Below are 115,343 nucleotides of genomic sequence, written 5' to 3' on the forward strand. Positions count from 1 at the left end.
GAACCGCTGCAATATTCAATAGACCGGCTCACCATTACACTGCAGCTTTGATGGCAGCCTTCCCGTCGATAACCGGACAAAAGAAAAGACTTGTAGCTATAGAGGGAGAACCACCGGATCTGGTAAATCCTCCAGTCGGTTGTCGTTTCGCTTCCAGATGTAGTTCGGCCGAAAGAATCTGCTTTGAGAGTGAACCAAAAAGCATGGAAATTGCGGAAAATCATCTGACTGCCTGCCATTTCCCGCTGGGGGTGGGGGTCCATGCCTGAAGTTCTTTCTGTTAAAAATCTAACAAAGTTCTTCCCACTGCCTGGAAGGTTTTTCAGAATCTCAAAATCAGCCCTGAGCAACGTGCATGCTGTTGAAGATGTCACCTTCGAAATCTCCGACAACGACTCCCTGGCTCTAGTGGGAGAATCCGGGTGTGGGAAGACAACTACAGGCAGATTAATAGTCGGTTTGGAAAAACCTACCGGTGGGAGGATATTTTTTGGAAGAAGGGATATAACCGATCGGCTCATCGACGGAAAATATGTCCACAATGGAGACGGATCTGATATCGGAGAAATAAGGCGCAAGATACAGATGATTTTCCAAGATCCATACGATTCGCTAAATCCAAGAATGACTATCGACGAGATAGTGTCAGAACCTCTATTGGTGAACCAGCTAGGCACGTCCAAAGACAGGGCATTGAAAGTGAAAGAAACACTGGAGGCTGTTGGGCTTTCTCCAGCTTCATTATACACGCAGCGATACCCTCACGAGCTTTCAGGAGGTCAACGCCAGAGAATAGCGATAGCACGTGCCATAATACTAAACCCATCTTTCATTGTGGCTGATGAGCCTACATCTATGCTTGATGTCTCGGTTAGAGCAGGAATTATGGAGCTTTTCAAAGATCTCACCAAAAGAATAGGGGCAGCCTATCTTTACATTACACACGATCTGGCCGTTGCCAGGTATATGGTTCAGAGAATCGCGGTGATGTATCTGGGAAAGATCGTTGAGATCGGGCCAACCGAGGAGATACTCGCAAACCCCCTTCACCCATACACCCGAGCCCTCTTACAGGCTGTACCCGTTCCGGATCCGGAAGCTCGAAGAGATGAACCGGACATACTGGGGCAGATATCGAAGCCGATTGATCCCCCTGATTATTGCAGGTTTTACGACCGATGCCCCCTGAGAACCGACAAATGCGCCAGAGAAAAACACCCGCCGCTCAGCGATTACGATAATGGACACTTTGCAGCTTGCTACGTGATCGACTGAATACTGCCAGATACCGGCGGAAAAATTATGGAGGTGGTTTCTTTGTTCTACAGATCTAGGAATATGGGAATTTTCAACCTTGAGCTCTTTGTGAACCACGGTGCCAGGGGTAAAAGTTATATAGCTACCCTTAGCCAGAAAGAGGAAATAGTGATCGAAAGTCTTCGGAGCGAGGAAGATGCACTTCTCTTCGAAGAGTTCATCTGGGCTTCTCTTCAGCGGGTGCGAGATTATATAGAATTCAAGGATTTCGAAAGCTTCTCCCATGGTCGAAGACAACAATAAAAATTCATTGTCGGCAGTAATCCGTAACTATACGGAATACGAACAAAAATGTAAATAAGTCCGCACGGCGTTCAAAAACCAAAGGATGCGATGTATAATGCCAATAATAACCGGTGAATCGAATAAACCGGTGAAGAGGGGGTAAGGCAGATGGAATTGTCAGGTGTTTTAAAGATTTTTCTTTCACCAGAAGCTCTTACTGATGCTGCTAAAGGCGTGCACTTCTTCGTTTCGCGCAGAGAATCCTCTCTTCGTCTTCGTTGACACTATCCGATAATCTATTAGTACTTCCAGCATTCTGATTCATTTAAGTTTTTCATTCATCATTCACAAATTCCGTAATTTTTGCACAGCTCTTGCGATCGAAGAGTTCTTCGATCGAAGGTATGAGCCAGTTGTATGTCAGCTACATGGAGGTGGAAAATGGCAGGGAAAAAGCTCCTTATCGTTGCAATAATGGTTACTTTTTTTAGCGTGATGGCTTTGTCCATCAGCTTTGAAATTTCAATCGATGAAGCTACAGTTAGTGAAATCGCCGCTCTTGGACTCGAAACGCCTATCAACGGTAGAGTTTTCGTTATTGTCACCAAAGACTCATCTAGCGAGCCGATGTACCAGACAGACGTTAGAGGTGTTCCATTCTGGGGAAAGGATGTCTTCGAATTCACCAGTGACGATCTTGTCAGTATATCTTCCGATGATCTCGAAGTAATAGGCTATCCGATAAAGATCGAAGAACTGCCGGCCGGCGATTACTACGTTCAGGCCTTTTTGAACGTATATACAACCTTCAACAGGGCCGATGGTCATACGGTGCTGATGCACGACGATACAGGTGATGGACAGTGGTTCTGGGAATCCATTGGAAACGCTTACAGTGTCGCGAAAAAGACCTATATCGATCCTACGAACTGGGGAACGATAAAACTTACACTCTCTAAGGTAATTAAACCCGATTATGAACTGGAACCGGGAATGGTACTTCAGCAGGGTAATTACAAAGATACGGAATGGGTCAAATACGTAAAGATCAAGAGTGAAGTGGTTTCGGAGTTCTGGGGAAAGGATATGTACATCGGCGCCAATGTGCTGCTTCCAAAAGGCTACTACGACAACCCCGATGTCTACTATCCTGTTATCTATTACCAGGGACACTTCCCCGGATCGAGCGCCCCGGTCGGATTTAGGGTTAACAACAATGTTTACAAGTTTTGGACCTCAGAAGGGATTGCCAATTTCATAGCCGTTTCCTTTAGGGACGCGACACCTTATTACGATACCTCTTATTCTGTGGACTCTGTTAACTCCGGGCCTTATGGAACGGCTATAACTGAAGAACTGATCCCATATCTCGAAAGCCAATTCCGAATGATACCGGAAAAATGGGCTAGAATACTGGCCGGTGGCTCTACCGGAGGCTGGGAAGCTCTTGCAATGAAAGTCTTCTACCCCGACATTTTCGGTAGAACGTATGTGTGGTATCCCGATAGCGTTGACTTCAACTACTATCAGCTAATAAACATCTACAATGACGATAACGCCTATTATAGCGACTTTGGATGGATAAAAACCGAAAGACCAAGCGCTAGAGACACCCACGGTAATATTCGATTCACCGTTAAGCAGGAAAACTATTTTGAAATGGCTGCTGGCCCGAGCAACAGGTCAGGAGGTCAGTGGTCTGTTTGGGAAGCGACCTACGGTCCGGTGGGAGTCGATGGGTTCCCTCAGCCAATCTGGGATCAAGTGACCGGCGAGATCAACAAAGATGTCGCCGAATACTGGAAAGAAAACTACGACTTGAACTACATACTTCAAAAGAATTGGGAAGAGCTGGGACCTAAGATAGCCGGAGATGTTCACGTGGCGGTCGGTGATATGGACAACTACTATCTGAACGAAGCGGTATATCTTCTCAAGAATGCAATGAAAAAGATGGAGAATCCCGTGTCAGATATGACTTTCGACTTCGGACCCAACCAAGGCCACGGCTGGAAGGGTTGGAGTCCAACCAAACCGAATGTTGCGCTGGCAAACGAAGAGTGGTTGGAACAACTATCTAATTACATGATCGAACACGCCCCGGAGAACGCAAACAAGAACTGGATCTACTGATAAACCGATTCAGAATGCTGGAACGACCGGACGGGGAAACCCTTCCGGTCTTTTTCATTAATTCTTTAAAAGCTCCTGCGGAACAAGTCTGGCGATCTTTGCCACTAGTGCATCCGGAATCCTTTCGATTCTGGTGTTGTAGAAAGTGACTATGTCGTTATAATACGATCTTGAGAGCTCTATCCTGTTTTCGGTATCGATAAGTTCCTTCTGGAGCTTCAAAACGGCCTCGCTGGATTTGAGAGAAGGGTGCTCCTCTATCAGGGCAAGCAACCTACCGCTAACACCTTCAAGGCCATCATACGATTCACTCCTCAAAGAAGCCAGCGTCTCTTGTACTCCTTGTTCATACCGCATCAAACCCGAGACGGTCGAGACAAGCGTGGGAATCAAATCCTTCCTCCGTTTCAACTGAATTTCGATCTGGGACTTACCCTGTCTGGTCCTTTCTCTCAGAGATTTGAGAGAATTGAAAACTGTCCAGAACCATCCGATCGTCCAAACAACCAGGTACAGGCCTACGGCAACGATAGGATTCCTGTAGGGAAAATGTATCCAACCGTATCCTGTCCGGTTAGATATGAAGGCCGTAAAGAAGGCTACAGCCAACCCTCCAAAAGCCAGGCGCCAGTAATCGAAACCATAGGAACGACTCACCCTTTTTTCATCATCCATAGAAATCAGAAAGAGGGGAGCTTCTCGATCATAGGCTATCTCAGCGGCTACTTTATCCTCCCTCTCGCGTGCCTGCCCCATAAAATACAGCGTAGAGCCGTTGGGTATTATTGTCTCTGCGAAACACCTCCTGTAGTCGGAATTCGTTATTGAGCCGGCCGGACCCTTTCCGTAATACATAGGATCAAAAGGACCACAGTAGTGGTTTAGGATACACTCGCCATGCAGCACTTTTGCACCTTCCGGTCTCACCTGTATTTCACCACTCTCGTCTCTGAGCATGAAGCAGGACATCTGCTCGTCGGAGGCGACTGTCTTCCAGCCACTCTCGGTTCTTGTTCTAGTCTTTGTCTTACCCTGTGAATCGGTGTAGGTTTCAGTTACGGTTTTGCTCCAGTGCTCGGATATGTTCCATCTGTAATATACGCATTCGCTTTCGGTCAAATAACTGCGAAGAGGTGAGGAGCATTCGACTTTTCCCGAAACTTCAACAAGTCCAATGAAAACTCCGTGGGTTTTCGAAGTGGGAGTGTCGTCCACCAGCCGCTTCTTTTTCAAAGCCTTTAAAGCGAAAAAAAGCAGAATCAATGATATGGCGGTGCCGACCAAGAGAACCACTGTATTGAAGGCCATGACACTACTCCCGACTATTCCGGTATGGGAAGTGACTCTATATATTCAACGACAGGGTCACGCATGTAATAATAATCTTCGAAACTCCTCTCTATAAGGATATCAGGCATCATCGCCTCGGAAGTATCGGAAGTAGTCCTCCAAAAAGTCGTCGAACAGTGAACTGTGATTCCACTGTTTGGGAGAGTAAAACTTCTGGGAGCTCCATAGTGACGCGGACTGCCGCCCGTAGGTTCTCCCAGGAAAATCGCTCTGGTACGCTTTTTCATAGATATTGCATTCAGGATTGCCGAGGAAAACGTCTCCCTGCCGATCGCAACGAAGAGCCTGCCTTCTCTGTTGTATTTGCAATCTAGCATCATCCTTAATATGAAAAACTCCAGAATCAGCGAATTACCGCCCCCATTGTATCGGAGATCAAGTAAAAGCCTTTCGGCATCCTGTCTTCTCATATACGAAAACATTTCGCAGATGAAGAATATGAAAGGCTTTCCCTCCTGGCTTTTGCAGCTGTCGTAGTGAAAGTGGAGCAGTTTAGAATCGGGATAGAGTTCGTACCAATAGTTGTCGTTTGTTTGGCCTATATATGTTTTCTGTGCGCGCTCCTGAACCCATTGAAAATCCCCTTCGGCTGGTAGGACGATTCTTTCGAAAATTTCTCCGTCCTTATCCAATTTCAACTTCAGGCCATCTCCCTCTCCCGTCAAGTTTAGAGCTTTCATTATCTCGACTCTGGTAAAGTAATTTGGTAATGCCGATATGAAACCCCATTCGTTATCGTGTGAAACAACAGGCCTGAGCACGTCTAGAAGCTCTTTCATATCTAGTCCATTTACACCAACGAGCCGTGTGTTCAATAATTCGCGGTTATTCTCGTCGGTAGCGATTATGTATATCCCGTCCTTGAAGGAATAGGGATATACTGGAAAGCCTCTCAGCACGGTGTATGGATATATTACAGTATGACCGTCCCCAATCATAGCAACCAGTGCCGTAAGAGAAGTATATATCTCGTACCACTGTAGATTCTCAATGTCGGTCTGAAGTTTCTGAAAGGCCCGGGTAAATTCCTCCTGACTGACTTTGTTAAAAGCATCGGGATGTTGCTTGACCAAAGTTCTTTCTAGAAAAGCTATATCCTCTCTCCACTCATTCGCTGTTAGGTCTCTCAAATTAACATTCCCGGCGACGGTCAGCGAGATAATAAGCAACACAATAAAAAACAGAAATTTTCTGCGCATTTGCAACCTCCTTTCATATCAATGGATATTTTAACACTATTGGTTTCTAAAACAACCCGGTTAGCTTTGAGAGCGACTTTTGGTTGTTTTGCCATACTGATTGATTGCAAGACTCAATTATTTAGCATTAAGAGGTTTGTGTCTTCACGGAGGTTTTTGATATACAATTGAGTAGAATGTTTCTGTGAAATGGGGATTGTTCATTTGAAGCACTGGAAGCTCTGTTTATTATTATTTGTGCTCTTGATTTATGCTTTTGTTCTGGAGCCAAATATTCTGATGGTCGAAAGGTTGAAACTCAGCGATACGCCCTCGTTGAAAATAGCCTTCTTTGCCGATATTCATATTTGGATACAGAAGCCCCTCCACTCGCTTTTCCTTAACGAGCTCAGGCAGGAAAAGGTCGATCTCATACTCTTCGGGGGAGATGTGCTCTCGCCTTACACAGACATGAAATATTTCGCCGAGTTTTTTACGGAGCTTGCTTCTATCGCTCCCATCTACGCTGTCTATGGCAATTGGGAAGAATCAGAGACGGCAGTCGTTGACCGTATTTTCAAACAGGCCGGTGTGCAGGTTCTTCACACACGTTCGACCGTGGTCGAAATTCACGGCAAAAAGATAGGAATAACCGGTGCCCCATCTCACCATTATTTCTCGTGGACACGTTTTTTGCCTGAAGAGGAATTCGATCTCAAGATATTAATGGTTCACGCACCCAACATGTTGGAAGGTTCGGCCGATATTCTAAAGAAGTACGACCTTGTCCTGGCAGGCCACACGCATGGAGGTCAGTTCTATTTTCCATGGATAACCGAATGGGTTTTGAAAAGCACCAGAGGTTTCAGCGGCAGGTATTTCAGGGGTATGTACAAACTGGACGAAACAAAAATATACGTAACCAGAGGACTTGGTGGCTGGTTCCCGGGAAGATTCGCCAGTCTTCCCGAATTGGTCATAATCGAGCTATGATTACTGGTAGATGTAGAAATTGATCTTGTAATAAATAATACTGTCGCTTTCCTCCAGAGAGCTATCTTCAAGATAGACGGGCGTGTAGGTGCTCCACCGACTTTTCAGATCGGACCATGTCGTAGATGAAGCATCACTCAATACCTCTCTGACCTTATCAAAAAGATTATTACCCTTATGCACGATGTAGGCATCGAATGTTTTTACCTGGTCGGTTACGTAGTAGATTATGTGATAGGTAGATCCATTGACGTCTCTGGCAACATCGGAAAGAGAGTCGATGCCCTTTATCTTTTCGTTGTTGTCAACACCATCAGTCAGAGCGATCCTTTCGATAGAATCCGCCAGGGTTTTCATGTTTTTTGCGATCTCGGTTGCTCTTGCTTTCTGAGAGGCATTCATGGCTATCGGTACGATCAAGGCGATCAGTGCCGCAATTATAGATAGCACGATAAGTAGCTCAATCATCGAGAACCCTTTTTTCTTTGAATGAATCTGTACGCTTTTCAAAACAGGTCCCCTCCCGGCTTTTGTATAGTTTATGCAATTTCATGCCAGATATTTTCAAAGCGTAAATTCATTCAAACGATTTTGCATGCTCTATACATGAACTTTCCTGGAAAAAGACAGAAGTAGGTTTCCCGGTTTAGGCGATTTTCGTGAAATCAATTTCGTGAAAAAACGATGGAAAGTATAGTTTCATTTGATTGTTGCTTCAGATTCTCAAGAATACAACTCTAGGCCTAATACAGGCAAAAAATTAGCGAAGTTGATATCCGTTACACATTACAGATCCTGAATGTTTTTAGAGGTTAAAAGGCTATACTCTTCGCTTCAGAACAATTATCTCCATCATGTCAGAACAGTCCTCGGAGAGGTTTGCGATGTTGCCTATAGAAATAACAAGTTCTCTGAGCTGTCGCTTTTCTGCCAGAGAGATGTCTTTTTCGAAGATCTTTTTCACGAGTGCTCTCTCATGACTGTCTTCGATGTTCTCAAGTTTTTCAGTTTCTTTAATTTTCTCCTCGGCGACGTCCAATTCCTGGAAAAGGTTGACAGCGGCTTCGCGGCAGACTCTATAAGTTTCCACCGAAAGCTGTACCTGTTTCAACAGGTCTTCTTTGAGATCGTCAGAGATCACGAGATTCTGCAAAACGATCTGATCGACAACGTTCTCGGCTTCGTTGGCAACTTTGTCGAAAGCCTCCGCTAGCCCCAGAAAATCCCCTCTGAAGTTCGGTAGAAAAGCACCCTGGTACATCGCATTTTCCATTTCGCGCCTTTTACTGTCCGCAGCCGATTCCATCTTGTGAACTTCCTCGGCATAGATCTCTATCGATGTTTCGTCGTTGTGTAAGATAGCAAGAAAGACTTTTTCGAGGTTTTCGAGAGTTCTTCCTATGTATTCCAGATGCTCTTCGAACAGCTGTATTATGGCCATTTCCTTCTTACCGAAAAACATCAGAGGTCCACCTCCAGGCTTGAGAATACCTATGAATCCATTAGAGCCGTTTCCTCTCATACAAATCACGCCCATCACTGAGATTTCGGTTCCGGCAACAAGAATGGCTACTAATGAATTTTATTACTTATATATTATGACACTTTTATGTGATTGTGTTCCCAGTTATAGAAAAAGCGGAGAGGGAAATCTCTCCGCTTATTTGAAAAGCCCGCTACTCTTCAATTGGCGGGATTGAGTATGGTTATTCTACCTTCTACCTGTGGAGCAATTGTTCCATGTCTCACTACATATTCGGCAAATGCATCTCTGAGGAAGGATTTCGTCACTATTATTTTCTTCGTTTCGAGGAACATAACGAACTTGTCTCCACCTCCGGTGAGAAAGTCGTTAGCCGTTAACGTATAAGTCTTTTCCATATCAATGGGAGCTCCTTTCGAAGTTACGGAGACCAGTCTGCTGTAAGGGGGCTTAGATGCGTCGAAGGTATATTCGAGATTCGAGACCTGCAGGAACTGGCCTGCAGCAGCCGGGTAGGCAGAGATACCGTGTTCGAGAACGTCCCATATCTGTTTGCCGGTGATTTCTACTGCAACAACCAAATTATCGAATGGAAGTACAGTGTATACATCCTTGATTGTTATATCGCCTTTGGGTATACTTGCTCTTACTCCGCCGCCGTTCTGTATAGCGAAGTCGGTGCCGGTCATCTCCCTCAAACTGTCGGCGATAGCATTGGCCAGGTTAGATTCCTTGAGCCTCACCGTACCCCTCTCTCCATCCAGGTCGACTTCCGTTCTACCAATAACGGTGTTCATTTTTTCATCTAGCTGTGCTACATAACCGTTCACGAGTTCAACGACTGCCTCGTCCTGTGGAAGGTTCTGACTCATGAAGATGTGTGCAAAGTTGATACCAATGACTTCATTGTTAAATATGTTCAGATTTGTCTTTGAAATTAGTTCTCCGTGTTTTCCGGATGAAATGACCCAGCTTCCGTTGATCTTTTCGGGGAAGGCAACGACGTCTCTGCCGCCTTCGAATATGAGATCATAACCCGGAACCTTTTCAGGAAGTATCCTGTTACCTGTATGCAGATGCGCCAGAGCGATCACCAGGTCTGCCTGCGGAGCTACTTCATCTAGCACTCTCTGGGCGGCCGAATACTGTTCCTCGAATGTTATTCCGGCGACGTTTCTCGGGTGGGTGTACCAAGCGCTGCTATCGTCTGTAAGCCCGACTATGGCGATTTTGAGACCTCCGATCTCCTTCATAACATACTCCTTAAGAAATTCCACAGGTTTCTCCATATAAAGAGTATTGGCACTCAAGAAAGGGAAGTTGGCGAGTTTACTATTTCTCTCCATAACGTTGAAAGGAAAGTCGAAGTCGTGGTTTCCGATCGCCATTGCGTCGTATCCCATCATGTTCATTATCTTAATTACGGGCTCGCCCTCGAAAAGGTTGGCAACGTTGGTATTGTATGGCGCATCCCCTACATCCAGAAGCAGGAGGTCCGGTTGTATTGCGCGTTCGGTACTTACATAGTAAGCCATCTTCTCCATAGCACCGATGGGATATTTTGCACCGCTCGGTGTGTAAGGCTCTATATGGCCGTGAATGTCGGCAGTTGCTAATATTGTGATCACCTGAAAGTTGGGGTTATCCACGAAATTTGAGAGTATCTGTGCGGCCTCTTCTCTTCTCAAAGGTCTTTTCAGGGATAGTAATTCGGCGGGAGCATAAACCAGCTCAGCGAGCTTGGCGCCGTAGTCGATCTCTTCGTCAACTCCGAAGACTACTCTTGCTATCGCCTGACCGAATTCAACGCCGGTAATAGCCTCATAGGGGCGGTACATACCATCAACTACTTCTATGGCTCGAACCTTTATCAACCCCTCGATGTACTCCTCTCCATCAATTCCCACCGTATCTTTGGCGGAGGGTACAACGAAGCCTTCATCGATTACACCGAGCGGGTCGGTATAAACGAATTTCTTTTGTACCTCTTCTTCGGTGACCATTGGATAAATTGCTGAGAGTTTGAATGTCTTCACTATCCATTCGGCCGCCTCTGCTCTGGAAAGAGTGCCTGAAGGATTGAAGAGATTATCTTCGGCCTCTACGATCCCAAAAGCGTATAACTTCTCGATGGCGGTTGAAAATGGGCTGGTCGATACATCCTTCAGGTTTGCAAAAGATATTACACAGAACGCGACCAGAGTTAAGATTAGAACGAATTTGTTTTTCCGCATGTTACACCTCCTCTTGATGAAGTACCGAAATACTTATAGCCACCAAATAAACCTATCTGCCTAAGTCTTTTTCAAAGAATCTATCAGAAGGTCAGATTATATGATTGTCGGTTTATCCGAACAGTACCTTCATAAGCATTATAAGCCCTTATGATGACAAGACAAAGCTGCCGCTTCAAGATTAACATGAATCGACAGTAATTCAGTGGATCTAGAAAAGCAATATCATCGGGAATGACTTTCTGATAGAATGGGGACGAGCTTTCAAATGGAGGGGTAGTGTGATGCGCTTTGATATCGTCAGGAAATACATGAATGAAAGATGTATTGACGCAGTTTTGCTCGACTCACCTGACAGTATCTACTGGTATTTCGAGGGGGAGGTCGATTCCAGGATCGATCATACACGCGAACAGGGATCTTTCTCACTCTTGATCGCAGGCAACAAAACTATTGCGATTTGTCCGGAATTCGATTACGATAGACTGAAAGACGAAGTCCTTCCACCTGAGGTAGAAGCGATTTCCTGTAGTGGATGCGAGAAATTCGACCACGTCGTAAGAAGATTCTGCAGATCATTCGAAAAAGTCTCAACCGATAACCGGAGAATATGTGACGAAAAGTTTTCGCTTCTTGACGAAGAATTCTATCTAAATATGCAGGAATTGAACGATAGAGAGATAATGAGATTGCGTATTATGGGAAAGTTGAGCGAGAGTATTCTCTGTGAGTTCGCTCAAGAACTGCAACCTGGTATGACAGAGCTGGAAATAGAGAAGGTGTTGAGGGCGCTTCTCATAGAATCCGGTTTGGAGGTTCCAATTTTATGCGTTGGCTCCGACGAGAGGGTGACCAGGTATGTTTACCCGGTTTCGACCGGAAAGAAGATACAGAGATACATAGTTATGAGAGCAGTAGTGAGAAAGCAAGGTTTAAGAATAGCCTTCACACGGTACTTTCATTTTGGAAAGATCCCTCTGGAAATCGAACAGAACCATGAGCGCGTATCGGGTGTCTTTGCAAAAGCCGCAATAGCCATGATGAAGGCCAGGAATGCGGGGGAGATTTACGAGGAAATTCAGAAAGCATACTCAGAGTTAAAGATCACTCCGGATTTCAACGGTTATCCACTGGGAACCCTTATTGGATATTCGGGAGAGAAGTTTGAAGTATCCCAGAACTCTAATCTCCCGCTGAGAAGCCCGGCTGCATATGTGTTGAGCCCAAGGGTTGGCGGAATATTCAGTGAAGACACGATACTAATGTCCGATAGTGGAACGGCCGAATTCGTGACCCTCAGCGAAGACTTCCCAAAAATCAAGGTGAAGCTTGAAAGTTTCAGGGTTCACAGGCCGTGGATAATGGTTTTGTAATTTTCTGCTCTCTTCAGTGCGGACTACAATACCATGGAAGTCCTTGGTTAAAGTAAAGCACCATTCAAAGTATCGTGACATTATACCGTTGAAGAATGATAAACTCTCAGTGAGAAATCCATTTATTATCCGCGGTTGGGAGTAAAGATGCAGGAATACGTTGACTTCACAAGACCTGAATACAAAAAAACCAGAAAACTTGCTATCCTTGAAGGTTCTTTTTACAACATGGCCTTCCTGGTCACACAGGGTTTCATTGTTACAGGTCTGGCGCTGGAGTATGGAGTATCGGAGTTCTTGATAGCCATAATCGGAGTATTGCCGACCCTGGCACAGTTGACCCAGCTGATCTCGCCGATCTTTTTGAGACTCTTCAAAAGCAGAAAAAAATCGATGGTTTTTGCAGCCATTATAGGCAGGGTTCCTCTGGCCTTTATACCGCTTACTCTGGCGATTGGCATAAAATTTCAATCATTGCTTCTCATAATACTTGCCATGATATCTTTGGGGAACTCGCTCGTTGGAACTTTCTGGGCATCAATAATGAGAGATGTGATCGAGCCATCAAGCACGGGAAAATATTATGGTAGAAGGAATCTGATTCTCTCACTTTCTTCGATGCTGATCACCCCTCTCTATTCGCTCATACTGGACACTTTCGAGGGTGATACTGGATTTATAATAGTGACGGTTATTGCCACCTGTTTTGCCATGATAACCATCCTCCTGTTGATGAATCACTATAACCCACCTGTGAGAACATACGGTAGCGGACGCATGTTCAAAGAGGTCTTCTCAAATCTAAAGTTCAGGCAGTATTTGAAGTTCTCTGTTCTTTGGAACTTCGCCATAACTGTTTCAGGACCCTTCTATTCTTATCATCAACTGGTTAACCTCAAGGTGAGTTATTCATATCTCAGCGTGCTGAGCATTGTAGCTTCTCTTACATCGATGATCATGTACATCCTTTGGGGAAAGATCTCCGACCAGATAGGCCACCAGTCTGTAGCCGAATTTGGCATTCTGGGAGCCACTTGTCTTGCGTTGATGTGGACTTTCGTGACACCCCAATCATATCCTATTCTGCTGCCAGTTGACGCGATAGTTACCGGTGTTGTCTGGAGTGCCATAAACCTCTGCATATTTACAATGATGATGGGAATGATGAAGGGATTGTCAGTCGAGCCGTATTTTGCAGTCCAGGCATTTCTCAACGGACTTGGGGCACTTGGAGGGTCGTTGCTAGGCGGCGTAATAGCCTCTTTCCTGAAGGGAAAGGTAATATATCTGCTGGGTATGGAGTTTCATGGGATTCAGGCTATCTTTCTGTTGGGAAGTATGTTGAGACTGAGCGCTTTCTTTATGCTGAAAAAGGTTCAGACTCCTAAAATTAAGAGTGTCTCGCAGCTGTTCTTCAACGTCATGTCAACCGTCGGTAGGAGAATGGCCACAAGACCTTACGAATATCCTATGCTCTTTATGGGTGCAGGAAGGAAGAAAATCGAAAAAGAGCATCTCCCATTGGACCTTCCCGAGTCTCTTAAAGAACCGGGAGATGACATATTTATAGAATCTTCGACCGGAGACGATCCCGAGGACAGGAGCGGTCTGGAACCGCACGAGTGATCAGGCAGTGTCACCGAGTTCGTACTGGAGCCTGTACAGGTCGGTGTAGATACCCCCCTTTGAAAGAAGCTCTTCATGGTTACCCGATTCCACGAGTGAGCCCCTATGAATGACCATTATCCTGTCGGCGTTTCTGATCGTAGAAAGTCTGTGGGCGATTGTGATCATGGTCTTTTCTGATGATATCCTCTCCATCGCTTTCTGGATGAGCGCTTCGGTCTCGGTATCCACGTTGGCAGTGGCCTCATCTAGAACCAGTATGTCCGTATCGAAGACCACAGCCCTGGCAAGTGCTATGAGCTGTCTTTCACCAGCTGAAAGAGTTCCTCCCCTCTCGAGTATCATCGTGTCGTACCCGTCGGAGAGCTTTTCTATGAAGCTGTGAGCATAGACGTACTTGGCCGCTGAAATAACTTTCTCCCGGGATATAGAATTGTCGAAAAGTCTTATGTTATCTAAAATACTTCCTGAAAACAGAAAAACATCCTGTAACACCACGCCAACTTTTTTTCTCAGACCTTGAAGGTTGTAGTCGTATATGTCTTTCCCATCGATTCGTATCACGCCCGATTGTATCCTGTATAACCCTGTCAATATGCTTATTATTGAAGTCTTTCCGGCTCCGGTCTCTCCGACGAAGGCGATCTTTTCTTTCGGCTTCACGGAGAACGAAATATCTTTCAAGACGTTGTGTTTACCATCATAGGCGAAAGTGACTTTCTCGAATTCCACAGAACCTTTGAAACTAGAGGGGAGGGCTTTTTCATGGTGATAGATCTCTTCTTTTTCGTCCATCAATTTGAAGATCTTTTCGGCCGAGGCCAACGCGTTCTGAACGATATCGTATTTCTCTGCTATATCGTTCAGGGGTCTGAAGAACATATCTATATAAGAGACGAAGGCTACCAGTACACCAAACTCGAGTACATTGCCAATTATTCCTTTCACGCCGAACCAAACAACTATGGCTATAGTGATATAGTAAAGCAGATCCAGCAAAGGTCTGAAAATAGCGAATACCCAGAGCTGTTCCATTAGACTTTTGAAATAGTTTTTATTTACTCCGTCGAACTCTTCCCTCTTGCGCCTCTCCTGATTGAAGAGCTGAGTGATAGACATTCCGGAAATGTGCTCGGCTAGGAAGGCGTTTATTATGGCCAGCCTAGTTCTGACCTTTCTATATGCGAGCCTGTCGAAATATCTGAAAAGGAAGATGGCTGCTGCTATCACCGGCAATATTAGCAGTGTAATCAAACCCAGTCTGAAAGAGAGGTTTAGCATGATTATTATGATTCCACCCAAGAGTAGCACGTCCTTAACTATAGAAGTAATAACGCTAGTAAAGAACTCGGCCATGTTTTCGGTGTCGTTGGCTATTCTGGTGGCCAGCCTACCGCTTGGGTTGGTATCGAAGAATCTCATCGGTACTCTGAGAATATGACTGAAGAGATCCACTCTTATGCCATGGGTGATCTTCTGTCCCATGTAAGATGTGGCGAAAACCTGTCCGTAGTTTATGAAAAAGAGGGATATAAGTATCATCACCATATAAAGTGCCAGTCGCCCTATCCCGTTCAGATCTTCAACTCGCAGCTCTTGGAGTTGTTGCTGAGTGATAGGATATTGCAAAACTCCATCAGTGACGACGTAATCACCACTTTCCGTCTGCTTCAGCGAGAAGGTTCCCTCTTCGGTATCGATGAAGCTAACCGAATCCCCCTCGTGAATCACAACGAGCGTGTATTCATTGTTCATGTAATCGTCTATCACCATCTTCGACAGAAGAGGTGGGAGAAGATCCAGTCCAGTGGAGGCGCCGATGAGAACGAGTGCTAGAATAAGTATCGGGAGATAAGGCTTGGTGTATTTCCAGAGCCTGAAGATTACCTTCCAATCTTCGACTTTCAGTTTTTCTTCCGCTTCGCTATATACATTTTGGGCCATCGCTAATCCTCCTTGAGCTTTTCCTCTATCATCTGGCGCTCGTACATACGCTGATACAGGCCGCCGTTCCCGATCAGATCGTGATGCTTACCTCGCTCCACGATCCTTCCTTCATGCATGACATAAATCATGTCGGCATCCACAACGGCCTTGAGCCTGTGAGAAACTACCACTATCGAATGCTTTCCCTGTGAATCTTTAAGAGAGTCGAGTATCTTCTTCTCGGTCTCTGTATCGACGGCCGATAGACAATCATCCAGAACAATAATGGGCGTTTGTTTGATCAGAGCTCTAGCGATGGCCACTCTCTGCTTCTGGCCACCGGAAAGCGTTACTCCTCTTTCTCCGACAAGTGTGTCGTAACCTTCAGGAAAACTTATTATATCCTCATGAATCGAGGCTATGGAGGCGTACTTTTCCACCTCGCTATCGGTGAGTTCCATATTACCGAACCTTATGTTATTCCTTATCGTTTCCGAGAAGAGAAAAGTCTCCTGCGGAACGTAAGCTATTTTCTCTCTTATAACCTCAGGGGGAAGACGATTTATATCGTATCCATCGATAAAAAGCATTCCCTTTTCTATCGGGTAGAGACGAGCGATCAATTTTGCAAGTGTAGATTTGCCCGATCCGGTGGTTCCAACTATCGCAACCTTTGTACCGGGGTTCAATTCGAAATCTATATCACGGAGAACAGGACGATTTCCGGTAGGATATGTGAACGTGAGGTTTTTTAGCAAAATATGGCCATTGAAATCCTCTAGCGATACGGGATCTTCAACAACGATGTTATTCTTTTCTTCGAGTACTTCCATCAACCTTTTATAAGAAGCCCGACCTCGCTGAACCATATTTATTACCCATCCAAAGGCCGTCATAGGCCAGATAAGCATTCCCAGGTATGATGTGAAAGTGACATATTCTCCAAGTGTGAGCTGGCCGAGAACTACCATCTGTCCTCCAAAGAACGTCGCCAGCACCGAGCCTAGCATTGACAGCATCTGTATAAGGGGAAAGAACATCCCCCATACTTTTATCAGTTTAATATTCTCCTGAACGTAGTTGTCGGACTTCTCGTTCAGAGTGTCGTTTCTCAATCCCTCTATACCATAGCTTTTTATCAACCTGGCACCAGAGATGGATTCTTCGACCGTGTCGGTCAGATTTGAAAAGGCAGCCTGGACTCTTTTGAACCTCTTGTGAATGATTCTGCCGAAAAAAGTCGATACTACCGCGAGAAGAGGCAGAGGAATGATAGCGATCCATGTGAGCTTCCAGCTGGTGAAGGAACCCATTGCTATTATCGTGACTGATATGAGGAAGATCGAATCTATGGTCATAACTATCGCCGGTCCCATAGCCATTCTCACAGCGTTGACATCGTTGGTGAACCTGGCCATCAGATCTCCTACTCTCGTCTTGTCGTAGAACGTTGGAGGCAAATCCAGCAGCTTTTGAAATAGCGTCTTCCTGGCGTAGTATTCGAACCTCCTGGCCGAACCCATTATGAATACACGCCAGAAGAGACGTGTTATGAACAGCCCCAAGGCTACACCTATAACTGCCAGAATCAGAAGTCCGATGTATTCAATATCCTGGACGCCGCTCCTGAGTTCGTCGACTATACTTCCCATGATTCTTGGTGTTATTAACATGAGTGCATCGACTGAAATCAAAAAAAGGATACCGATGAGATATCTGTACCAGTTTTGCTTAATGAAATACCTTATCAAATGCACCACTCCACAAGTTAGCTTAACTGACGTTATCAATCATAAGAGATAAGCCTCTTCCACTGGTGATGGAAAGATTAACATTCTCTCGATCGAAGGTCGGCCATTTTCTTCAATGTATTATAATATCATTAACAGATTCGATCAAACAGACATTGGTAGGTGTATCCAGATGAAAAGGCATTCATTGCTCGCAGTATTCTGTACCCTTCTCTTTTCAAGCCTTTTGCCTGTGGCCGTTGTTTTCTCCGGAGGCGGCGGGCGAGGAGCCTATCAGGTTGGTGTTTACGGAGCTCTCCTGGATTTGGATATAGAGATCGAGGGGATCTTCGGCACATCAGTGGGAGCGATAAACGCCGCTGGTATAATCAGTGAGGGCTACGAAGCAACCAAGGATCTCTGGTATGACATGGAATACACGCAACTGATGGAAGCCTCTCCAGAGCTCTATAACCTTCTTCAGGGAAAGCTTTTTTCCCTTAATACTTTAGAATTGGCCTCGGCGCTGAGACTACTTACAACTGAGGGGGGCATAGACGTCTCGCTTTTAAAGGAAAAACTCCGTAAAATAATAAGCGAAGAGAAAATACGAAAGAGCCGTATGGATTTCGGTGTAGTCGCTTACTCGCTGAGTGATGTCCGGCCATTTGTAATCTACAAAGAAAACTGCCCCGAAGGTCTTCTTGTAGATTATGTTCTTGCCAGCGCCAACTTCCCAGCTTTCAAGAGAGAAGAGATTGGCAATGAGCTCTTCATAGATGGTGGCGTATATTCGAACATCCCGCTTTTCATGGCCAGAGAGAGGGGATTCAAAGAGGTTGTGGCTGTCGACGTGATGGGTCTGAGAATCGGGAATTCTCTCGCGTACGTAAATCTCTTCAACGAGGGAATGGAAGTGATTCTTTTGGAACCGTCGCAGCAATTTGGCACCGTTATGACTTTCGACGGCGAAATCTCTGTTAAGTACGTGATCTGTGGCTATCTTGACACTATGAAGGCCTTCGGAAAACTTGTCGGCGATAGATACTTCATCTTCGGAGATAGCGATCCACTGGCCGATCGTTTTTTATGCCTCGATCTTGAATCGAGGTGTGAAGCGTTGGCGCTAGTTGGTCTTAAAGCGGTGGAAAATGCTCCGGCAGAGTACCATTATTACAGACAGTTGATTCCCTGGCTTGAGACGGTTATGGATTGCGAATTTACATCACCTGCGCTGACCGTTATGAAGGTACTTGAAGAGCTGGCTGAATTTCTCGAGATCGATAGATTGTGGCCATACACGCCAGGGTTGATCCTGGAGAAAGTGGAGAGTACCTGGGATCCCGCTCTTTACATACATGAACGATCTGTACAGTTTCTCACGAAATACAATAAACTGCTTCGTTTGGTTACTTATGTGTCGGAAAAGTCTCCATACAGCGGTGTCGAGTCAGCGGATTTCGCGGAGTTTGTAGAGAAGTTCAGACTAAGACTCTCTCTTTCGAACTGAAGCGATCCGCGGCGTAACCGTATATCTCTCTGAGACTCAACGGCCTTTTGATCAGATTTTTACCGAAGACTATATAATGCTTATACTCTTCTCCACCGGCTCTGAGAGCGTTGGCGATCATCGTCGAGTTCATCCAGCTAACCGATGAACCTTCTATTATTTTGTAACCCATCTCTCTCACGTTTTTGTAAGCCTTCACGAACATGGCAGAAGGAACTCCCCTGTTCCTGAACTCGGGGACGACAAAGAGTATGGCAGCACGCACCCGTTCTATCGTCTTTCTCTTTGTAAGAAATTTGTACCAGCCGAAGGGAAATAGTTTACCACCTATCTCTCTCACTATCGGACTGAAGTCCGGAAATGCTACGAAATAGCCGATCGGCCGTCCTTCGGATCTTGCGATGATTACCATTCTACTGTCGGCAACGAGTTTGAGCGTCCTAGCCGCCTGAAATATCTCATCGAAGGTAGGCTTGATTATGTCTTCTTCCCATTCAGGCATCGACTCCACAGTAATTTTGTGAATATCCCGCGCAAGATTCTTGATATGCTTGAAGTTGGCCTCTTCTACATAGAAATTGTAACGTCGCATAGCGATCTCAGTTCCCTTGATCTCTCTCTCGGAAATCACGTTTTCAAGATTGTATCTAAAAGCAAGGTATTTGAGATACACTTTGTACTCTTTGAAAATATCGATATAGTAGGGTGGGTTGTAAGGCATTAATATCGCCGGTGGATCTTCGAAGTTATCGACCAATAACCCTCTGAAATCGTCACCGTTGGTCGGCGATACCGGACCTTTTATGAATTTCATTCCCATATTTTTTGCCCAGCTTTCGGCTGTTTTCAAAAGAGCATCGGCTACAATTTTTGAGTCTATCGATTCGAAGAGCGTGAAATAAGCATGATCTACGCCCTTTTCTCTGTTCATCGCCTGTTCTATGCCAACGGCAATCCTACCTACGACACTCCCGTTTTCTCTGGCAAGGAAAAATTCGTGTGGGCCGTTCGAAAACAAGTTAGATCCCTTGCCCTTCATGATAGCTTTTATCTCATGTCTGAACGGGGGAACCCACAGGGGATGATCTTTGTAGATCTTCGTGGGCAGAGAAATAAAGTCTTTAACATCTCTTGTGCTGGATAATCTGGATATCTTTAACATCGATCTACACTCCAATATAAAGACTGACAACACTTTCAGATTCTAACACACCTGGTACTGGAGCGTTTTTTTGAAGAGATCAACGGATATCCAAATTTCTGGTATCGGAGATAAGCTCCGCGTATGGACCTTCCGAGATCAAACCGGTTGAACCATCAGACCTTATGAAAAAGTCGGGAGTGATGAGTATGTTTTTACCTTTAAATCCCGCTTTTATCCTTGTGTAGTCTCCGACGAAGACGTTACTGAGATCGACTCCCTCGCAAAGTTCACAGTTGGAACCTACCATAGTTGGCCCTTCAAGCCTTACGTTCCTTTCGATTTTGGTGTTGGCGCCTATGAAAACAGGCGTGATTATTTTGGCTGTCTTCTCGACGATCGTACCGATTCCCTTCCACAAACCTGAAGTGATCTCTTTACCCGATGGCTTGAAGCCCTTGATCTTTCCCTGAAGAGCCTGACCCAGTATCGATAAATAGTCGGAGTTTCTGCCGATGTCGAACCAGTCAATTTCAGTCGTGAAAGAATATACAGACTCCTTTCTCTTCACAAGATCGGGGAGAAGCTGGCTACCTATATCATAAAACGTTCCGGAAGGGATATATTTGAATACGGACGGTTCAAAGATGTAGATGCCTGTGTTGGCCATATTAGATCCGGCCTTTTCCAGGGAAGGTTTCTCCTGAAAGGAGCCTACACGGCCATATGAATCGCTTACCACTATTCCGTAATTGGAAACCTGCTCGTTAGGAACTTCTTTTGTCAGGATAGTTGCGATCGAACCTCTAGAGTTGTGAAAATCGAGAGCTGTTTTTAAGTCGAAATCTATGATCGCATCGCCACAGACCACAATAAAGGTTTCATCGAAAAAGGCAGAGCTGTCCTGGATTCTTCGCATGCCTCCTGCCGATCCGACCGGTTCGGCTATGAGTTGACCCTTCTCGAAATGACCCTCGAAAGAGTATCCTATTCTCACTCCGTACCTGTAACCACTTTTTAGGTAGTTTTGCATAACCCAGCCCAGGTGTGAAATGTTTATCATGATATCCCTGACTTCATGACGGGCGAGAAGCTCGATTATAAACTCGATTACAGGTTTCTCGATTATCGGAAGCATTGGCTTTGGAATCTTGTTGGTGAGCGGTTTCAACCGTGTTCCGGCACCTGCGGCCAAAATCATGGCTTTCATCGATTACCTCCTATCTTTTGGTCAATCTGATATTCTTGAAAACAACTAGCACTCCAATTGCCAGAAGCACCAGGCCAACGAAGATTCCTAGAGCTTTTGGTGCTACATTCATTAACACGAAAAACACGGAAATGGCTGCGAGAAGGAAGGCGGCGAACAGCAGACCTGAATCCTTCTTCTCCTCTGCAATGAAAATCTGGAAGAGACCCACGGCAGGGGCCATTATGAACAGAGCCCAGCCTCCAGCGGCTATGAAACTCGGGAAAATTACGTTCAGAGTCAATATCAACGAGACAACAAGCAATATGCCTCCAGGCACGAACAGCCCTTTTTCACCTCCTGTAGCGGCCCTGTACTCCATGAAAATAGCCGGTACCCATACGAAGAGCAACCAGAGATTTACGGTGAAGGAAGGTAAGAGTATTATCAGCAGACCGAACAGCACCATGATTGAACCTATAGCTATTCTGAACAGCGTTTCCTTGTTCACTACAATCGCCTCCAATAGTTTCGATCATCGGAATTATATCAAGTCAGAAGCGGCACACAAAAGCGCAAAAACACTGCTTATACTTCAATATTTCCTTTGCAAGTAATATGTTGTACATCGATCCTGATTATACAGGTTGTATTCAAAGACCCTTTCAATACTTCTTCACTTTCTTTTTCGAAATCGGGTGAAAACTTTTCGACGATTTTTTTCAGAACGTACAGCTTCTCTGAAGCTTCGGCTACTAAAGAGGCTATTCCATAAGCCACAACACTTTTGTAGTTGGTTGAAAAACTGGATGGAAGTACTTCAACGGAATCCACAACGCAAAAAGAAACCTTGTTGCTGAATAGTATATTGCTTATCTTGTGGCCTTCGCAGGCGCTATGAAAGTATATGTGGCCGTCATCAAATACGTAGTTAAGTGGAGTGCCGTAGGGATAGCCATCTTCTCCTATGGTTGAAAGGACTCCAAAAACACCTCTTTCAAGTATATCTCTACCTTCCTCAAGTGAGAGCTTTTTATCGTGTCTCCTTAGTTTTTTGAACAAGTCACACCTTCCTATCGGCGCAAACCGGAAAATTTGATACGTGAGAGCCGTACCTTTTATTACATTATAGACTGAAGTGGTATACTCGAGTTGAATCGGCAAAATCAGTCGTTTCGAATTCTTCTCGCGTTTGTGTCATCCTCGATCGCACTCAAAAGAAGGGGGTGCTTACGGATGAGGAAAGCCCGTTTGTTGTTGTTTTCAATTTTCTTTTTGATCTTCTTTTTCACCAGCTGTCCATTGAAAAACACTTTCACGCTCACCATGCAGAAGGAAGGTAACGGAACCACCGATCCGACCATAGGGACTCATCAGTTCGGTAAAAACGTAAACGTAACTGTCAGGGCATACCCCGATTCCGGCTGGGAATTCGATAGCTGGGAGGGCGGGGTAGCCGCACCGGATGCGACGGAAACCACAATTTTCATGGATAGAGATAGAACTGTAAAAGCGAAATTCGTCGAAATAAACCAAATCGGGAAGGTTATTGAAAAGCTGGACCCCTCGGTACCACTCAGTTTTTACCATGCAGAAGAGCTTCTACCTCTATTGGAAGACAACATCGATAAGTTCCTCCAACTACTCTCTCAAGGAAGCTATCTGGAAAGATGGGCGGCCGCATATGCTTTCCAGAGAAGCCTGCTGGACAACAGTACGCTCGAAGAGCTGGAGGATTATCTTTCCGATCCTGACCCCACGATAAAGGCTCTTATAGCCGTAGCTTTCTTGCTCAACGGAGATGAAAAGGGGAAAGCCGTGCTGGAGGGGATGCTTGCAGACGATAATCCTATGAACTTTTCGGTACCACCGCAGAGATTGTCGGATTTCTCTCTTGTTATCTTGAATAACTACTATCCGCTGGAGTATCCACTAGCTGGATACGAAGAGCAGACTACCAGTGTGACGGGAGGGCCATGCGACTATACAGTAACGGTCACGGCGGTCTTTCATGGCGCGGGCGCTACCGATACTCTCGTGGAGACCTGGGAGACTCAGGCCGAGGAGATCTGGAACGGCCCGACCGGTTCTAGGGAGTGGGGAAACGGTTGTTGCACGGTTACCTTCGATTTCGATTTCGATGTACTCGAAGAAGGTGAAGACCCCCCCGAAGGAGTCCATGTTATCGAAGTTAAAGATGTCAGCAGTGCTCACACTTCGTGGGTTGCGACGCCCCTCCCGACACCCGGTTCAACCGAAACAACGACCGGAGAGTGGGACAACCTCGATAGCGGACCGGTAGTAGCCCACGAAATAGGACACCTGATGGGACTCGACGACGAATATCATTACGACGAAGATGGAAATTACGTCAACGACAACCCCCAGCCGGAAGGAAGCCCTCCTAGCATCATGGCGCAGACCTGGAATGGCGCTCAACCGCTAACGCAGCATATGGATGCGATTATGGCGGCCGCCGATATCCAGTGCGAATGCGATTACTCCATGACGATCACCCCTGAGTACGATATCAACATCTCACCGGGAGTTCATACCGTCGAGGTAACCGTTGTCAGGGCAGATGGGACTCCGGCCAAAGGAACCACGGTGACTTTCACCGTGATAGGCAATCCCAACATCGAAGACACGGAAGTAAAAACGGGCGAAGATGGAAAGGCTTCGTTCACTTATTTTCGTGAATTCTGCTATACCAACGAAGATGAAGTAGAAGCCTGGGCAAAATGCAACGCACACGCAATGGCTCTAAAACAATGGATAAGTTTGAGCTGGATTTTACCGGGGTTTATCTCGCCGTACAACGGTCAGATGGATTTTCCCTATTCGACTCCTCTGATAATTCTCTTTGAAATAGAACCAAAAAGCGCCGAAGAGGCCGAAAACCTCGAATTTTTCGTCAAACTCTTTCGCGGTGAAATAGAACTATTCGCGTGGAAGGGTAAAGAAACTGCGGTGGAGACGGGCCTTTTGCTCGAACCGGGAACGGAATACAGAATAGAGATCACACCTGTTTCGGGTCCTCCGGAGACTGAGGGCAACATGGTGATCTGTACTTTCACTACCGCTGATTTCACGACCGATTGAGTAAAGATATCTGATGAAGTCGAGTGAATGAGCAAAAATCAACGTCCATTTGAAACGGGGAAAGGAAATTTCAAGAGAAAATTATGAGAGAGTCCTGCAAGCCGCCAGGTGATGTAAAATTCAACTGGAGGTGAGATTATTATGAAGAAGATAGTCCTTCGTTTGATTATCGGTGTAATCATTGGGGTCATCTCGTGGGGAGTCGTTTCCTTGATTCTCAGTGAAGGCCTCGGCGAGAGTTTTTCCTCGATCACTGAAATCGAGAACGTGAAAGTACTTATGGAGATAGATAAGGACGGCCTGTTGACGGTAACCGAAACGATCGACTACCGTTTCAAAAAACCTTACAGGGGAATATACAGAGAACTTCCGGCCGATCGGGCGGGAAGCCTTTACAGCGAGATCGAAGTTACCGCTACCGGTAAAGAAATAAAATATATAGAACGCATGGGAGGCGCGAGTTCCAGGTCAATCAGATTGTGGTTCGTGCCTTACAACTCCTCCAGCGTAGAACCCTCCGTTGGTGAGGATCGTGTAACTGTCACTTACCGCTACACGGTCAGAAGGGCAGTAGAGATCGGTACAGATGTCGCACAGATTTTCAGAAAAATCTGGGGCGAGGATACGGCCAGCTGGGTGAAGAGTGTAAATGCTACGATCACTTTCCCAGAAGATATGCAAATCACGAATTTCTACACTCATCCGGCCGTCGTTGTGACAAGATCGGGGAATGTATTCGAGCTGGAGATGAAAAATGTCCCTCCGAAATCTTACGTCGAATTCAGAGCCGTAGTACCGCTCCAGGCAACATCGACGATGAAGCAGGTGAATTTGGCCACGGGGGGAGCTTTCGACAGCAAATTCCTAGAAAGCGCCGAAAGAAAGGACTCTCTTCTCAGGATAGTCTCTCAATGGGTTGTACCGATTGCAGTAGTGCTGTTAACACCTTTTGTGTTGCTCATCGCGTTTCGAAAATATGGCAGGGAACACGAAGTGGGATACTTCGGAGAATACGAACGCGAATTACCGACCGACGACGCTGCCGATGTTGTGAACGCAGCGGTGAAGAATATGGCCGGAGTAGTAGATAACGACGGTATAGGTTCGGCGATGATGGAGCTGTACAGGAAGAACTACATAGACTTTGAAAGGGGAAAGGGTGACAAAGTCGATGGAATAATCATTAAAAGCAGAGATTCTTCAGCTCTGAGGCCAACGGAGGCTGCCTTTCTGAAGTTTCTCGACAAGTACGACGAAAATGATCTCTTCGATTTTTCAGATGTAAAGAAAAAAGCTACAAAAAGCCAGTCAAAAGCCAGAGCCTTCACTTCTGATCTAGGTGTTTACAAAGACAAGGTGAACAACACAGTAAAATCGAAAGGGCTCCTTGACACAAGGGGCAACTCTATAGCCAAAGGCTACTCTACACTGATGCTTCTACTTTCGATATTGATGCTTATAGTACATTCGAACCCGGCAATCTCTCATCTGCGTTTATTTTCACTTGTGTTCTACGGAGTTCTGTGGACTACAAGTTTCGTCGTTTTCATGATGCCCAGAGATGTTTTCGGTCGTTGGACGCCTGAGGGAAGAGTTTTCTACCTTAAATGGATGGGCTTTAAGAAATATCTAGAGGATTACTCGCTGCTCAATGAGAAACCACCCGAATCTATAATCCTCTGGGAAGAGTATCTGGTTTACGCGACGGCTTTGGGTATAGCCGATACTGTGAGAAAGAATCTAAACAGGATAGTTCCCGAAGATATCTGGCGCGATCAGAGTAGCCATCCCTTAATTTACTACCCGGTGACGGCTTACGCAATCAATTCTTTCAACACTCTCACTACATCGGTCAGGGCGGCTTCCTCGAGCGGTTCTGGCGGCGGAGGTTTCGGCGGAGGGGGCTCCGGTGGAGGCGGAGGTGGAGGCGGAACTGGTGGATTCTGATTCATCGTCCAAATAAAGAATTTAGCGCGGCCAAAATCGGCCGCGCTTTTTTCAAAGCCGTGTCACATGAAGAAAGGTCCGGCTGGGAAGATCGATCCAAAGACAAGGGATACGACCGACATCAATTTGATAAGTATATCCATGGAAGGGCCAACGGTATCCTTGAGAGGATCGCCGACAGTATCTCCTACGACGGCTGCCTCGTGTGTGGGTGTACCCTTACCGCCAAACTCCCCGGTCTCAATGTATTTCTTTGCGTTATCCCAGGCTCCACCGGAATTGGCGGTGAAGAGAGCTATCATTATTGCACTTGCCAGCCCGCCCATTAGAAGTCCGGCAACTGCAGACCTTCCGAACAAAAGACCGATTATGAAAGGTGAGGCGATGGCTACTACTCCGGGAGTAAGCATTCTACTCACTGCCCCCTTGGTAGTTATCTCGATACATCTCTTGTAATCGGGTACCGCATCTCCAGTCTTGATATTTGGGTTCTCCTTGAACTGTCTTCTGATTTCCACGATCATTAAATTGGCCGTGTCTGAGACACCTTTTATCAAAAGCGAGGTGAAGAAGAAGGGAAGCATAGAGCCTATCAATATTCCTATCAAAGTGTATGGTTCAACCAGGTTGATAATCGGGTTGTTCACAATTTCGTTGGCCGTATCGGCGGCCCCCCAGATGTATGAGACGATCAGCGCAAGGGCGGCGAAGGCTGCCGAGCCAATAGCGAACCCCTTGCCTATGGCTGCTGTGGTGTTTCCAACGGAGTCCAGTCTGTCGGTCAGTTTTCTGACCTTCGGGTCGAGGTTGGCCATCTGAGCTATACCACCTGCGTTATCTGCAACCGGTCCGTAGGAATCGACCGAAACTATGTAACCTACAAACGACAACATTCCCAATGCGGCTATGGCGATTCCATAGACCCCAGCCGACCAGTAGGCCCCAAGTATGGCCAGGGCGAGCGTTATGACCGGCCAGATAGTACTTCCCATACCCAGCGCCAGACCGCCGGTGATGTTTATCGCGACACCGCTCTGGGTGTCTCTAGCAAGTTTCTTTGTAGGTTTGTATTGGTCAGAAGTGTAGTACTCGCTCAGCTTGGAAATTATAATACCGGCAACAAGGCCCGACGCAATGGCGAAGAATAACCTCCATTTTGAAACGAAGCCCGGACCGATGATGAAGGAGTCTTTGAAGGGATAATCCGGTGCGGCTATACCTATGACGACTGCTACCGATACCAGAACTAGCCCGCCAGTGAAAAAATTCCCGAAGCTGAGACTTTTCTGTGCATCTTTGGTTTTCATGTTGGCTACAACTAGAACCCCTACGAGCGATGCTAGAACTCCGACGCCAGCTATTAGGACAGGAAGGAGTATTAGACCGTAATACTGAGTTTCGGTCATTGTGCCGTGATCGGCGAATTTCATGAAGATTGCCAGAACTATTGCCGAAACGACCGAGGCCACATAGGATTCAAGAATATCCGCTCCGAGTCCGGCGACGTCTCCCACGTTGTCTCCAACGTTATCGGCGATGGTTGCTGGGTTTCTTGGGTCATCCTCGTCTATATGTTCCTCTATCTTACCGACTAGATCGGCGCTCATATCGGCGGCTTTGGTGTACATGCCACCACCAACTCTATCAAAGAGCGCGATCATACTGGCCCCGAGAGAATAGGAGCTGATGATCATGACCCCATCTATATAGGATATCGAACCGAAGGCTCTAGAAAGGTCGGTAATGTTCTCGAAAAGGAAAGAGTCCTTGAAAATCAACATGAGCAAAGCCAGACCAGTTAAAGAAAAACCAGCGACTGCCAAACCCATGACCGAGCCACTGGAAAAGGCCACTTTGAAAGCGCTAGAAAGTCCCTTTTCTGCCCCGGCAGCGACCCTAGTGTTGGCTCTCGTGGCGGCGTACATACCTATAACCCCCGCTAACTCCGAGACAAGAGCTCCAAAAAGCAATGCGATAGGATACTTGAAAGACTGGAATATTACTCCCAGAACGGCCGCTATAATAACGGCCACTAGAAAGATCTTTCTTGCTTCCTCTTCGAGAAAGGCAGATGCTCCTTCCTGAATGTATCTTGAAAGCTGTTGCATCTTGTCGTTTCCAGGAGAGTAGCCGAGAGTTCTCTTCAACATAACAAATGCGAATAGCGTAGAGATAATACCTGCTACAAGTGGTAAGTACAAAGCGTTCATCTGTTTCCCTCCCATATTTCGACTATGTGAAGCTATTTATAATGATGAAAAATCAAAAATCCCAGCCAATATCCCACCGTTCGACGGCATCGCTCGGAATCCTCTCTATGAAGTCGTGTCCACTCCTGAATACGTATCTATTACCAATCGTTGGACGTGATCTGCCACCCTTTTGCCTCATGATGTACAGATAGTCCTTTGCTCTGGTTGCTGCAACATAGAATATCCTTTGCTCTTCTTCAAGAGAACCTTCTATTATGGCCATAGAGTTGGGGAAATCACCGGGATTAACTGCCAAAATGAAAACGACATCCCATTCTAGTCCCTTCGCCTGATGAACGGTAGTAAGAACTATAGAAGGGTCACGCTGCCCGGACTCCTTCTCGATATCTATCTTCTCGCTAACCGCGAGGTCTTCAAGCATATCTGCGAGCGAACCGTACCTACCGGCTATTTCCATAAGCCTTTCTATATCTAAACGTCTCTCTCTCGCATCTGGATATTTTTCATCCAGATAATCCGCATAGAAGCTCTCGTAGAACCTCTTTATAACTTCCGCTGGAAGTGCATCCGGTTCGAGGCTCTCGAGAAGACTAATAAGATTTTCAAGTCTAGCCCTGTTGCTCGTATGAGACCTTATAACTTCAACCTGAAGATGGCCATCGTTAACTGCTGCAGATATCTCCTGTATTATCCGGAAAGCTATAGTGTTTCCCACTCCGGGGTAGAGTCTGAGTACCCTTCCCCAGGAAATCTGGTCCAGAGGGTTCTGAATAACCTTCATAATCGCCAGTACATCCTTCACATGAGCCGTTTCGGTGAATCTGGGACCGGAGAAGAGAGTGTAGTTCATTTTTCTTTTATCTAGTTCCATTTGGAGTTCAAGTGAATGAAAGTGAGATCTGTACAGAACGGCTATCCTATCCGGATCGATCCCGTCGTCTATATGTTCCTGAATACGCTGGGCTACGAAAGAGGCTTCCTCAAGGTTATCCCAGGTTTCTGCTATCACAGGAACCGGTCCATCAAGTCTCACTGCTCTCAGTTCCTTCTCTATAGAGTTTTCAGGGAAGATCCCATTAACCAATCTAACTATCTGTGGGGTGGAACGGTAGTTGGTCTGTATTTTGAAGATCTGAGAATCCTTCATGTTCAGGAAATCGTAAACGTTTTCGAATCTGGCTCCTCTGAATGAGTAGATAGACTGGGCATCGTCACCTACCACAATCAGATTCCCGTGGACAGAGGAAAGCATTTCAACCAGCCTGAATTGAAGTATATTGGTGTCCTGAAACTCATCGACCAGGATCCATTTGAACCTTTGTGATTCATGGGCAAGAATTGATGGATTCTCGTTGAAAAGCTTCAGGGCCATCAGTAGAAGATCGTCGTAATCGACGCAGTTCTGGGCCGCTTTTTCCTTGACATAACGCTTCCAGATCTCCTCGATCTCGTCGTAAGAACCTAAAAATTTCCTGTTCTGTCTCACTATCGATTCTCTTAGAGAGGCTAGAACATTAACCGAGTAAGAATAAATGCTCTGCAAAACACCCGCAGATGGTAGCGTGGAAGTGTTAATTGCTTTGCGCTCTTCCAGAAGTTCTGTTCTGCAGTGCTTTATCAAATCTTTTGAGTCTTCTCTGTCGAGTATAGTGAAGTTCTCTTTCAGACCAGCTGCAGCCGAGTATTTTCTGAGGAAGTAATTGCAGATATGGTGGAAAGTACCGGCTAGCATTCCCTTCAAATCCGAGCCGCTGGTTCTTCTGGCTCTCTCGATCATCTCTCTAGAAGCGGCTCTTGTAAAGGTTACAAGCAGCATATTTTCGGGATTAATTCCTTTGCTGACCAGGTAGGCAATTTTGTAGGTAATTACCCTTGTCTTTCCCGAACCGGGGCCGGCAACTATCAAAGAACGCCCAGAGGATTCTGCAACGGCCTTCAGTTGTTCTTCATCGAGTCCTTCGCTCACAAAAGTTGGAATGTCCCCGCTTTTAAGTGTATACTTTTTCATAACAAACCCGCAGCTCCCTTCTGCCAAATTTTACCATAATCAAGAATCACCTTCAGTGTCGAATAATGCGGTAAAAGTCATTCCTGACATTTGTCTTTTAGTGGCCGGCAGGTCCGTTAAAGATCGCGGAAAATTCTCTTTCACCCTAGATGAGAAGAGTTTGCCCAATCCACCAGTTCGATTGATGGGAATTGCGCACCATTGTTGACCCTCACAGTAGTAATTGAGCAGTTTCCGATTCCATAGGAAGGTCTTGAGAAGAACTCCCTGATATCTATTCCACTGCACAAGAAAGGAAGAGTCATGGTCAGGAACCCTCCGTGACTCACCAGCAGAACCTCGCCAACATGGTTTTCACTCACAACAATATCGATGGCCTTCTTCATTCTGCCAATTATCTCCAGATGATTTTCTCCACCCGGAATTTTCTCGCTGGAATTTCCGGTGATCCACTGAAGCATAAGCCTCATAAAAGTCGCTTCGGCTTCTCCAGAAATAGGTCGTCCTTCAAGCTCCCCGACACTGAATTCTCTTATCTCATCCAGCACCACAGACTCTATACCCAGCTTTTTTTCAACTATCGCGGCACTTTGTCGTGCCCGCAGAATCGGTGAAGTGTATATTCTTTTTATATTTTTCAGAGCTAACAGTTCGGCTGTCAAAGAGACCTGTGCTCTGCCTTCCTCGGTCAAAGGATATCCATCGTCGCCGTTGGCAAAGATTCTCTCTAAATTAGCCTGGCTCTGACCATGACGCATTAAATATACTGTCAGCATAATTTCCTCCAGAGTTTTCTTCATTCACTAATAATGATAACAGCCTGAAAAACAATCTGCATATGGGGTGTTCCTGAATGAGTTTCAAAAAATTAGAAAGAAATTTTTTCTATTTGGTTCGCTGGAATAGCAGATAAGCTTTTTTAGAATAAAAATCAATAAGTAAGTATAAATAGTCTTAACTGGCCAAAACGAGTGATAAATGGATTTGTGTAGTTCTCATTTTAGTGGTATATTATGGTAGAAATTTTTTTCGGAGGTGAGTCTTGACATTCAACAGCGACCTGCTGGGAAGAATACAGCGCGAAAGCGATGATTTCACTCCAACGATGAAAAGAATTGCTGATGCGATACTCGAAAATCCCTCAGAAGCGGTGAATCTTTCAATTACTCAACTTATGAACAAGTCACGTGTAGGTAGCGAATCTACGATCGTGAGATTTTACCGGCAGTTGGGTTTCGAAAGTTTTCATGAATTCAAAGTGACTATGGCTGCCGAAATCGCAGGTTCCTCTTTTTATCATCCTTACGAAGATATAAGGATCGACGATACACCCGGAGCAGTAGTGAAGAAAATCTTCAACGGGTGCATAATGGCGCTTAAAGAAAACATGGAGAAAATATCCAGTCAGGTGATAACCGAAGCCGTTGAACTGATTGAGAAAAGCAGAAGAATAATATGCATTGGTTATGGAGTTTCCGGTTCGATAGCCAACAACCTCTCTTTCAAACTCAACCTTCTGGGCAAAGACGCTATTTATTGCCCGGACTCTCATACGAACGCGATTACTCTATCAAAGCTCAAGAAAGACGACTGTGTCTTTGCCATCTCACATTCCGGGGAGAGCAAGGATGTAGTCCTTCCCCTTCAAAAGGTCAGGAACACGGTGCGCATAATTGCGTTGACAGGCTTCATCGATTCAACGCTTGCGAAAATAGCCGATCTCTGTATCGTCACTTCGGTGCCGGAGGAGATGAATATAAGAACCGATGCCATAGTTTCTAGATGTTTACAGATGGTAGTTGTGGACTCCCTATTCGCTTGTTTGGCTGTCAGAGAAGGCGAAGAATCGCTCGATACATTATCTCTATCCAGGAAATCACTATCATACTTGAAATTTTAATTTAACCAGGAGGTGCAACATGGCTGTTTTCAAAGGAATAATCCCACCGGTGTTAACAACGTTCGATTCATCGGGAAAAGTTGATGACAAGTGCTATCTAAATCTGATAGATTTTCTCTCTCAGAAGGTACACGGTCTTTTCGTTTGTGGCACTTACGGTTCAGGGCCACTCATGTCGGTCGAGGAAAGAAAACACGTGACCGAACTTGCTGTCGAAGGTGCAAAAGGCAGGGTACCTGTAATAGCACATATCGGGGGAACCAACCCTGATGACATTTTCGAACTGGCAAAGCATGCAAAAGAAGCGGGAGCTGTGGCCGTGGCGACCGTTGTTCCATTTTACTTTTCCTACTCGCAGGCCGATATTATAAGATTCTTCGCAAAGCTAGTAGAAATTTCGAGTCTACCTGTCTTCATCTATAACAATCCCAAAACTACAGGTGTATCAATCGATATTGACACCCTCAAGAAGCTTCAAGCTGTTGGATTATACGGTATCAAAGACTCATCTTTCGACCTGTTGTATTTCTACTCTGTAAAGCACAACATGGATATTGACAAGTTCTGCTACATAACAGGAACAGAAGCATTCATAATGCCGGCTGTTCCGCTGGGAGCCAAAGCAGCTATCTGCGGTCTAGCGAACGCACTGCCCGAACCGGTAGTCGAACTTTACAACGAAACATCGGCAGGAAACTACGCCAGAGCGTTGGAACTTCAGGTGAAGGTAAACCAATTGAGAGACGTACAACACTACGCTCAAAGTATCCCGGCGATTCATGCTATGCTCAAAATGAGAGGCATTAACTCCGGCTACCCGAGAATGCCGTACAGTTTGGTTGACGATTCGATCTACACAAAGATGGAAAAGGCACTCATCGATAAAAAGGCGCTCTAGGGGGTGATGCTTTGAAAAGAGCTCTCGGCATGGGCGAAATAATGATTCAAATGAATCCTACGGAAAAGGGAGCTCTCAGATTCCAGACGCTTTTCGAGAGACACGTGGCCGGTTCTGAGGCGAACACAATCATCCAGATGCAGCGTCTGGGAATAGAGTGTTCCTTCCTGACATCGGTTGGCAGCGATGAATTTGGTAAGGTGATCCTTTCGACACTGAGATCGGAGGGAGTCAACACCGAGGGTGTGATCGAAGACGAAAAGAACCCGACCGCCGTTTACTTCGTTCAGAGAAGCTACCCGGTTCCCGAAAAGACTATGGTCTTCTACTACCGAAAAGGCTCGGCCGCGAGTAACTATGGTCCGCAGTACCTTAAAGACAGCTATTTCGATGGAATAGACCTCTTTCTCGTGAGCGGTATTACACCGGCCTTGAGCGATAGTTGTCGCGATGCCGCAATAAAAGCGATTGATATGGCTAAAAAGCACGGGGCCCTGGTAGCCTTTGATACAAACATCAGGATAAACCTTCTCAAAACCAAAGAGAACGCTCTGAAGACTCTTGAACCGTTTATAAGGAAGGCTGATATACTTTTCACCGGAGCTGGCGATTTGAGCATGCTGTTCGACGGTGATCTGGAGAAATCGAAGGAATCTATGAAAAAAATGGCCGACGTCGCTAAACTGATAGTATTCAAGAAAGGTTCGGGTGGGGTCGAAGCTTTCACCGGAGGAAAGAGGTATTCGATGCCCTCCTACAAAGTTCCTGTGATCGACGAACTCGGAGCCGGAGATGCCTGTGACGGAGCCTTCCTTGCGAGTTATCTATCGGGGAAATCAATTGAAGAATCATTGAAGTATGCCAATGTGGCTGGCGCCATAACAGTGAGTTTGAAAGGCGATATAGAGCCGCTTCCGGATTGGAAGGCTATCGAGACGTTCTTGAACGTCCATGAAGCCGGTGAAAAGAAGTTGTTGAGGTGATTTTGTGAGTTGTGAGATTTATTCCTTCGGAGAACCGCTGGCCGGTTTCTATGCAAAGGACCAGCGTAGACTTTCGCAGATCGGAGATTTCCACATGACCTGGGGTGGAGACACCTCAAATGTCGCTGTCGCCTCTGCCAGGCTAGGAAGAAGCTCGGGATACATAACGAGAATAGGAAACGATTCTTTCGGTCATGGATTGATGGAACTCTGGAAAAGCAACGGCGTCGATACGACAAACGTGATAATCGACCAGGAGTACCCGACCGGAATGTATTTTGTGAGCTTTAACGGTGAAAAGCATGAATTCGACTACCGTCGAAAAGACGCCGCAGCCAGAAAGTTCGGACCGGCCGACGCGGAAAAAATTTCATTTGAGGGCGTGAAAATCTTTCATCTGAGCGGTATTTCTCAGGCGATTAGTCGTGAATGCCTTGAAGCTAGCTTTGTGCTAATGAAACGCGCTAAAGCTCTCGGTGCGAAGATCTCTTACGACCTTAACTACCGGGGTAAGCTCTGGTCAACCGAGCTGGCAAAGGCGGTATATATCAAAACCATCACGGACTTTGCCGACATTGTCTCTTTTAACGAAGAAGAGATGGAAATTCTCTCTCTTCAAGGTTCTCCGGTCGAAGCCGTAATGGAGGTTATGAAAATGGGACCCACGACAGTGGCCCTTAGAAGAGGTTCTCAGGGAGCGATACTCGGTACGAACGAAGGAATCTTCGAGGGGGAGGCCAAAAAAGTTAGAGTTGCAGATACGGTAGGGGCCGGAGACGCCTTCACAGCATCACTCCTTTGCTGCAATCTCGAAAACCTGGGAACCCAAGAAGCACTTGAGTTTGCTTTGAGAGCCGCTGCCCTCACCTGTACTGCAACCGGCTCGACCGAGGGGCAGCCAACCAGGAAACAGATAATGGATTTTTCCGGGGGAAACCCTGTTATCCAATAGGAGGTGTTTTTGATGAAGAAGATTTTAGTGTTCCTAGTAATTGCTTTGATTGCTTCGTCTCTTTTGTTTAGTGTCGATTATCCAAGAAAGGCCGTGTCGGTAATCTGTCCATGGGGCGCTGGCGGTGGAACCGACCGAGTTGCGAGATATATTGCAGACGAGTTGAGCAAGGCTCTCGGACAGCCTTTCACGGTTGTCAACAAAACAGGGGGCGGTGGAGCTGTAGGTCACAGCGCCGGCGTTTATGCAGCTCCTGACGGCTATACCATTACCCTTGTAACTCTGGAGATCGCCAACATGCACTGGCTCGGCCTTACGACGATTACTTATGATGACTTCGATTACATTGCTCAGTTCAACGAAGATGCTGCAGGGGTCATAGTTAAGGCCGATGCACCATGGAACACTATCCATGAACTTCTGGCAGATATCAAGGCAAATCCTAACAAGTTCTTCTTCTCGGGTTCGAGTGCGGCATCTATCTGGGATCTGGCGAGGATCGGAATGTTCAATGAAGCGGGAGTTCCTGTGGATTCAGTTACATGGATACCAACAACGGGAGCTGCTCCCTCAATAATAGAACTTCTTGGCGGTCACGTCGATGTTATAACCTGTTCAATCGCCGAAGCCGCTTCCCAGCTTGACAGCGGCCAACTCAAAGCCCTGGCAGTTATGTCAGACGAAAGACTCCAGAGGTTCCCCAACGTTCCCACACTGAAGGAACAGGGAATCAACTGGTCGGCAGGTACATGGAGAGGTATCGCAGTGCCGAAAAATACTCCCGTCGAAGTAAAAGCGATCCTCGAAACAGAGGTACTTAAAATTGCCAATTCCGATGCTTTCAAAGAATTTATGGATATCAATGGCTTTGGCATCAAGATAAGAAATGGAGCGGAATTCTATGAATTTGCTAAGCAACAAGACAGCGCCTGGAAATCCGTGCTCGAACTCGGAGGATTCATTCAGTAATCGTAATTAGCGGGTGGCCTAAGGGCTACCCGTTTCTTTAATTAATCGGGGTGATCGGATGAACATTAAAAATATTTTCTTTGGGATTTCGCTTTTAATACTGTCCGGCCTTATCTTTTTTTTCGGCTCGTCCTTCCCGAACTATGTGGTCCGGGGTAATAAGTTACCCGGACCTAAATTTTTTCCCTTCACGCTGGCTGTAATCATAATCATACTCGGTACATACTACATCATCAAGAGTTTGATTATGATAAGGCTAAAAAGGATTCCTAAGGATGCCACTCTTGCCCCTTCTGACAAAATCACTTTAGACGGCACGAAAAATGTGATAGCGATCATCGTGGGAATAATTTTCTTCGTACCTCTGATAAACTTGCTTGGCTTCATTCTTGGAGCCACGATCGTATCTGCAGCTTTGATGATAATTCTAAACGTCAAGATCTGGCGTTCTTTAGTATATTCGGTGATTCTGGTGGTCATTATTTTCTTGATATTCGGCATGGTTTTCAAGGTTCCGCTCCCGGAGGGAATCGTTATGGCCATGTTCCAGAGGTGATCGTATGGATACTATTCTCTCTATCTTAAGCCCGGATGTTATATTCCCCGTACTTTTCGCTATGACTTTTGGCATTTTCGTCGGCGGATTGCCAGGTCTTACAGCTACCATGGCGGTCGCTTTGATAATCCCCATCAGTTATTACATGAGTCCTATGGCTGGTCTGGGAATGGTACTGGGGGTTTCTTTCACAGCAATCTTCTCCGGCGATATCCCCGCGACTTTTCTCAGGATTCCGGGAACTCCAGCCTCTGGAGCGGCCACTTTAGATGGTTTCGAACTGGCGAAGAAGGGGAAAGGCTCGCTGGCGCTGACTCTGGATCTCTTCTGTTCGGCGATCGGTGGGTTGATCGGAATACTTTTACTCATATTAATCGCACCGCCTCTGGCCAATTTCGCGCTTCAGTTCACCAATTTCGAATACTTCTGGCTCGGGCTTTTTGGATTGAGCATGAGTGCCGTTTTAAGCAAGGGAAACATGATAAAAGGACTCACATCGGCCGTTCTGGGACTGGCAATATCTACAATCGGTATAGATATAACCACCGGATATCCGCGTTTCACTTTTGGAAATATAGAACTCATGGATGGCATAGGTTTTATTCCTGCAATGATCGGACTCTTTGGAATCTCCGAAGTTCTAAAGAGAGTCCAGCAGGGAGCTACAAGACTGCAGCTTCCTCCCATAACAGAAAAAGTCAAGATCTCACCGTTAGAAGCGCTGAAGATAATATGGAAAGAAAAGATAACCCTCATAAAATCAGCCTTCGTGGGGACTTTCATAGGCGCACTTCCAGGCGCCGGTGCAGATATTGCAGCCTGGGTTGCTTATGGTGTGGAGAAGAAAACCTCAAAAAACAGCGAAGATTTCGGTACGGGTAACATAAAAGGGGTTATCGCTCCCACGAGCGCCAACAATGCCGCACTTGGTGGTACCTGGATTCCTGCACTGGTCTTCGGTGTTCCGGGCGATACCATAACCGCCATCGTACTCGGTGCCATGCTTATGTACGGATTGAAACCAGGACCGTTGATATTCAAGGAATCGAGAGAACTCGTGAATGGAGTCTTCGGAATCGCAGTTCTTGCAAATATACTCATGATACCTATAGGTTATCTAGGAATAAAGGCCTTCGCGCAAGTTTTAAAACTAAAAACCAGTGTAGTTCTCACGGGAGTAGTTCTCTTCTCGATGATAGGGTCTTATGCTATCAGGAACAGCTATTTCGATATCTACGTGATGCTCGCTTTCGGATTCATCGGCTACATAATGGAAAGGCTTGCAGTGCCACTGGCTCCAATGATACTGGGGATCATACTGGGTCCTATGGTCGAAGATAATCTCAGGGTAGGGCTAATAAAGACCGGTGGAAGCATGAATCAGTTCTTCACCAGACCTATCTCCCTGGTGCTGTTCCTGTTGATCTTGCTGGTCTTCTTCGGTGGACCGACGGTCGGGTTACTCAAAAAAGTCTTCAAAAGTAAGAAGTCATAATCTTTGGAACTTGCAAATAATCACAAAAAGAACCGATTGCACTAAATCGGTTCTTTTTTTATATTTCAAGTTCCCTGGTAAAAATGGTATGTACCATCTGTGGAGATAATACAGAAAGATATCCTCAGATGAAAGCTCAGTATCTGAAGAGATCAGGGTGGTTCTTCTCCCGTCATCCAGTTCAGCCACAACTATCTTGAGAGGAACTCTAACAGACTTGAAGCGGACAACTCTCTGGTGGAATCTGATGGTTCTATTGTCAACATCAACAGTAAAATAAGAAAGACTTCTCCCGAACCAACGCTTAGAAGAGGAATGTTGATCTCGCTTCTGAACAAAGACATCTCGAAATTCAAAGAGGCAGATCAGAAGAAGATGAAAGAGTATATAGAAGCCAACGGTAACTTACAGAACCTGTACCCGGCTGTGAACAGGTTCAGAGAAATATTGAAGGGCAAAGATGAATCGAGACTTGAGGACTGGCTCTCAGAAGTAAAGAGATACAACATCCGCGAGCTGAACACTTTCATCATGTCGGTAGAGAGAGACATTGAAGCGGTGAAGAATGCGATAAGAACCGGGTTCAGCAACGGAATCATAGAAGGCGTTATAAACAAGATAAAGGTGATCAAGCGGATAATGTACGGCAGATGTTCCTTTGAACTTCTGAGATTGAAGGCCATTATGAGCTAGTTCATAGATTGTGAGGAAGAACCAATTTCTATTTTGCTTTACACAGACGTTCTCCTTCTTCCCGTTCTTTCTTTCGTTAACTTTCTCTTTGTTAAAATGAGTCTGGGTCAGCTGCACAGTACTTTTCTTGAAGATAAAAGTATTTTTTCAGGAAAGAAAGCGTTTAAGATTGCCAAAGTTAGTGCTTTTTCTGTATTCTGAGTCTAACGAGGTCTATCTCATATATACGAAGTCTTCTGAAGAGTTTTTCGCTGTTTTTATTTTTCAAAAGTTGCAAGGCCACTTTTGCACCTATCGAGGCTAGATTTCCCAGTGTCTTTCCAGTTGTATACCACTGTTTCAATGGGGTCTCTTTAATGATAATTTCAAGAGGAGTCACGGTCTCGCTTTTCATTACCATGCTGTGAGTTTGGAAGCGTTCCTTTCTTTGTTTTTCGAGTTTTTTTTCGAAATCGTCGGCGGTTCTCTCGATTTTCGAAATCGCGGCGATATCCCTCCCGCTCTTTCTGAAAAGATCTGACAAAAGACGAATATCGAACTTCTCCAGTGCCTTTTCAATCGACGAAACTCCCAGTTGAGTTTGTGAAGGTTCCGCTCGTCTGACTAGCGGAGTAGTAAATGGAACGATCCTGCTTTCCTTATCGCTCATAGTTCAAGTGTATCCTTCGGTGTTTCTGTCATTATTCTCGTAACTTCGAATTTCAAATCATCATCGATCAGCGAGAATATATAACCGTAAACGTAGTTGAAATACTGCATGGTCGGTCCATCGAAATAAGCGGTATTCAACGACGCGATGTGCTCTTTGATCAATATAGGCAGATTGCTGGAAGCCTTCGAATACTCTTTTTCGTTCTCGGAAAAGCGATCGAGCAGATTCTTCAATCTATCGATAGCCTTCCTGTTGTAGCGTCCGTACCTGGCACTTCTAAGTTCTTCCACCTTTTCTTCAGCGACTCTGTAGAAAGCAGTTTTAAGTTCCTGATAACGTTCTCCGAGAGTTTCTTCCAGTAGAGAGACATCGATCATTGATTCGATCGAAGCCGCATGGTTCATTGCTCTTCTTATGCCCATTTCGTCGTCAGAGACTTTGATACCTTCGAGAATGCTCTCGAGTTCCAGCAGTACTTCTTTGTTTTTTTCAATCTGTCGTTGCTTTATTTCGTCTTCGCGTCGAGCTTTTAGCTGTTCGAATTCCTCCCTGATTTCGAGTAGTTTTTTCGAATATTGTTCAACAAGAGCCATGGAATTGTTTCCAGCGTTTCTGCTGAGCTCTTCCAGAGCCCTTTCACCACGGGCCATGATGTCTTCGATCTCTTTTTCGCTTTTTGCGACTTTCAGGTCCGCGAATATCTTTTCCATAAGAGTCTTGAAGATATCGGCATTCTGCGGAAAACGATTGGCAGCAGCGCTCAGCACCAGTCTACTCTCAAATTCCTGGTTCTTCTTTTGGAGTTCCTTGTAACGCTTTATATACTCTTCGGGGCCGGGTTCTCTGGTGAATTTGAATTCGTAGGGTCCCAAAAAGATACCACCCTCTCTTTTAACAAGCCTGTAGCAGAGATATCCCAGAATGATGAGAGCAATTATAGATATTACCAGCATTACGGTCCCTCCTTGCGAGTATTCGAATGGAGCGTGTACTTGCAATATATGAAGTTCTAGTTTTCAAATAGTATAGAACTATGTTCACCTAAATCCCGTTCCAGAATGAAATTTATTGCGTGAAATACCGACTCTTTCAGAATCCTTACGAATAAAATGATAACACGGGTAGGCCCATTGTTGGAAAGCGCCATCACCGTTTATTGGGGCAGGTTTACCGGGTGTTGAGATCTCGTTTGATGTGGACAGGAAAAATTCCGGACAAGAATGAAACCACGCCGGTCGGTAAAAATCTTATGGCCAGATAAACCACTAATATATTGATAAACCAGTACAGAATCCAAAACTTTCTGAGAATCTCTATAGGATCTCCGAAAAGATCGAAAAGAGGATAGACGAGTACTCCTGCAGCGATATGATAGCCAAGCACGAAAAGTGTATTCCTTCCTATTCTAGAAAAGAAGTCCGCCATTTTACGAAATTTCTCGATTATTCTTGAAACACCTATGATAGAGACGATACCGGAAAGTGCGGCGACTATGTATATCAAAGGTTGTGGACCGAAGTAGTCTTCCATCAGATAGACTTCGCCACAAAGGAAAGACGATGACGCGTAAATCGCGAACGCTACTAGCAAGACCGGCCAGCTGATTTTAGGGATCCTATCTTTCTTTTCTTGCATGGCCTTTCCAAGTGCGAAATATGGTGTAACGGCAAGGGCTACGTCGATTTTGAAAGGCAAAGAACCTCTGAAAAAGAACATCGAAACGAACCCTACAAGAATACCTATCGTAAGTATCTTCAATCTCTTGAACAATATGTAATAGATCTCCATAACGAAGACAGCGGGCAAAAACCAGAGAGGTATGATATTGAAGGGCATTATGCCAAGCGCAGTCCTTACTAGTAAGATGTTCCATACGACGTCTATTACAGGCAAATCCAGCTCGGTCCGCTTAGAGATGACCCAGGCCAGTAACCAGATCCCAAGATTTATAAGAGACATGAAATAGTATGGAACCATCAGCTGCTTAAATCTCTTCTTGATACTGAAGATAATCGGTGCGTCTCTCGAGATCAACCCGGAAAGGAAAAAGAAAGTGCATGCTGCAGGGTTTATAAGATCGGCAACCAGCTGCGGGGGCAGTGTGTGAAAGAGAACCACCAGAGACATCAAAAAACCTCTGGAGATATCTATCCAGGCAATTCTGTCCATTTTGATTGAGGATGACGCGTCTGGAGCTTGCATGCCGAACAACCACCCGTTATGATCATTGCCATCAGTATAGCATAGTGGTGCGACACGGTGGATAAATGTCATCGTAGGCCGTTGCCTGAAGAGTAGAACTTATAAATTGCATCTAGCTGAAACTATCCGATTTCTTACCTGTACGAAAATTCCTCAAGAAAGTCGTACAACACTCCGGCCGTTGTGAAAGCGAGGGCCGTTACCGTATCGGCCGCCCCGTAATATATCGCGATTCTACCGGTATCAGCATCTTGAATGCTGGCACACGGGAAGATTACATTAGGTACATCCCCGACGTTCTCGTAGAGCATACGCGGATTTAGAATGTAATGTTTGGACCTTTTTATAACCTTCCAGGGTTTCTCTAGATCGAGCAAGGCTACGCCGGCACTGTAAACAAAACCGTTGCAGGAAGTCCAGACACCATGATAAATCAGCAACCAACCTTCCGAGGTTTCTATTGGAACCGGCCCGGCTCCGACCTTCGTGGATTGCCAGCCTGTTGTGGGCGACATGACGTGCCTGTGACATCCCCAATGAATCATATCTGGACTTTCGCTGTAAAAGATATCGCCGAAGGGAGTGTGGCCGTTGTCGCTGGGCCGGCTGAGCATGGCGAATTTACCATTTATCTTTCTTGGAAAGAGAACTCCGTTGCGGTTGAAGGGAAGGAAGGCGTTTTCGAGCTGATAGAAATTCTTAAAATCGTAAGTGTAGCCGACGCCGATCGTCGGTCCGTAATACCCGTTGCACCAGGTAATGTAATACCGGTCTTCGATCCAGACTACTCTGGGGTCGTAACCGTAGATAAAATAGCTTATCTCAGGTTCTTCGGATTGAAACTCAATGCGTTTCTGATCTATTTTCCACGAAAGCCCATCCCGACTCCTACCGGCATGGAGCTGCATTATGAGTTCTTTTGTATCTGCACGAAAGACCCCGCTGTATCCGTTTTTGTCGGCTACCACTGCGCTGTTGAATATACTGTTGGCTCCTTTGATCGCTTCACGCGTGATAATTGGATTTTTCGTATATCTCCAGACCGGATCGTCGTTGCCAGGCCTCTCCTCCCAGGGCAAGTCCGGAAGCTTTTGGCCTATTATCCTGATGCCCATGGAAACACTCCCCCTTTGACACTCTTCTATACGGCCTTAACGGATTCTCTTTCTATTATCGCTGTTGGTAACACGATGTTCCTGAAAACCCTCTTTTGTGTGGATTTCAATCTCTCTATCAGCAGCTGTGCGGCAGCGCTTCCCATCTCTATTCTAGGTTGTGAGACCGTGGTTAGCGAAGGGATGGTGTACGGCGCGTGTACGGCATCGTCGAAACCGATCACAGATACATCGTCAGGAACGTGAATGTGGTTTCTGTGTAGTTCCTGAATAGCCCCCATTGCCACGTGGTCGTTCACGGCGAAAATGGCGGTGAAGTCGATTCCCGAAAAATGTAGATAATCACGGATTGCCTCCTGTCCATGATGAGGTTCGAAACCACCTATTCTGGCTACTTTGAGATTGAAGTCTGGAGCTCTGGTGGCGAACTTCCTGAGTCCCCTAAGTCTGTCCCTGGAAGCGTGCACATCCTCCTGACCGGGGAGGAAGAGAACGTGTCTGTGTCCCCTGTCATAAAGGTATTTCGCCACGCAGTATGCTGCCGATGCGTTGTCTATATTAACGGAATCGGCCCGGATTTCCCTAATGGGAGAATCGACGGCTACCACCGCGATACCGCTCTGAATGAACCTGTTCAACATGTGTTCGTCGCTGTGAAGCGTTGCGACTATCACCCCATCGACCTTTCTCTGGAAGTATTCATTAAGGATTTCCTGCTCGCGGCTCACCATTTCTCTTGCCATGGCTAACATTACGTTGAAACCGTTTCTGTGGGCGTACTCTTCAATACCCATGAAGATCTCTCCGTAGTGATTGCCCATGGTGTTGGGCAACAGCACTCCCAGAGTTCTGTATAGACTACGCTTGCGTATCGAGGGCATTGGGTGGTAGTTAAGCCTATTTATCACCCTCAATACGCGTATCTTGGTATCCTCGGAAACGTAGCCACTTCCATTCAGAACGCGTGAAACAGTTGCTATGGAAACTTCCGCCTCGGCAGCGACATCTTTGATCGTAACCACTGAAACCTTCCCCCTATTCTATAAGTAGGTCCGTGTCGAAAATACTGTAAGGTGTTACAAGCATCTTTTCAAAGTTTTTCACTGTACCCTGCCCAATAATTTCCTTGAAAAGGTAGAACGAAGGTCTTGGTGTAAGTTTCCCGTCGGAAAAATCCACTCCGATCAACCCGAATCGCTTTCCCAGACCGGACGACCATTCGTAATTATCGGTGAGCGACCAATGGAGATATCCTTTTATGTTGTAACCTTCTTCCAGCAGTTTCTCCAGAGCTTTGAGATGGCTTATCAGGTAGTAAGGTCTGTAGCGATCGGCCATATCTGCAATACCGTTTTCCATTACATACACAGGCACGTCGTACCTTCTACAAATCGTCTTCAGTATATTGTACAGCCCTTCGGGATAGATCTCCCAGCCGAAGTCTCCCGTCGGTCTTCCATATCCGGAAGGTGAATTGGGTTCACAACTCTGTCCATAGCCTCTGAGAGTTCTGTATCCATTATCGCTAGAGGGATCGCTCTCTACAACCATCCTTGAGTAATAGTTACAACCCAGAAAATCAAGTTTTTTTGAGATTCGATCAACAAATTCAAACTGAGTCTTTTTCATCGCCAAATTTACGGCCGTTTCCTCCCCGTCGATCCAGCTAAATGCGTAGATGAGCCCTACCGGTAGATCGGATGTCTTCTTAAGTTCATCATATGCAGCAAGGTGAGCTTCGATCAGGTTATTTCGGGCAACTTCTACCAGTTCAGGCCTTATGATCGAGGGAGGAAAACCTGAAGCCCTGTTTCTATAGCCAAGCATGGCTACAACATTGGGTTCGTTTTGAGTTGACCACATATCCACTAGATCGCCAAGCTCCCTGCCACAAAGCGCAGCGAACTTTCTAAACTGCTCGACTGATCTGGGATCGACCCAGCCTCCAGACGTGAAATCGAATGATCTGTTTACCTTAATTGGATCGTGAAGCCAGACGGGCAGTGTGAAGTGGTTAAGATTGACCACCACTTTCATCCCCCGTTCCTTGATATCTTCGATGACTTTTCGGTAATGCATTAGAGCACTACGGTCACAGATCTCTCCAATCTCAACATCGTTTATATCAAAAGTGGGGGATGGCAAAATCCTCGACCATTCCAGACCTATTCTCACTATTTTCATTCCCGAGAAAGCGGCTAGCCTGTGATACTCTCCGTAATTTTCCCAGTAATTCGGGCCATCTTCGGGATAATCGCCGCTCACGATACCGTTTTCGATGTTCAACTTGTCGTGAGTCCACAGATACCAATCCGAACCGCGGTCAACACTTTCTGGACAGGCTCTACCCATCTCGAATTGAAATCCTGACAGAGAAACACCGAATTCAAAATCTTTGCCAAACATATGTTCATCTCCTTTTTACGGCTACATAGTGATCTTTTTCAACTTCCACCATTTCGAGTTCTCCGTCTTCAGCGGGATCGAAACACTTCAAACTATGTTTCTCGTTTTTCTGAAGACTGTCGATGTCCTTCCATTTTCTATCCAACCTCGGTACTGAGGAGATGAGTCTACGAGTGTAATGGTGAATGGGATTAAGAAAGACCCGGTTGGTACTTCCCATTTCAACAACATGACCTCTGTACAATATGACCGCCTTTTCGCTAAGATAGTATCCAAGAGACAGATCGTGAGTTATGAAGAGTATCGAAAGCCCACCTTTCTTCAGATCGGCGAGGAGATTAAGGATGTCGATCCTTGTCGAGGCGTCCAGCATACTGATAAGTTCGTCGGCCACAAGGAAACTAACATCCAGCAACAGAGCCCTGGATATGAGGATTCTCTGTAACTGCCCTCCACTGAGCTGGTGGGGATACTTTCCAAGAACCTGTTCAGAGTCCAGTCCAACTTTCTTGAGGGCCGAATCCACTTTGTCAATCCACTCGCTTTGGCGCAATTCTTTGAAAAAGACGTCGTGCAAGTTCTCAAAGACTCTATCAACCTTGAAAATGGGGTTGTATGAACTGAAAGGATCTTGAAAGACGCCCTGGACTTTTTTGTAGTACTGTCTCAATTCCGCTCCTTTTATTGTGCTTATGTTCCGTTCGTCAAGCTTTATCTCACCTGAAGTTATGGTTAGAAGCCTCAATATCATCTTTCCTATGGTGCTCTTGCCGCTCCCGCTCTCTCCTATTAGAGAAGTCACTTCGCCTCTTTCAATTTTGAACGAAACGTTGTTTACAGCCTTGAACCGCCCAGAAGAAAACGCGCCCGTCTTGAAAACTTTGGTGAGGTTTATTAGCTCAAGCATTTATTTCACTCTCCAGCATGCCACCCAATGGTTCGGTTCGATTTCGATCATGGGAGGCTCTTCTTTACATTTCTCGAAAGCTTGCGGGCAGCGTTCTTTGAATCTGCAACCCGGCGGGGGGGAGAGGAGTTGAGGTGGTTTTCCCGGTATTCCTTTCAGCCTTTTATCGTTGTGGTATACACCGACCTCGGGTAGAGAAGAGATCAGCATTTCCGTGTATGGATGGATGGGCTTATTAATTATGATTTCTGTTCCGGCACGCTCGACCAGCTTTCCGGCATACATTATTATTATCGAATCGGCTATCTGGTAGAGAATCGAGATATCGTGGGTGACGAAGATCACGCTTTTTACAAGTATTTTGTCTCTGAATTCGACGATCATCTCCGCAACGGCCCGCTGGGTCGAAACATCGAGGGCCGAAGTGATCTCATCGGCGATCAGAAGCGACGGGTTCAACAGTGTGGAGATAACCATCACCGCTCTTTGTTTCATACCTCCGGAAAGTTCCACAGGGTACATATCGAGTACTGCCCTGTCGAGATTGACTACATCCAGCCTCCTGTTAAGTTCAGGAAGAATTTCATCGTACCCCACTCCATGGCAGTTCAGGAGATCCGAGATAAGTCTACGCAATTTCACGGTGGGATTGAGAGCGTTCATGGCATACTGAGGTATTATCGAAATCTTTTTATATCTGAAGCCACCCATTTTCTTATGATCCTGTAAGGGGAGCTCGTTCCCATCCAGCGAGACATACCCTCCGACGAATTTCATGGGAAGACGCAATGTTATCAACGAATTGCTGAGTGTTGATTTTCCGCACCCCGACTCTCCCACAATTCCGGCTATCTCTCCGTCGCGAATATCGAAAGTGACCCCGTCGAGAGCCTTCACATCTCCTTTTAGCGTCTGGTAATACACCCTCAGATTGGAGACATTAAGAGACATGATCACATCTCCCTCAACTTCGGATTGAAAACTTCATCGAGACCTGTGTTCATGAAATACAACGCTCCAACTATGGCCGTTATGGCAACTCCCGGCGGTATCAACCACCACCACATCCCGAGTTGAATCGCGCTCCAGAGAACAGCGTTCTGCATCATAAGCCCCAGTGAAATTCCCTGAGTGGGACCCAACCCGATAAAATCCAGGGTAACGGCTGCGAGTATCGCCCCTCCGAACTGGAGTATAAAGGTCATGAACAGGTACGACATCATGTTAGGCGCTATCTCTTTAAAAATTATCTTCGAAGGTTTCATACCTGTAATCCTTGCAAGATCTACGAAATCTCTAGTTCTCAAGGTGAAAGTCTGTGCCCTTATCGCCCTCGCCGCCCATGGCCAGGCGGTAAGACCTATAAAAACACTCTCTACAAGTATCCCCCTGTAGGGTAAGTATGCCGCGACTATCAACAAAAGTGCCAGTGTAGGTATCACGGTGACTATGTTGGTCAACATGTTAAGCAGTTCGTCAACCATACCTCCTCGATAACCAGCGAAGAAGCCAACGAGGATTCCTAGCAAGGTCGAGAGACCACCGGCGACCAGCCCGACTATGAAAGTGGCCCTGAGACCGTGAACCGTCTGGGAAAAAACATCCTGACCAAAGGTCGTGGTCCCCAGCCAGAACTCGTTCGATGGTGGGCGGTAACCCGGTCCGGCGTAATCGAGGGGTCCATACCTGGCAAAGAAGGGGCCAAAGACAGCCAACAACACGAAGAATAAGAGTATGAAAAGGCCGACTTTCAAGCGCCCGTTTTTCAGTGCGAAATATAAAAACTCGTTCTTTATCTTCATACTGTCTCTCCCACCGAGGAATGTCGGATCCTCGGATCGATAAGAATGTATGCAAAATCCAGTATTATGTTGGCCAGCAAGACTCCAATTATTATGAAGAGAAAACACCCTTGAATTAGAAAGTAATCCTGATTCAGTATCGCTTCTTTGAGCAAATGTCCTATACCTGGATAAGAGAAAACCACCTCCGTGGCGAGTGCGCCGGCAACTATGACACCCAATTGAAGGGCCAGCCCTGTTATTTGAGGGAGCACTGCGTTTTTATAAGCGTAACGCCTTATCAGTTTTCGCGAGGCTCCAAGTGATTCGAGGTATCTGCAATATTCGGCTTCCAGTTCGTAAATAATCATGTTGCGCATCCCAATAGCCCAACCTCCGAACTGTACAATAAAGAGAGAGCTGAAGGGGAGGATCCAGTGCTTGAAAAAATCCCAGATGAAGCCCCAACTCAAGTTTGGAACCATCGAGAAACTGTAAGCTCCCGCTATCGGAAGTATGTTCAGCGCAACCCCGAAAAACCAAGCGAGGAGTATACCCAGCCACATATAGGGTGTTGCAGTCAGCACGTACCATAGAGGCAAGACTATGCCGTCGAGCCTCTTTTTTCTGGCAGCGAAGGCACCGAATTTATTGCCTGCTATGTAACTCAGCATGATTGCCGGGATCAGTAAAGCCAGATCAAAGGGCAGCGCCCTCGCTATTACCCGGGCAACCGGGGCCCCAGTAACATATATACTCACTCCCAGATCACCCCTGAATAGTCCTGCCCAGAATGCAAAATACTGTTGTAACGGAGGTCTGTCGAGTCCGTAGATCTCGTTTAGATACCTGGCGATCACCTCGGTGGTGTCCGAGCGGGTCGAAAACCTGGAGAGAAGGTTTTGGATGGGGTTGCCGGGCATGAATCTTGGTATCATCCAATCTATTGTCACCGCAAAGATGAACGTGAGAAGGTAGATGACTATTTTTCTTCTGAAATAGGCTCCCACAGTCTGAGTCTCCTTCCAATAGCTTAAGAGAACTACAGAATAGCCCCCGCAGAGCAAGAAATCTGCGGGGACCGGATTGATGTATTATTTGGCCTTCAGAGCCGTCAACATGAAGATACCACCAAGCTGCCACTTTCCGTTCCAGGTACATGGGTAATAGTGTGGACCGTCTTCACTAGGCCAGTTACTCCATACACTGGTGCTAGCCTGGAACCACATGCCGTTGAACCAAAGAGGAACGTAAGGAATTTCTTTAAGGAAAAGCTCTTCGAGTTCCGACATAATCTTCTGCCCGGTTTCATAGTCGTCTACCGGTGTTCGATCGAAAGCACCCATCAATTCAAAAACCTTCGGATTGTTGTATTTTCCGTAATTTCCCTGAGTTTGCTGTTCTCTGATATCCCAGAAGAGCCAGTAGTAGTAGCTCCACACCGTATTGGACAGGTTGCTATTGAAATTGTTGATCGCCATGTCGAATCTACCGCTGTAGAGCTCGTCCTGGTACCTCGAGTAGTCGGGGAACTCTGCCTTGGCGTTGATTCCTACGGCTTTGAGATTGTTGGCTATTATCTTTATAGACTCCATCCAGTCTGTCCAGCCGAAAGGCACTATTATTGAGAGCTCAACCTTAGAACCATCTGGAGCCTCGACGAAACCATCTCCGTTGATATCTTTGTAACCGGCGTCGGCCAGCGTTTTCTTCGAGACAGCCGGGTCGTACTTGAAGCCATACTTCTCAACGACCTTTTCATCGTAATACTTCATCCAGGCATCGATAGGAAGAAAACCCAGTGGATTGGACCTGATTACCTGGTTTTCGAAAACCCTGGTCACGATGTCATCCGAGTTTATAGCCCACGCAACGGCCTTCCTGAAGTTAACGTCGTCCATAGGTTTTCTACTATTATTCAGGAATAGGACAGCCGTATTATCTGAAAGCATGTAAGGTGCTTCGTCGAAGTATGTGTGGATTCCGTAAGCGGCTTTCACTGCGGGAACTCCCGGCAGGAAGAAGTTGCTTATATCGAGCTCTCCCTTGAATATCATACCCAGAGCCACGTTATTTCCAGAAACTGTAAGATAAACGATTCTCTTGGGAGTAGGTTTGATTCCCAATTGCTCGATCGCCCACCAGTTATCGTTTCTGATGTAGATCATCCTGTCCTGACCGTAACCTTCGGCCAGATAACAACCGGTGCCTATGGGCCCCTCATTGGCACCTGTCAAAATTTCGGCTTCTGTCTTGTTCTTCCAGATGTGTTCCGGCACCATCGGTAATTGATAAAGCTGGAAGGACCACTGCTGATAGAGTGGTTCGGTGAAGTGAACGCGCACAGTTAGCGGATCGATTATTTCTACTTCTTTCATCCAGTTCCACATAGAGCTATAATGCACACCCGGGTACTTTTTGGCGATGTCGAAGGTAAATTTGACGTCTTCGGCATCGAATTTCTCTCCGTCTGTCCAGAAAACGTTGTCTCTAAGTTTCAACTCGTAGGTCTTCCCGTCGATCCACCCTCCACCAACAGCGAGCCAGGGAATCATTTCGTTGCTGAGAGGATCGAACATGAATAGATATTCATAGATCAGACCGTTGGTACCTGTCATTATAGCCCAGGGAGTGAATGGATTCCAATTGTTTGGTGGACTCCACAGTCCTCCACCGGCGTACAGCGTTTCCTTTCGATCGTAAACTTGACCAATGGCGAGACTACTAACGAGTATCATGGCCAGAAGTAATAGAAGAAAGCCTTTTTTCATACACCCAACCTCCTTTTCTCGCCCTTTCGGGTCCCGACACGATGGTAATACTGAAAACATTTACACATAAAACAGTTAAAGGGGCGGTTTTCACTGGAATTTTCCGATTATAACTTAGCAAAGTCTCATGCTTTATTTATTCAAATAAAATTAATTGACAATCAAGCTATAAGACACTTTATATGAAAACGCAGGTTAATTTACGGGTTATATGGATCTTTTATTAGTCCAAAAAAATAATTTATAGCGGACTATTCAATAATTAACCGTGATTTTGAGATTACGCTTATCATAAACTTAGAGTCGTAATTGACCGAAAAATGTGAAAACTGTTTTCATGGCTTCTCTAGAACAGACTTTGTAGTTGAACGAAAACAAGTTTCGAAGAACAGAAAATCCCAGAAAGCGGTCTTACTTACAACTGCGGGCAGGGATATGATAGTCTATTAATATCACCACAGGGTATCAAGAATTACTGATATACAATAACGGCCTTTTGGCTTATCGGAGGTATAGATATGAAAAGGATACTCTTTATCGTCTTTCTCTTTGTTTCAATGATAGCTTTTGCCGTAGATACCGATACACTCTTCAACAGCATGCTTTCCAGAAGCCAGGACTTTGTAGCTTTCACCGGTGCAGGTTTCGAGGCCAGGTTCATTCCAGCCTATGCCGTAGCTGACAGGCAGGACGGACAGATAGAGATCGAGAAAGATCTTTATTTGCTAGGGTTATTTGTTTTTAGATCAGAAAGGTCGATGAATATACAACTGGATTCGATCCAAATAATGAACGCCACCTCCGATGAGCGAGTTGAGGGTCAGATTTTTAGAGTCGAGGAGCTCTTCGTACCAGTGCAGCTTCCAATTGTTTTGCCTTCCGGTGGGATTATAGTTCTTGCCAGCCAGGTTGCGCTCCAGGATTATTTTATGGATGTCAGGGTTCAGAATATATTGCTACCCTGGAGAATTAGGACAGCTATACCCGGCAGAACAGTCGAAATGGCTCCGGTGAGTATAGAAGTGCAACCTCCATCGACCGACACTGCAAATCTTGAAGGCTACGAGTCTATCAACGAAAGTATCGCCGATCTAAATGAAAGACTTAACTTCCTCCAGGACAATGTCGAAGGTCTCAATCTTCAGTTCAGAAGGTTGAACACTCTCTTTCTCGATACACAGATAGCCTTGGCCGAATACAAAGCTTCTGTGGACAACAGCATGATCGACCTTCAGGAGCATAGATTAATCTTCGAGCAAAGAGTGGAAGCTCTCGAGTCAGCTCTCTCTACAACTACCTTCGATTCGGACGCGCTCGATTCACTGAGGACTTCGATCGAAGACTTAAACACCGAGATGCAGGGAATTGAACTTGAGCTTCAGCTCATAGATGAGATGAAATCGTCACATGAAGAACTCAAAACTTTGCTGGGCAAGCATGAAAAAACGATCGAAGAACTGAGAGACGCCATAGGAAGTATTTCCTCATCGATATCTGATCCGGAGAGGTTTTCGAGTATAGAAAAGGCTATCGAGGAAAATCGTGCCGCTCTGGAAGCTCTGGGTGGTGATCTTCAAAATACAAGAACCTTCCTTGCCGACGATCTAGTAACTATAAAGAATTCTTCGCAGGAACTGATCGAAGCTCGCAGAAGAATTGATGAGAGAATCATTGAACTGGAGCAGGAGATCGCAAGAGTGGGTAGCGTTAGTGAAGATACGGCAGTCTCACTTTCAGAAGCGCTTTCTTTCCTGAACGGTGCACTCGAGCAGTTTGAGAGTTTTAAAAACATCGTGATGAATGAACTGAGTAGATCTTACGAAGAATCGATCGCGAGTTTGGGCGACATGGAATCGAGAGTATCCTTGATTGAAGCTTCGCTAACCAATCTTGAGAATCTAGAGGCGGAGTTGAACAATCAGCGGGAAGAACTGAGAGCTTACGGGGATATTTTGAACAGATCTATAACCCGTATCGATAGCATCGACAAAAGTGTTGAAGAACTTGAGGCACTTGTCCAAAGTCTGGAAAGCGTTTTTGAGAATCTAACGCCTTCTTCCCAAGACTCTCTTGGAAGTTTTTTGAGCAATCTTGAGGAACAGATCGGAATTCTAAGAGAGTCCATTGGAAGTTTATCGATCGGCTTCGTGAGGATGAATTCGGAACTTATACAGATCAAGGAGTCGATCCCTCCCGAAGGGGTTTCTCCCGAGGCTTTCTCACAGACAGTTTTCGAGTTCAACAGCAAGATATCGGATATAGAAAAGCTTTTCACAACACTGGAAGCGAAGATAGGTGGTCTGAACGTCTCACTTGCCAATATCGACAAACGCCTCCAGGCAACCGCCGTCGAAATCGATAGCCTGAAGGGTAACTTCGATGGATCGGTCACGGCTATCGATAACAATCTTAAATCCATTCAAAAGCTCCAGACCGAGTCAGCACAGCTAAGAATGCTAATCGAAGAAAACTCCAGAAATCTGGCGACATATCGCGGGGAAATCGAGAGCAGGCTCGATGCCACTCTGGTAAGCAGAGAGGAGATTCAGATGATCGTCGATGAAGCCGTTAGTGCCGCTAAAGAAGAGACGAAAAAAGAGATATCGTCTTTGAAAAGGGCGAACAATATCTGGCTGACTATCGCGGTACTCTCTTCGGTTGCGGCCATAGTCCTGGGTGTGCTGAACATGATGGAGATACCTTGAATTTTCCCGGCAGAGTTCGATGACGAGTCAGGATAAGTTTAATGAAAAGACTATTCTCGCTACTCATATTCGTTGGGTTCCTTAATACATATACGACTGCCGGTTCCTTTTTTTCGAATGTAAGATCGGCTTTCGAGACGATCGAACAGCTATTCATATCTTCGCGTCAGTCTAAGGATTACAGAGTGAGGGAGGACGGGATTTATTTCCCCGGTGGAATGGTGGAAGGGTATCTAATCATCGACTACGATGTCGAGTATTCGAGAACAGGCAGAGAGACTCTAACCATGGATATCTACTTTCCTCTGAATCTGAAACAGAAAGAAAAGTCCCCTGCGGTGATTTACGTTCACGGCGGGGCGTGGGCCAGCGGTAATAAAGAGTCCGGACCGGGCTTATTGATAATTGCAGAGCTCGTCAAGAACGGCTATTTGGTTGCCGCCGTCGATTACAGGCTGGCCCCCGCCCATATATTTCCGGCTCAAATTGTGGATGTGAAAACAGCTGTGAGATTTCTCAGACAAAATGCGGCTGTTTACGGGATTGATGCTTCTAGAATCGGTGCCTTCGGAACGAGCGCGGGTGGGCACCTGGTCTCTCTTGCTGGATTGACTCCCAACTACGATCTTTTCAGGGGTGATCAATACAAAGAAGTATCTGATGACCTGATGGCTGTTGCCGACCTCTTTGGTCCTACCGATCTGGAAAGTCTCTTCATAGGCCTGGAAAAAGTGCTCGCCGAGAAGATTTTTGGAAAAGGGGAAGATGCATTGAAGGTTGCGAGTCCCAAAGAATATGTGAGAGGTGATGGTCCGCCTTTTTTGATAATACAGGGCGATAAAGATGTAGTTGTCCCCCCGTACCAGTCAGAGGAGTTTTATCGGTCGCTTGTGGAAAGCGGTAATTATGCTGAACTACTCATAGTAAGAAACGCCGGGCACGGTTTTGTACCCAGCGGTGGAAAAATCAGCCCTTCATTACTCGAGATAGCCGGTACCGTGGTGGAGTTCTTCGATCGATTTTTATCGGCCGACTATTGAAGCAAGATCCTCTTTTACGTTGGTAATAGGTCTTATGTTGAAGTTATCTACCAGCACCTTCAATACGTTTTGCGATAAGAAGGCCGGGAGAACCGGTCCTAGTCTGATTCCCTTAACGCCCAAGTAAAGCAAAGCCAGAAGAACGGCTACGGCTTTCTGCTCGTACCACGCTATGTCATATTCTATCGGTAGATCGTTTATATCCTTTAGTCCGAAGGCTTCCTTGAGTTTCAGGGCGGTGACTGCCAGTGAATAGCTATCGTTACACTGACCGGCATCCACTATCCTTGGAATGCCCCCGATATCTCCAAGTTCAAGCATATTGTAGCGATACTTTGCGCAGCCGGCAGTGAGTATAACGGTATTTCCCGGCAATGCGCTTGCAAGGTCCGTGTAGTACTGCCTCTCTTTAGCGTGACCATCGCAGCCTGCCATGACAACGAACTTCTTGATCTTTCCAGTTTTAACGGCGTCGATTATCTTGTCCGATACTTTTGAGAGCTGATTGTGAGCCAGACCTACCACTATGTTTTTTCCAGATTTGGCGCCTATGTTACCTATTTCCAGAGCTTTTTCGATCACCGGCGTGAAGTCTTTTGGCTGTTTGCCGGTTCTGTTGGGTATGTGAAAGACGTTTGGCCATCCTACAAGACCCGTCGTGAAGATCCTGTCTTTATAAGTATCTAATGGTTTCTGAATGCAGTTGGTGGTCATAACAATCGGACCCTTGAACTCTTCGAATTCCTTTTGTTGGTTGTACCAGGAAGTGCCATAGTTACCCACAAGATGTCTATATTTCTTCAGGCCCGGATAAGCATTGGCCGGGAGCATCTCACCGTGAGTATAGATATTAATCCCCTTTCCTTCGGTCTGCTTCAAAATTTCTTCAAGATCAAGCAAATCGTGACCGCTAACAAGTATTCCGGGACCTTCGATCCTACCGGTGAAGACGGAGGTGACTTCGGGGTTACCATAAGTGGAAGTGTTCGCCCCATCCAGCAGGGCCATGGCCTTTACGGCATGTTCTCCGGCTTTCATGACGAGATTGACATAATCGTTTACGGAAAGAGAATCATCAAGAGTTGCGGCAAGAGCCTCCTGTAGAAAAGCGAGTACGGAGTCGTCGGCATGCTTCAAAATGTATGCGTGATCTGTGTAAGCGGCTATGCCCTTTAGACCATAGATCAACAGTTCTCTCAAAGATCTTATGTCGGGATCCTTGGTTTCCATTACGCCGACTTCGGCCCCTTTCATTTCGTAAACATCGATTCCTCCGATCAATTTCCAGCTGGCAGCTTCTGGGACGGTACCATTGTAATCCCTTCCATTCTTATCAATGAAGGCCTTTCTGAACATGGCTTCGGCCTTGTCCCTGATCTTCAGTGTATGTTCAATCTTTTTTCCAAGACTCAAAGGATCGAAGTTGACGTTGGTTATGGTTGTGAAAAGTCCTTCGGCCACAAAGAGATCCACTTCTTCATTCCGGGCACCGAATTTTCTGGCACCGTTTCCCCAGAAAGAGACTCCCTTGAGCAACCAGATGAGCAAATCTTGGAGGTTTGCTACTTCCGGTTCCTTTCCGCATACCCCTCTGACGGTACAACCTGTTCCCTTCATGGTTTCTGAACATTGATAACAAAACACCTTGCATCCCTCCTTTTACTTGTACAAATATAGTAAACGGTTGGTGCATTTTAGGTCTGTAACATATGTTACATAGCCGGATCTACCACTTGAAGCGGATCGTCATCAATAGTAAGTGAACTCTCTGGAATAGATAAATTCCTCGGGCGGGTTGCTACCGTCGGAATACTCTGTTCGCTGAATCTCGCTGGTGATATTTCCCCTTTCGTCAGTCAGTAACCAGTCGGACCTGGTAGTGATTTCCATGGATCTTTCCTGGCCTTTGTTCCTAACCCTTACAATCATTTTTTGACCTTTGAACTGCCCCAAGTCGTTGTAGTCGATCTCGATCTCCACAACCATGTTGATGTAAAGATCGCTCTCCTCGACTCTTTCGGTTATGTATGAAACTAGGCGGTAGTTCATATAATTCGAATCGAAATAAAGAGTATTTCTTGAAGAACTTTTCTCGGATGTGTTGGAAAAGGTGAGTGTATTGTTCAGAACATCGAACGTGTATTGTGTTCTGCCTACTTCAAGGTTAGAACCGTCATATGCGATAGCGGTATAACTGTCTTCGGCGTATTCTATGGATATCCTCTGGAGCAGTAGGCCTGAGGAATCTACAAAGAGCTTTGTCACAAGTCTTTTCTGATCATCGTACCTGTACTCAACGATTATCTCTCCCATATTCTGGGAGGTGATGAAACCGCTCTCGTCAAATGTCAACTCGTAGGATTGGGATTCCGGTGTTTGTGCCCCGATCGGGGTAATTTTCACTTTAACGGATTTCACTTTGTCCACAAAACCGAGCTGCCCACGTGTTACAGGTTCCTCCAGCGGAACGAAAGAAAAGGCAAGACAGACTGATAATAACGAAAGAAACAGAAAGACTCTTCTCAAAGTAAACCACCTCTATAATTCTCAATGTGCGTTATGGGTTGTTATACGGGGAAAGAGAGAATCCAGAATCTGGACATCCGATGGAACTTCGGCAATGCCCCATGGGAGTTTTCCATATTCCCCTTTGCCAAGCTTCCCCATTCTCCATAATCTCGATGCCGAAGTTCTACCGGTCACGAGTGGAACAAGATCAGCAATCGATATCGAAAGACCCTTTCGATCGGTATATACTACTTCACCGTTCCCGATGGACAACGATAAGTCGTTCTGTGGCAGATTTCTATCTTCTATTTCGATTATGACACGAGCGGAAATTTCCTTGTCCATCAGTTCCGAAATAACTGGAATCGGTGATAGAATTCTCATCATTCTCGAGGAAAAATCCTTCAACTCTGCAAACCTTCCAGCCTGCCAGCCCGAGTGAAGAAGGAGCTCGATCGGAAAGTCGGGAGGTACCCTTCTGATTTCAAAAGATGATAGTTGATCCCTGTGGTTCAGTAAAAACCTCTTCAAAGCATAAAAACCCTGGAGATCTGTAAAACTAAAACGTCTTATATTCATTTTTCGGCCTTTCTTGGAATACAGTATCAAACCGTGCGGTATATTGTTTTCATCGATTACCACAGCGCACAAAAGATCCTTTTCGCGATAGATGCCCTGACTGTAGGCGCTTATCTCTTTGACTTCTGCGTACCTTGACTCTTCCCATAGCTTTTCGAGAGCAGCTTCCACCAACGGCTTCATAGAATCTTTTTGATATAGCATGCCCGAAACGATTCTCAAATCGTTTTCAACCATCTCGCTTGAGAGAAGAGAGTAATCGAAACTCAGGTTCAGATTCTCAAATGCTGTTTCAAAGCCGAGTTTACGATAGTAATCATGTTTGAAAGGGTCCAGCATCATAATGTTAATTCCACTATCGAGGGCATCTGCGCAATCTCTCATGAAGATATCTTTGATTATACCCATGTTCCTGTATTCGGGAAGAGTTGCGACACCATCCAGATAACGGCATTCGATTGCTCTGTTCCTTATCTTCACTCGCTGTTTGTAGCTTATATAACTCGCGATAAGCTTCTGGCCATCGAAGGCGCCCCATACATATTCCCAGAGTGAAGGATCGTCGAAGAACGGCCCATCTTCGTCAATATCAAAATTGTAGTCGAAGCAAATTGTGAATATTTCTATGATCCTTTCCCTGTAGGTGTCGTCGAGTTTCCTGATTTCCATATTTGCAGTTACACCTCCACCCGTCTGTTGACAGCTTCGCGGGTTACCGATCCGGTTTTCATATCAACAATGATACCAGATGGTCTCTTCGAAAATCGCTTCAAAGGTTAGAAATTGATGTTGAGAAGTAAATGGAGTACACTCTGCTATACTTTATATGGCGAAAAATCGAAGTATGGAGGGGTAACCATGAACTACAGGGAGCTTTCTCAGGCGAGTGGCCTTAAATATGATACCGTCAGGAACTACGCGAAGGTCCTTCTTGATGAGGGATTGGTTGAGAAGATCGACGAAAGCACGATTCCAGTCGTCAAAAAGATTCCCGAATACACGGCCAGTGGTTTTACAGTTAAAGAAGCAGCCTATAAAGCCTTCGAATATGTACATCAAAGCTCTGGCACGGGAGAGATAAATGCGCTTCAGAAAAAGCTTTCCGATCTCGAGCTGGAAAATGAATCTCTGAGAAATGAACTTCAAAAAAGCAAAGAAATGATAGAAAATCTGAAAAGAAAGCTAGAGTCGTTGTCGGAGGAGGAAACGCCTGCAACTTCAGAGATCGTAGTGTACAGACAGGATGTAAGAACGGCAGCAGATGTCTTAAAAAAAGCATTGAAATCTGCCGGACAGGGTTTTGCTCAGTTCATTCACTGGCTTTTCGATACCGAGCCGGAGAAACCGGTTGAATAAATAGGAGAAATCGGGAAGATCGAGGTAAAAGTACATCGACCTTCTCCCGTTTAATGACAAACAACAACTCCTCAAAGCAAAGAGTAACTCTCTTTACTGCTACATGGCGTGTCCTTTTATATGCCTGTTGTGAGATTCTTTAAGATTAAGAGCTACGGGAATTAATCTGCGAAGATTAGTATTTGAAGATGATACATAACGGAGATTTACGCCTGTGCTCTGTTTTGATGCCACCGAATTTATCCAAGCGGCTTTCTTGGATAATCGTTCTTGCTTCGAAACCTAGGCACGGTGATCTTCGTATCCCCAGAGGTGTGATCTATGAACTGTGAACTGGACTTCGCAGACATATTTGCACGAATCACTCAGCTCGAAGAGGTCTATGACGAGCTGAACGATAGTATAAACAGAACAATTCTTCAAACCGGCCTCAGGTGTCTTCCGGGTTGCAGAAGTTGTTGCGAGACGCCTTCTTCGAACATCGAGGTTTCTATTCTTGAGTTTCTTCCGCTCTCTATGAACTTGTGGCAGAATAATAAAGCCATACAATTACTAGAGATTCTGGAATTAAAGGCCGAAGATGATCCCTGCATTTTGCTACAAAATGATATCGCACTGCTTCCTGAAGGAGGTTGTAGCTATTATGGATTTCGACCGCTGATGTGCCGGCTTTTTGGATTTTCCGCAATAATTGGAAGAGAGGGATTTCCATCACCCGTGATCTGCAAACTAGTGAAAGTCAACTATCCAGATATTTCGCGGAAGATTGCTGACAGTATCAAAGATGGCCTTGATATACCTGTGTTTTCCAACTTTGCGAGGCGGGTAAGGGGTATTGATCCGTATCTGGCTGAAAGAGTGTATCCCATCAATCAGGCATTAAAAAAGGCTATTGAATTCATAGGACTAAGATGGTATTTTGGTTCACTAGGGTACGACAAACCTGCCTGATCCGTAGATGAGTCACTTTCCACTGTGTATGTATCTACCAGTCGTGGTAGTACAATTTTCTTTAGACCAGAGTAATACCTGGAATCTCATTTGGAGGTATTTATATGAGGAAATTCATTTTATCTCTTCTCTTTATGACTCTTTCGATCGCGCTTTTTGGCCAGTTGGGTCTAAGAACCATAACTCCGGAGGCAACGCAGACTACACCTGCAGTTTCTCCACTGGAAACGCTCACTCTGAAAACGGTAGATCCTCTATTGCAATCCTTCAGAGATGGCTGGAAGGAGCCGGAAGACCCTACATGGACCTCTTTTCTAATCGGTGATCGAGAGCTGAAACTACCCCAGCATTTTTCGATATCGACTCAAAAGTACGGTGTGAATTACGATGTGAGAATCTTTGATTCAGAAGGACGACTTTTCGGGTGGCTTTTCTACTATCAGCTCGAAAGTTACGATCTTCAGGAATTGTTGAACACTGTTGTTTCTTCAGTGTATGGAGATAAAGCTACCGGAGAGAAGTCTTACGAAGAGAAGAAGTCTTTCGACAACGGACTGGCAGCTTATCTTGCTTCTTTAAAAATAACGGGACAACCTGTTGATTTTCCCTCGGTGATCGTTTACTCTCCGAAAGAGAGCCTCGACGTTACAAGCGCCGGCCCCGTAGCTATTTTCTTCTTCGAACCATCGAATTTCGCCGGGCCGGCTCTGGACATGGCCAAATCCTGGATTGCCGGTGCCGTGGGAAGCTTCGTTTACCAGACTGAGACGATAGTCGAGCCGGTAATTACACCCGAGATAATCGAACCCCCTGTCGTGGAAGTTACCGTACCTGACGACCCGTTCATAAGAATTATCGCCAGCCTGCTCGCCGGCGAAGACGTTGAAATTGAGAACATAGACTCCTGGAAAGACGTTGAGGGTGAGTATTTTGGCTTTGCGATGCCCCCGGAGTTTTCCGTTGAATTCTTGATGGGCGACGGGTTCGAGGTCGCAGATCTGGGTATTGGTGGAATGATCCTGGCGAAATTCATGGTGGGAGAATTCTATGAGTCTACCGCGACGGCAGAAATCCTCGGCGAAATAGTCGACGCCTATCTAGGCGCCTTCGGAAGATACAATATCGCTGCCAATCATGCAATAAAGATAGAAGGCGAATCATCGATCAATCTTTACACACTCGATTTCTCCGGTCAGCTCTGCTGGGTAGCGCTGTTCTCGGAATCGCCCAATCCAGAAACATTTGGCCCGGGAGAGTTTTTCGTCTTCTTAGGTCTTGTAGATCCGACCATGAAGAACCAGCTTGCCGAGTATTATGCAGGTATGCTTGCCACACTCAACTTCTGATATAGGTAAGAGTTGTTTAAAAAGACCATGCCAAAAGGCATGGTCTTTTCTTGATTTAGATTTTATCTGGCAGCGTTTGCTATTGCCCAGTTTACAAGTCTTTCAAGGTATTCCTGATTCGAAGGTTCTGGAAATATGTTTTTCCTGTCTATTATATAACTCTCAAGACTTTTGAAGGATACCGTTCCATCTACAATCTCTTTTCCGATTCCGCTAGAAAAGCTCGAATATCTCTCTTGTAGTAATTTTTCGATAGAGCCTTCTTCAAGGAGCAGAATGGCCGCCTTCAGGCCAAGAGCAAAGGTGTCCATTCCTGCAATATGGCCGGCGAATAGGTTTTTCTCTTCCATCGAACCTCTCCGAACCTTAGCATCGAAATTCAATCCCCCGGGTTTTAACCCACCGTTCAGGGCTATTTCGTACATGGCAAGTGTTGTAGTGTACAAATCGGTCGGGAACTGGTCGGTATCCCATCCAAGAAGAGTGTCACCCTGGTTGGCATCAACACTACCAAGCATACCGTTGATCCTTGCATACCTCAGTTCGTGCTGAAAGGTATGACCGGCTAGAGTGGCATGATTGGCCTCTATGTTGAATTTGAAGTTGTTTTCCAATCCGTATTTTCTGAGAAAAGCCAGCGAATTGGCCACGTCGAAGTCATATTGATGCTTCGTAGGCTCCATAGGCTTCGGTTCGATGAGGAATTGGCCAGTGAAACCGATCTCTTTTGCGTAATCGACGGCCATTTTCATGAATCTGCCCAGGTTGTCTATCTCTAGTGACATATCTGTGTTTAGAAGGGTTTCATACCCCTCTCTACCACCCCAAAAAACGTAGTTTTCCCCACCCAGTTCTTTGGTAATTTCGATAGCCTTTTTGACCTGAGCGGCTGCGTAAGCGAAAACTTCTGCACTGCACGAAGTGGCAGCTCCGTGGACGAATCGAGGATTTGAAAAAAGATTAGCTGTCCCCCAAAGGACGCGAACCTTTCCATCCTTCAGGTGATCCTTTATATGTCCGACTACCTCATCAAGTTTCCTGTTGGTCTCTCGCAGAGTTTCACCCTCCGGGGCTATGTCTCTATCGTGGAAACAGAAGTACTTTATATCCAGCTTTTCGCAGAGTTCGAAGAGTCCATCGATTTTGATCTTTGCAAGAGTCATTTCATCTTTTATCGAACTCCATCCCCGTCTGACGTTCGGTTCTCCGAACATATCCTTTCCATCGCCTTTGAAAGTATGCCAGAAGGCTATCGAAAAACGGAGATAGTCGCTCATTTTTACCCCGAAGACCTCTTCTTCTGGATCGTAAAAGCTAAAAGCCAGAGGATCTCTGTTGTCCGGCCCCATATACCTTATTTTGTCGATGTCCTTGAAAATCATATTGAACCCCCTTTTATTTCACTAATCTATTTTGTAGCTCGCCCAGGACCATAAAATTCTCTTTTAAGCTGCTATATAATTTCCTGTATATATCAAATATCGCATCGTAAACTTCTTTTCTTTCGTTGTCGGGCATAAAATACCTGTCGAGCTTTATCCATGAATCCGATTCAACTCCCATGGCCATGGCAGCTAGCCGGGCCGAACCATAAGCGGCGCCTTCGTCGACCCGAGGAGACCAAACATCTCTCCCCAGATTGTCGGCAACTATCTGGCACCAAGTATCGCTTCTCGAACCACCGCCTACTATCCTGACTCTTTCTATAGATGTTCCCAGTCTCTGTATGAGATCAGCTCCCTCCCTAAGCGCGAAGGCAACTCCTTCATAAATGCTCCTGAATACATCTCCTCTGCTGTGAAAGGAAGAAAAACCAAACAGTGTGCCTCTGGCATTCGGATCACGGTGTGGAGTCCTCTCACCGTTGAGGTAAGGCAGGAAGACAATCCCATTCGAACCGGCGGGTGAACTGGAAACGATAGTTTCGATCTCACCGAGACTTGTTTCACTGGCAAACCTCTCTCTGAACCAGTTTAGCGAGTTGGTTGCCGAAAGTATGACGGCCATATGATAGAAAGATTCACCGGAAACATGTCTGAAGAGGTGAATGCCTCCTGTAGTATCGGGCACCGCATTTTTCGTAACTGCCACTACCGTACCCGAAGTCCCGAGGCTTACCATGGTATCGCCCGGCCGTTCCACTCCACAACCAAAGGCTGCGGAGGCGTTGTCGGCTCCTCCAGCCACCACAGGTACTCCCTTCAGTCCAGAGATCGTTCCTTCGAGTACAGGTCCAATAATTTCGCCTGAATTGACGAGTTCTGGATTTGATGATTGATCGACATTACATAATTCAAGCGCACGTGTCGAAAACTCTCCTTCCAGAGTCAGGGCCGAGGTTCCGGAAGCATCCGAATAATCGATCGTAGATCTTCCCGTGAGGCGGTAGGTTATGTAATCTTTAGGAAGCATCCATCTGACGATCGTTGAAAAACGTTCGGGTTCGTTTTCTTCGAGCCACAAAAGTTTTGGAAGAGTAAATCCTGTAAGGATCGGGTTCCCGAAGGATTCAATGACTGCCTTCTCGCCCCCGAGCTTATCGGTAAGTTCCCTACACTGTTTCTCCGTTCTCTGATCGCACCAAAGGATGGACGGATACACCGGTTCGTCTCTATCGTTGAGTGCGACCAGGCTATGCATTTGACCGCTCACGGAGATTGCCGCGATCCTGTGGCCACTTTTCAAAAACTCCGAGAGAATATCAACTACAGCTTCCCACCAATCTTGCGGATTTTGCTGGGCCCATCCCGGTTTTGGCGTATGCAAAGGTAGGCTTCTAGAAAGGGATTTTTCTATCTTGCCCTTTCCGTCAACAGCTATCGCCTTCACCGAAGTTGTACCGATGTCGATTCCAATAAAGATCTCCATAAACTTCCCCTTCAGATGAAATCATCTACTCTACGTTCTATGATATGTAGAGCAGCGCCTATCATATTCGAACTGGTTTTGCCGTGGGTATCGAGAATGCTTCTCCTCACTTCTATGTTCTGTCCGGTTGCATATAGGACTTTGGAGTTGACGATTCCTGTGAGACGTTTGAGCGCTTCTTCTGGAATCATCGAAGCTACTCCTCCAAGGACGATAACCTCCGGGTCTAACGAATTCACTATGTTTACTATTCCAACGGCCAGACTCTTTTCTATTTCTTCAATCAAAAAAGAATATTCGCTCTTTTCATGATTCTTCAGGATATCTAGATATCTTTCGTTGTTGTTTGAGCCCTTCAACTCAAGTCCGCTGGATTGTGCCTTTCTCACTATCGCCTCGCTGGAAGCGAAGGTCTCCCAGCAACCGCTATTGCCGCAGTAGCATTTGGGTCCATCGAGCTGCACTGTCATATGGCCGATTTCTCCAGCCGAGTAGTCACGGCCACGGTGGATCTGTCCGCCCAGCATGATCCCACAACCGATACCTTCCGAAACATAGACGAACACTATATCTCCGAGGCCGGCAAGATCGGGATTGTTCCATTTTTCAGCTATCAGCGAGAGATTAGCCTCGTTATCCAGTACGACGGGATATCTTTTCGAGAGAGAATCTTTCAAGAAGACGTCTTTCCACCCGAGGTGGGGCACATAAACTATCTTGGATTGTTCAACGTCTACCATACCAGGGACGGATATGGAATACCCGAGAAATTTGTATTTGGGTATTTTCTTCATTATTTCTCCTGTATTCTCAACAAGAACCTTTGTGAATTCTTCGAATGTTGAAGGAGTTTTGAAACTGCTTATTATCGAGGTCGTACCATCGAAGTACCCTTTACCTATACTGGTTTCTTCAACCCCAATATCCACGACTATCGATAAATAGGCCTTTCGATTCAGACGAAGCTCTATGGCTTTTCTACCGATCCTGTCGGTCACTTCCGTACTAACTTCATTGCATAAACCAGCCACCAGGAACTCACGAATTATCTTTGTCACAGTACTGGGATTGAGTCCCGAAGCAGCTGCAAGATCTCTCCTCGTCGTAATAAGGTTTTTTCTCAGCAGTTGAAGAACGAGCCTGCGATTGGACTTTCCAATATTTTCAGAGTCGAGTTTTCTATTTATCACAAAGATACTCCTCCTTCAGTAATAGCTTACTACTTAATTCATTAATGAATAAACCTAGAATAGGCCGTTTACAGCCGTTTTTGAATGAATATCGACGTTGAGTGCTTTTTTTCTATTTTATTTATTGCTGCAAAAAATGAAGAAACCCTTTCCGATGCTCAAGATTTCTCTCGCGATCTCAACACCGGATTACTGGCCAGTCCAGAGATTCTTTCTTTTTCGAACTTTCTGAGTCTGGAGATAGCTGCTTTATGAAGTACCTCTTGAGAATTCACCAGCGGTTTACCCCTTCTGTCAACTTTCTTGTATTTCCCGTCAGGAAACTGGAGTCTGGCCTTTACCGTATCTTTCAATACAATCTCGAGTATGGATTTCAGCCTCTTCTTTAGTCTCTCGTCTTCCACGGGAAACATCACTTCAATTCTCCTGTCGAGATTTCTGGGCATGAGGTCGGCACTAGAAAGAAAGAACTTGGGATTGTCTCTGTTCTGAAAATAAAAGATCCTGCTGTGCTCAAGGTACCTGCCGACAATACTTATCACCCTTATATTGTCACTGACTCCCTCGATCCCGGATTTGAGGCAACAAATGCCCCGAACTATTAGGTCGATCCTAACACCGGCTATCGAAGCTTCGTAGAGTTTTTTTATGCATTCTTTATCGAGTAGAGAGTTGATCTTGATAATTATTCGGGCTTCATAACCCCTTGCGGCATTGTCTATCTCGGATTGAACGAGTCTCAAGAAAGTTTCGCGTAAATTGTAAGGCGCCACGGCGAAGGTTTTCCATCTCGGAGGTAATGAGTAACCCGTTAGTACGTTGAAAAGTGCCGAGGCATCGGTTGTTAATTGGTCTCTTACCGTCAGCAGTCCGATGTCAGTGTACAACTTTGCCGTAGTATCGTTATAATTTCCCGTGCTCAAATGAAGGTAACGTTTTATACCGTCGTCTTCTTCTCTTACTATAAGTAGCATTTTCGCATGTGTCTTCAAACCCACCAGTCCATACACTACGTGGCAGCCTGCTCTCTCCAGCATTTTTGCCCACTGTATGTTGCTCTCTTCGTCAAACCTGGCCTTGATCTCTACAAGCACCGTAACCTGTTTTCCGCTATTGGCCGCATGGACTAGCGCATCGATGATCGAAGAATTCCCGCTGACCCTGTAGAGCGTCTGCTTTATGGCCAGTACACGGGGGTCTTCGGCCGCTTTATAGACCAGATCGGATATGTGCTTAAATGATTCGAAAGGGTGATGAAGCATTATATCTTCATCCCTTACGATCTTGAAGAGATCGTTCTGCCCGTAAAGATCGGGCGAAGCCTGCGGAAGGGCCTTTGGGTATCTGAGGTTATCGAATCCTTTCAGCTGAACGAATTTCATCCATAACGTAAGATCCAGGGGAGTTCCCGAAATGTATATATCCTCGTCTGTCAACTCGAGCATCTCTTTCAAATATTCTCTCAATTCAACATTCATACCTTTTTCGATTTCCAACCTCACCGGAAAGCCCCACCTACGTCTTTGAAGGGATTTCTCTATCTCGATCAACAAATCATGTTCATCTTCTTCTTCGATGCTCAAGTCGGCGTTTCGCGTGATCCTGAATGCATGAATATCTTTGATGGGGTATCCCGAGAAGAGCCTGTTCATGTGGGATTTCAATATGTCTCCCATGAAAGTGAAACACTGCCCTTTCTTCGAGGGCAGTTTGATCAATCTTGGAAGAACGGGAGGTATCTGAACCACAGCAAAAAGCGATTGATCCTTCTGATCAAACACCACTCCAAGATTGATGCTCTTGTTCTGGAGAAAGGGAAAGGGTCTAGACTGATCGATCGCCATCGGTGTGACGACGGGATATACGGTGTCAGTGAAGTACCTCTCGATGTATTCTTTCTGTTCATTATCGAACTCTTCGGGCTTGAGAAAGAAGATATTTTCTTTTTTCAAAGCCGGCAGCAGCGATCTGTGAAGGCAATTGTTCTGACGCTCAACCATTTCGTGAACCTTGATCGAAATTGCCTTTAGTTGTTCTGTCGCGGTCATTCCGGATGGATCTATACCTGTGTATCCGGCCTCTTGCTGTTCTTTGAGACCGGCTACTCTAATCATAAAAAACTCGTCTAGATTAGAAGATGTGATCGAAAGAAATTTTAACCTTTCAAAAACCGGATTTTCCTTGTCGAAAGCCTCCTCAAGAACTCTTTCGTTGAAATCAAGCCAGCTAAGTTCCCTGTTCAGGTACAGATTGGGATCGTCAAGATTCAACGGGATTCACCTTCTTCTTAAGGCTGGCTTTCAAGCCAAAAGCCTCTTCGAAAAGTCTAGCTTTACTGTTGAAAGCCCACTCCTCTAGCAGTATGTCTTCTCTCGAGTGAATGGTTAAGGAAATCTCGTTATCCTTCAGCCTTACTTTTATAACGTCAATTTTTTCCGAATGGGATCTGTCGAGCGCATCGGCAAGCCTTAATATACCTGCCAGTTTGGAAACTTTAACTCTCTGCTCCATTGAGAGAGTTCCGAAAGCGGGATCCGATTCCGAGGGAATGATATTGCTGTGAAAAAGAGAGATCAGGGCTATTATTTCCAGATCCGCCTGACTAATACCCGGCAGATTCGACCCCCTTATGAGTTCGTAAGACCTTCTGTAATGTTCTGTGAAGTTAACGTATTTACCTATATCGTGAACTAGAGAAGCTACTTTAAGCATCAGCGCATCGTTTTCATCCAGTCCGTAGGGTGTCTTCAATTTCTGGAAAATCGCCATAGCGTTTTTGACCACTCTGTTTCCATGTTCTTCGTCGAAGAAAAAACGTTTTCCGAGGGTCCTGGCACACTGTACTATATCTTCTCTGAAGTTTTCGAGACGTTTCTTGGTCTCTCTGGTCAGAAGAATCTCTTTCAACAAGGCATCCTGAAGGGTGACACGGCTGGCATATATGCACTTACTTTTTGTGAAGCTGGCAAGAAGCCTGTAGATTCCCAGAGAAGGGAGGAGTATTTCAGCGACTTCCTCTGCGATCCCATACATCTGGGCTACCTCCGACGGTGTACAGCTCTTGAGAGTGTCGTACAGTTCGTCTAGCTTCGCGATCGGAATTTGAGTGATACCCGCTCCGGCAGGTGTTGCACATAAGGAAGCGATGATTTCTATTTCCTGACCGCATACAACGAAATGATCGATCTTTCCGAAAGGTGAGGATTTGGGTATCATTTCCTTGAAGGAGCTCAGATAATCCTCGACTATCTGGTGGAACCTGTTGGTTTTCGATTGAAGCTCCCCGAGCAACTCCGTTAATTTTAAAGATCCAAGCTTTATATTTTGAGTGCTGTACAGTCTTCCTCTCTTATACCAGGCTACTCCAAGACTGCCAGTGCCAATGTAGGCGATCAAGGCTTTGTTCTTTTGCAATTCTTCGTTTCCGCTCATCTCAGACAACATTTCTCTATAGATGATACCCTTCTCTTCCGAATCGTCGAGAATTCTGACTTTTATCCTGGTTTTGCCGACTATCTGATCGAGAAGGTAGTCGCGATTGATGGCTTCCCGGACGGCAGTTGTTGCAACCGTACGCAAAGACGCCACCTTGTACTCGCGGGTGAGCTTTTTAAAGCCTTTGATGATCTTGCATGTTTTTTCTATTTTTTCCTGGCTCACTCTTCCAGTGTTGAAGGTGTCTCTTCCTATGCTCAAAGGATATTCGAGTGATTCTAAGACTTTAATTTTTCCGGCTTTACATTCGCCGATGACTAAAAACAAGGCGTTGGATGATATATTTATTACCGCCCCGACTTTTCCATCACTCATGACTTACCTCCCTTGGAGTATTATTCCAAGGCCGTTTTCGATCAATGAAATAGCTCCGAAGAGACTGGCATCATCGCCCAGTTCAGATAGCTCAATACGACAAGCAGAGAAAAGACCAGGAATAGCCAGTTCACTGGCTTTGGCCTTTATTCTCTCTATCATAAGCTCTCCCATTGCTTCTATAACACCGCCCCCAAAAACCACCAGTTGCGGGTTAAGAAGGTTTATAACGGACGCGGTAGCAATGCCCAGATAATCGGCTGCCCTGTCCATGACTTCAACCGTGAGAGAATCTCCTCCGACATAGGCCTCTTTCAGGTGTGAGCTCTTCAACACATAACCTTCCCTCGATAGAAGATCTTCGAAGTAGGTCTTTCTACCCCTGGCGATCTGAGACCTGAAGATTTTTGTGATCGCGGTTTTGGAAGCGAGACTCTCAAGACACCCTCTTGCGCCGCAACCACACAACGGTCCGTCCGGTAGTACGATCATGTGACCAATCTCACCTGCTCCCCCAGTCGAACCACCGAATATTGAGCCGTTTATTACTATCCCCCCTCCGATTCCCGTACCCACGAAAAAACCTACAAGATTAGAACAACCTTTGCCGATGCCGTGTTTCCAGACGCCTAAAAGACTTACATTGGCGTCGTTTCCAATGTAAGCCGGTACGGAATAACGTTGGACCAATTTCTCTTCCAGAGGGTAATCTTTCCAGGAGAGGTTCGGACTGAAGAGAATTCTCCCGCGATCTATGACTCCGGGGACACCGGCCCCTATGGCCACAAGCCTTCCCGAATCGTCACGTAGTGAGTCGATGACCTTGCACACCTGACCGAAGATAACTTCTTCGCCCCTATCTGCCTTGCTCTGTTTCTTGCTTCTCTTTATTATCTTCCCTTCTTCATCGAAGAGCGCCCCAAGTATCTTCGTGCCTCCGATGTCCAGACCGATGTATTGATCACTCATTTTTTCCACCCCTCAAGATGATCCTATAATAGATAATATAACAATCCAGGTGAAAAACTGAGTATATAAAGCTCTGCAAACGTTGAATTGACCGCTGCCGAAAACAGCATCACTTTTATTGACAGGGGATATTTAGTATAATCTAAATACCTACTCCATAATGGGGTGATATACGATGTTTGTGGAAAAAGTGAGTTTTGTTGATTCGCTCGCCTACGACTTTCTTTTGAGTCTGATCCGTCTGAACTGCAATGAAATGATCATGGGTTCCTACGCTGATCAGGAATTCGTCAACTGGTTCAAACCTGACGCGGAAATAACGGATTGGGTAAAAGAAACCGGAAAAAGACTGCCTCCCGATATAAAAGAGCTGCTAGATCGTTTTTTCAACTGTGAAACGTATTTCGGAATAGCGCTGTTTTCATTGATACAGGAACTGGATCTAATAACTCCAGAGGAGCTAATTGTAGAGATAAAAAGAATTCCGGAGAAGTATCTTCTTAGTCATTTTCTGCGTACCGGGTTCGGTCCGGATGTCAAAGACAGAAACCTTCCCAATCTGGAGAAAATTGTGGAAAAGATAACCAGCGACGACAAAGAGATGCTGATTTTCATAACCGAAAGCACAGTATTTTCCCCGTCTCAAAAGGCCAATTTGATGGAGCTTTTCTCTGATCCGGTGAAGACTAAAGAGGATTATCTTTATCTTCTGGAGTGGTATCTAGAGAACGTTTTCAATTCGATGAAAGTTCGCATTAAGAATTCGAACCAAAGGCAACTGAAGCTGCTTGAAAAATATATTACTGAAAATGGCGACGATTATTTCCAGAAGCTAGAAATAGTTACGGTGCCGGATATACTTGCCAAGGTCAGCCGAATAGAAATTGGAGTATCACAGTTTCTCGGAATCGATCAAGCCCATTCTATGGGCAATAAAGAAAGGTTTCTCTTTATTCTCGGCTACGACAGGATAGAGATTCCCTTTAGAGAAAAGGACATGCGTCTGGAGTGTATAGATGTCTTCGAAGCCCTCTCAAGTAAAGAGAGGCTCGCAATACTCAGGGCTTTGAAGAACACATCCTACACGCCAATCGCCATGTCTAAAAAGCTAAGAATCCCAGCCGGCGAACTCAACAACCATATAGAGAAACTCAAGAAGGCCAGACTGATAGAAAGCTTCTTGGATGGTGAAAATCTGAAGTACACGGTAAATCCGCAGGAAATAAAGAAGATAGTTGACAAGTCTTTGAAGAGGCTGCTAGAGGAAGGCGATTGAATGGAAAATCCTACTTATCATATTCGTATCAGTGATGCCAAGAAGATCGGCAAGTATGTGTTGCTTCCAGGTGATCGTAGCCGTGTGGAAAGGATCGCCAAGTATTTTGAAAATCCAGTCCATGTGGCGAAAAATCGCGAGTATTTTACAATCACCGGCGAAGTTGCTGGTGAGCGAGTTTCGGTAATGTCAACCGGGATGGGAGGTCCCTGTATGGCTATTGCGGTTGAAGAACTCCGAACACTCGGTGTTCATACACTCATAAGGGTAGGAAGTGCTGGAAGCTTTCAGAAAAAACTCAAAATGGGAGAAGGGGTGATCGTTACCGGTGCTGTCAGAGATGACGGAACATCAAGTTCCTACGTTCCAGAAATTTATCCCGCTGTCTCCCACCACCATGTTTTAAGGGCCCTTGAGAAGGCAGCTTCGATAATCGAGCACAGATGCCACATGGGTATAGTACTTTCGACCGATTCATATTACGGCGCACGCTTCAACTGTGAAACAGCGAAGATGATCGAACTTTTAAAGAAGGCCAATACCCTATGTGTTGAGATGGAGAGTTCAACGCTTCTCACTCTGGGAGGTGTATTTGGTCTGAGGACCGGCTCGATTCTGACGATACGTGAAGAAATCGGTGAGGATGAGAAGCCTGTGACTCAGGCCGGAGAAATCTTCGAGGATGGTCTGGAGAAATGCATACAGATATCAATAAAGGCTCTTGAATTGATAATAGAGAAGGATAAACTATTCAAATTTGATTGAAAAGGGCCGATCACTCGGAATCGGCCCTCAATTGTTGATTGATCAATAGATCCTGGTGCTTGCCCTGGGGCCAGGAGTCTTTTCGAAGGCTTCCACAAGGTGGAATCTGTACGCGAAATCGTACCTGTCTGTTTTTATCGAAGGGTCTTTGGGAAGATGAAAGAGATCGTGTATGGCGCTAACGTAAGTATAATAATCGTCTCCCCTGGGCACAAATTCGCATATCACGCTGAACATTACACTGTAACCGGTCTGGTTATCGTAGAAAAGCAGGTTGGCCCTTGGGTCTTCCAAAACGTTCTTGTAGGTTCTCTTTTTGTACATCTCCATAGATGAGAGAATGCTTCTGTCGAACGTTTCAGGATTGGAATAAAGTTCGACCAGCATACCTACCCTCTCTCTAAAGGTTCTATCGGCCCCGATATCGTAGGATTTTCTTATGAGTTCCACGGCCCTCTCCCCCAGTTCCCGAATTTTGTCGGATCTGGGAACCAGTCCGAGTCCTTTTATGCAAGAGTTGATGCAGAATTCATTTTCGTATTCTGGTGTGTTCATAACTACGGTATGGGGAGAGAAGTTTGGCATCCCCTTCTCCTCTCCCAGAAAGATCTTCAAACCCTTGAGTCTATTGTCTATCTGCCAGCGAAAGAACTCTTCTGGCATTTCGTGAAGTTTGTACTCGTAGTTCTTTCCCCTAAATTCGAGCTTTGCCATGTTTTCGGTGTACTCCACCATCTAACTATCCCTCTCTCTCAGTCTTGGATTAAAGGTCTTTTCAAGTGCAACTCCCAGCATCATTATCGAAAAAGAGCTAAGAAAAACAGCGATGCCAGGGAATATTATCCACCACCACGCACCGAGAACCATCGCGTTGTAAGTGCGGGCATAATTCAACATCTTTCCCCACGAAACCAGCCGGGGATCTCCGAACCCCAGAAAGGCAAGACCGGCTTCTGCCAGAATCGAACCACCAGCTGCGAAGGCAGCGGTGACGAAGAGTATGGAATAAGTCGCAGGAAGCAAGTGCCTGAAGAGAATGTGGCTTTTTTTAGCTCCGGCGCATCGTGCTGCCTCAACGTAACCACGCTTTCTCTCCGAAAGAACGATCGCTCTCGTAACTCTGGCAACCGAGGCCCAGCCGAAGAGAACGAAAATCATTACCATCACCCAAAAACTGCTTCCCAAAGTTGTCATCAGCAGTATCATTATGGGTAGTCCGGGTAACACCATTATGAAATCGACTGCCCTCATAGAAAAGAGATCGGTCAGGCCGCCATAAGTGCCGGCCATCACTCCGATGAATCCACCCATGAAGGCAATGCCGATTCCTGTGACAAACCCTATAGTCAGCGAAACTCTACTGCCGTGAATTATCTGGCTGAGTATATCAACTCCAAAGCCGTCGGTCCCGAGTGGATACTCCCTTGAAGGCGCTTCCAGCGGAAAGCCTCTCTGGGTAATGTCGTAAGGATCGTAAGGCGAAATCCAGTCCGCTGTAACGGCGAGAAAAATAAAGAATACCAGTATAAAAATACTGATTTTTCCCTCCGGAGCTTTCCAGATGTCCTTCAAAAATTTTCTGTATTTTTTCATGTGTAAATCACCCTGGGATCAAAAGCGGCCTGGAGAACATCCGCCAGAAAATTGGCCATAATAACCAGTACGATAGTCATCAGGACAGTGGCTTGAAGAAGTGGATAATCAGAATTTTTGGAAGCCTCAAGGACCAGCAGCCCCATTCCCTTCCAGGAAAAGATGGTCTCTATCAGTACTGCTCCTCCCACAAGCCCCGCTATTCTCAGTGTCAGTAGCGAGAAAAGTGGTCCGAGAGCGTTTCTGAGTACGTGCTTGCGACGGATTTCTCGCTCTCTCAGACCTTTAGCCTTCGCCGTTATTATGAAATCTTCCCCCAGGATATTCAGCGCTATATTTCTGACCTGTATCGCAAAACTCGGCATCCCTACGATGAAAAGAGTTATCCAGGGAAGAGCGGCGTGGTGGAGTATGCTTATCACTCTCGCCATACCACTCTCCAGCGGATCGAACATACCCTGCAGAGGAAATATGTTTAGATAGAACCCCGTTCCCATGACCAGCAGAAGGGCAAGCCAGAAAGTTGGAACGGAGTTCAATCCGAAAGCGAAGAACCTCATGAAGCGATCTAGCTTCTTACCCCTGTTGAAAGCTATGAATGTTCCTATCCAGAGCGCCACGAACATACTCAAGACGGTCGGCACCACGGTTAGCATCAGCGTCCACGGGAGCCTTTCGAGAATAACACCGACCACGTCTCTGCGGTAAGTGTACGAGACGCCGAGATCGCCCCTGAATGCGTTCCCTATAAATATAAAGTACTGTGTGATCAGGGGCTTGTCGAGTCCGAAGACAGCCTTGATTTCTTCTTTGATTTCTTCTGGCAACCTAGGATCGCCGTAATATCTCTCCGCAGGGTCCCCCGGCAGAGACCTGATAAGTATGAAACTCATCGTCACCGCCAGGAAGACCGTCAATATCATTATGATGATTCTTTTAACAAGATAGGAGAGAGTCATATTAACTACCTATTTTGATTTTAGATTCTTCAACGTCTCCGTCGACAGCACACCTTCGGTTTCCGATATAATCCAGCCTTCAAGATTCTTGCGCGAGAAGGCCTCCAACCTGTTGGGTATGCAGATGGGAACAACCGGAACAAACTCCTTGATCTGTTCCTGGAGAATGTGGAAAGCGTCTCTCTGTACATTCTCATCGAAAGCCGTCCAGATAACGTTCAGAGTCTCGTCCAGCTCTGGTATGCTCACACCTCCGTAGTTGAAGCCGGAAACCTGGCCGTTTTGCATCGTCCCTCTTGAAGAGTGGAGGTGATAGAAAGCCATTTCCGGGTGGAATCCCAGGCTGTATGTGGTGAGCGACATATCGAAATCGGCTTTCTTGAGTGCCGCAGTAACTGCTTCATGGCCTTGAGGATCTATTACAACGTTGATTCCAATTTTAGAAAGGAATAGTTTGATATATTCGGCAAGCTCCATCTGTTCCTTGCTTGTGTAAATTAGAAGTCTGATTTTTTCTCCTTTATAAGAAGACTTTGCGAGATACTCTTTTGCCTTCTCAATATTGATCGACGCGACGCCGACGCTAGAGCTGAAAACAGCCTTCGCCATCGATGGAATCAAGCCTGAAGAAGCTACATCGGCAAAACCAAGGTAAACCCTGTCAACTATCTGGGCGTAGTCAATAGCCATTTGTACAGCTTTTCTGAAATTCAAATCCGATCCGGGTAGAGTTCTGTGGTTGAACAGCAAAGAAACGACACTATCTCCATTAGTGACGGCCAGACCGAGGTTTTTGTATCTGTCTGGATCTTTGAGCATCTGTGTGGCCAGAGAAGGATCGAGATTCCAGTAAATGTAATCATAATCGCCTCTGACCAACCCGAGGAAGCCCATGGTTTCGTCCTGAACCAGGTTAAAGACAATGCCTTCGAGATACTGCGGGGAATCGGGATGGTTGCTGTTAGAGGAGAATGTAACAGACTGCGGCGTTATCTCTTTGAACTTCAGGGAACCGGTACCCACAGGATTATCCAGATTGGAAAACTCCATCGGGTTACCAATGTCTTTCCATAAGCTTTCAGGGATTATAGGAATAGCCATAGGAATCGAACTCACAACGAAGGAATTGAGAACCCTGAAGTTCAATTTAACGGTTTTTTCGTCGAGAACCTCCGCTTTATTGAACCAGGCCAGTAGTGGACCCATTGGTAATCTCTTTTGAACGGTTATATTGAAAGAGTAGGCTACGTCTTCAGCCGTCACAGGTCTCCCATCGTGGAAGAGCCTGTCTTTTAGATGAAAAATTATGTACAGCTCTTCAAGGTTGACTTCCCAGGAGTCTGCAAGCATACCAACAGCCTTTCCTTCACTGGTAGTCATCAATGTTTCGTAAAGGTAGCCTATCAACTGTCTTTCAGCACTCGAATTGATGAAGTAAGGGTTCAGAGATCTCACTTCACCGAGAACTGCTGCTTTCATGTAAACACCCATTACAGTAAGGCCGATCAGAACTGTGGCAAACAATACAAGTAGCTTCTTCATTGAACACCCCTCCTCAATAACCGGAAAATAGCTTTTTTTTCCACGGCATCGATAGAAGGATTTTAACATAGCTGTGTTTGATGGCCAAAATGTAAGTATTTCTCAAAAAGAAAAGCTCTACCACCGACGGCTTTTTAATACTTTTCTCCTAACATGAAAGTTACCATTGGCTGCCAGGGGTTTACCAGTAAGTGCCGTAAAGCCCCTAGCTTCAGCTATGGGGATATAAGGCACATTCATGGTATATTATAAATAATCCATCAGTCGATGGCGACAAGCAGAAGTCGTAAAAACGTTCTTTGAAAACTGGATAGAGTATGGGGTTCTGATAGCTAATCATCTATCAGGTAAAACTCTATATGTCGTCATGTACAAGACGTAAAAACATATTAGCGGACTAATAGTCTGTGGCAGATGGTGTAGCGTAAGCGATAGTCTGCCAGCCCTAGGAGCTAATATGCTCTGCCTAGGGACGGGCTGCTGGCACAGCCCTTAACTTGGGGTCATACTCCGATACCAGAAACGGTCTTCGGTTTAATCACCCAAGAATCCCCTGCCTTCAGGTATGGGGAGTGTCAAAGGAATAAAGTAAGCATTGTTGATTCTGCGAAGAAGAAATTCCATTGCTCCCACTTCTCGCAATATAAGGCAACGTTAGTGTTATCAGGTCGCAGACATGGTATATTCTAAGAAACACGGAAAAGAGGTGGGGAGATGGAATTGATTCGCCTCAAGTATGACGGTAACATCTACTCGATAACGGATACTTTGCCTTTCTCGGTAGCGATTCTCGATCAGATTTATGACGGAGACCTCAATCTCTGCCTTGAGGATCTCGGCAGCACTAAGATAGGAAAGGATCTCGAAACTCTGAAGTCTCTAATTGTGGCCTTCGAGGATATTGTCGTGCCGGAGATCTACGCTCCAATAGAGTACCTTGAGTTCATCGAGTACATGAACGAGTGTGGACTCACAGTGAAGAACTTCGCGAGAGGTACTTTCAGCGGTTTTCAGGACAAGATACTTTCCATAGCCGACCGAGGCGATTACGAAAGCGCACAGAAGTTTCTCGATCTATTAATGGATGCAAACGTTGACAAAGCCACTCTGTGCGAGCTAAAGGGCAACATCTTTCTTGAAGAAGGAAACGAAGAGGAGGGTATAAGATGGCTTCAGCAAGCTCTTATGATCGACCCCTCCCTTTTAAGTGCACATTCCTTCCTCGGCCAGACTTATTATAACCGTGGGGAGTACGATAAAGCAGCTCAATACTGGGAACGGGAGATCTCACTGGCCCCCGATCATCTGGTAACTTATTTCATGTTGACCGACGCCTATATACAGGCAGGCAGAATAGACGAGGCGATGAACGTTCTCAGAACGCTTTCCCAGCGCGATCCCTCAAGTATCCTCACCAAGGCAGAAATGGTTGAGCTGTGTCAGAAGGCAGGCGATTTTGAACAGGCAAGGAAGATCGAAGAGGAGATACTCAATTCCCGACCTGTCTATATAAACGATATCGAAGTTTGGGCCAAGACTCAATTCAGGTACGGTCGTTTTGACACAGTTCAGGAGCAGGTTCTGGAATTTCTTAAGAAAGAACCGGAAAAACCCGAGCTAAAGATGCTTCTGGTGGTAACTTTCATGAAACTCAAGAACTGCGAGGAAGCCAGAAGGCTCATGAAATCCTTCGAGAAGGGTCAACTCTGGTACTTCTACGGAAAGAAGGAGCTTTTCAACGAATTCCTCACAGAAGAAGAGAGAAGACAGTGTGGTATTCTATAATGCTTATCGTACCGTTTTTTTTCGTCTTTGGACTGGTTTTCGGTAGTTTTTCCAACGCCCTGATCTATAGAATACCTTCGAAGGAATACACGATATTCAAGCCCAGACGAAGTATCTGTCCTATATGTAAGCACGAGCTGGCCTGGAAGGACAACATACCAATTTTAAGCTACTTCATCCTTAAAGGAAGATGCAGGTACTGCGGTTCGAAAATATCGCCCCGATACCCGCTCGTAGAGCTTATAACGGCTTCGCTTTATGTGCTAAATGCCGTGCTCTTTCCGCTGTCTGAGGCGATTTCGCTTTCTCTTATGGTTACAGGGTTAGTTATTTCTGCCTTTATAGATCTGGAGCATTACATGATACCCGATTCGGGAGTGATACTGGTAGGGTTGGGCTGTTTCTTCTGGGCCTTCTTCCGGGGCCGCTTCCCGGAGAATCTTATAGGAGCGTTAATCGTAACCGGTGCCATGGTAGCTTTCTTTCTTATCGCCAACCAGTTCCGGAAGGATAGTTTTGGGTTCGGCGATGTTGAACTGCTGGCGGTCCTCTCGCTGGCTACGGGAATAATTGGTTCGTTGTACACAATAATGATAGCTTCATTGGTGGCATTAGCCGTTTACGCAATCACATCGGCCTTCAAGAGGAGAAAGCTTGACAGGCTTGCGCAACTCCCCTTCGGCCCATTCATCGCGATGGCCGGGTATCTGACTGTATTACTGCTTGATATTATAGAAGGACTGTACGTATTTTGAGCACAGAAGATTGGAGAACTCTTCTGAATAAATCGGCGGATGACTTCTGCGCTTTTCTCATAGAGAAAGGGATAAAATGTACCGTGGAGGGCGGTGGTGATTATTTCGTACAGATCAGAACGATATATCCGATTAAAATATACAGTAACTCAAATGGAGACAGAAGAATCGTGGTCGAAGGCCGATCCGGACCGGTGGAAAAGGCACGTTTGATTTCGCTTTGGGAGGAGTTCAACGGCCACAGTTTCAAAGGGGTTAATATCTTCGTGGACGGTAGTAGTCGCGGCCAGGTGTCATCATATGCAGCAGTAATAATAGAAGACGGTTTAGTGATAGGAATGATCTCGGGCTGTTTCAGGGACAATACGAATATGCGGAACGTCGCTGGAGAGATCGTTGCTGTCGAAAAGGCCGTGGATTTCTGCCTTAAGAAGTCCATAACGGCAGTAAAAATTCATTACGATTATGAAGGACTATGCGGCTGGGCTGAAGAATACTGGCAGGCGAAGACGCCGCGCACTATCGAGTACAGAAAGCATATGAGAGAAATCGCAGGAAAACTCTCGATAAAGTGGGTGAAGATAAAGGCGCACAGCGGAAGTTCTTATAACGAAATGGCCGATAAACTCGCCAGAAAGGCTCTGTTAAAGTGCAAACTGGTGTAATCTCTGCAGCACTTCAGAAATGTGTCCTGAACTTCGATTCGCGATCCCTTCTCGCAATGAACAACGCGAACCTGAATATAGCCCAAAATGACTTTTTGTGAGTCCAACATACCGCAAGCGTAAGATCAGGCAATTAGGCACCGCACATCTTTCGACGGATAGTATTAAATGATAGCCAACTATTCTGGAAAGTAAACAAGGGGGTATTTTCTTGAAGGTATTTATTAGTGCAGACATCGAGGGAACGGCCGGGATAGCTTCCTGGGATGAAACAAACAAAGGTCACGCCGATTACACGTACTTTTCAAGGCAGATGACGGCCGAAGTGAACGCCGCGATAAGCGGGGCCATGAAGTCTGGAGCCTCGGAGATATTAATAAGAGATGCTCACGGTAGCGCCAGGAATATCGACCCGTCAGCGCTACCCGATTGCGTAAGGATAATCAGGGGTTGGGCCAGGGATCCTTTCATGATGATGCAGGGAATAGACGCATCCTTCGACGCCGTCGTTTTCACCGGATACCATTCGCCATCCGGGAGGGGGCTCAACCCTCTTTCGCACACGATGACAGGTGATATCTTCTCTTTGAAAATTAACGGAGAACTGGTGAGCGAATTCCTTATGAACGCAATGTCGGCAGCATATTATAAGGTTCCAGTCGTCTTTCTGAGCGGTGATGCGGGGATTGCAAAGATCGCCCGTGATAAAGTCCCGGGTATAGAGACCGTCGTAACCAACACCGGAAGCGGCTCATCGGTTGATTCGATCCATCCGGCGAAAGTCGTAAGGCTGATTGAAGAGGGCGTCTCAAGGGCTATTTCGAACGGCTCCATAAAGCCAATGACCCTTCCGGAAAAGTTTGAAGTAGAGATCGTGTACATAGAACACACACAGACCCACAGATTATCCTTCTTCCCTGGGGTTGAGAAAGCAGATGACAGGACGTTGACTTTCACAGAGAGCGACTATTTCGAGGTTTTGAGGAAGCTGTTGTTTTTGCTGTGAACGAAACGATGCTTTTTATGGCTTAAACCCTAAGTTGTCCTATCCAGTCATACTCACAGTAAGGCTCACCGAATTTAGAAAAGGAGGTCCGTTATGAACAATTATCATGAACCGTACGAAGTGCTTAATGAAAAGGCTAGAAACATCTCCAGGGCTTTGAACAGCCTCAAGGAAGAGATCGAGGCCATCGACTGGTATAATCAAAGAGTAGAGGCTTCGTCTGACCCAGAACTGAAGGCTATCATGGCTCACAACCGCGACGAGGAGATTGAGCATGCCTGCATGGCTCTCGAATGGCTCAGAAGAAACATGGATGGCTGGGACGAGCAGCTCAGGACTTATCTCTTCACATCTGCACCGGTTACAGAGGTCGAAGAGACTGGCGGTCAGTCAGGCGATGGCTCGCTGAAGATAGGAAAGCTATAAGGAGGAGATGAGTGTGGATATATTCAAAAGACAGCTCGCCCCGCTTTCGAGCGAGGCGTGGAAGGAAGTCAACAACAGAGCCGGTCAGGTTCTAAAGAACTATCTTTCGGCCAGAAGGGTGATTAATGTTGTGGGGCCGAAAGGCTGGGAGTATTCTTTCCTGCCAGAGGGAAGGCTCGATTTGATCGAGACGGGAAATGAGGTCGGCGCAGGTCTCAGGAAGGCAAAGCCTCTGATGGAATTACGAATCCCTTTCAGATTGAACCGCTGGGAACTGGACAACATAGACAGGGGAACGGCCGATCCCGATCTCGGACCGCTTGAAGAGGCCGCCAGAAAGATAGCGCTTTTCGAAGAGAACGCAATATACAACGGTTTCGAAGCCGGTATGATAAAGGGCCTTGTGAAGGAGGCCAAAACCGAGCCTGTACCACTGGGTAAAAAGCCCGAAGAAATAGTGAAGTCGCTAGCCAGGGCCGTCCAGAAATTGAAGGACAACTTCACCAGTGGACCCTTCGCTCTTGTTGTTAACCCCGAAACATTGGCAATGCTCAACTCCCACGTACAGGGTTACCCTCTTGTCAAACGTATCGAATCCTTGCTGGGTACTGACATAGTCGTGAGCAGGGTCCTCCAGGGAGGACTGCTTCTTCCTAAAGACCACGAAGACCTGGAAATGGTAATCGGTGGAGACTTCGAAATTGGCTATCACAGTCATACCGATGAAGAAGTGGAGCTTTTCATAGCTGAATCCTTCACTTTCAGAGTTCTTGACCCGAATATCATTGTGAATATAATCGTCAATTGATAGAACCGGGGGAGCTTTTCCCCCGGTTTTTGTCTGTCTTAAGCAAAGATAGTCTCTATAACGATTCCTTCGTGATTCTCTCGATCTTTATAGTTGTATCGTAACCGTTTAGATTCCATTTTGTCCCGCCCTGGATGCTATCGTCCGGAGTAAGACTGTCGGCAAGAGTCTCTTCCTTCACGTAAGCCTCAAAGACCATTATGGCCCTGACCACTTCTTCCGGCCCGGAGTAGAAAACCCTTATCCTGTCGGTTATTTCGAAGTCTGCGTCCTTCCGCATCGTCTGTATCTTGGAGACTATCTCTCTGGCCAGCCCCTCTTGCAACAAATCCGGAGTCAATTCCGTGTCGAGTATGACAAAATTGTCGGCGCTCATCTCGAAGGTGAAGCCTGCCAGTTCTTGTATCCTTATGTCCAGATCTTCTTCCATCAATTCGAAACTGTTCCCACCGATCTCGAGAAAGAGCTTTCCCTCTCGCTTTATGGTCGAGACAATGCCGGCAGCCTCCCGGGCTTTAAGTGCTGCACTTATCGCCTTGAGGTCTTTCCCGAATTTCGGACCCATTATCCTGAAGTTGGGTTTCACTTCGTATTTTACGTATTTACCCAGATCTTCTATGTACTCGATCTTCTTGACGTTGATCTCTTCGAGTATGAGTTCCCTCATCGACTCAACGGTGGGTTTGATACCGCCATCGACAAGAATCTTGGGGAGCGGCTGTCTAACCTTTATCTGCACTTTGTTACGGCAGGCCCTTCCGAGGGTTACCAGGTCCATAACCGTCGCCATTCTCTTTTCCAGCTCAGGCTCGATGAGAGACTCATCCATTTTGGGATAGAACTGCAGGTGGACTGAGTCTTCCTTTCCATGCGTGAGGTTTCTGTATATCTCCTCTGCAGTGAAGGGCGCGATCGGTGCCATAAGCTTGGCCACAGTGAGAAGTATCTCGTATAGCGTCAGGTAGGCCCCCTTCTTGCTAGAGTCGAGTTCGCTCGTCCAGTACCTGTCTCTGGTCCTTCGAACGTACCAGTTAGAAACCTCCTCGATGACGAAGCCCTGTATCGCCCTGACGGCTTTGGTGAGATCGTAACCGTTCAAGAAGTCTGTTACCTGCCCTATAAGTGTATTTAGCCGGGAGATAACCCAACGGTCTATCTCTTCTCTCTCCTTCACGGGCAGCTCGAAATCGACCGGGTCGATACCATCTATATTCGCGTACATGGTGAAGAATGCGTAAACGCTCTGAAGAGTGCCGAAAAACTTGCTGTAAGTATCCTTTACACCCTCTTCATCGAACTTAGTGGGTACCCACGGCGGTGAAACGGCAAGCAGATACCACCTGAGCGTATCGGCGCCGTACTTTTCAATTATCTCCCACGGATCAACAGTGTTACCCTTCGATTTGGACATCTTCTGACCGCTCTTGTCTAGCACCAGGTTGTTCACCAGAACGTTTTTGTAGGGTGATTGGTCGAAGAGGAAGGCCGAGATAGACATCAGCGAATAGAACCAACCCCTTGTCTGGTCTATACCTTCGCAGATGAAATCGGCCGGGAAGAGTTTTTCCATGAACTCCTCTCTATGTTCGAAGGGATAGTGATGCTGGGCGACCGGCATCGAGCCTGAATCAAACCAGCAATCTATGACTTCGGGGGTCCTGCTCATAGTACCTCCGCATTCGCAGCGAAGATGTACATCGTCTACGTACGGTCTGTGGAGCTCTATATCGGGTGCTATATCTTCGATTGCTTTCTCGATGAGCTCCTGTCTTGAACCTACCGAAGTCAGTGAACCACAACTTTCACATTTCCATACGTTCAACGGCGTTCCCCAGTACCTGTCCCTGGACAACGCCCAATCAACCATGTTCTCGAGCCAGTTGCCGAAGCGACCCTCACCGACGAACTTCGGATACCAGTTCACCGTGTTGTTTATCTCTATCAGTCTGTCCTTGTAGGCAGTTGTCTTTATATACCAGGATTTTCTGGCGTAGTAAAGCAACGGCGTGTCGCACCGCCAGCAGAAGGGGTAGGAGTGGGTCAATCTTTCCTTCTTGAAAAGGAGGTCTCTGTCCTTGAGGTAACGTATGATCTGCGGGTCGGCATCTCTGACGAACATACCCGCCCATGGCGTTACTTCTTGTGTCATCTTCCCTTCTCTATCAACCAGCTGGAGCATCGGCAGATCGAATTTCTTGCCCAGTATATTGTCATCCTCGCCGAAAGCCGGTGCCATATGGACAATGCCAGAACCGTCTTCAAGCGAAACGAAGTCGCCGGGTACCACATAGAAGGCTTTCTTATCTACCTTTCCGTAAGGAATAAGCTGTTCGTATTCCATCTTGAGGAGTTCTCTTCCTTTCATCTCCCCAACAATACTGTAATGCCCATCACTCCCGAGAAGGGCTGTCAGTCTTTCTCTGACAAGGTAGTAATACTCTCTTTTGCCTGTATCGAGCGTGACTTCGACCTTCACATAGTTGAAATCGGGGTTTACGGCCAGCGCGACGTTGGAAGGAAGCGTCCAGGGCGTGGTAGTCCAGACAAGGAAGTATTCATTGTCTTTGCCTTTCAATTTGAACTTGACGTATATAGAATCTATCGTCTCGTCCCTGTAACCCTGCGCCACTTCGTGAGAAGCTAGAGGTGTACCGCACCTGGGGCAGTAGGGCATTATCTTGTGTCCTTCGTATATAAGACCGGCATCGAAGTACTGCTTGAGAATCCACCATACTGATTCTATGTAGTTATCGTTGAGAGTGATATAGGGATGTTCCATATCTATCCAGTAACCTATTCGCTCGGTCATCTTCTTCCACTGGCTTTCGTACTTCCATACTGATTCCTTGCACTTATGATTGAACTTTTCAATGCCGTAATCCTCTATCTCCTGCTTCGACGAAAAGCCGAGTTGCTTCTCTACTTCGATTTCGACGGGGAGACCGTGGGTGTCCCAGCCGGCCTTTCTCTTTACCTGGTATCCCTGCATAGTCTTAAAGCGACATATGCAGTCTTTCAGAGTTCTGGAAATAACGTGGTGAATACCGGGCTTCCCGTTTGCCGTTGGCGGCCCTTCGAAAAAGACGAACTCCGGATATCCCTCCCTCTCGTTCACGCTCCTCTCAGGGAGTGCATTTTCGCGCCAGTAAGAGAGAATCTCCTCCTCTCTCTTGGCAGCGGGACGTTTCAGGTCCACATCTTTAAACCCCGACATAATAAGTCTCCTCCTGTCCTTATATATTTCAAAATCCGATGATTCAATTATGAACGTTGCTCTTGAGGTTTTCATTAAGGGAAAAGTAACAAGCGGTACTCGAGAGAAAGGACCGGATATGATCGCGGTCCATGGAGGGAAATTCAGATAGTAATCCCCGGTTCAGTCTTTGCGTTCGACACGATTACATCTCCTCTCGGTTCTTTCGACTCGATGTATAAATAATACAATACATTGGAGCTTTGTCAAGCCGGTAACCACCACTGAGGTCAAAAGAGCCGACTATAGCCCTCGAAGAAAGGGTTAATTATCCCAGATAGTGGATTGCCCTTCGAAAAAGCATGCCGGTTAAAAGTAAGAAATAAAAAGATCGTTCAATCGCAGAACTCAGGCTCCTTCTCCTCAGGGATTCCCAGCTCTTTCAGTGTCGCCCGCACCCAGGCAAGCGACCTCTCGATTAGAGGTCCGCCCATGCCTTCGCATTCCATGCTTATGTAGCCGTCGTATCCATGTTCCTTGAGCAATCGGAGTATCGTTTTGATATTTCCGGCGTTCACCCCTTCACCGATGGCCGAGTGGCTTATCCCGATTCCCGTATCTTTTCCCCTCATAGTAGCTGCCAGGCTCTCCGATACATCTTTGATATGTACGTGCTTAATTTTTCCGATAAAGCGTTTACAGAATTCCACAGGGTCGTTGCCAGCGATGAAGCTGTTGCCCGTATCCAGATTTAGTCCTAGACGGTCACTATCGACGAAATCGAGCATCAATTCGAGGAGGTCGGGGTTGGTAGTGAAGTAGCCGTGGACCTCTATGTTTATGTTGATCCCGTAGAGCTCAGCCGTCTCGACGATAGTACCATAGGCCCTTCTCATAAGTTCGAGGGCTTCAACGTCACTGAAGCCAGCGGGTTTCTTAAGTCCGTCGGTCGTGGCGATATTGGGGCAACCGGCTATTTTAGCCCAGGGCAAGGACTTCAGAACGTACGGAACACCAAAATAGAGACCATCGTCACCCGAGAGCGGGAAAGCCGAATCAATTTGTGAAAGCGAAACACCGTAGCTCTCTAACTTTTTTCGCATTTTCATTGGGTCTTCCGCGAGCGATACGTGCGGGAAATAACCCAGACCGTGAATCCATGAGACGCCATCTATCACTCCTGGCTCAATGAAGTGCACATCGTTCTTTTCTGCCCATTGAAGAGCCTTTTCAAAGCTGAATACTGCCGAATTGAAGGCATCTGTGTGGAAGCTTATTTTCATTGCTGTTCCCCCTTTTAAAGTGATCTGACTATCTCTTCCCTTTCACGGAAGTAACTCACAGAATCGCTGACCAGCCTCTCCATAACATCTACATTACATGGTTGTGTGGATAATACGTAAGGGTCGGGGTATGGTCCAAGCGGTTCGAAGGTAAGAAATCTACCCGGTCTATTCATGCCAACCAGATAAGAGGCCATAATGACCATGTCAATGTCTATCATTCCCTTTCCCGGCGCGTCCCTGTTGCTGTCGGCGATGTGGAGGTTCATCAACCTATCGCCACATTCTAGGATAGCCAGGCCAATGTGTCTTTCCCCGTTGAGCATGTGATATATGTCACCATTAAGATGCGCGATGGCAGGCTCATCGATTGAAGCGATATAGTCAATGGCCTCGCCCACTGTGTGAACGATGCTAACCTCTGCAGAACGGATTGGCTCTATGGCGGCAGCCACTCGGGCCGCAGAGAAGGCTTTAGCGCATGTCTTTAGGTTCTTCGCGCTCCGCTCTAATTCTTGTGAGTCAATGGCTTTTGGTCTCCCCACGGCTCCGGGTACGATTATCATGTATTTTCCGCCGAGCTTTGAGATGAATTCGATCTCTCTGAGTATATATTCGATAGCCCTTCCAGAGATCTCCGCATCGGGACTGGAAAGGTCTCTGTCCGGTGAGAAGAGACCGCAAACGCCTGAAATGGCCATTCCGTACCTATCGATTGCCGATCTAACCTTTTCGACTTCCATCGAAATGTCGCCTTTGAGCTCTAAAAAGCTCAATCCGTTTCTCTTAAGTCTCTCCATAGAGTTTTCGATAGGTTCAAGACCGAACATCCAGACACTCCATGATAGGTCGATTCTTCTGGCGAATCTTTCCGGTTCCCGGTGTTTTTCTTTTAGAAAAAGCTCGCGGATTCTGTCGTTTTCGATCTCGAAGTTCTGTCTTTTCACCGCTTTTCATCCTTTCTTCCGAAGAAAGTTCTTATATTTCCGCGCTTGCTGTAAGTACTGAGCACGCTGATGGCCAGTGAAGCTATTATGAGAACGCCGAACGTGACAGTCTGAAAGTAGGGATTTACCCTGAGCATGTTCAGCGAGTTGGATATCAAACCCATTAGAAGCACACCGAAAAAAGTCCCGATTATTCTACCTTTCCCTCCAGAAAGTGGCGTTCCTCCAATTACGACCGCTCCGATTGCCTTGAGCTCAATCCCGCTTCCTGTTGAAGGCTGTGCCGCACCGATTCTTGATAGCAGCACCATGGATGCTATGCCTATGAAGATTCCGTTCAAGAGAAAAGCCGTAAGTTTGGACCTGTTCACGGAGATTCCAGATAGGTAGGCAGCCGAAGGATTGCTTCCGACAGCGTAGGTTCGTCTGCCCAACTTGGTGTAGGAGAGCAGAAAATGAACGATTATGTAAGCACCTATACTGATTATGAAACTAAAAGGAAGAATCTGCCAGAGACGTGTAGTTCCGATGAACTCGAACTGCCCGTATATAGTCTGGAAGGATCCTTTGGTTATTGCCAGGGCCACGCCCTGGAAAACACTGGTAAATGCAAGAGATGTTATAAATGACGGAGCTTTGAAGGCTCTTGCCGTTATACCCACCAGTAGACTGTTGAAAACGGCTAGCGCGATTCCCACGATAACCGGGAGCAGATAGCCGTTGCCGCTCTTTATCATCATGGCCATCACACAGGAAGAGAGCCCGATATTAGCCCCGACCGATATATCTATCTCCCCGGAGATTATTAGGAGTGTCATGCCAGAGGAGACTATTCCAAGAACCGCTATCTGCTCGAGTATGTTCATGATGTTGCTGGTTGTAAAGAACCTGGGGTTGACTATTCCGGTTATGACCGCGATAATAATCTCCGCCACTAGAAGGAAAAACCATTGGCTCCTAAGTATCGAACTCCTCCTTCTCGAAAGTACTTTTTTTGTCTCTTGAGAAGCCTCCGTACTATTCATTGCAATTACCTCCCAAACTTCATTGTACTCCTATGAAGTGCTTGATAAGATCCTCTTCCTTTATCCCTGTATTGTCAAGTATCTCCACGAGCCGGCCATAGCGCATGACACCGATCCTGTCGCTCATCGAAAGAAGTTCTGGCATGTCGGAAGAGATCATGATGATACTCTTCCCCTTTTTTGCCAGTTCAGTCATCAACTCGTAAATCTGCTCTTTGGCGCCAATATCTACTCCTTTGGTTGGTTCGTCAAAGATATAGACTAACGAGTCGTCGATCAGCCAGCGTCCAATGATTATTTTTTGCTGGTTTCCGCCAGAGAGCTCCTCAATTGTTTGCGATTCGTCTTGAACGGCCACCGATAGATTGTTGACGATTTCGTTCGTTAGATTTCTCTCCTCACGTTTTTTTAGCAAAAAACCCCTGAAATTCTCGCTGTGGACTAGCGATGAATTTTCGACGATATCACGACCGTTTAACATAGCCAATTTTTTGCGGTCTTCGGTTATCAGCGCGATCCCCTTTCTAATGGCATCTCCGGGTGATTTGATTCTTAGTTTTCTTCCATTTAAAACCACTTCGCCTCTGTCTGGTCTATCGGCACCGAAGATCAGAGATACCAGTTCACTGCGGCCCGAGCCAACTAGACCACCCAGTCCGAATATCTCACCACGCTTTACAGACAAACTCACGTCTTCAACAGTGCCAGCTTTGCAAAAACCTCTTATCTCGAGCTGAGTATCTCCTATTTCGGCGGAGTCTCTTTTATAGAAAAGCGAAGCATCGCGACCGACCATCTTTCTTATGACTTCATCGACCTTTATATCGACAACGTTATAGGTCCCCATATCCACACCATCTTTGAGGATCGTTACACGGTCTCCTATATCGAAGATCTCCTCGAGATAGTGGGAGATATATATTATCCCGATCCCCCTCCGTCTAAGGTTTCTGACGATGTCCATCAAAGCCTGAGTCTCATCTATCCCAAGTGAGCTGGTCGGTTCATCCATAATCAGCACTTTTGAGTCCCTGTAAAGGGCTTTGACGATCTGGAGCATCTGTTTCTGTGAAGCAGATAACTCTTCCACCAGAGCGTCCACCGGTAAGTTCATCTTCAGGGCGTCGATGATCTCCTTTACTCTTTTTTCCTGACCGCGGCTGTCAACGATCAGTGGAAACTTACCGGACTTTTCGTCGCCAAGAAATACGTTATCGGCCACCGTGAGAGAATCTACGAGCTCGGCGTCCTGATATATTGTTGAGATACCAAGTTCTATCGACTGTCTGGGGTTGAGAGAACCGACGGCTTTTCCACAAATAAATATCTGCCCTGCTTCTGGAGAAATAGCGCCCGAAAGAATCTTTATAAGAGTCGATTTTCCGGCTCCGTTTTCACCGACCAGACAGTGTACCTCGCCTTCCATAAGGTTGAAAGAGACGCTATCCAGCGCTCTGTGATGTCCGTATATCTTTACCAGGTTATCCATTTTAACGAGTTCTTTTCGCTCCATGATATTCTCTTCCCCTCACAAAAGAATAAACAAAATGGGGATGAAGGTCTGTCCCTCCATCCCCATAATATCTCACTTTCAATAGAGAGAATTGTATTGCGGGAAGTATTCTCTAGTCAGTTCGATCCAGACGGGATCGATATCCCATGGAACAACCTTCGTTTTGTCGTCGATTGTTTCAGGCGTTATCGGGGTGTTCGGTAGTAGGATCTGTTGATCGTGCTCTTTTATCAAGCCCTGCGTGTACGCGTGTAGCGCGAGGAAGGAAACGAACCCTTCCCAACCGGGTGAAGTGGAGATCGAGTACATTATGCTACCTTCCTTTATCAGTTCAATACCATAAGGGGCACCGTTGGTGGTTATGACCTTGATCGGATTGTTGAGCAGACCTCTCGTCTTGAGCATTCTGACTATGGCTGCGGCCATCTCCTCATTGAAGCTGAAGAGTATGGAGAAATCGTAACCAGACTCTATCAAGTCCTGGGCCTGATCTACGGCAACGGTCGGGGTGTACTTTCCGTCTCTTATAGCCACAATAGTGTTTACGCCCAGCTTTTTGACTTCCGGTTCAAAAGTACTGCGGAACATCTGGACCGGGACATGTTCGAAGAGCCCCATTATGCAGGCTATCTTCTCTCCCGGGTAGTTCTTGGCGATGTAGTTGGCAACGTTAATACCCATACCCTCCCAGTCGAAATCGATACAGGCCACTATATCGTGTTCGGACTGGAGAACCTGTCCAACGTTGTCGGTTACAACCAGCGGAATCCCGGCCATACCGGCCTCTCTAGCGGCTATAAAAGCGCCATTCGGATTGAAAGAAAAGACGCACATTCCATCAACGCCCATGTTGACAAGAGTGTTGATATTGGCGATCTCCTTCTCAGTATCGTAGTCGGAGTTCAGCACAACAACTTCGACGCCGACCAGACTCGCCGCGTACTGGAAGCCCTCAACATCTTTTCGGTACCATGTATCCGGACCGGGTGTCACATATCCATAGGTGAGTTTGGCATAAAGCGTGGTCCCACCCAGGAAGACCATGATCAGCATTGCCAGAATTACGGGAACTCTGACTTTCTTCACAACGATTACCTCCTTTTAATGATCTGCAGGAAACAAAAAGATGGAACAATACTCCTGCTGAGATATTTCTGCACTTGTAAGAATTATACCAACTTGTCAGTCAGATACGTTCGCCTGCCCGATGACTCTTTATTGTCTTGTCAGGTATCTATGGCTTTTCAGGAACCTTCATTTGTAATATCCTGAGATTCTCTGGTCGTTGCTCCGAAATTCTATATCTAATTGTTTTCCGCAATCAAAAATAATATATATCGTTATTACAGGTTCTCAACTCTCCTTTCGACAGCTCTTTAAGAAAGACTAATAAAAAAACCTGTCTTCGTGCAGAGTGATGCAACGACTAGTATGAACGGCGATAGATTCCAGACGGATACTATTCCCGATAAATACGATGCCCCGAGATTGAGAATCGGTATGGAAAGAAGACCGTTATCGTTCCCCTCTTCAAAGAAAAGCCAGTAGATCTATATTATAAGCGGTTCACTCAATGGAATAATGTAGACGACTCTCCACTGTGCTGAGGAGACATGCCAGCTCTGCCGTTCCGTCGAACCTGACACCAGTATCCGGCTAATGTTTGGTCCGCCGACTTCCTCGAGTTGTACCTGAGAGGTAGAAAGCTCAGAATCCTTATTGTGATTGACAATTTCTCAAGGCTCGTCGTTGGAACACTGGTAGATTTCTTCATCCCCGCATCCAGAGTGTTGCCGGTCATTGAAAAGTCAATAGCCCTCTATTCAAGACCGAGAATCTTCAGAACTGACAATGCTCCGAGTTCATAGAGGGGAGATTGAACAGGTTCCTCTCCAATGCCAGGATAAGGCATGAGTTCATAGAGAAGGACAAGTCACAACAGAATGGCTTCAGCGAGTCATTCAATGCCAGATTCGGGGATGGATGCCTTAGAATGCTCGATCTCAACCTCTTATACTTGTCTCACTTTTGGGAGTATATTACATGCTCTGGTCTTTACTACTCGAACAGGTCAGAATTGACTTCCATCTCCTCGATTCCTGTTTCCGATTCCCTTCTCTTCTTCCTTTCTATTAGCTGTTACATACACGCATTCGTGAGATCCGTAGTCTCATTTGGCTGTAAAAAATGGGCTATCAAGGAAATTTTTGCATCGCTTTCCTGGTGGAGAGATAGGTAATGTGATACGTGGTAAAGTTGCATCATTCATTTTAAATAAAGCACTCTAAAGTGGGTAGCGTTTGGACAAATCAATGACTGTATTTTGCCTCGCAAATACTCGATTGAGCTGTGCGTTCACCTTAAAAAAATCTCCCTTTCGGGAGATTTTACAACAAAATTTTAGAGAAAAAAGCGATTTAACCCTGGCAGCCCCACGGGGAATCGAACCCCGACCTTCGGACTGAGAATCCGGTGGACTAGCCGTTATCCTATGGGGCCAGACGAAAATAATAATATCATGGGCTCTGGCTTTTGTAAAGCACCCGATTCGGCATGCAATAGATCTATCACAGGATCAGTGGATTTCCGTCTCGACTAACGTAAAAAATATGCAAAGAGCAATCCCTGATCTTGCCCGACTCTACTGAAGAGGGATCAAATATGTAAACAACTGCAGATGTTCGACGATCAATATAGATCCAGATTCTTTTACTTCGATACACAACGGTGGCAGAAGGGGTTAGTATTACTATAATAGCGTAAAAGCTACGAGTATAACCGTAATTTAGCGCCGGGATTGATCTATGTTATCAACATCGGACCCACCGTGCTGCCTGTCGGGTTTGCTAAACCCCACGGTGACTGTAGGCAAAGGAGATGGCGGGTATGAAGATGACTTTTCTGCCCAGTTCGCGTTTGGGCAAGTGGGGTTTTGCTCTGAGTATTTCTTTCGTGATTCTGATTTCTCTCCAGATAAGATTCTCGATAATACCGGTCCCGGTCTTTGCAACGGTATCTCTGGGAGTTGCGGGATTTGTAGCAGCTATTGTAGCTTTTATAAGGAAGGACAGGTCGATCGGGATATTAATCTCTATCGTAATCGGGGCGGTTATTCTCTTCGTGTTTGGATCTATATTGCTCGACTCGACGGATTTTTTCAAAGGGTTCCAAGTAGTAAAAGACTACTCGCAACGAACTGAAGGAAGCGACATGTCGGGAGACGGGATGAATCTGGGAGAGATTTCCCAATCGGGCGATCAGATCTATATGGTAGTTAAGAATAGACTGTATAGAGTGAATTCCGACTGGACCGGACGGACGAAAGTGACCGATTTCCTGGTCAGCTCCATATTCATTTCAGACGAATGGATATACTTCACTGACGATCCCGACATAAGCAACCTGTACAGAATGAAAAAGGACGGGAGCGAAAGAACGAAACTTAGCGAAGACAACGTAGCGCAGTACTGTGTTTCAGGTGACATGGTCCTCTACAGTACAAAGAAGAGTTTGGCTGAGTTCAACGAGATCAAGAAGAAAGCTATGACGTCTGTAGATCTTCTACTGGAAAGCGAGGCAGGAACCATCAACAAAATGAAAACCGACGGATCGGAAAAAATAACCCTTTGTAAAGTCTCGCTGGAGCCCTGGAAAATAGAGATTCACGGTGAATGGATATACTACGAAGATTATGGCAAACTATATAAAATAAAAATCGATGGAACCGAACGTGCCATGATCTCGGGAAAGGGCCGGTTCGGATATGTTACCGATACATGGCTCTACTTCATAGCCCTCAGGGACACAGGAACAGACGCCTATTACAATCTCGACGTTGTCAGAATGAAAATCGACGGCAGTGAAAGAAGCACTCTTGCCTCGCTGGACAAAGTCTACTTTTTTACTTTAGACGAAGGCTGGTTATATTTCGTTTTCAAATCAGAGAAGGGACTTCACAGAATGAGACCGGATGGAACTGAGATGCAGAAACTGAACAACATAAATATCTGGGCTCTAGACGGTGTGTCGGGTAACTGGATGTATATTTCCGACTATTCGGGAGCACGCTACCGCGTGAAACTCGATAGCTCGGTGGGAACCAGAATTAACTGATATGAAGAGTACCCTCCGCAGATATATAATCTACTTCGAGGGGGTGTGTGCTTTGTTCATAAGGAAGTGGACCGCTTTAGATGCAAGGGCTAATTTGATAATCTGTCACGGGATAGGCGAACATTCCGGCAGATACGACGCTTTCGCCTTTTTCCTGACATCCAGGGGCTTCAACGTCTTCTCGACAGACCTTCCAGGGCATGGGTTGCACCATGGTCAACGAGGTTACGTAGATTCTTTCGATGATCTTAAGAATGCCGTGGTCGATCTGGCGACGGCCGTGAGAAAGGAAAGGGATGAATTGCCTCTTTTCCTCTTCGGGCACAGTATGGGCGGTCTTATCGGTTCAAGGGTGATCGAGGAAAGCCCCAATATCTTCAGGGCTGCCGTTTTGAGTTCGCCTCATCTCTACTCCGCGAAAGAGTCTGTGAAGAAGCTTCTTCCAGTAGTCAAGCTCGTCAAGAAACTGGCGCCGAAGATCACGTTCAGTAGCTCATCCAGGTTTGAACCTTCCGATCTCTCTCACAACAAGCTTGCGGTACAGCGGTATATAGACGATCCTTATGTTCATGACAGAGTTTCTCCCAATCTTTTTCTCGGAATGGAGGAGAATATTGAGATGGCCTTTTCGGAAGCGGAAAGGATCACGATACCGACTATGATAGTTATCGGAAGCGACGACAGGGTTATTGATCCCTCCGGTGCCAGGAAGTTCTATGAAGTGTTGAGATCGGAGAAGCGGTTTCTCGAGATAGCCGGAGGAATGCACGAAATGTTCGCAGATGAAGAGAGAAAGGACACTCTTTTCGAGGGAGTGGTCTCTTTCTTCTCAGAGTTCCTCTGAGTGGAGCTCAAGCCAGCGCCGTGCGATCTTTTCATCGTGCTTTATCTGTTCTATGAGCAACTGAAGGCCGTCGAACTTAAGTTCGGGTCTTATGAATTCCAGAAACTCTATCTCGATATTTTTATCGTAGAGGTCTCCGTAAAAATCGAAGTAATAGACTTCGTATTTCACCTCTTCAGTAACTTGCACGGTCGGTCTGAACCCTACGTTTAGCAGACCGAAAAGTTCTTTGCCTTCTATGTTCGATTTTACGATGTAAACCCCCGATTTCGGAGTTACCAGGCGTTCTTCTCCACGCGTGATATTGGCCGTAGGAAAGCCCATCTTGGAGCCGAGCTGCTGGTCACGATATACTCTTCCTCTTATCGAGTATCTTTTACCTAGTAGCGCGTTGGCCTGACGTATTTCACCTTTCGCCAGAGCTTCACGTATCCAGCTGCTGCTTATCCTCCGACCATCCAGCATACAGTCGGGAACAGTATCTACGAAAAAACCCATTTCACTTGCCATCTCTTCAAGCAGCGCAGTGTTCCCCTTCGCACCGTTTCCAAAGGTGAAATCTCTGCCCACAACGATGCCGTTCACTCCCTGCTCGATCAGACCGGTAACGAACTCGCGGGGCTCCAGGTGCTTTATCTCGGCCATGTTGGCCGTGATCACTTTATGGATCCCGGTCGAAAGAATCAATTCGATCCTTTGGGATACCGGGTAGATTATACCCGGGAAGTTCGGAAAGTAATATGCCCAAGGATAAATTATGGAAATAGCCGAACTTCTGACACCGAGTCTCTCTGCCAGTTCGACCGTTCTTTTCATTATTCGACGGTGACCGAGGTGAACGCCGTCGAAGTTTCCGATGCAGGTCACACACATATCATGCCCCGAGTACCTTTTCGAGTTTTGCAACCCTCTCCCAGGACTCTTCTCTCTGTAGTGTCTTCACAAAGGATGACGTTCTTTCCGATCTGGCAACGGCGAGTAGTTTTTCGTCATTTCCCAGTATCCTTATTATCTCGTCTTTGACGAAGCTTCCAAGTATCCCTACGACGTTTCTGGCATGGACCTGGCCACCGAGAAGTACTCTCTGACTTTCCTGCTCGTTGAGGAGAAGCCCGGGCATGAAGTCGATAGCCTCTTCCAGAGTGATTATGGACAGATCTGAAACCTCCCCGAGCTGACTTGAAGAGTCCAACGAGAAAGGTCCCTGGGCTGTTCTCCTGAGATAGGTAGTTGTAGCGCCACAACCAAGGCGGTATCCAATATCCATTACCAGAGATCTTATGTACGTTCCCTTTGAAACCCTCGTTTTGAAGGAGATTTTCCGCCCTTCGAAGGAGATCTCATCTATCGAATAGATCTGTACGCGACTGGGCGGGAGATTGATTATATTGCCCTCTCTAGCGAGTTTGTACAGGCGTTCTCCGTTATGTTTTTTTGCCGAGTAAGCCGGCGGCGTCTGCAGTTGTTTACCAATGAAAGATTTGAGAACCCCCGATATTTCCTCAAGCGAAAGGGCCGGCACCTCTCTTTCCTCGACGAGTTTGCCTGTGAGATCGAAGGTATCGGTTATCCTACCTAGCTCCAGCTCGGCTCTATAGGTTTTATCCATGTTCAGGAAGTATTCCAGTACCCTAGTTCCCTTACCTATGCCCACTATGATAAGTCCGCTGGCAAATGGATCGAGTGTACCCGAATGACCTACTTTCTTCGTCTGAAATTTACTACGAAGCACATTCACTACATCGTGGGAGGTCATGTTACAAGGTTTGTCTACGAGTATTATTCCGTCAGTTGTCTTCTGCATCTTGCTTTTCATTCTCTATCTGTTGAAGCAGCCGAGCCACTCTGAGAGTGGCCTCTATGCCGATATCCTCTTTGAAACGTATCTCGGGAGCTTTGAACAACCTTATATTTTTGGCGATCGCCGTTCTGAAAATACCCTTGTCTTCGTTCAATCTGTCAACGAGCATCTTTTTCTTCTCTTCTTCGCCCATTGAGCTTATGTAGATCACCGCATATCTCTTGTCTTTGCTCAGCTCGACTCTGACTATCGAAACCATTCCGACCGAAGGATCGTGACCGGCGTAAGATGAAAGAGCCTCCGTGAGAACTTTCTTGATCTCCGATTCCAGCATTTCTCTCCTGTGGCTGCTCGACATAGCTCTCACCTCCTGATCAATTATAACCCACCACTGCGGGAGTTTGTGGAAGAGCAGCTTTTAGCCTTGTAAGTATATTGACCACCGCCTGAAGCTCACAGTAGAAAACTATATAATAGAAGTAGCTTATAGCGAACGGAGTGGATGTATTGAAAAGAAAGATGATTATGATTATAGCTTTGCTGTTGCTGGCTTCGCTCTTAACTGCTTTCACGATATGTATAGACCCGGGTCACCAGGAGAAAGCCAATCTCTCGCAAGAACAGATAGCGCCAGGATCGAAAGAGACCAAGGCTAAGGTCTCGATTGGAACCAAGGGTGTCAGCACAGGGATACCCGAGTATGTTTTCAATCTGGAGCTCTCTTTCATTCTGAGAGACAGGTTACAGGAAGAGGGCTTCAACGTATTTATGACAAGGGAGAGACACGATGTCGATATTAGCAACATAGAAAGGGCAGAGTTCGCCAACTCCATGGCTGCCGATCTGTGTATAAGGATTCATGCTAATTACAGTTCGGATCCTTCGCTGAAGGGAACGATGCTCCTGATACCCTCCTCGACAGCTACCTATACCGCACCCATTTATGAAGAGAGCAGGAGGGCCGCCGAGAAGATCATGGCCAGTCTCCGGGAAATAGAGGGGATAACCTCGCTCGGAATAAGGGTTAGAGAAGATATGACCGGTTTCAACTGGTCAAAGGTCCCCGTTCTGATTTTTGAGGCCGGGTTCATGTCCAATCCGGAAGAAGACGTGTTACTGGCCAGTCAGGATTACCGCGAGGCACTGGTCGAAGCTATCGTCTCGGGAGTTGTGGATTACTTTCTGAGCCGTCGATGATCGATCTGTGGTTCAAACGATAGACGAGAGATCGGTCAGGAAGTCTCTGATCTCGCTGCTGGCCGATTCGAAGAACTCCTGAGGATTCGTGTCTTTCAATATTGAGCCGCCTTTCATGAATAAAACCCTTGTGGCTATATTCCTTGCGAAATCGATTTCGTGGGTGACTATAACCATTGTTCTCCCTTCAGACGAGAGCCGTTTTATGACTCTCATAACTTCCCCAACGAGCGAGGGATCTAGTGCCGAAGTAGGTTCGTCCAGCAATACAATATCTGGCTCCATCACAAAGGCCCTGGCAATCCCGACCCGCTGTTGCTGACCACCAGACAGCTGTGAAGGAAAGCTGGCAGCCTTGTCTTCCAGACCTACCTGAGAGAGTTGCTTCAGGGCGATTTCTCTGGCCTCCCTCCACTTTTTGCCCAGTACTTTTACGAGGGGGAGCGCAACGTTGTCTATCACTCTCAGGTGACTGACGAGATTGAATCTTTGGAAGACGAATCCCACTTTTGCCCTGAAGAATCTGATAGATTTCCTGTCGCTCTTCACGGTCGAGCCTTTGAAGAGTATATCGCCGTCGTCGGGAGTGATGAGATGGTTTATGCACCTCAGCAGCGTAGTTTTTCCAGCCCCCGAAGGACCGAGAATTGCGATAACATCTCCCTGCTTCACATCGAAGGAGACTCTCTTGAGAACAGAAAGGCTGTCGAAGGATTTTGAAATTCCTCTCACGCTGAGAATTTTATTTTCTGTCATGGTATCACCATCTTCCTTTCGAGAGCTCTGCCGACGAATGACAGAGTCGATGTTATAAGCAAGTAGCAAAGGGCTAAAGCGATGTAGGATTCAAAAACGGCCAGAGTCTGTGTGCCGACCTGCCTGGCCCTCATTGTGAGATCTCCGAGGGCTATTACTGAAACTAGCGAACTGTCTTTAACGAGGCTAACCAGTTGCCCGATAAGGGGAGGAATAGATATCTTGAAGGCTTGAGGAAAGATGATCGAGAACATTATCTGTCGCCTGTACAGTCCCATAGCCTCGCCAGCCTCGATTTCCCCGGCTGGCACCGCTTCGATACCGGCTCTGAATATCTCTCCCACATAAGCGCCCTCAAAGAGAGAGAGAGAAACCACTCCCGCCCAGAAACGGTCGATATTTATCGCCGATCCAAAGCCGTAGTAAACGAGCAAAATGATCACAAGGAGCGGCATATTTCTGAAGAACCACACGTACATGGTACCTGCATCTTTTAAAAACACCGAATGTGAAGTTCTCGCCAGCGACACGACTATTCCGACCACGATAGCGAAACCGAGAGCGATTACACTCAACTCCAGAGTTGTGACAAGCCCATCCAGGAACAACTTGTAGTATCTGGGCAGCACTTTCCAGTTGAATGGATATACCTGTGAAACTGAAAAGTAGGAGAACCAAATCAGTCCGGCCACAAACAACCCCAGCGTTATACGTGAAACCGCTCTCTTCATCTTTCTAACCTCAGAATTCCGGTGCGTATTCCACGAACCAGTACTGTTCGAGTTCTGTTATCTTTCCAGTTGTCTTCAGCCACTGTATGAATGTGTTCAGCCACTGGAGAGTCTCAAAATCACCTTTTGGAATGGCTACACCCAGATCTTCCATAGATAACAGTTCATCGGTGACATCGAGCTGTTCGTACTTCTTGGCTACGAACCTCGCGTAGATCGAATCGAAGATCATAGCATCTGCCCTACCAGAGGCGACCTGAAAACCAGCTTCATCGGTTGTCTCGAAGGTGAATATCTGTGCTTTGGTCAACAATCTGTTGGCGGCTTCCGCACCAGTCGTGCCGAGCTGAACGGCTATCTTGGTTTGGCTGGTGTTAATATCTTCCAATTTTGGCGGTGTGGGGAACTTTTTCGTGTTGTAGAGAATTGCCTGTCCCACAGTTAGATAGGGATCACTGAAGTTGACTTTCAGGGCCCTTTCAGGGGTGATGGTCATTCCAGACCATATGATATCGAATTTGTTGGACATCAGCGCAGGAATGATACCGTCCCAATTAACTATAACAAACTCAAGTTTAACACCGAGAATGGAAGCCATTTCCTTGAGTATCTCCACTTCCAGCCCTATTCTGTCTCCATCGGGATCCGTACCGTAGAGGGGCATATAACCTGCATCCTGTCCCACCCTTAAAACTCCTCTGCTCCTTATGTCCTCCAGCAAACTTGAGAACGCGAGACTCACAACGACCAGAAAAACTACCAGCATAACTTTCCTCATAACAACACCTCCAAATAAAAAACCGGGCTTAAAGCCCGGTCGGTTATCTTTTTATGAGAGCACGACTAAACGGTGCCGCCTCCCACTACCGGGCGCCACAGTTTATGATGATGAAGAGCGGATGATTCTGTTTTTAAGGTCACAGTGTATTCGTACATCGCTTCACCTTTCGTCGTGTTTTCGTTGAAACGATACTAACAGCATACGGTATCGTGTGTCAAGTTACGTTTCTCTGAACTAAAGTTATTTCTTTTTCAGGCGATACATCTCGTCTCTTATTACAGCGGCATCTTCGAATCGTAGCTCTCCGGCCGCCCTTATCATTTCTTCGTTGAGGAGCGCCATGTAATCTTCTGTATCGAGGCTCTCTTTTAGTGCGAAGACTCCCTCTATGTAAGTCGTTCTGGCCTTGTCTTCTCTGTCTTTGTCGAGGTTTTCTCCGGCGAACTCTTCGAAGATGTTTCTGTAAAGGGGTTTGACGATGCTTTCAGGGGTGATTCCATGCTCCTTGTTGTAAATGAGCTGCTTGAGTCTTCTCCTGTTCGTCTCGTTTATGGCCCTTTGCATCGAACCGGTCATGGTGTCGGCGTAGAGAACCACCTGGCCGTTTATGTTTCTGGCAGCCCTTCCTATGGTCTGTACCAGGGTGATTTCCGATCTTAGGAAGCCCTCCTTGTCGGCATCCATTATCGCCACGAGGGAGACTTCCGGCAGATCCAGTCCCTCTCTGAGGAGATTGACCCCCACCACGACATCGATCGTGCCCTCGCGCAGCTTTCTCAAAACCTCGACTCTCTCGATGGCGTCGAGCTCAGAGTGGAGATACTCAGACTTTATACCGACTTCGTTCAGATAGTCAGAGAGCATTTCGGCGGCCTTCTTGGTAAGAACAGTAACGAGCGCTCTTTCGTTCCGTTTCTTCACGGGCTTCATCCTGGCTATGAAATCATCTACCTGGCTTTCGGTAGGATGCACGATCACTTCGGGATCGACCAGACCTGTGGGTCTTATCACCTGATCGACGACCTGCCTGGAGAGTCCCAGTTCATACTCGGAAGGAGTGGCAGATACGAAAACTATCTGGCCGACCGTCTCGAGGAACTCTTCGAACTTCAGCGGTCTGTTGTCGAAGGCGGCGGGCAGTCTAAAACCATAATCGACGAGATTCTTTTTTCTCGAGAAATCGCCCCTGTACATGGCCCTGATCTGCGGCACTCCTATGTGGGACTCGTCTATGAAAGTTATGAACTTCTCCCTGTCGAAGTAGTCAAGCAATGTATAGGGTTTTTCGCCTTTCCTTCTGCCGTCGAAGAAGCGGGCGTAATTCTCGATCCCCGAGCAATAACCAACACTGGAGAGCATCTCCATGTCGTATGTGGTTCGCTGTCGTAGGCGCTGGGCCTCCAGATATTTTCCCTCACTTTCCAGTTCCTTAACGCGCTCTTCAAGCTCCTCCTCGATACTCCTCATCGCACCGAGGATCTTGTCCTGGGTCGTCACGAACTCTTTGGCTGGGTATATAGTGACCATATCAAGCTCGTCCACCACCTTGCGGTTGAGCGGTTCGAAAGTCACTATGCGCTCTATCTCGTCGTCGAAGAAGTAGATCCTTATGCCGAAATCCTCGTAGGGCGGGAAGATTTCGAAGATCTCCCCTTTTACGTGGAAAACCCCTCCGGCCGAGAGGTCTTCCGATCGGTTGTACTGTATGTTTGCCAGTCTTATGGCCAGTTCATTCCTGTTGAATCTAGAGCCTCTCTGGATGTGTATGTTCATCGTCGCGAAATCTTTAGGATCTCCGCTGGCGTAGATGGCTGAAACACTTGCCAGAACGACCGTGTCGTTGCGTGTCAGTACCGACTTCAGGGTAGATACGCGCATCCTCTCCAGCGTTTCGTTTATCTCGGCCTCTTTCTCGATGTACATATCCTTCGAAGGTATATACGATTCAGGCATGTAGTAATCGTAGTAACTTATAAACAGCTCGACCTTGTTGGTGGGAAAAAACGTTTTGAACTCCCTGTATAGTTGTGCGACTAGAGTCTTATTAGGAGAGATCACTATCGCAGGACGCTGGAGGTTCGAAATTACGTTGGCCATGGTGAAGGTCTTGCCAGAGCCAGTTACCCCCAGAAGGGTTTGAAACCTGTCTCCTCTTGAAAGTCCCTCCGTGAGCTTTTCTATGGCTTGCGGCTGATCACCCTGAGGTTTATAAGTCGAATCGAGTTCGAACTTCAATCGAAATGCCCCCTTTCAATTTCAGAACTGGCAGGCAAAGTACACTTGCGAAGTCGTTGCAGTATAATATTATATACCATTCGTTATCGATTATCTATACTTTTAACCCGCGATCGCATTTAGCACGAGATAAACTGTGTAAAGCATAATAAGAAGTAAGCCAGAGAATTTGCTAAGCACTCTCTTTCTCATAACCAACAAGAAAAGGGCAATAGAAAGGCCAAAATTGAAAGCAATGTCCAGCGTAAACTGGCGGTCCGCTTTAAGCGGAGAAGCCAAAGTAGAGGCACCGAGTACGAAAAGAGTGTTGAAAATGTTCGAACCTATCACATTGCCCATTGCCAGATCTTTTTTGTCTTTTCTTCCGGCCACCAGTGAGGTCACTAATTCCGGCAAAGATGTGCCGATAGCGACTATGGTCACACCGATCAGCATATCGCTCACACCGAAGGACCGGGCGATGTGTGAACCGGCATCGACAACCAGATCGCCTCCGACTAAAACGGCTGCCAAACCGCCAACTGTGGCTATCCAGGCCAATTTTATATCTTTACGTAAGCTCATAGTGTCTTTCTTTTCCTGAATTTGTACTGCCTGGCTTATCGCTCTATCCTGTCTGGCCATCACGAATATGTACATCATAAAGATCACGAAAAAGGAAAGCAAGACTATCCCGTCGCTCCTACCAAGTGTGAAATCTCTTCCGAAAAACATGGCACCCGATGCGGTCGATATGATTATGATGAAGGGAACTTCGTAATACATAGTTGAGTTTGAGACTTTCAAAGGACTTATCAGAGCCGCAGCTCCGAGAATGAGGGCAATGTTTGCTATATTCGAACCAAGTACGTTTCCTATGGCTATTCCCGAGCCTTTCAGCGCAGCTTGAAAACTTACTGCCAGCTCTGGAGCGCTCGTTCCGAAGGCAACTATCGTGAGTCCTATGAACAACTCGGAAAGTCCGAAACGTTTAGCTATGGCTACAGCTCCTTCTATAAGATAATCTGCCCCCTTTATCAGTAGAAGGAAACCGCTTCCGAGTAGAACCAGAGTCCATATCAACTTTCATACCTCCCGACAAAACAGCGGCTTCAAGCCGCTGTATTGTTTATTATAATCGGAATATTGCTAAATGGAAGTGCTTATTTTATTACACCAAGTTCTTTGCCTATCATCTCAAACTTCGAGATGGCAAAGTCGAGATCCTTTCTAGAATGGGCCGCACTTATCATTATTCTCAATCTCGCCTTTCCCCTCGGCACCGTCGGGAAACCTATCGAGCTGGCAAAGATTCCCTCTTCGAAGAGTCGCTTCGAAAAACTCGATGAGAGCTTTGCGTCGTAGAGCATCACCGGGGTGATCGGGGTTTCGCTGTGTCCCGTATCGAAACCGAGAGACTTCAGTCTCTCTTTGAAGTATTCGGCGTTGTTCCATAGCGTTTTAACGAGTTCGTCCGATGATGAGAGTTTTCGTACCGCCGCTATGGCGGCCGCGGTTTCGGCCGGAGATAGGGAAGAACTGAACAGGAAGGGGCGTGCCTTTTGCTTCAGATAATCTATAAGTGCTTTTTTGCCCGCGATGAAGCCGCCAACGAGACCGAAAGCCTTGGAAAGAGTTCCAACTTCGATATCCACCTTCCCGTGGAGATGGAAGTGATCCACGATGCCTCGTCCATTGCTTCCTAACACACCTTCGCCGTGCGCATCGTCCACCATCACTATTGCTCCGTACTTTTCGGCCTTTTCAACTATCTCAGGCAGTGGTGCCAGGTCACCGTCCATTGAGAAAACGCCATCGGTGATGATAAGCATTCTTCTGGCACCATCGGCCTTGGCCGCTTTTAGTTGTTCTTCGAGATCGGCGACGTCCTTGTGCTTCCAGACATATCTCTTGGCTTTCGTCAATCTGACGCCGTCAATAATACTTGCGTGATTCAGTTCGTCCGAGAGAATCGCATCTTCTTCGGAGACTATAGGGCCTATCACAGCCTGGTTGGCATTGAAACCCGACTGCACAACCAGTGTCGCCTCCACTTTCTTGAACTGTGCCAGTTCCCTCTCGAGTTCGTTGTGGAGGTCAAGAGTACCCGCGATGGACCTAACGGCGCCCGGACCCACACCCCACTTTTTTATACCTTCTATCGCAGCCTGTTTCAACTCTTCGTCGAAGCAAAGTCCCAGGTAGTTGTTGGAACACATGTTGAGCACTTTTCTGCCATCCACGTTCAGCCAGGCGCCCTGCGGAGACTCGAGAGTTCGAATTTTCACCAACAGTCCCTTTTCTTCTAGTTCTCTCATTTCGTCTTTCAAAACATCGAAATCGAACATTTACCACACCTCCCGTTTCAACGCCGGTTTAGAACTGGAGTATTACCTTGCCGGAGAGCCCTTTTTCCATCAGGCCGAAACCTTCCTCGAAACGCTCGGCAGGGAACGTATGAGTCACAACCGGCGAAAGATCCACCCTTTTGCTTTTAAGAAGCTGATCCGCTATCCGCCAGGTATCGAACATCTTTCTGCCGGTTATTCCGTACATGGTTAACCCTTTGAACGTGAAAAGATTGTTTATATCGAAGGCCAAATCTCCGGGAAATACTCCCAGCAGTGACACTATTCCACCGTTGGTGACGCTGTCGAGGCCCTGTTTTATGGCGATGACGCTTCCCGACATCTCAAGAAGAACATCGGCTCCATCACCATTGGTCAAGGATCTCACTCTGGCTGGCATGTCTTCCTCGAGTGGATCGATTACGACATCGGCACCCATCTTTTTTGCCAGATTTTTTCTGAAATCCTTCACTTCACTCACCATAACACAGGCGGCCCCAGATGCTTTCGCCACGGCCACGGCCATTGCTCCTATGGGGCCGGCTCCGGTTATGAGAACGTTTTTACCGGTTAGATCGGTTACCAGGGCCGTATGTATTGCGTTGCCGAACGGTTCCATTATCGAGGCGTACTCCAATGGGATCGATGGATCGACTTTCCAGAGAACTATCTCTGGAACCAGAACATATTCTGCAAAGACTCCATCTCGATGAACGCCGAGTATCTCCATATCTCTGCAAATATGCATTTTACCCGTCTTGCACTGAAGACATTTCTGACAGGGGATATGTGTTTCGGCAACCACCGAATCTCCTACGGCGACTGTCGTGACATTGTCGCCGACCTTTATTACCTCTCCAGTGAATTCGTGGCCGTCTATCTGTGGAGGGCGGATCCTTTTCTGGGACCATTCATCCCATTTGTAGATGTGAAGATCGGTACCACATATCGAAGCGCGTTTGACCTTTACCAGAACATCGTGTGGGCCAGGTTCCCCCGGTACGGGAACTCTCTTCAGTGTCAGTCCTGGACCCGGTTTTTCTTTTACAATCGCGATCATAGTTTCCGATTCCAACGCAATTTCCCTCCTTCTTATCGTTAGCCGCTATACTTCAATTGTAAGTTAAACGTCAAAATTAATAAACCTTGCCACCGGGCATCTACGGACCACTGTGAATGCTTATGGCTTTTCAGTTGTTCAACACTCGCTGTATCGTATCGTGCAACTCACAATGAGTTTCAGTTATCCAACAGGTAACTGCAGATCGCCTGAGTATCGAGTTATAGTTATTAAAGATTGTGAGGTTCTTTCATGCGCTATCACTAAAAGCATACTCCTCAATAATCGATCCTACAAAATTCGTACGCTTAACATTTATTTCCTCCCGCTCACTTATTCTTCGTTTTCCTTACGATTTTACTGTATAATCATTCCTGATCGCTTGTATAGATTCAAAATGGTGATTTTCCAGGAGAGATTCTAGAATGCCAAAGTGGTATCATGATAATGGATTTCCAAGTGATTACCACATCGGATGGCTTATTTGGTTGATTCAAATTGAAAATTTAGTAACTTGTGAACTTGGAATCTGAAGTAACTGTCTTATGAAATGTCGCCAGGTGTTTATTACTTCTTGACCGAAAGTCTCTTATATTTATTTTGCACGGTTGTCCGTTAATGCTTACGACTGTGTCTATGAGTACCATCTATTTAGTGGGGTAATTTCAGCCTTAGATGATCGTAGACGATCACAATTGTGGAGGTGAGGTAAGTGAAGAGGATTCTCGTTCTGGCAGTTGTTCTGCTGTTAGGTTTCGTGTTGTTCGCAGTTGAGCCAATCGTCATTGGTGTTTTCGAACCTATGACAGGTCCTTACGCAGCCGGTGGCCAGCTTACAATGGAAGGTATTACCCTTGCAGCCGAGCAAGTGACGGAAGTCCTCGGCCGTCCGGTACAACTGGTTTTGGTCGACAACAAGAGTGAGAAAGTCGAAGCTTCCAACGCAGTTTCCAGACTGATTCAGTTCAACAAGGCATCGGTAATTATCGGGAGTTACGGAAGCGCCGTGGCAATACCAGGTAGCGAAGTGGCCAACGCCGCAGGAGTCCCGATGATCGGATGTTCACCAACCAACCCGCTCGTGACAGTTGGCAAGCCCTACGTTTTCAGAGTCTGCTTCATCGACCCATTCCAGGGAAGCGTTATGGCAAAATTCGCTATCGAAGAATTGGGAGCGAAAACAGCTGTTATTATTCAGGACATCGCTTCCGACTATTCGGTGGGGCTTTCGCACTACTTCCAGAACTCCTTCAAGAGCCTTACGGGAAACAACAAAGCGATTAGCGGCGTCATCTCTTACCAGACCGGTGACCAGGATTTCACAGCGCAGCTTGCATACGCTCAGGGAAAGAACCCCGACGTAATCTTCATCCCGGCCGCATCTTATGGTGAGGCTGCCCTGATAATCAAGCAGGCACGCGAACTCGGGATTAAGGCGCAGTTCCTCGGTGGAGACACCTGGGAAGTGCCGGAGTTTCTTCAGGTCGGCGGAGCCGCCGTTGAAGGAAGTTACTTCAGCACTCACTTCGACGTCGCTGTCGCACCGACTCCGAAGGCTGCCACATTCATCGAAGCCTTCAAGGCGAAGTACGGTGTTGAGCCAAGCGCGTTCGCGGCACTGGGATACGATGCTTTCATGCTGGCTATAGATGCGATAGTAAGGGCTAACTCCGCAGTTCCTGAAGATATCAAGAATGCCCTCAGTGCAACGGTGAATTTCGAAGGCGTTACCGGCTATATAACAATCGACGAAAATGGAGACGCCGTAAAGGACGCAATAGTCAGGAAAGTTGAAAACGGTGCATTCAAATTTGTCAGTGTTGTCAAGCCTGCCCAATAATCTCCAGAAGGCAGTAGTTATATTGTAGCAGCATAGGTATTGGACGCAGGCCTATGCCTGCGTCTTTACTGAATTGTAGTTAAAGCAAAGGCGGTGGCAGGATGAGCCCTGATGTATTTTTGCAGCACCTTGTTAACGGGATTTCTTTGGGCTTCATATTCGGACTTATAGCCATTGGATACACTCTTGTCTATGGAGTGGTCAAGCTTGTAAATTTTGCACACGGCGACGTGTTCATGATGGCTACGTTCTTCGTTTTCTACGGTTTTACTTTGTTTATGATGCCTTGGTGGCTTGCTGTTATTTTTGGAGTAGCTGTAACGATATTGCTTGGAGTTGGTATTGAAAGGGTAGCCTATAGACCTCTCAGGGACGCGCCGAGGATATCCTCTCTCTGTGCGGCCATAGGCATGTCGTTTTTGATTCAAAACATTGCTGTTGTTGTATTCGGGGGAAGACAAAAATCCTTCTATGTGCCTCCTTCACTAACTACCACTTTTGTAATCGGAGGTGTAAGGATTCAGGCGATCACGATAGCCACAATAGTAGTTTCCGTAATTGTGCTTCTGCTGCTTACTTTCCTTATAAAGCGTACAAAGATGGGACTGGCCATGAGGGCTCTTTCGGTCGATTTCGATACGGCAAAATTGATGGGTATAAATGTAAATAGAACGATCGCGTTCACATTTGCTATCGGTTCGGCACTTGCGGCCCTTAGCGCTATACTCTGGGCACTCAGATATCCTCAGATATGGCCCTTCATGGGTGTCTTCCCGGGATGGAGAGCCTTTACCGCAGCGATAATCGGAGGTATAGGAAGCATCGTTGGTGCTCTGTTCGGTGGATTCATGCTGGGCATGGTAACGATCCTGCTCGTGGCATTTTTCCCGGAAGCGGCAGGTTACAGGGACGCGATAATATTCGTCCTCCTGGTTGTAATTTTGCTCGTTAAGCCGACCGGCCTTTTTGGCGAGAAGAAAAGTAGGTGACTGTCATGGATCGCAGAATGAAGTTAATCCTAACAATAGTGAGTCTTCTGGTCTTCATTTTGTTGCTCTGGCTCGCCGAAAACTATATGGATCCTTTTATCAAAAGGATCATGAATGTGGCGGCTATTTATGTAATTCTGGGTGTCAGTCTTAACTTGATAAATGGTTTCACGGGTCAGTTCTCTCTCGGGCATGCAGGTTTTATGGCTCTGGGAGCTTATGCCTCTGCCTTACTTTATATGTCTCCGGCGCTTAAGGCAACCAATTTTTTTATTGAGCCGCTCATCTGGCCACTAAGCGAGATACAGATCCCCTTCTTCTTTGCGTTATTAGTTGGAGGAGCCATCGCGGCGGTTGCAGGATTTGCCGTCGGCGCACCGTGTCTCAGAGTGGGGGGAGATTATCTGGCGATCGTTACCTACGGATTTGCCGAGATAATCCGTGTAATACTCAACAATCTTCAAAATATCACCAATGGACCGCTTGGTTTGAAAGGGCTCCCGACTTACACTAATCTATATTGGAGCTGGGGCTGGGCCTTATTCACGATTTTCTTTATAAAGAAGCTTGTCGATAGCAGTTATGGAAGGGCTCTGAAATCGATAAGGGAGGACGAGGTTGCGGCCGAAGCGATGGGAGTCAATCTCTTCAAACATAAAACACTGGCTTTCGTTATCGGGGCGTTTTTTGCAGGCATAGGCGGAGGGTTGTTGGGAAGTCTTCTCATGACGATCGACCCGAACTCTTTCAACATCTCTCTGACTTTCCAGATAGTCATGATCGTGCTGCTGGGAGGTCTGGGAAGCATAACGGGCAGTGTTGTGATGGGTGTATCGATCGCCTTCCTGATGGAGTTCTTGAGGTTTGTTGAGTCGCCGATGACCATATTCGGCCTGACGATACCCGGAATTTCTGGCATGAGAATGTTGATATTCGCCCTCATATTGGTTATCACCGTCATATTCTTCAGGCGAGGTCTCTTTGGACAGAAGGAGTTTTCCTGGGACTGGATCTTCAGATCAAAAAGGAGGAATGCAGAATGAGTCTGCTTAAACTTGAACACGTGACGAAGAGATTTGGCGGGCTCACGGCAGTCTCGGACTTCAACCTTGATCTGCAGGAAGGTGAACTCGTAGGTCTCATAGGACCGAACGGAGCGGGGAAGACCACGATATTCAACCTCATAACAAACACTTATCTGGTGAGTGAGGGAAAGATAATCCTTGGTGGCAAAGATATAACGGGAATGAAGACCGACAAGATAACTGCAGAGGGTATAGCGAGAACTTTTCAAAATATACGTCTCTTTAGTGAACTTACAGCGTTCGACAATGTGAGAACGGCCTGTCACCTGCGTCTTAAATCTTCAGTACTGTCCGCCGTTTTCGGATTGCCCGGCTACAGAAAAGAGGAAAAAGAGATAGACGACAAAGCCATGGCCCTGCTGAAAACACTGGATCTGGAGAAGTACAAGAACGATCTTGCCGGTTCGCTTCCCTACGGGCTACAGAGAAAGCTCGAAATATCCAGAGCCCTCGCAACCAACCCGAAAGTATTGCTGCTGGACGAGCCAGCCGCGGGAATGAACCCGGAAGAGACTCTGGCACTGGCGGCCCTCATATTGAGGATAAGAAAGGAATTCAATTTAACGGTTCTGTTGATAGAACACGATATGAGTCTTGTGATGACCATTTGCGAGAGGATAATAGTTCTCGATCACGGCGTAACTATCGCGCACGGGCTTCCTAAAGAGATTCAAAATAATCCTGAAGTTATCACAGCTTACCTTGGAACGGGTGATTTGTATGCTTAAAGTCACAAACTTGAACGTTTACTATGGAGGGATCCACGCCTTGAAGGGCATTTCATTCAACGTTGATCAGGGAAAGATCGTTGCCCTTATAGGAGCCAATGGAGCCGGGAAGTCCACCACTTTGAGGAGCATATGCGGCCTCAAAAAAGTCAGAGAAGGAGAAATAATCTTCAAATCTGAGAATATAACTGGCAAATCGACGAACGAAATTGTGAAATCCGGAATGACTCTCGTTCCGGAAGGAAGAAGGATCTTTCCAAACCTTACAGTTACTGAAAACCTTATGCTTGGAGCTTTCTTGAGGAACGATAGTGACGAAATAGCAAAGGATCTAGAGTGGGTAAACACGCTTTTTCCAAGGTTGAAAGAGAGAAAGGATCAAAAAGGTGGCACTCTTTCGGGCGGTGAACAGCAGATGCTGGCGATAGGAAGGGCTCTCATGTCCAGACCGGACCTGCTCATGCTCGACGAACCCTCTCTTGGGCTTGCGCCAGTACTGGTCGGCGAGGTCTTCAAGGTCATTCGAAAGGTACACCAGGAGGGCAAAACCATCCTCTTGATAGAGCAGAACGCTTTGGGAGCACTTAAATTGGCGGATTACGCTTATGTACTTGAAACCGGGAGAATTGTTCTTGAAGGAAAGGGCGAGGAATTATTGAATAACGAACAGGTAAAGAAATCTTACCTGGGCGGTTAGTTTTGTCCGGAGAGATATTCTTCGGAAGTTAAACACCTGGCGAATTTTAAGTAAAGCTAAAAATCTTTATCGAGTTACCTGATTCACTTTGGAGATCGGCGCAGAATCCTAGTTTGTCGAGAGCGTTTGTGTCGCCTATAAAGACTTACGTGAATTCTGTGCCAGTGCTACGGAGAGCTTGCGCATCTTCTAGTAAAGTCTTGCCAAATCTGGGCACTTTTCGGTTTCCCGATCTTCTTACAGCTATCCTTTAGCCTTCGAGCATATCGGTTATCGATTGCTCATCCGTAAGGGTCTCTTATGTCTTGAATGTGATATGTCCATGATCCATGCGTGCGACGGAAGTTTTCAAAGGTCTTCTGTCCGGTAAAAACATGAAGCGGCTGATGGTCACTTCGGAAGATCCACTTTTCAAAGAGGGTGGTTGTTCCAAAGACAGACTGAGAGATATGGTGGAAGTGTTCGACAGGGAAAGTTTCCAGAAAGACTTTTTTGTTAGTTAACCAAGGAGGTGGACCATCGTGAGATCTAAGCTTTTGTTAATTGTGGCTCTCGTTGTGCTGTGCGTTTCCGCACTGGCAGTAACTTATCCGACTTTCGACTGGACCGCGAAAGCCGACGAAGTTACCGCTGCAAGACTGATGCGCGATTTCCCGGTCGATTATCCAGAAACACATCCACTCGTAGAAGGCGTTTTCGATTGGGCGCATTATACTTCACGTATGAAGAAGCCGTTTACTGGTGTCTGAAATGGGCCGAAGATTATCCCGACCTGGTTGATGTATACACAGTCGGAGAGTCTTTCCTGGGCATCCCCATCTACCAGATAACGATCACCAACAAAGCAACCGGTAAGGACACCGACAAGCCCGCGATGTTTGTATCAGGTAACAGGCACTCAGGTGAAGTCACGGCAAGAACTGCAGCTTTGCTTTTCGCGTACGATCTGATAAATGGCTACGGCAATGATGAAGAAATCACCTATCTGGTCGACAACTTCACGTATTACGTACGTCCGACGGAGAACCCAGATGGTGGTCAGCTCTATCTTACGACACCCTACACCAACAGATCAACCGTTCGCCCTCAGGACAACGACGGAGACGGCAAGTTCGATGAAGACCCCGGAGAAGACCTTAACGGAGACGGCTTCATCAGACAGATGAGGATCTACGTTGGAGAGGGCAAGGGCAACTACATAATCGACCCGATTGATCCCGGCGGCAGAATAATGACAAGTGTTGGGACAGGTAAGGGAGATTACCTAGTCCAGAGCGAAGGCTGGGACTGGGATGGCGACGGCAGAACTGCCGAAGACGGACCTGGCGGGCTCGATCTTCACAGAAACTACCCTGAGAACTGGAGACCGATGGCCGAAGCCACAGGCAGAGGTTACACACAGGGTGGAGCCGGCGAGTACCCGCTTTCCGAAACTGAAATGAGAGCTATGTTCCTGTGGATGGTAACCCATCCGAATATCTCGATAGTTCAGTCGATGGATACTTCCGTTCCGATGCACCTGAGACCACCGTCAACCAGCAGAACAGACGAATCCATGTACTACACCGACAACGACTACTACTTGAAGTTCGATGCCGATGGAGTCAAGGAGTCGGGTTACGTATGGGCCGGAGACGTGTTCTGGACCTACAGCAACAGAAACAGAATACTTCAGGGCACCGCTAGAGCCGGAAGCCCGCTCTTCGGACACAGTCCAGACTATGGTTACTTCCAGTTTGGCGCCATATGGTACGGAGATGAACTGTGGGGCAACAGGTACGACTACATATTCGATTACAACAAAGACGGCGCCGTTGATACCTGGGACTGGCTCTGGATAAAGGACAACGTAAAGGGAATGGAGAGAGCGTACTTCCTCCCCTGGACGCCTGCAGAGCACCCCGAATACGGCACGGTCGAGGCCGGTGGAACAAACCCGAAGTTCTGGTCGCAGAACCCGCCTGCTGGAATGTACCTGGAGCTGGCAGTAGAGGCTGAGAACAGGTTCAACTTCATGCTTGCCAAGTCACTTCCGAAACTCGAATTCACAGAGATCAACGTCAAGGCCAACGCAGACGGTTCGAGGACGATATAACCAACAACGGATTCCTCCCCGACGCGTTGAAGCAGGCATGGCTAGTCAAGATGGTGAGACAGTCGACGGCCAGAATAACACTGGATGGTCTCAAGCTGGCTTCCGGAGAGAGTGCAACCAAGACCATCGGCTTCTTTGCCGGTGCGCTTCCTGAGAATCCTCTCGACAGACCGTTCACCGACATTGATTCGCCGACCTGGGAAACATCCAAGACGGTATCCTGGACGGTCACTGGTACGGGAACTGCAACGATCACGTTCTCTTCTACCAGAGGCGGAGTCATCACCACGACCGTTGATCTGAAGTAAGCCGTACTGTCGGTAATACAGTTTTTTGAATCAACTCAGGGTGCCCTCCGGATTCCGGAGGACACCCTTTTTCCCCTTCGGTACGTGAGGTTTGATGATAATATACAAAGGTCTTGCTCTGGCTCGCTCTAAAGCAAGTTACGAAGATATAGGAAGGATAAGGGCCGGCGAATTGTACGAGACGTCTTTCAGCACCGGGAAGATTTTCGATAGAATTATCGAAGAGTATCTCGAAATTTTCGGTGTTGAGAGCTACATGATTATCGACAGCTTTGTGGTTCAGGGAAATCACGATTCTTTCAACGTCTATACTATTGACTTTGCAGAATGCTATGTTGTTGGTATTTTGATGACGTTGGCTTTCTGAGATAATTAACGATGGAGAAAAGTGTAAAATCAAGACACTGGTTTTCCCATTGTGCTTTAGTCGGAGGTGTTTTCATGAGAAGAACGATTTTGTTGTTGATTGTGTTGGTAGCGGGAATAACGGTGTTTGCGAGCTCGACTCTTGAGGCGGCATCTGCCAGCGTCGAAACGCCAGATCCTCTCCTTCTTTCCTTCAGAGAGGGATGGAAGGCTCCTCAAGACTCATCCTGGAACGCAATAGAAGTGGGTGAGATCTCTCTGATGCTCCCGGAAGGGTTTCGTACCTTCAAAGAGGATATATACGGTAATTTCAATGTTTTACTTTTCGATGAGAGATTTAGTCTATTTGGTCGTTTTCTGTACTTCACACCTGATTCTTCCAACCGTGAAGAGTTGCTTAAATCCTTGATTTCTTCTTATTATCGCGAGCCAGCAACAGCAGGAGAGTACAGCTTCACCGAGTTTCGGCAGTTTCAAAACGGTCTTGTAGCTTATCTAGTATCGTTGAAAATGACCGCCAGCGTTGATTATCCAGCGGTGCTCATTTATTCGCCCGGCGAAGACGCTCAGGAAATCGGCCCGGGTCGCGTTGGCTTTTTTCTTTTCGAACCTGTAGACTACGAAGGCACAGAGCTGGATCGTGCGAAGGCGATGATGGCCGGGATCGTTGCGAGTTACATTTTCCAGCCCGAGAGCAAGCCTGAATTTCCGTCACAGGAAAAGGGTGACCATCACTCATTCATGGAGCTGGTTTCCAGGCAGCTGGAAGGAGAGGATTTGGGTGTTGTGACGGAAAACTGGACTTTCGCTCAGGGTGATTTCTTTGGGGTCATGGTTCCGCGTCACTTCACGGTGGAGTTCAGTCAAGATGTTTATGAGGCTGCTGATATCTACTTCTACAACTCCCTATTGGGGAAAGTTTTGTTTGGACAACTGTACGAGGGGGAGCCAGTTCAGGATTCACTCGATAAAGTAATCAGCGATTATCTTGGAGGATTGGGCGACTACGGAATACTGGAAAGCTTTGTAAAACAAAATGAAGAATCTACGATGTATATTTACACTCTTAGCTTCCCCGGACTGATCTGCTGGGCAGTTCTTTATACCGAGTCAACAGACGTGGGAAACTTCGGACCCGGGAAGTTCTTCGTATTCCTCAGCATACCCGACATCGACGAACCGGATCTGTGGGCCAGATGGTACGCGGGCATATTGAAGGAAATACGTTTCTAGGAGTCTCGAAAACTGGAAAGATTGGCTCAGAACTACTGAGATAACAATAAACGTAGTTCTTATAAATTGAAAACACGCCGGAGAGGGATTCTCCGGCGTGTTCGTTAAAAATACTCCTCTATATCGAGGGCGAGTGAGTTGTTCCTTATCAATATGCTCAGGAGATACACTCTGGTCTCAACCGAGAGTTCTCTTTCCAGGAAGACTCCCAGGGCCTTTTCTATCTCTTCTATAGTGCCCAGTACATAATCCACAAAATCCATGCCGTAACTGCCCTGCTTCGCGTAAAAATACGCCGAATCGCTGAACATACGTTCGAGGTCCTTGAGCATGTCG

At 46.4% G+C, this 115,343-nt stretch carries 100 protein-coding genes and 1 tRNA gene (2 of these 101 cut by a window edge); 45 read left to right on the top strand and 56 right to left on the bottom strand.

Annotation, left to right across the window (positions count from 1 at the left end):
- From MESINF_RS00265 to MESINF_RS00280, 4 genes are all read left to right on the top strand, one after another.
- Positions 1-269 carry the 3' end of an ABC transporter ATP-binding protein gene (locus MESINF_RS00265; protein ID WP_197712691.1) on the top strand. Its footprint begins 724 nt before the window's first position, so only the last 269 of its 993 coding nucleotides appear in the window; its start codon lies beyond the left edge, outside the window; its stop codon occupies positions 267-269.
- Positions 262-1,275 carry an ABC transporter ATP-binding protein gene (locus tag MESINF_RS00270; RefSeq protein ID WP_169697971.1) on the top strand — a complete coding sequence of 338 codons (1,014 nt, stop codon included), beginning with the start codon at positions 262-264 and terminating at the stop codon, positions 1,273-1,275. The genes MESINF_RS00265 and MESINF_RS00270 overlap by 8 nt, the downstream gene beginning before the upstream one ends.
- 42 nt (positions 1,276-1,317) lie before the next feature.
- Positions 1,318-1,560, top strand: a complete 243-nt coding sequence (locus MESINF_RS00275; protein ID WP_169697972.1) for a chemotaxis protein — start codon at positions 1,318-1,320, stop codon at positions 1,558-1,560.
- Positions 1,561-1,983: 423 nt separating this feature from the next.
- Positions 1,984-3,675, top strand: coding sequence for an alpha/beta hydrolase-fold protein (locus tag MESINF_RS00280; protein ID WP_231936789.1), 1,692 nt, complete (start codon positions 1,984-1,986; stop codon positions 3,673-3,675).
- A 57-nt stretch (positions 3,676-3,732) separates the two neighbouring features.
- On the opposite strand, the gene MESINF_RS00285 is transcribed toward MESINF_RS00280, so the two are convergent.
- Together MESINF_RS00285 and MESINF_RS00290 are read right to left on the bottom strand one after the other, a co-directional pair.
- Positions 3,733-4,983, bottom strand: coding sequence for a LemA family protein (locus MESINF_RS00285; RefSeq protein WP_169697973.1), 1,251 nt, complete (start codon positions 4,981-4,983; stop codon positions 3,733-3,735).
- A gap of 14 nt (positions 4,984-4,997) precedes the next feature.
- A complete protein-coding gene (locus MESINF_RS00290; RefSeq protein ID WP_169697974.1) occupies positions 4,998-6,224 on the bottom strand; it encodes a S41 family peptidase in 1,227 nt (408 codons plus the stop codon).
- A gap of 204 nt (positions 6,225-6,428) precedes the next feature.
- Here MESINF_RS00290 and MESINF_RS00295 point away from each other — a divergent pair, with 204 nt between their 5' ends.
- Complete coding sequence (locus MESINF_RS00295; protein ID WP_231936790.1) at positions 6,429-7,196, top strand: metallophosphoesterase; 768 nt, start codon at positions 6,429-6,431, stop codon at positions 7,194-7,196.
- Here the strand turns inward: MESINF_RS00295 and MESINF_RS00300 are convergent, their stop codons facing one another.
- The 3 genes from MESINF_RS00300 to MESINF_RS00310 form a co-directional block, all read right to left on the bottom strand.
- Positions 7,197-7,706 (bottom strand): type II secretion system protein, encoded by a 510-nt coding sequence (locus MESINF_RS00300; RefSeq protein ID WP_169697976.1) that lies wholly within the window; start codon positions 7,704-7,706, stop codon positions 7,197-7,199.
- Positions 7,707-8,016: 310 nt separating this feature from the next.
- Positions 8,017-8,658: a DUF47 domain-containing protein gene (locus tag MESINF_RS00305; protein WP_169697977.1), complete on the bottom strand. Its 642-nt coding sequence runs from the start codon at positions 8,656-8,658 to the stop codon at positions 8,017-8,019.
- A gap of 221 nt (positions 8,659-8,879) precedes the next feature.
- Positions 8,880-10,913: a 5'-nucleotidase C-terminal domain-containing protein gene (locus MESINF_RS00310; protein WP_169697978.1), complete on the bottom strand. Its 2,034-nt coding sequence runs from the start codon at positions 10,911-10,913 to the stop codon at positions 8,880-8,882.
- 284 nt (positions 10,914-11,197) lie between these two features.
- Here MESINF_RS00310 and MESINF_RS00315 point away from each other — a divergent pair, with 284 nt between their 5' ends.
- The gene (locus tag MESINF_RS00315) at positions 11,198-12,286 is read left to right on the top strand and encodes a M24 family metallopeptidase (protein ID WP_231936928.1); all 1,089 of its coding nucleotides are present in this window, start codon (positions 11,198-11,200) and stop codon (positions 12,284-12,286) included.
- 147 nt (positions 12,287-12,433) lie between these two features.
- Entirely contained in the window at positions 12,434-13,912 is a 1,479-nt protein-coding gene (locus MESINF_RS00320; protein WP_169697980.1) for an MFS transporter, read from the top strand.
- Here the strand turns inward: MESINF_RS00320 and MESINF_RS00325 are convergent, their stop codons facing one another.
- A complete protein-coding gene (locus MESINF_RS00325) occupies positions 13,913-15,856 on the bottom strand; it encodes an ABC transporter ATP-binding protein (protein ID WP_169697981.1) in 1,944 nt (647 codons plus the stop codon).
- 2 nt (positions 15,857-15,858) lie between these two features.
- On the bottom strand, positions 15,859-17,589 hold the full coding sequence (locus MESINF_RS00330) for an ABC transporter ATP-binding protein (RefSeq protein WP_169697982.1): 1,731 nt from the start codon (positions 17,587-17,589) through the stop codon (positions 15,859-15,861).
- 172 nt (positions 17,590-17,761) lie between these two features.
- Between MESINF_RS00330 and MESINF_RS00335 the strand changes: the two genes are divergently transcribed.
- Positions 17,762-19,078 carry a patatin-like phospholipase family protein gene (locus MESINF_RS00335; RefSeq protein ID WP_169697983.1) on the top strand — a complete coding sequence of 439 codons (1,317 nt, stop codon included), beginning with the start codon at positions 17,762-17,764 and terminating at the stop codon, positions 19,076-19,078.
- Here the strand turns inward: MESINF_RS00335 and MESINF_RS00340 are convergent.
- From MESINF_RS00340 to MESINF_RS00355, 4 genes are all read right to left on the bottom strand, one after another.
- Entirely contained in the window at positions 19,050-20,240 is a 1,191-nt protein-coding gene (locus MESINF_RS00340) for a hypothetical protein (RefSeq protein ID WP_169697984.1), read from the bottom strand. The two genes, MESINF_RS00335 and MESINF_RS00340, sit on opposite strands and share 29 nt — an antisense overlap.
- A gap of 79 nt (positions 20,241-20,319) precedes the next feature.
- The gene (locus MESINF_RS00345; protein ID WP_169697985.1) at positions 20,320-21,429 is read right to left on the bottom strand and encodes a sugar phosphate nucleotidyltransferase; all 1,110 of its coding nucleotides are present in this window, start codon (positions 21,427-21,429) and stop codon (positions 20,320-20,322) included.
- A gap of 10 nt (positions 21,430-21,439) precedes the next feature.
- On the bottom strand, positions 21,440-21,919 hold the full coding sequence (locus MESINF_RS00350) for a hypothetical protein (protein WP_231936791.1): 480 nt from the start codon (positions 21,917-21,919) through the stop codon (positions 21,440-21,442).
- A gap of 77 nt (positions 21,920-21,996) precedes the next feature.
- Positions 21,997-22,470, bottom strand: coding sequence for a pyridoxamine 5'-phosphate oxidase family protein (locus MESINF_RS00355; protein ID WP_169697986.1), 474 nt, complete (start codon positions 22,468-22,470; stop codon positions 21,997-21,999).
- Between the two features lie 174 nt (positions 22,471-22,644).
- Here MESINF_RS00355 and MESINF_RS00360 point away from each other — a divergent pair, with 174 nt between their 5' ends.
- Entirely contained in the window at positions 22,645-24,510 is a 1,866-nt protein-coding gene (locus tag MESINF_RS00360; protein ID WP_169697987.1) for an InlB B-repeat-containing protein, read from the top strand.
- A 141-nt stretch (positions 24,511-24,651) separates the two neighbouring features.
- Entirely contained in the window at positions 24,652-26,457 is a 1,806-nt protein-coding gene (locus MESINF_RS00365; protein ID WP_169697988.1) for a DUF2207 domain-containing protein, read from the top strand.
- Positions 26,458-26,519: 62 nt separating this feature from the next.
- Here the strand turns inward: MESINF_RS00365 and MESINF_RS00370 are convergent, their stop codons facing one another.
- From MESINF_RS00370 to MESINF_RS00380, 3 genes are all read right to left on the bottom strand, one after another.
- Complete coding sequence (locus MESINF_RS00370; RefSeq protein ID WP_169697989.1) at positions 26,520-28,667, bottom strand: sodium-translocating pyrophosphatase; 2,148 nt, start codon at positions 28,665-28,667, stop codon at positions 26,520-26,522.
- Between the two features lie 52 nt (positions 28,668-28,719).
- Positions 28,720-30,678: an ATP-dependent helicase gene (locus MESINF_RS00375; protein WP_169697990.1), complete on the bottom strand. Its 1,959-nt coding sequence runs from the start codon at positions 30,676-30,678 to the stop codon at positions 28,720-28,722.
- Positions 30,679-30,818: 140 nt separating this feature from the next.
- Positions 30,819-31,454: a histidine phosphatase family protein gene (locus MESINF_RS00380; RefSeq protein ID WP_169697991.1), complete on the bottom strand. Its 636-nt coding sequence runs from the start codon at positions 31,452-31,454 to the stop codon at positions 30,819-30,821.
- Between the two features lie 266 nt (positions 31,455-31,720).
- Here MESINF_RS00380 and MESINF_RS00385 point away from each other — a divergent pair, with 266 nt between their 5' ends.
- The 8 genes from MESINF_RS00385 (at position 31,721) to MESINF_RS00420 (ending at position 39,124) form a co-directional block, all read left to right on the top strand.
- Positions 31,721-32,578, top strand: a complete 858-nt coding sequence (locus MESINF_RS00385; protein ID WP_169697992.1) for a MurR/RpiR family transcriptional regulator — start codon at positions 31,721-31,723, stop codon at positions 32,576-32,578.
- Between the two features lie 19 nt (positions 32,579-32,597).
- Positions 32,598-33,476 (top strand): dihydrodipicolinate synthase family protein, encoded by an 879-nt coding sequence (locus MESINF_RS00390; protein WP_169697993.1) that lies wholly within the window; start codon positions 32,598-32,600, stop codon positions 33,474-33,476.
- Between the two features lie 11 nt (positions 33,477-33,487).
- A complete protein-coding gene (locus MESINF_RS00395) occupies positions 33,488-34,459 on the top strand; it encodes a sugar kinase (protein WP_169697994.1) in 972 nt (323 codons plus the stop codon).
- Between the two features lie 4 nt (positions 34,460-34,463).
- Entirely contained in the window at positions 34,464-35,411 is a 948-nt protein-coding gene (locus tag MESINF_RS00400; protein ID WP_169697995.1) for a sugar kinase, read from the top strand.
- Positions 35,412-35,423: 12 nt separating this feature from the next.
- Positions 35,424-36,380, top strand: a complete 957-nt coding sequence (locus MESINF_RS00405) for a tripartite tricarboxylate transporter substrate binding protein (protein WP_169697996.1) — start codon at positions 35,424-35,426, stop codon at positions 36,378-36,380.
- 58 nt (positions 36,381-36,438) lie between these two features.
- The gene (locus MESINF_RS00410) at positions 36,439-36,936 is read left to right on the top strand and encodes a tripartite tricarboxylate transporter TctB family protein (RefSeq protein ID WP_169697997.1); all 498 of its coding nucleotides are present in this window, start codon (positions 36,439-36,441) and stop codon (positions 36,934-36,936) included.
- Between the two features lie 4 nt (positions 36,937-36,940).
- Positions 36,941-38,431, top strand: coding sequence for a tripartite tricarboxylate transporter permease (locus MESINF_RS00415; protein ID WP_169697998.1), 1,491 nt, complete (start codon positions 36,941-36,943; stop codon positions 38,429-38,431).
- A 237-nt stretch (positions 38,432-38,668) separates the two neighbouring features.
- Positions 38,669-39,124 (top strand): transposase, encoded by a 456-nt coding sequence (locus MESINF_RS00420; protein WP_169697999.1) that lies wholly within the window; start codon positions 38,669-38,671, stop codon positions 39,122-39,124.
- Between the two features lie 178 nt (positions 39,125-39,302).
- Here the strand turns inward: MESINF_RS00420 and MESINF_RS00425 are convergent, their stop codons facing one another.
- The 11 genes from MESINF_RS00425 to MESINF_RS00475 form a co-directional block, all read right to left on the bottom strand.
- Positions 39,303-39,773: a hypothetical protein gene (locus tag MESINF_RS00425; protein ID WP_169698000.1), complete on the bottom strand. Its 471-nt coding sequence runs from the start codon at positions 39,771-39,773 to the stop codon at positions 39,303-39,305.
- Entirely contained in the window at positions 39,770-40,729 is a 960-nt protein-coding gene (locus MESINF_RS00430; protein ID WP_169698001.1) for a coiled-coil domain-containing protein, read from the bottom strand. The genes MESINF_RS00425 and MESINF_RS00430 overlap by 4 nt, the downstream gene beginning before the upstream one ends.
- Before the next feature lie 214 nt (positions 40,730-40,943).
- Positions 40,944-41,978 (bottom strand): acyltransferase family protein, encoded by a 1,035-nt coding sequence (locus tag MESINF_RS00435; protein WP_169698002.1) that lies wholly within the window; start codon positions 41,976-41,978, stop codon positions 40,944-40,946.
- A 134-nt stretch (positions 41,979-42,112) separates the two neighbouring features.
- A complete protein-coding gene (locus MESINF_RS00440; protein ID WP_169698003.1) occupies positions 42,113-43,093 on the bottom strand; it encodes a glycoside hydrolase family 130 protein in 981 nt (326 codons plus the stop codon).
- Positions 43,094-43,119: 26 nt separating this feature from the next.
- Positions 43,120-44,115 (bottom strand): LacI family DNA-binding transcriptional regulator, encoded by a 996-nt coding sequence (locus tag MESINF_RS00445; protein WP_169698004.1) that lies wholly within the window; start codon positions 44,113-44,115, stop codon positions 43,120-43,122.
- 13 nt (positions 44,116-44,128) lie between these two features.
- On the bottom strand, positions 44,129-45,499 hold the full coding sequence (gene bgaS, locus MESINF_RS00450) for a beta-galactosidase BgaS (RefSeq protein ID WP_169698005.1): 1,371 nt from the start codon (positions 45,497-45,499) through the stop codon (positions 44,129-44,131).
- A 4-nt stretch (positions 45,500-45,503) separates the two neighbouring features.
- Positions 45,504-46,406: an ABC transporter ATP-binding protein gene (locus MESINF_RS00455; RefSeq protein WP_169698006.1), complete on the bottom strand. Its 903-nt coding sequence runs from the start codon at positions 46,404-46,406 to the stop codon at positions 45,504-45,506.
- Positions 46,407-47,357 carry an ABC transporter ATP-binding protein gene (locus MESINF_RS00460; RefSeq protein WP_169698007.1) on the bottom strand — a complete coding sequence of 317 codons (951 nt, stop codon included), beginning with the start codon at positions 47,355-47,357 and terminating at the stop codon, positions 46,407-46,409. It abuts the gene before it with no gap.
- 2 nt (positions 47,358-47,359) lie between these two features.
- On the bottom strand, positions 47,360-48,208 hold the full coding sequence (locus tag MESINF_RS00465) for an ABC transporter permease (protein ID WP_169698008.1): 849 nt from the start codon (positions 48,206-48,208) through the stop codon (positions 47,360-47,362).
- Entirely contained in the window at positions 48,205-49,197 is a 993-nt protein-coding gene (locus tag MESINF_RS00470) for an ABC transporter permease (protein WP_169698009.1), read from the bottom strand. Before MESINF_RS00470 ends, MESINF_RS00465 begins: the two co-directional genes overlap by 4 nt.
- A gap of 84 nt (positions 49,198-49,281) precedes the next feature.
- On the bottom strand, positions 49,282-50,958 hold the full coding sequence (locus MESINF_RS00475) for an ABC transporter substrate-binding protein (RefSeq protein ID WP_169698010.1): 1,677 nt from the start codon (positions 50,956-50,958) through the stop codon (positions 49,282-49,284).
- Between the two features lie 518 nt (positions 50,959-51,476).
- Here MESINF_RS00475 and MESINF_RS00480 point away from each other — a divergent pair.
- Positions 51,477-53,663, top strand: a complete 2,187-nt coding sequence (locus tag MESINF_RS00480) for a coiled-coil domain-containing protein (protein WP_169698011.1) — start codon at positions 51,477-51,479, stop codon at positions 53,661-53,663.
- 41 nt (positions 53,664-53,704) lie between these two features.
- Positions 53,705-54,703 (top strand): alpha/beta hydrolase, encoded by a 999-nt coding sequence (locus tag MESINF_RS00485; RefSeq protein WP_169698012.1) that lies wholly within the window; start codon positions 53,705-53,707, stop codon positions 54,701-54,703.
- Here MESINF_RS00485 and hcp read toward each other — a convergent pair.
- From hcp to MESINF_RS00500, 3 genes are all read right to left on the bottom strand, one after another.
- Complete coding sequence (gene hcp, locus MESINF_RS00490) at positions 54,686-56,347, bottom strand: hydroxylamine reductase (protein WP_169698013.1); 1,662 nt, start codon at positions 56,345-56,347, stop codon at positions 54,686-54,688. The two genes, MESINF_RS00485 and hcp, sit on opposite strands and share 18 nt — an antisense overlap.
- Positions 56,348-56,452: 105 nt before the next feature.
- A complete protein-coding gene (locus MESINF_RS00495; protein WP_169698014.1) occupies positions 56,453-57,229 on the bottom strand; it encodes a hypothetical protein in 777 nt (258 codons plus the stop codon).
- A gap of 21 nt (positions 57,230-57,250) precedes the next feature.
- The gene (locus MESINF_RS00500) at positions 57,251-58,459 is read right to left on the bottom strand and encodes a GNAT family N-acetyltransferase (protein ID WP_169698015.1); all 1,209 of its coding nucleotides are present in this window, start codon (positions 58,457-58,459) and stop codon (positions 57,251-57,253) included.
- 189 nt (positions 58,460-58,648) lie between these two features.
- Between MESINF_RS00500 and MESINF_RS00505 the strand changes: the two genes are divergently transcribed.
- The 3 genes from MESINF_RS00505 to MESINF_RS00515 all read left to right on the top strand — a co-directional run bounded on the left by MESINF_RS00505 (position 58,649) and on the right by MESINF_RS00515 (position 61,443).
- On the top strand, positions 58,649-59,146 hold the full coding sequence (locus MESINF_RS00505) for a winged helix-turn-helix domain-containing protein (RefSeq protein WP_169698016.1): 498 nt from the start codon (positions 58,649-58,651) through the stop codon (positions 59,144-59,146).
- 321 nt (positions 59,147-59,467) lie between these two features.
- Positions 59,468-60,097: a YkgJ family cysteine cluster protein gene (locus MESINF_RS00510; RefSeq protein WP_169698017.1), complete on the top strand. Its 630-nt coding sequence runs from the start codon at positions 59,468-59,470 to the stop codon at positions 60,095-60,097.
- Between the two features lie 104 nt (positions 60,098-60,201).
- Positions 60,202-61,443 (top strand): hypothetical protein, encoded by a 1,242-nt coding sequence (locus tag MESINF_RS00515; protein ID WP_169698018.1) that lies wholly within the window; start codon positions 60,202-60,204, stop codon positions 61,441-61,443.
- Positions 61,444-61,505: 62 nt separating this feature from the next.
- Here the strand turns inward: MESINF_RS00515 and xylA are convergent, their stop codons facing one another.
- The 6 genes from xylA to MESINF_RS00545 form a co-directional block, all read right to left on the bottom strand.
- Positions 61,506-62,825 carry a xylose isomerase gene (xylA, locus tag MESINF_RS00520; protein ID WP_169698019.1) on the bottom strand — a complete coding sequence of 440 codons (1,320 nt, stop codon included), beginning with the start codon at positions 62,823-62,825 and terminating at the stop codon, positions 61,506-61,508.
- Between the two features lie 13 nt (positions 62,826-62,838).
- On the bottom strand, positions 62,839-64,311 hold the full coding sequence (gene xylB, locus MESINF_RS00525) for a xylulokinase (protein ID WP_169698020.1): 1,473 nt from the start codon (positions 64,309-64,311) through the stop codon (positions 62,839-62,841).
- A gap of 11 nt (positions 64,312-64,322) precedes the next feature.
- A complete protein-coding gene (locus MESINF_RS00530) occupies positions 64,323-65,501 on the bottom strand; it encodes an ROK family transcriptional regulator (RefSeq protein ID WP_169698021.1) in 1,179 nt (392 codons plus the stop codon).
- A gap of 158 nt (positions 65,502-65,659) precedes the next feature.
- Positions 65,660-67,771, bottom strand: coding sequence for an RNA degradosome polyphosphate kinase (locus MESINF_RS00535; RefSeq protein ID WP_169698022.1), 2,112 nt, complete (start codon positions 67,769-67,771; stop codon positions 65,660-65,662).
- Positions 67,761-69,311, bottom strand: a complete 1,551-nt coding sequence (locus MESINF_RS00540; RefSeq protein ID WP_169698023.1) for a Ppx/GppA phosphatase family protein — start codon at positions 69,309-69,311, stop codon at positions 67,761-67,763. Before MESINF_RS00540 ends, MESINF_RS00535 begins: the two co-directional genes overlap by 11 nt.
- 3 nt (positions 69,312-69,314) lie before the next feature.
- Entirely contained in the window at positions 69,315-70,280 is a 966-nt protein-coding gene (locus MESINF_RS00545) for an ROK family protein (protein ID WP_169698024.1), read from the bottom strand.
- Between the two features lie 175 nt (positions 70,281-70,455).
- Between MESINF_RS00545 and MESINF_RS00550 the strand changes: the two genes are divergently transcribed.
- Positions 70,456-71,556 (top strand): winged helix-turn-helix domain-containing protein, encoded by a 1,101-nt coding sequence (locus MESINF_RS00550; RefSeq protein WP_169698025.1) that lies wholly within the window; start codon positions 70,456-70,458, stop codon positions 71,554-71,556.
- Entirely contained in the window at positions 71,557-72,321 is a 765-nt protein-coding gene (locus tag MESINF_RS00555) for a nucleoside phosphorylase (protein WP_169698026.1), read from the top strand.
- A 42-nt stretch (positions 72,322-72,363) separates the two neighbouring features.
- Here MESINF_RS00555 and MESINF_RS00560 read toward each other — a convergent pair whose 3' ends face one another.
- The 4 genes from MESINF_RS00560 to MESINF_RS00575 form a co-directional block, all read right to left on the bottom strand.
- A complete protein-coding gene (locus tag MESINF_RS00560) occupies positions 72,364-73,056 on the bottom strand; it encodes a hypothetical protein (protein ID WP_169698027.1) in 693 nt (230 codons plus the stop codon).
- Entirely contained in the window at positions 73,057-73,914 is an 858-nt protein-coding gene (locus MESINF_RS00565; RefSeq protein ID WP_169698028.1) for an ABC transporter permease, read from the bottom strand.
- Positions 73,911-74,807, bottom strand: coding sequence for an ABC transporter permease (locus MESINF_RS00570; protein WP_169698029.1), 897 nt, complete (start codon positions 74,805-74,807; stop codon positions 73,911-73,913). Before MESINF_RS00570 ends, MESINF_RS00565 begins: the two co-directional genes overlap by 4 nt.
- A 75-nt stretch (positions 74,808-74,882) precedes the next feature.
- Positions 74,883-76,415 carry an ABC transporter substrate-binding protein gene (locus MESINF_RS00575; protein WP_169698030.1) on the bottom strand — a complete coding sequence of 511 codons (1,533 nt, stop codon included), beginning with the start codon at positions 76,413-76,415 and terminating at the stop codon, positions 74,883-74,885.
- A gap of 714 nt (positions 76,416-77,129) precedes the next feature.
- On the opposite strand from MESINF_RS00575, the gene MESINF_RS00580 reads away from it, so the two are divergent.
- The 6 genes from MESINF_RS00580 to MESINF_RS00605 all read left to right on the top strand — a co-directional run bounded on the left by MESINF_RS00580 (position 77,130) and on the right by MESINF_RS00605 (position 81,860).
- Positions 77,130-78,200 carry a tetratricopeptide repeat protein gene (locus MESINF_RS00580; RefSeq protein WP_169698031.1) on the top strand — a complete coding sequence of 357 codons (1,071 nt, stop codon included), beginning with the start codon at positions 77,130-77,132 and terminating at the stop codon, positions 78,198-78,200.
- Positions 78,185-78,955: a prepilin peptidase gene (locus MESINF_RS00585; protein WP_169698032.1), complete on the top strand. Its 771-nt coding sequence runs from the start codon at positions 78,185-78,187 to the stop codon at positions 78,953-78,955. The genes MESINF_RS00580 and MESINF_RS00585 overlap by 16 nt, the downstream gene beginning before the upstream one ends.
- Entirely contained in the window at positions 78,952-79,620 is a 669-nt protein-coding gene (locus tag MESINF_RS00590) for an RNase H family protein (RefSeq protein WP_169698033.1), read from the top strand. Before MESINF_RS00585 ends, MESINF_RS00590 begins: the two co-directional genes overlap by 4 nt.
- Before the next feature lie 211 nt (positions 79,621-79,831).
- Positions 79,832-80,626 (top strand): M55 family metallopeptidase, encoded by a 795-nt coding sequence (locus tag MESINF_RS00595; protein ID WP_169698034.1) that lies wholly within the window; start codon positions 79,832-79,834, stop codon positions 80,624-80,626.
- A 93-nt stretch (positions 80,627-80,719) separates the two neighbouring features.
- Positions 80,720-81,052, top strand: coding sequence for an encapsulin-associated ferritin-like protein (locus MESINF_RS00600; RefSeq protein WP_169698035.1), 333 nt, complete (start codon positions 80,720-80,722; stop codon positions 81,050-81,052).
- Positions 81,053-81,065: 13 nt separating this feature from the next.
- Positions 81,066-81,860 (top strand): family 1 encapsulin nanocompartment shell protein, encoded by a 795-nt coding sequence (locus MESINF_RS00605; protein ID WP_169698036.1) that lies wholly within the window; start codon positions 81,066-81,068, stop codon positions 81,858-81,860.
- A 55-nt stretch (positions 81,861-81,915) separates the two neighbouring features.
- Here MESINF_RS00605 and ileS read toward each other — a convergent pair whose 3' ends face one another.
- The 6 genes from ileS to MESINF_RS00635 all read right to left on the bottom strand — a co-directional run bounded on the left by ileS (position 81,916) and on the right by MESINF_RS00635 (position 90,907).
- The gene (gene ileS, locus MESINF_RS00610; protein WP_169698037.1) at positions 81,916-85,074 is read right to left on the bottom strand and encodes an isoleucine--tRNA ligase; all 3,159 of its coding nucleotides are present in this window, start codon (positions 85,072-85,074) and stop codon (positions 81,916-81,918) included.
- A gap of 374 nt (positions 85,075-85,448) precedes the next feature.
- Positions 85,449-86,336, bottom strand: a complete 888-nt coding sequence (locus MESINF_RS00615) for a sugar phosphate isomerase/epimerase family protein (protein WP_169698038.1) — start codon at positions 86,334-86,336, stop codon at positions 85,449-85,451.
- A gap of 14 nt (positions 86,337-86,350) precedes the next feature.
- Positions 86,351-87,283, bottom strand: a complete 933-nt coding sequence (locus MESINF_RS00620; RefSeq protein ID WP_169698039.1) for a sugar phosphate isomerase/epimerase family protein — start codon at positions 87,281-87,283, stop codon at positions 86,351-86,353.
- Positions 87,280-88,308, bottom strand: coding sequence for an ABC transporter permease (locus MESINF_RS00625; RefSeq protein ID WP_169698040.1), 1,029 nt, complete (start codon positions 88,306-88,308; stop codon positions 87,280-87,282). Before MESINF_RS00625 ends, MESINF_RS00620 begins: the two co-directional genes overlap by 4 nt.
- 19 nt (positions 88,309-88,327) lie before the next feature.
- Positions 88,328-89,821: a sugar ABC transporter ATP-binding protein gene (locus MESINF_RS00630; protein WP_169698041.1), complete on the bottom strand. Its 1,494-nt coding sequence runs from the start codon at positions 89,819-89,821 to the stop codon at positions 88,328-88,330.
- A gap of 78 nt (positions 89,822-89,899) precedes the next feature.
- Positions 89,900-90,907 carry a sugar ABC transporter substrate-binding protein gene (locus tag MESINF_RS00635; RefSeq protein WP_169698042.1) on the bottom strand — a complete coding sequence of 336 codons (1,008 nt, stop codon included), beginning with the start codon at positions 90,905-90,907 and terminating at the stop codon, positions 89,900-89,902.
- Positions 90,908-91,506: 599 nt separating this feature from the next.
- Between MESINF_RS00635 and MESINF_RS13750 the strand changes: the two genes are divergently transcribed.
- On the top strand, positions 91,507-91,689 hold the full coding sequence (locus MESINF_RS13750; RefSeq protein ID WP_169698043.1) for a hypothetical protein: 183 nt from the start codon (positions 91,507-91,509) through the stop codon (positions 91,687-91,689).
- Between the two features lie 556 nt (positions 91,690-92,245).
- Here the strand turns inward: MESINF_RS13750 and MESINF_RS00645 are convergent.
- A tRNA-Glu gene (locus MESINF_RS00645) sits at positions 92,246-92,320 on the bottom strand.
- 387 nt (positions 92,321-92,707) lie between these two features.
- On the opposite strand from MESINF_RS00645, the gene MESINF_RS00650 reads away from it, so the two are divergent.
- Complete coding sequence (locus MESINF_RS00650) at positions 92,708-93,934, top strand: DUF5050 domain-containing protein (protein ID WP_169698044.1); 1,227 nt, start codon at positions 92,708-92,710, stop codon at positions 93,932-93,934.
- Between the two features lie 43 nt (positions 93,935-93,977).
- Positions 93,978-94,778, top strand: a complete 801-nt coding sequence (locus MESINF_RS00655) for an alpha/beta hydrolase (RefSeq protein ID WP_408631265.1) — start codon at positions 93,978-93,980, stop codon at positions 94,776-94,778.
- On the opposite strand, the gene ribF is transcribed toward MESINF_RS00655, so the two are convergent.
- The 3 genes from ribF to rbfA are packed head-to-tail and all read right to left on the bottom strand — an operon-like array spanning position 94,764 to position 96,937.
- Positions 94,764-95,651, bottom strand: coding sequence for a riboflavin biosynthesis protein RibF (ribF, locus tag MESINF_RS00660; RefSeq protein WP_169698046.1), 888 nt, complete (start codon positions 95,649-95,651; stop codon positions 94,764-94,766). The genes MESINF_RS00655 and ribF overlap by 15 nt on opposite strands.
- Before the next feature lies 1 nt (position 95,652).
- Positions 95,653-96,582, bottom strand: a complete 930-nt coding sequence (gene truB, locus MESINF_RS00665) for a tRNA pseudouridine(55) synthase TruB (RefSeq protein WP_169698047.1) — start codon at positions 96,580-96,582, stop codon at positions 95,653-95,655.
- Positions 96,566-96,937, bottom strand: a complete 372-nt coding sequence (gene rbfA, locus MESINF_RS00670) for a 30S ribosome-binding factor RbfA (RefSeq protein ID WP_169698048.1) — start codon at positions 96,935-96,937, stop codon at positions 96,566-96,568. The genes truB and rbfA overlap by 17 nt, the downstream gene beginning before the upstream one ends.
- A 149-nt stretch (positions 96,938-97,086) precedes the next feature.
- Here rbfA and MESINF_RS00675 point away from each other — a divergent pair, with 149 nt between their 5' ends.
- Positions 97,087-97,776 carry an N-acetylmuramoyl-L-alanine amidase family protein gene (locus tag MESINF_RS00675; protein WP_408631261.1) on the top strand — a complete coding sequence of 230 codons (690 nt, stop codon included), beginning with the start codon at positions 97,087-97,089 and terminating at the stop codon, positions 97,774-97,776.
- A 12-nt stretch (positions 97,777-97,788) separates the two neighbouring features.
- Here the strand turns inward: MESINF_RS00675 and MESINF_RS00680 are convergent, their stop codons facing one another.
- The 7 genes from MESINF_RS00680 to tdh form a co-directional block, all read right to left on the bottom strand.
- Positions 97,789-98,532, bottom strand: coding sequence for an amino acid ABC transporter ATP-binding protein (locus tag MESINF_RS00680; RefSeq protein ID WP_169698049.1), 744 nt, complete (start codon positions 98,530-98,532; stop codon positions 97,789-97,791).
- On the bottom strand, positions 98,529-99,263 hold the full coding sequence (locus tag MESINF_RS00685; protein ID WP_169698050.1) for an amino acid ABC transporter permease: 735 nt from the start codon (positions 99,261-99,263) through the stop codon (positions 98,529-98,531). The genes MESINF_RS00680 and MESINF_RS00685 overlap by 4 nt, the downstream gene beginning before the upstream one ends.
- A gap of 10 nt (positions 99,264-99,273) precedes the next feature.
- Entirely contained in the window at positions 99,274-100,041 is a 768-nt protein-coding gene (locus tag MESINF_RS00690) for a transporter substrate-binding domain-containing protein (RefSeq protein ID WP_169698051.1), read from the bottom strand.
- Between the two features lie 243 nt (positions 100,042-100,284).
- Positions 100,285-102,279 (bottom strand): excinuclease ABC subunit UvrB, encoded by a 1,995-nt coding sequence (uvrB, locus tag MESINF_RS00695; RefSeq protein ID WP_169698052.1) that lies wholly within the window; start codon positions 102,277-102,279, stop codon positions 100,285-100,287.
- A 102-nt stretch (positions 102,280-102,381) separates the two neighbouring features.
- A complete protein-coding gene (locus MESINF_RS00700; protein WP_169698053.1) occupies positions 102,382-103,341 on the bottom strand; it encodes a calcium/sodium antiporter in 960 nt (319 codons plus the stop codon).
- 80 nt (positions 103,342-103,421) lie between these two features.
- The gene (locus MESINF_RS00705) at positions 103,422-104,606 is read right to left on the bottom strand and encodes a glycine C-acetyltransferase (protein ID WP_169698054.1); all 1,185 of its coding nucleotides are present in this window, start codon (positions 104,604-104,606) and stop codon (positions 103,422-103,424) included.
- Between the two features lie 28 nt (positions 104,607-104,634).
- Positions 104,635-105,666, bottom strand: coding sequence for an L-threonine 3-dehydrogenase (gene tdh / locus MESINF_RS00710; RefSeq protein WP_169700730.1), 1,032 nt, complete (start codon positions 105,664-105,666; stop codon positions 104,635-104,637).
- A 712-nt stretch (positions 105,667-106,378) separates the two neighbouring features.
- Between tdh and MESINF_RS00715 the strand changes: the two genes are divergently transcribed.
- From MESINF_RS00715 to MESINF_RS00760, 10 genes are all read left to right on the top strand, one after another.
- Complete coding sequence (locus tag MESINF_RS00715; protein WP_169698055.1) at positions 106,379-107,506, top strand: ABC transporter substrate-binding protein; 1,128 nt, start codon at positions 106,379-106,381, stop codon at positions 107,504-107,506.
- Positions 107,507-107,607: 101 nt separating this feature from the next.
- Positions 107,608-108,495, top strand: a complete 888-nt coding sequence (locus MESINF_RS00720; protein ID WP_169698056.1) for a branched-chain amino acid ABC transporter permease — start codon at positions 107,608-107,610, stop codon at positions 108,493-108,495.
- 5 nt (positions 108,496-108,500) lie between these two features.
- On the top strand, positions 108,501-109,538 hold the full coding sequence (locus MESINF_RS00725; protein WP_169698057.1) for a branched-chain amino acid ABC transporter permease: 1,038 nt from the start codon (positions 108,501-108,503) through the stop codon (positions 109,536-109,538).
- Entirely contained in the window at positions 109,535-110,308 is a 774-nt protein-coding gene (locus MESINF_RS00730; RefSeq protein ID WP_169698058.1) for an ABC transporter ATP-binding protein, read from the top strand. The genes MESINF_RS00725 and MESINF_RS00730 overlap by 4 nt, the downstream gene beginning before the upstream one ends.
- Positions 110,301-111,005, top strand: coding sequence for an ABC transporter ATP-binding protein (locus MESINF_RS00735; protein WP_169698059.1), 705 nt, complete (start codon positions 110,301-110,303; stop codon positions 111,003-111,005). Before MESINF_RS00730 ends, MESINF_RS00735 begins: the two co-directional genes overlap by 8 nt.
- A 521-nt stretch (positions 111,006-111,526) precedes the next feature.
- Entirely contained in the window at positions 111,527-111,754 is a 228-nt protein-coding gene (locus MESINF_RS00740; RefSeq protein ID WP_169698060.1) for a hypothetical protein, read from the top strand.
- Complete coding sequence (locus tag MESINF_RS00745; RefSeq protein ID WP_169698061.1) at positions 111,706-113,100, top strand: M14 family metallopeptidase; 1,395 nt, start codon at positions 111,706-111,708, stop codon at positions 113,098-113,100. Before MESINF_RS00740 ends, MESINF_RS00745 begins: the two co-directional genes overlap by 49 nt.
- Positions 113,101-113,126: 26 nt before the next feature.
- Entirely contained in the window at positions 113,127-113,408 is a 282-nt protein-coding gene (locus MESINF_RS00750) for a hypothetical protein (RefSeq protein ID WP_169698062.1), read from the top strand.
- Positions 113,409-113,502: 94 nt separating this feature from the next.
- Positions 113,503-113,775: a hypothetical protein gene (locus MESINF_RS00755; protein ID WP_169698063.1), complete on the top strand. Its 273-nt coding sequence runs from the start codon at positions 113,503-113,505 to the stop codon at positions 113,773-113,775.
- Between the two features lie 74 nt (positions 113,776-113,849).
- Positions 113,850-115,007, top strand: coding sequence for a hypothetical protein (locus MESINF_RS00760; protein WP_169698064.1), 1,158 nt, complete (start codon positions 113,850-113,852; stop codon positions 115,005-115,007).
- Between the two features lie 104 nt (positions 115,008-115,111).
- Here the strand turns inward: MESINF_RS00760 and MESINF_RS00765 are convergent, their stop codons facing one another.
- Positions 115,112-115,343, bottom strand: partial view of a peptidylprolyl isomerase gene (locus tag MESINF_RS00765; protein ID WP_169698065.1) — the 3' end only. It continues 1,259 nt past the right edge of the window; 232 of the gene's 1,491 nt are visible here — the last part of the coding sequence; the start codon falls outside the window, past its right edge; it ends in the stop codon at positions 115,112-115,114.

This window comes from Mesotoga infera, assembly GCF_900157305.1.
In the GTDB taxonomy this organism is placed as follows: domain Bacteria; phylum Thermotogota; class Thermotogae; order Petrotogales; family Kosmotogaceae; genus Mesotoga; species Mesotoga infera.

Excerpts from the sequence above, each read along its gene's own strand:
- MESINF_RS00555 (WP_169698026.1), top strand. The coding sequence starts at position 71,557 with ATGGAAAATCCTACTTATCATATTCGTATCAGTGATGCCAAGAAGATC.
- MESINF_RS00290 (WP_169697974.1), bottom strand. The coding sequence starts at position 6,224 with ATGCGCAGAAAATTTCTGTTTTTTATTGTGTTGCTTATTATCTCGCTG.
- MESINF_RS00625 (WP_169698040.1), bottom strand. The coding sequence starts at position 88,308 with ATGAATAGTACGGAGGCTTCTCAAGAGACAAAAAAAGTACTTTCGAGA.
- MESINF_RS00540 (WP_169698023.1), bottom strand. The coding sequence starts at position 69,311 with ATGAGTGATGGAAAAGTCGGGGCGGTAATAAATATATCATCCAACGCC.
- MESINF_RS00755 (WP_169698063.1), top strand. The coding sequence starts at position 113,503 with ATGATAATATACAAAGGTCTTGCTCTGGCTCGCTCTAAAGCAAGTTAC.
- MESINF_RS00465 (WP_169698008.1), bottom strand. The coding sequence starts at position 48,208 with ATGAAGATAAAGAACGAGTTTTTATATTTCGCACTGAAAAACGGGCGC.
- MESINF_RS00630 (WP_169698041.1), bottom strand. The coding sequence starts at position 89,821 with ATGGAGCGAAAAGAACTCGTTAAAATGGATAACCTGGTAAAGATATAC.
- MESINF_RS00725 (WP_169698057.1), top strand. The coding sequence starts at position 108,501 with ATGGATCGCAGAATGAAGTTAATCCTAACAATAGTGAGTCTTCTGGTC.
- MESINF_RS00460 (WP_169698007.1), bottom strand. The coding sequence starts at position 47,357 with ATGTCTCTTAATGTCTCCAATCTGAGGGTGTATTACCAGACGCTAAAA.
- MESINF_RS00515 (WP_169698018.1), top strand. The coding sequence starts at position 60,202 with ATGAGGAAATTCATTTTATCTCTTCTCTTTATGACTCTTTCGATCGCG.
- ribF (WP_169698046.1), bottom strand. The coding sequence starts at position 95,651 with ATGTGTGTGACCTGCATCGGAAACTTCGACGGCGTTCACCTCGGTCAC.
- MESINF_RS00315 (WP_231936928.1), top strand. The coding sequence starts at position 11,198 with ATGCGCTTTGATATCGTCAGGAAATACATGAATGAAAGATGTATTGAC.
- MESINF_RS00580 (WP_169698031.1), top strand. The coding sequence starts at position 77,130 with ATGGAATTGATTCGCCTCAAGTATGACGGTAACATCTACTCGATAACG.
- MESINF_RS00405 (WP_169697996.1), top strand. The coding sequence starts at position 35,424 with ATGAAGAAGATTTTAGTGTTCCTAGTAATTGCTTTGATTGCTTCGTCT.
- MESINF_RS00440 (WP_169698003.1), bottom strand. The coding sequence starts at position 43,093 with ATGGGCATCAGGATAATAGGCCAAAAGCTTCCGGACTTGCCCTGGGAG.
- MESINF_RS00600 (WP_169698035.1), top strand. The coding sequence starts at position 80,720 with ATGAACAATTATCATGAACCGTACGAAGTGCTTAATGAAAAGGCTAGA.
- MESINF_RS00680 (WP_169698049.1), bottom strand. The coding sequence starts at position 98,532 with ATGACAGAAAATAAAATTCTCAGCGTGAGAGGAATTTCAAAATCCTTC.
- MESINF_RS00270 (WP_169697971.1), top strand. The coding sequence starts at position 262 with ATGCCTGAAGTTCTTTCTGTTAAAAATCTAACAAAGTTCTTCCCACTG.
- MESINF_RS00425 (WP_169698000.1), bottom strand. The coding sequence starts at position 39,773 with ATGAGCGATAAGGAAAGCAGGATCGTTCCATTTACTACTCCGCTAGTC.
- MESINF_RS00730 (WP_169698058.1), top strand. The coding sequence starts at position 109,535 with ATGAGTCTGCTTAAACTTGAACACGTGACGAAGAGATTTGGCGGGCTC.
- MESINF_RS00280 (WP_231936789.1), top strand. The coding sequence starts at position 1,984 with ATGGCAGGGAAAAAGCTCCTTATCGTTGCAATAATGGTTACTTTTTTT.
- MESINF_RS00380 (WP_169697991.1), bottom strand. The coding sequence starts at position 31,454 with ATGCTGACAGTATATTTAATGCGTCATGGTCAGAGCCAGGCTAATTTA.
- ileS (WP_169698037.1), bottom strand. The coding sequence starts at position 85,074 with ATGTCGGGGTTTAAAGATGTGGACCTGAAACGTCCCGCTGCCAAGAGA.
- MESINF_RS00320 (WP_169697980.1), top strand. The coding sequence starts at position 12,434 with ATGCAGGAATACGTTGACTTCACAAGACCTGAATACAAAAAAACCAGA.
- MESINF_RS00505 (WP_169698016.1), top strand. The coding sequence starts at position 58,649 with ATGAACTACAGGGAGCTTTCTCAGGCGAGTGGCCTTAAATATGATACC.
- MESINF_RS00410 (WP_169697997.1), top strand. The coding sequence starts at position 36,439 with ATGAACATTAAAAATATTTTCTTTGGGATTTCGCTTTTAATACTGTCC.
- MESINF_RS00705 (WP_169698054.1), bottom strand. The coding sequence starts at position 104,606 with ATGTTCGATTTCGATGTTTTGAAAGACGAAATGAGAGAACTAGAAGAA.
- truB (WP_169698047.1), bottom strand. The coding sequence starts at position 96,582 with ATGCAGAAGACAACTGACGGAATAATACTCGTAGACAAACCTTGTAAC.
- MESINF_RS00305 (WP_169697977.1), bottom strand. The coding sequence starts at position 8,658 with ATGTTTTTCGGTAAGAAGGAAATGGCCATAATACAGCTGTTCGAAGAG.
- MESINF_RS00365 (WP_169697988.1), top strand. The coding sequence starts at position 24,652 with ATGAAGAAGATAGTCCTTCGTTTGATTATCGGTGTAATCATTGGGGTC.
- MESINF_RS00500 (WP_169698015.1), bottom strand. The coding sequence starts at position 58,459 with ATGGAAATCAGGAAACTCGACGACACCTACAGGGAAAGGATCATAGAA.
- MESINF_RS00340 (WP_169697984.1), bottom strand. The coding sequence starts at position 20,240 with ATGTTAAAGATATCCAGATTATCCAGCACAAGAGATGTTAAAGACTTT.
- MESINF_RS00345 (WP_169697985.1), bottom strand. The coding sequence starts at position 21,429 with ATGAAAGCCATGATTTTGGCCGCAGGTGCCGGAACACGGTTGAAACCG.
- MESINF_RS00285 (WP_169697973.1), bottom strand. The coding sequence starts at position 4,983 with ATGGCCTTCAATACAGTGGTTCTCTTGGTCGGCACCGCCATATCATTG.
- MESINF_RS00565 (WP_169698028.1), bottom strand. The coding sequence starts at position 73,914 with ATGAAAAAATACAGAAAATTTTTGAAGGACATCTGGAAAGCTCCGGAG.
- bgaS (WP_169698005.1), bottom strand. The coding sequence starts at position 45,499 with ATGTTTGGCAAAGATTTTGAATTCGGTGTTTCTCTGTCAGGATTTCAA.
- MESINF_RS00720 (WP_169698056.1), top strand. The coding sequence starts at position 107,608 with ATGAGCCCTGATGTATTTTTGCAGCACCTTGTTAACGGGATTTCTTTG.
- MESINF_RS00310 (WP_169697978.1), bottom strand. The coding sequence starts at position 10,913 with ATGCGGAAAAACAAATTCGTTCTAATCTTAACTCTGGTCGCGTTCTGT.
- MESINF_RS00455 (WP_169698006.1), bottom strand. The coding sequence starts at position 46,406 with ATGCTTGAGCTAATAAACCTCACCAAAGTTTTCAAGACGGGCGCGTTT.
- MESINF_RS00360 (WP_169697987.1), top strand. The coding sequence starts at position 22,645 with ATGAGGAAAGCCCGTTTGTTGTTGTTTTCAATTTTCTTTTTGATCTTC.
- MESINF_RS00685 (WP_169698050.1), bottom strand. The coding sequence starts at position 99,263 with ATGAAGAGAGCGGTTTCACGTATAACGCTGGGGTTGTTTGTGGCCGGA.
- MESINF_RS00390 (WP_169697993.1), top strand. The coding sequence starts at position 32,598 with ATGGCTGTTTTCAAAGGAATAATCCCACCGGTGTTAACAACGTTCGAT.
- MESINF_RS00415 (WP_169697998.1), top strand. The coding sequence starts at position 36,941 with ATGGATACTATTCTCTCTATCTTAAGCCCGGATGTTATATTCCCCGTA.
- MESINF_RS00370 (WP_169697989.1), bottom strand. The coding sequence starts at position 28,667 with ATGAACGCTTTGTACTTACCACTTGTAGCAGGTATTATCTCTACGCTA.
- MESINF_RS00570 (WP_169698029.1), bottom strand. The coding sequence starts at position 74,807 with ATGAGTTTCATACTTATCAGGTCTCTGCCGGGGGACCCTGCGGAGAGA.
- tdh (WP_169700730.1), bottom strand. The coding sequence starts at position 105,666 with ATGATCGCGATTGTAAAAGAAAAACCGGGTCCAGGACTGACACTGAAG.
- MESINF_RS00545 (WP_169698024.1), bottom strand. The coding sequence starts at position 70,280 with ATGAGTGATCAATACATCGGTCTGGACATCGGAGGCACGAAGATACTT.
- MESINF_RS00650 (WP_169698044.1), top strand. The coding sequence starts at position 92,708 with ATGAAGATGACTTTTCTGCCCAGTTCGCGTTTGGGCAAGTGGGGTTTT.
- rbfA (WP_169698048.1), bottom strand. The coding sequence starts at position 96,937 with ATGTCGAGCAGCCACAGGAGAGAAATGCTGGAATCGGAGATCAAGAAA.
- MESINF_RS00435 (WP_169698002.1), bottom strand. The coding sequence starts at position 41,978 with ATGCAAGCTCCAGACGCGTCATCCTCAATCAAAATGGACAGAATTGCC.
- MESINF_RS00760 (WP_169698064.1), top strand. The coding sequence starts at position 113,850 with ATGAGAAGAACGATTTTGTTGTTGATTGTGTTGGTAGCGGGAATAACG.
- MESINF_RS00550 (WP_169698025.1), top strand. The coding sequence starts at position 70,456 with ATGTTTGTGGAAAAAGTGAGTTTTGTTGATTCGCTCGCCTACGACTTT.
- MESINF_RS00735 (WP_169698059.1), top strand. The coding sequence starts at position 110,301 with ATGCTTAAAGTCACAAACTTGAACGTTTACTATGGAGGGATCCACGCC.
- xylB (WP_169698020.1), bottom strand. The coding sequence starts at position 64,311 with ATGGAGATCTTTATTGGAATCGACATCGGTACAACTTCGGTGAAGGCG.
- MESINF_RS00430 (WP_169698001.1), bottom strand. The coding sequence starts at position 40,729 with ATGCTGGTAATATCTATAATTGCTCTCATCATTCTGGGATATCTCTGC.
- MESINF_RS00480 (WP_169698011.1), top strand. The coding sequence starts at position 51,477 with ATGAAAAGGATACTCTTTATCGTCTTTCTCTTTGTTTCAATGATAGCT.
- MESINF_RS00375 (WP_169697990.1), bottom strand. The coding sequence starts at position 30,678 with ATGAAAAAGTATACACTTAAAAGCGGGGACATTCCAACTTTTGTGAGC.
- MESINF_RS00560 (WP_169698027.1), bottom strand. The coding sequence starts at position 73,056 with ATGGTGGAGTACACCGAAAACATGGCAAAGCTCGAATTTAGGGGAAAG.
- MESINF_RS00615 (WP_169698038.1), bottom strand. The coding sequence starts at position 86,336 with ATGAAAATAAGCTTCCACACAGATGCCTTCAATTCGGCAGTATTCAGC.
- MESINF_RS00690 (WP_169698051.1), bottom strand. The coding sequence starts at position 100,041 with ATGAGGAAAGTTATGCTGGTAGTTTTTCTGGTCGTTGTGAGTCTCGCG.
- MESINF_RS00510 (WP_169698017.1), top strand. The coding sequence starts at position 59,468 with ATGAACTGTGAACTGGACTTCGCAGACATATTTGCACGAATCACTCAG.
- MESINF_RS00475 (WP_169698010.1), bottom strand. The coding sequence starts at position 50,958 with ATGAAAAAAGGCTTTCTTCTATTACTTCTGGCCATGATACTCGTTAGT.
- MESINF_RS00575 (WP_169698030.1), bottom strand. The coding sequence starts at position 76,415 with ATGAAGAAGCTACTTGTATTGTTTGCCACAGTTCTGATCGGCCTTACT.
- MESINF_RS00485 (WP_169698012.1), top strand. The coding sequence starts at position 53,705 with ATGAAAAGACTATTCTCGCTACTCATATTCGTTGGGTTCCTTAATACA.
- MESINF_RS00325 (WP_169697981.1), bottom strand. The coding sequence starts at position 15,856 with ATGGCCCAAAATGTATATAGCGAAGCGGAAGAAAAACTGAAAGTCGAA.
- xylA (WP_169698019.1), bottom strand. The coding sequence starts at position 62,825 with ATGATTTTCAAGGACATCGACAAAATAAGGTATATGGGGCCGGACAAC.
- MESINF_RS00335 (WP_169697983.1), top strand. The coding sequence starts at position 17,762 with ATGAAAAGGCATTCATTGCTCGCAGTATTCTGTACCCTTCTCTTTTCA.